Origin of the sequence: Bradyrhizobium sp. B025, from assembly GCF_042257955.1 — a bacterium.
GTDB lineage: Bacteria > Pseudomonadota > Alphaproteobacteria > Rhizobiales > Xanthobacteraceae > Bradyrhizobium > Bradyrhizobium diazoefficiens.
On sequence record NZ_CP170150.1, the window covers coordinates 2,350,786 to 2,465,182 of the forward strand.

Annotated in this window: 102 protein-coding genes (2 of these 102 running past the window's edge); 62 read left to right on the forward strand and 40 right to left on the reverse strand. The window is 64.4% G+C overall.

What is annotated here, in order from left to right; translation table 11 throughout:
- The 4 genes from ACE10W_RS10890 to ACE10W_RS10905 form a co-directional block, all read left to right on the forward strand.
- A protein-coding gene (locus tag ACE10W_RS10890; protein WP_304551489.1) for a nitrate reductase crosses the window boundary here: on the forward strand, positions 1-1,696 show its 3' portion. 1,010 nt of this gene lie to the left of the window's left edge; the window shows 1,696 of its 2,706 coding nt (coding positions 1,011-2,706); the start codon falls outside the window, past its left edge; its stop codon occupies positions 1,694-1,696.
- A gap of 275 nt (positions 1,697-1,971) precedes the next feature.
- Positions 1,972-2,811, forward strand: coding sequence for an aldo/keto reductase (locus ACE10W_RS10895; protein WP_060911022.1), 840 nt, complete (start codon positions 1,972-1,974; stop codon positions 2,809-2,811).
- 187 nt (positions 2,812-2,998) lie between these two features.
- Positions 2,999-3,940, forward strand: coding sequence for a DMT family transporter (locus tag ACE10W_RS10900; RefSeq protein WP_028174794.1), 942 nt, complete (start codon positions 2,999-3,001; stop codon positions 3,938-3,940).
- A gap of 59 nt (positions 3,941-3,999) precedes the next feature.
- Positions 4,000-5,079, forward strand: a complete 1,080-nt coding sequence (locus tag ACE10W_RS10905; protein WP_304551490.1) for a zinc-binding dehydrogenase — start codon at positions 4,000-4,002, stop codon at positions 5,077-5,079.
- 111 nt (positions 5,080-5,190) lie between these two features.
- On the opposite strand, the gene ppk2 is transcribed toward ACE10W_RS10905, so the two are convergent.
- Both ppk2 and ACE10W_RS10915 read right to left on the reverse strand, forming a co-directional pair.
- Positions 5,191-6,111: a polyphosphate kinase 2 gene (ppk2, locus tag ACE10W_RS10910; RefSeq protein WP_038965809.1), complete on the reverse strand. Its 921-nt coding sequence runs from the start codon at positions 6,109-6,111 to the stop codon at positions 5,191-5,193.
- A gap of 96 nt (positions 6,112-6,207) precedes the next feature.
- Complete coding sequence (locus ACE10W_RS10915) at positions 6,208-6,669, reverse strand: Lrp/AsnC family transcriptional regulator (RefSeq protein WP_027546512.1); 462 nt, start codon at positions 6,667-6,669, stop codon at positions 6,208-6,210.
- Between the two features lie 133 nt (positions 6,670-6,802).
- On the opposite strand from ACE10W_RS10915, the gene ACE10W_RS10920 reads away from it, so the two are divergent.
- Together ACE10W_RS10920 and ACE10W_RS10925 are read left to right on the forward strand one after the other, a co-directional pair.
- Complete coding sequence (locus ACE10W_RS10920; RefSeq protein WP_304551492.1) at positions 6,803-9,166, forward strand: transketolase; 2,364 nt, start codon at positions 6,803-6,805, stop codon at positions 9,164-9,166.
- Between the two features lie 249 nt (positions 9,167-9,415).
- Complete coding sequence (locus tag ACE10W_RS10925) at positions 9,416-10,846, forward strand: aldehyde dehydrogenase family protein (RefSeq protein ID WP_028174796.1); 1,431 nt, start codon at positions 9,416-9,418, stop codon at positions 10,844-10,846.
- 218 nt (positions 10,847-11,064) lie between these two features.
- Here ACE10W_RS10925 and ACE10W_RS10930 read toward each other — a convergent pair whose 3' ends face one another.
- Positions 11,065-12,033, reverse strand: a complete 969-nt coding sequence (locus ACE10W_RS10930) for an SMP-30/gluconolactonase/LRE family protein (RefSeq protein ID WP_304551493.1) — start codon at positions 12,031-12,033, stop codon at positions 11,065-11,067.
- 91 nt (positions 12,034-12,124) lie between these two features.
- On the opposite strand from ACE10W_RS10930, the gene ACE10W_RS10935 reads away from it, so the two are divergent.
- The 3 genes from ACE10W_RS10935 (at position 12,125) to ACE10W_RS10945 (ending at position 14,466) form a co-directional block, all read left to right on the forward strand.
- Complete coding sequence (locus tag ACE10W_RS10935; protein WP_060911026.1) at positions 12,125-12,949, forward strand: NAD(P)-dependent oxidoreductase; 825 nt, start codon at positions 12,125-12,127, stop codon at positions 12,947-12,949.
- 328 nt (positions 12,950-13,277) lie between these two features.
- Positions 13,278-13,574 (forward strand): hypothetical protein, encoded by a 297-nt coding sequence (locus ACE10W_RS10940; RefSeq protein WP_304551494.1) that lies wholly within the window; start codon positions 13,278-13,280, stop codon positions 13,572-13,574.
- 112 nt (positions 13,575-13,686) lie between these two features.
- Entirely contained in the window at positions 13,687-14,466 is a 780-nt protein-coding gene (locus ACE10W_RS10945; protein ID WP_304551495.1) for a hypothetical protein, read from the forward strand.
- A 53-nt stretch (positions 14,467-14,519) separates the two neighbouring features.
- On the opposite strand, the gene ACE10W_RS10950 is transcribed toward ACE10W_RS10945, so the two are convergent.
- Positions 14,520-15,425, reverse strand: a complete 906-nt coding sequence (locus ACE10W_RS10950; protein ID WP_011085605.1) for a transglutaminase family protein — start codon at positions 15,423-15,425, stop codon at positions 14,520-14,522.
- A gap of 193 nt (positions 15,426-15,618) precedes the next feature.
- Between ACE10W_RS10950 and ACE10W_RS10955 the strand changes: the two genes are divergently transcribed.
- Complete coding sequence (locus ACE10W_RS10955) at positions 15,619-15,882, forward strand: GlsB/YeaQ/YmgE family stress response membrane protein (protein ID WP_028174801.1); 264 nt, start codon at positions 15,619-15,621, stop codon at positions 15,880-15,882.
- 23 nt (positions 15,883-15,905) lie between these two features.
- A complete protein-coding gene (locus ACE10W_RS10960; RefSeq protein ID WP_304551496.1) occupies positions 15,906-16,319 on the forward strand; it encodes a hypothetical protein in 414 nt (137 codons plus the stop codon).
- A gap of 44 nt (positions 16,320-16,363) precedes the next feature.
- Here ACE10W_RS10960 and ACE10W_RS10965 read toward each other — a convergent pair whose 3' ends face one another.
- Both ACE10W_RS10965 and ACE10W_RS10970 read right to left on the reverse strand, forming a co-directional pair.
- Positions 16,364-17,293, reverse strand: coding sequence for a hypothetical protein (locus ACE10W_RS10965; RefSeq protein ID WP_304551497.1), 930 nt, complete (start codon positions 17,291-17,293; stop codon positions 16,364-16,366).
- Between the two features lie 225 nt (positions 17,294-17,518).
- On the reverse strand, positions 17,519-18,202 hold the full coding sequence (locus ACE10W_RS10970) for a GntR family transcriptional regulator (protein ID WP_028174804.1): 684 nt from the start codon (positions 18,200-18,202) through the stop codon (positions 17,519-17,521).
- A gap of 175 nt (positions 18,203-18,377) precedes the next feature.
- Here ACE10W_RS10970 and ACE10W_RS10975 point away from each other — a divergent pair, with 175 nt between their 5' ends.
- The 4 genes from ACE10W_RS10975 (at position 18,378) to ACE10W_RS10990 (ending at position 23,278) form a co-directional block, all read left to right on the forward strand.
- Complete coding sequence (locus tag ACE10W_RS10975; RefSeq protein ID WP_304551499.1) at positions 18,378-20,096, forward strand: IlvD/Edd family dehydratase; 1,719 nt, start codon at positions 18,378-18,380, stop codon at positions 20,094-20,096.
- A gap of 61 nt (positions 20,097-20,157) precedes the next feature.
- Positions 20,158-21,153 (forward strand): TRAP transporter substrate-binding protein, encoded by a 996-nt coding sequence (locus ACE10W_RS10980; RefSeq protein WP_304551500.1) that lies wholly within the window; start codon positions 20,158-20,160, stop codon positions 21,151-21,153.
- 209 nt (positions 21,154-21,362) lie between these two features.
- Entirely contained in the window at positions 21,363-21,941 is a 579-nt protein-coding gene (locus ACE10W_RS10985; RefSeq protein WP_028174806.1) for a TRAP transporter small permease, read from the forward strand.
- Positions 21,938-23,278: a TRAP transporter large permease gene (locus ACE10W_RS10990; protein ID WP_304551503.1), complete on the forward strand. Its 1,341-nt coding sequence runs from the start codon at positions 21,938-21,940 to the stop codon at positions 23,276-23,278. Before ACE10W_RS10985 ends, ACE10W_RS10990 begins: the two co-directional genes overlap by 4 nt.
- A gap of 2 nt (positions 23,279-23,280) precedes the next feature.
- Here the strand turns inward: ACE10W_RS10990 and ACE10W_RS10995 are convergent, their stop codons facing one another.
- Positions 23,281-24,075 carry an enoyl-CoA hydratase/isomerase family protein gene (locus ACE10W_RS10995; RefSeq protein ID WP_304551505.1) on the reverse strand — a complete coding sequence of 265 codons (795 nt, stop codon included), beginning with the start codon at positions 24,073-24,075 and terminating at the stop codon, positions 23,281-23,283.
- Between the two features lie 228 nt (positions 24,076-24,303).
- Here ACE10W_RS10995 and ACE10W_RS11000 point away from each other — a divergent pair, with 228 nt between their 5' ends.
- Positions 24,304-25,524 carry an NAD(P)/FAD-dependent oxidoreductase gene (locus ACE10W_RS11000; protein WP_028174809.1) on the forward strand — a complete coding sequence of 407 codons (1,221 nt, stop codon included), beginning with the start codon at positions 24,304-24,306 and terminating at the stop codon, positions 25,522-25,524.
- 51 nt (positions 25,525-25,575) lie between these two features.
- On the opposite strand, the gene rbsK is transcribed toward ACE10W_RS11000, so the two are convergent.
- Together rbsK and ACE10W_RS11010 are read right to left on the reverse strand one after the other, a co-directional pair.
- The gene (gene rbsK / locus ACE10W_RS11005) at positions 25,576-26,484 is read right to left on the reverse strand and encodes a ribokinase (RefSeq protein WP_304551506.1); all 909 of its coding nucleotides are present in this window, start codon (positions 26,482-26,484) and stop codon (positions 25,576-25,578) included.
- A gap of 17 nt (positions 26,485-26,501) precedes the next feature.
- Positions 26,502-27,395, reverse strand: coding sequence for a sugar kinase (locus tag ACE10W_RS11010; RefSeq protein WP_011085617.1), 894 nt, complete (start codon positions 27,393-27,395; stop codon positions 26,502-26,504).
- A gap of 224 nt (positions 27,396-27,619) precedes the next feature.
- Between ACE10W_RS11010 and ACE10W_RS11015 the strand changes: the two genes are divergently transcribed.
- From ACE10W_RS11015 to ACE10W_RS11055, 9 genes are all read left to right on the forward strand, one after another.
- Positions 27,620-28,468 carry a VOC family protein gene (locus ACE10W_RS11015; RefSeq protein ID WP_028174812.1) on the forward strand — a complete coding sequence of 283 codons (849 nt, stop codon included), beginning with the start codon at positions 27,620-27,622 and terminating at the stop codon, positions 28,466-28,468.
- 110 nt (positions 28,469-28,578) lie between these two features.
- A complete protein-coding gene (locus ACE10W_RS11020) occupies positions 28,579-29,286 on the forward strand; it encodes a TetR/AcrR family transcriptional regulator (RefSeq protein WP_369525318.1) in 708 nt (235 codons plus the stop codon).
- Between the two features lie 305 nt (positions 29,287-29,591).
- Positions 29,592-30,401: an ABC transporter permease gene (locus ACE10W_RS11025; RefSeq protein ID WP_304551510.1), complete on the forward strand. Its 810-nt coding sequence runs from the start codon at positions 29,592-29,594 to the stop codon at positions 30,399-30,401.
- Between the two features lie 51 nt (positions 30,402-30,452).
- Complete coding sequence (locus ACE10W_RS11030) at positions 30,453-31,445, forward strand: ABC transporter substrate-binding protein (protein WP_304551512.1); 993 nt, start codon at positions 30,453-30,455, stop codon at positions 31,443-31,445.
- Positions 31,446-31,563: 118 nt separating this feature from the next.
- On the forward strand, positions 31,564-32,412 hold the full coding sequence (locus ACE10W_RS11035) for an ABC transporter ATP-binding protein (RefSeq protein WP_304551513.1): 849 nt from the start codon (positions 31,564-31,566) through the stop codon (positions 32,410-32,412).
- Between the two features lie 4 nt (positions 32,413-32,416).
- Positions 32,417-33,805 (forward strand): hypothetical protein, encoded by a 1,389-nt coding sequence (locus ACE10W_RS11040; protein ID WP_304551514.1) that lies wholly within the window; start codon positions 32,417-32,419, stop codon positions 33,803-33,805.
- A 5-nt stretch (positions 33,806-33,810) separates the two neighbouring features.
- The gene (locus ACE10W_RS11045; protein WP_304551515.1) at positions 33,811-34,962 is read left to right on the forward strand and encodes a Gfo/Idh/MocA family protein; all 1,152 of its coding nucleotides are present in this window, start codon (positions 33,811-33,813) and stop codon (positions 34,960-34,962) included.
- 10 nt (positions 34,963-34,972) lie between these two features.
- Complete coding sequence (locus ACE10W_RS11050) at positions 34,973-36,178, forward strand: dihydrodipicolinate synthase family protein (RefSeq protein WP_304551516.1); 1,206 nt, start codon at positions 34,973-34,975, stop codon at positions 36,176-36,178.
- Positions 36,178-37,041, forward strand: coding sequence for a sugar phosphate isomerase/epimerase (locus tag ACE10W_RS11055; RefSeq protein ID WP_304551517.1), 864 nt, complete (start codon positions 36,178-36,180; stop codon positions 37,039-37,041). The genes ACE10W_RS11050 and ACE10W_RS11055 overlap by 1 nt, the downstream gene beginning before the upstream one ends.
- Positions 37,042-37,069: 28 nt before the next feature.
- On the opposite strand, the gene ACE10W_RS11060 is transcribed toward ACE10W_RS11055, so the two are convergent.
- The 3 genes from ACE10W_RS11060 to ACE10W_RS11070 are packed head-to-tail and all read right to left on the reverse strand — an operon-like array spanning position 37,070 to position 40,557.
- The gene (locus tag ACE10W_RS11060; protein ID WP_304551518.1) at positions 37,070-38,575 is read right to left on the reverse strand and encodes an adenylate/guanylate cyclase domain-containing protein; all 1,506 of its coding nucleotides are present in this window, start codon (positions 38,573-38,575) and stop codon (positions 37,070-37,072) included.
- A gap of 26 nt (positions 38,576-38,601) precedes the next feature.
- Positions 38,602-39,741: a substrate-binding protein gene (locus ACE10W_RS11065; protein ID WP_063921428.1), complete on the reverse strand. Its 1,140-nt coding sequence runs from the start codon at positions 39,739-39,741 to the stop codon at positions 38,602-38,604.
- Positions 39,742-39,801: 60 nt separating this feature from the next.
- Entirely contained in the window at positions 39,802-40,557 is a 756-nt protein-coding gene (locus ACE10W_RS11070) for a hypothetical protein (protein ID WP_304551519.1), read from the reverse strand.
- 948 nt (positions 40,558-41,505) lie between these two features.
- Between ACE10W_RS11070 and ACE10W_RS11075 the strand changes: the two genes are divergently transcribed.
- Positions 41,506-41,742 carry a hypothetical protein gene (locus ACE10W_RS11075; protein WP_011085631.1) on the forward strand — a complete coding sequence of 79 codons (237 nt, stop codon included), beginning with the start codon at positions 41,506-41,508 and terminating at the stop codon, positions 41,740-41,742.
- A gap of 513 nt (positions 41,743-42,255) precedes the next feature.
- Entirely contained in the window at positions 42,256-43,977 is a 1,722-nt protein-coding gene (locus ACE10W_RS11080; protein ID WP_028174824.1) for a SulP family inorganic anion transporter, read from the forward strand.
- A gap of 147 nt (positions 43,978-44,124) precedes the next feature.
- On the opposite strand, the gene ACE10W_RS11085 is transcribed toward ACE10W_RS11080, so the two are convergent.
- The 3 genes from ACE10W_RS11085 to ACE10W_RS11095 all read right to left on the reverse strand — a co-directional run bounded on the left by ACE10W_RS11085 (position 44,125) and on the right by ACE10W_RS11095 (position 48,526).
- On the reverse strand, positions 44,125-45,798 hold the full coding sequence (locus tag ACE10W_RS11085) for a Spy/CpxP family protein refolding chaperone (RefSeq protein WP_304551520.1): 1,674 nt from the start codon (positions 45,796-45,798) through the stop codon (positions 44,125-44,127).
- A gap of 304 nt (positions 45,799-46,102) precedes the next feature.
- The gene (locus tag ACE10W_RS11090; RefSeq protein ID WP_028174826.1) at positions 46,103-47,290 is read right to left on the reverse strand and encodes a 6-phosphofructokinase; all 1,188 of its coding nucleotides are present in this window, start codon (positions 47,288-47,290) and stop codon (positions 46,103-46,105) included.
- 90 nt (positions 47,291-47,380) lie between these two features.
- On the reverse strand, positions 47,381-48,526 hold the full coding sequence (locus ACE10W_RS11095) for a fructose-1,6-bisphosphatase (RefSeq protein ID WP_304551521.1): 1,146 nt from the start codon (positions 48,524-48,526) through the stop codon (positions 47,381-47,383).
- A 628-nt stretch (positions 48,527-49,154) separates the two neighbouring features.
- Between ACE10W_RS11095 and ACE10W_RS11100 the strand changes: the two genes are divergently transcribed.
- Positions 49,155-49,517 (forward strand): hypothetical protein, encoded by a 363-nt coding sequence (locus tag ACE10W_RS11100; protein WP_038965801.1) that lies wholly within the window; start codon positions 49,155-49,157, stop codon positions 49,515-49,517.
- A gap of 535 nt (positions 49,518-50,052) precedes the next feature.
- Here the strand turns inward: ACE10W_RS11100 and ACE10W_RS11105 are convergent.
- Positions 50,053-51,759: an adenylate/guanylate cyclase domain-containing protein gene (locus ACE10W_RS11105; RefSeq protein ID WP_162603502.1), complete on the reverse strand. Its 1,707-nt coding sequence runs from the start codon at positions 51,757-51,759 to the stop codon at positions 50,053-50,055.
- Between the two features lie 174 nt (positions 51,760-51,933).
- On the opposite strand from ACE10W_RS11105, the gene ACE10W_RS11110 reads away from it, so the two are divergent.
- Positions 51,934-52,887, forward strand: a complete 954-nt coding sequence (locus ACE10W_RS11110; protein WP_161537131.1) for a hypothetical protein — start codon at positions 51,934-51,936, stop codon at positions 52,885-52,887.
- 293 nt (positions 52,888-53,180) lie between these two features.
- Here the strand turns inward: ACE10W_RS11110 and rocD are convergent, their stop codons facing one another.
- Together rocD and ACE10W_RS11120 are read right to left on the reverse strand one after the other, a co-directional pair.
- A complete protein-coding gene (gene rocD, locus ACE10W_RS11115; RefSeq protein ID WP_304551522.1) occupies positions 53,181-54,395 on the reverse strand; it encodes an ornithine--oxo-acid transaminase in 1,215 nt (404 codons plus the stop codon).
- 194 nt (positions 54,396-54,589) lie between these two features.
- Positions 54,590-55,822, reverse strand: a complete 1,233-nt coding sequence (locus ACE10W_RS11120) for a cytochrome P450 (protein WP_304551523.1) — start codon at positions 55,820-55,822, stop codon at positions 54,590-54,592.
- 105 nt (positions 55,823-55,927) lie between these two features.
- On the opposite strand from ACE10W_RS11120, the gene ACE10W_RS11125 reads away from it, so the two are divergent.
- From ACE10W_RS11125 to ACE10W_RS11165, 9 genes are all read left to right on the forward strand, one after another.
- A complete protein-coding gene (locus ACE10W_RS11125) occupies positions 55,928-56,470 on the forward strand; it encodes a phosphonopyruvate decarboxylase (protein ID WP_304551524.1) in 543 nt (180 codons plus the stop codon).
- Complete coding sequence (locus ACE10W_RS11130) at positions 56,467-57,057, forward strand: thiamine pyrophosphate-dependent enzyme (protein WP_304551525.1); 591 nt, start codon at positions 56,467-56,469, stop codon at positions 57,055-57,057. The genes ACE10W_RS11125 and ACE10W_RS11130 overlap by 4 nt, the downstream gene beginning before the upstream one ends.
- A 152-nt stretch (positions 57,058-57,209) precedes the next feature.
- A complete protein-coding gene (locus tag ACE10W_RS11135; RefSeq protein ID WP_060911054.1) occupies positions 57,210-57,896 on the forward strand; it encodes a TetR/AcrR family transcriptional regulator in 687 nt (228 codons plus the stop codon).
- Between the two features lies 1 nt (position 57,897).
- A complete protein-coding gene (locus tag ACE10W_RS11140) occupies positions 57,898-59,088 on the forward strand; it encodes an efflux RND transporter periplasmic adaptor subunit (protein ID WP_028172437.1) in 1,191 nt (396 codons plus the stop codon).
- 73 nt (positions 59,089-59,161) lie between these two features.
- Positions 59,162-62,257 (forward strand): MexW/MexI family multidrug efflux RND transporter permease subunit, encoded by a 3,096-nt coding sequence (locus ACE10W_RS11145; protein ID WP_304551526.1) that lies wholly within the window; start codon positions 59,162-59,164, stop codon positions 62,255-62,257.
- 160 nt (positions 62,258-62,417) lie between these two features.
- Positions 62,418-65,000: an ATP-binding protein gene (locus ACE10W_RS11150; RefSeq protein ID WP_304551527.1), complete on the forward strand. Its 2,583-nt coding sequence runs from the start codon at positions 62,418-62,420 to the stop codon at positions 64,998-65,000.
- Positions 64,997-65,386 carry a response regulator gene (locus ACE10W_RS11155; RefSeq protein WP_011085647.1) on the forward strand — a complete coding sequence of 130 codons (390 nt, stop codon included), beginning with the start codon at positions 64,997-64,999 and terminating at the stop codon, positions 65,384-65,386. The genes ACE10W_RS11150 and ACE10W_RS11155 overlap by 4 nt, the downstream gene beginning before the upstream one ends.
- Positions 65,383-66,630, forward strand: coding sequence for an adenylate/guanylate cyclase domain-containing protein (locus ACE10W_RS11160; RefSeq protein ID WP_304551528.1), 1,248 nt, complete (start codon positions 65,383-65,385; stop codon positions 66,628-66,630). Before ACE10W_RS11155 ends, ACE10W_RS11160 begins: the two co-directional genes overlap by 4 nt.
- 9 nt (positions 66,631-66,639) lie before the next feature.
- The gene (locus ACE10W_RS11165; protein ID WP_304551529.1) at positions 66,640-67,386 is read left to right on the forward strand and encodes a hypothetical protein; all 747 of its coding nucleotides are present in this window, start codon (positions 66,640-66,642) and stop codon (positions 67,384-67,386) included.
- Positions 67,387-67,434: 48 nt separating this feature from the next.
- Here the strand turns inward: ACE10W_RS11165 and ACE10W_RS11170 are convergent, their stop codons facing one another.
- From ACE10W_RS11170 to ACE10W_RS11225, 12 genes are all read right to left on the reverse strand, one after another.
- Positions 67,435-68,325, reverse strand: a complete 891-nt coding sequence (locus ACE10W_RS11170) for an ABC transporter permease (RefSeq protein ID WP_161535885.1) — start codon at positions 68,323-68,325, stop codon at positions 67,435-67,437.
- A gap of 4 nt (positions 68,326-68,329) precedes the next feature.
- Positions 68,330-69,271: an ABC transporter permease gene (locus tag ACE10W_RS11175; protein ID WP_060911057.1), complete on the reverse strand. Its 942-nt coding sequence runs from the start codon at positions 69,269-69,271 to the stop codon at positions 68,330-68,332.
- A gap of 31 nt (positions 69,272-69,302) precedes the next feature.
- On the reverse strand, positions 69,303-70,814 hold the full coding sequence (locus ACE10W_RS11180; RefSeq protein ID WP_060911058.1) for an ABC transporter substrate-binding protein: 1,512 nt from the start codon (positions 70,812-70,814) through the stop codon (positions 69,303-69,305).
- A 23-nt stretch (positions 70,815-70,837) separates the two neighbouring features.
- Entirely contained in the window at positions 70,838-71,938 is a 1,101-nt protein-coding gene (locus ACE10W_RS11185) for an ABC transporter ATP-binding protein (protein WP_304551530.1), read from the reverse strand.
- Positions 71,938-72,927, reverse strand: coding sequence for an ABC transporter ATP-binding protein (locus ACE10W_RS11190; RefSeq protein ID WP_011085654.1), 990 nt, complete (start codon positions 72,925-72,927; stop codon positions 71,938-71,940). Before ACE10W_RS11190 ends, ACE10W_RS11185 begins: the two co-directional genes overlap by 1 nt.
- Positions 72,924-73,634, reverse strand: a complete 711-nt coding sequence (locus ACE10W_RS11195) for a DUF1028 domain-containing protein (protein ID WP_011085655.1) — start codon at positions 73,632-73,634, stop codon at positions 72,924-72,926. Before ACE10W_RS11195 ends, ACE10W_RS11190 begins: the two co-directional genes overlap by 4 nt.
- 10 nt (positions 73,635-73,644) lie before the next feature.
- The gene (locus ACE10W_RS11200) at positions 73,645-75,450 is read right to left on the reverse strand and encodes a gamma-glutamyltransferase family protein (protein WP_011085656.1); all 1,806 of its coding nucleotides are present in this window, start codon (positions 75,448-75,450) and stop codon (positions 73,645-73,647) included.
- Positions 75,451-75,537: 87 nt separating this feature from the next.
- Entirely contained in the window at positions 75,538-76,527 is a 990-nt protein-coding gene (locus tag ACE10W_RS11205; protein ID WP_028172431.1) for an ABC transporter ATP-binding protein, read from the reverse strand.
- The gene (locus ACE10W_RS11210; protein ID WP_011085658.1) at positions 76,524-77,510 is read right to left on the reverse strand and encodes an ABC transporter ATP-binding protein; all 987 of its coding nucleotides are present in this window, start codon (positions 77,508-77,510) and stop codon (positions 76,524-76,526) included. The genes ACE10W_RS11205 and ACE10W_RS11210 overlap by 4 nt, the downstream gene beginning before the upstream one ends.
- Positions 77,511-77,523: 13 nt before the next feature.
- Positions 77,524-78,495, reverse strand: a complete 972-nt coding sequence (locus tag ACE10W_RS11215) for an ABC transporter permease (protein WP_028172430.1) — start codon at positions 78,493-78,495, stop codon at positions 77,524-77,526.
- A 10-nt stretch (positions 78,496-78,505) separates the two neighbouring features.
- Positions 78,506-79,486: an ABC transporter permease gene (locus ACE10W_RS11220; protein ID WP_038965796.1), complete on the reverse strand. Its 981-nt coding sequence runs from the start codon at positions 79,484-79,486 to the stop codon at positions 78,506-78,508.
- Positions 79,487-79,590: 104 nt separating this feature from the next.
- Positions 79,591-81,186 (reverse strand): ABC transporter substrate-binding protein, encoded by a 1,596-nt coding sequence (locus ACE10W_RS11225; RefSeq protein ID WP_011085661.1) that lies wholly within the window; start codon positions 81,184-81,186, stop codon positions 79,591-79,593.
- A 399-nt stretch (positions 81,187-81,585) separates the two neighbouring features.
- Here ACE10W_RS11225 and ACE10W_RS11230 point away from each other — a divergent pair, with 399 nt between their 5' ends.
- The 6 genes from ACE10W_RS11230 (at position 81,586) to ACE10W_RS11255 (ending at position 89,324) form a co-directional block, all read left to right on the forward strand.
- On the forward strand, positions 81,586-81,843 hold the full coding sequence (locus ACE10W_RS11230; RefSeq protein WP_011085662.1) for a DUF6489 family protein: 258 nt from the start codon (positions 81,586-81,588) through the stop codon (positions 81,841-81,843).
- Entirely contained in the window at positions 81,843-82,643 is an 801-nt protein-coding gene (locus tag ACE10W_RS11235) for a triacylglycerol lipase (protein ID WP_304551533.1), read from the forward strand. Before ACE10W_RS11230 ends, ACE10W_RS11235 begins: the two co-directional genes overlap by 1 nt.
- 47 nt (positions 82,644-82,690) lie before the next feature.
- Entirely contained in the window at positions 82,691-84,241 is a 1,551-nt protein-coding gene (locus tag ACE10W_RS11240; RefSeq protein WP_028172428.1) for a wax ester/triacylglycerol synthase family O-acyltransferase, read from the forward strand.
- A gap of 10 nt (positions 84,242-84,251) precedes the next feature.
- Positions 84,252-85,247 carry an alpha/beta fold hydrolase gene (locus tag ACE10W_RS11245; RefSeq protein WP_304551536.1) on the forward strand — a complete coding sequence of 332 codons (996 nt, stop codon included), beginning with the start codon at positions 84,252-84,254 and terminating at the stop codon, positions 85,245-85,247.
- Between the two features lie 129 nt (positions 85,248-85,376).
- Positions 85,377-88,613: a bifunctional cytochrome P450/NADPH--P450 reductase gene (locus ACE10W_RS11250; RefSeq protein WP_304551538.1), complete on the forward strand. Its 3,237-nt coding sequence runs from the start codon at positions 85,377-85,379 to the stop codon at positions 88,611-88,613.
- 36 nt (positions 88,614-88,649) lie between these two features.
- Positions 88,650-89,324 carry a spermidine synthase gene (locus ACE10W_RS11255; protein ID WP_304551540.1) on the forward strand — a complete coding sequence of 225 codons (675 nt, stop codon included), beginning with the start codon at positions 88,650-88,652 and terminating at the stop codon, positions 89,322-89,324.
- Here the strand turns inward: ACE10W_RS11255 and ACE10W_RS11260 are convergent.
- Positions 89,321-90,235, reverse strand: a complete 915-nt coding sequence (locus ACE10W_RS11260) for an alpha/beta fold hydrolase (protein ID WP_304551542.1) — start codon at positions 90,233-90,235, stop codon at positions 89,321-89,323. The two genes, ACE10W_RS11255 and ACE10W_RS11260, sit on opposite strands and share 4 nt — an antisense overlap.
- Before the next feature lie 168 nt (positions 90,236-90,403).
- On the opposite strand from ACE10W_RS11260, the gene ACE10W_RS11265 reads away from it, so the two are divergent.
- From ACE10W_RS11265 to ACE10W_RS11340, 16 genes are all read left to right on the forward strand, one after another.
- Positions 90,404-90,787, forward strand: a complete 384-nt coding sequence (locus tag ACE10W_RS11265; RefSeq protein WP_038965792.1) for a hypothetical protein — start codon at positions 90,404-90,406, stop codon at positions 90,785-90,787.
- Positions 90,784-91,866 (forward strand): alpha/beta hydrolase, encoded by a 1,083-nt coding sequence (locus tag ACE10W_RS11270; RefSeq protein WP_011085669.1) that lies wholly within the window; start codon positions 90,784-90,786, stop codon positions 91,864-91,866. Before ACE10W_RS11265 ends, ACE10W_RS11270 begins: the two co-directional genes overlap by 4 nt.
- The gene (locus tag ACE10W_RS11275; RefSeq protein WP_028172421.1) at positions 91,863-92,456 is read left to right on the forward strand and encodes a GNAT family N-acetyltransferase; all 594 of its coding nucleotides are present in this window, start codon (positions 91,863-91,865) and stop codon (positions 92,454-92,456) included. The genes ACE10W_RS11270 and ACE10W_RS11275 overlap by 4 nt, the downstream gene beginning before the upstream one ends.
- Positions 92,457-92,659: 203 nt before the next feature.
- Positions 92,660-93,115, forward strand: coding sequence for a phasin (locus ACE10W_RS11280; RefSeq protein ID WP_011085671.1), 456 nt, complete (start codon positions 92,660-92,662; stop codon positions 93,113-93,115).
- Between the two features lie 135 nt (positions 93,116-93,250).
- Positions 93,251-94,537 (forward strand): DUF445 domain-containing protein, encoded by a 1,287-nt coding sequence (locus tag ACE10W_RS11285; RefSeq protein WP_304551546.1) that lies wholly within the window; start codon positions 93,251-93,253, stop codon positions 94,535-94,537.
- A 188-nt stretch (positions 94,538-94,725) separates the two neighbouring features.
- The gene (locus ACE10W_RS11290) at positions 94,726-95,496 is read left to right on the forward strand and encodes an alpha/beta fold hydrolase (protein WP_038965790.1); all 771 of its coding nucleotides are present in this window, start codon (positions 94,726-94,728) and stop codon (positions 95,494-95,496) included.
- Positions 95,497-95,731: 235 nt separating this feature from the next.
- The gene (gene paaX / locus ACE10W_RS11295) at positions 95,732-96,595 is read left to right on the forward strand and encodes a phenylacetic acid degradation operon negative regulatory protein PaaX (RefSeq protein WP_304551547.1); all 864 of its coding nucleotides are present in this window, start codon (positions 95,732-95,734) and stop codon (positions 96,593-96,595) included.
- Between the two features lie 76 nt (positions 96,596-96,671).
- A complete protein-coding gene (gene paaA, locus ACE10W_RS11300; protein ID WP_028172418.1) occupies positions 96,672-97,664 on the forward strand; it encodes a 1,2-phenylacetyl-CoA epoxidase subunit PaaA in 993 nt (330 codons plus the stop codon).
- Between the two features lie 10 nt (positions 97,665-97,674).
- The gene (gene paaB, locus ACE10W_RS11305) at positions 97,675-97,962 is read left to right on the forward strand and encodes a 1,2-phenylacetyl-CoA epoxidase subunit PaaB (RefSeq protein WP_008136594.1); all 288 of its coding nucleotides are present in this window, start codon (positions 97,675-97,677) and stop codon (positions 97,960-97,962) included.
- A complete protein-coding gene (gene paaC, locus ACE10W_RS11310) occupies positions 97,962-98,738 on the forward strand; it encodes a 1,2-phenylacetyl-CoA epoxidase subunit PaaC (protein ID WP_304551586.1) in 777 nt (258 codons plus the stop codon). The genes paaB and paaC overlap by 1 nt, the downstream gene beginning before the upstream one ends.
- Complete coding sequence (gene paaD, locus ACE10W_RS11315; protein ID WP_011085678.1) at positions 98,732-99,235, forward strand: 1,2-phenylacetyl-CoA epoxidase subunit PaaD; 504 nt, start codon at positions 98,732-98,734, stop codon at positions 99,233-99,235. The genes paaC and paaD overlap by 7 nt, the downstream gene beginning before the upstream one ends.
- Before the next feature lie 2 nt (positions 99,236-99,237).
- The gene (paaE, locus tag ACE10W_RS11320) at positions 99,238-100,320 is read left to right on the forward strand and encodes a 1,2-phenylacetyl-CoA epoxidase subunit PaaE (RefSeq protein WP_304551589.1); all 1,083 of its coding nucleotides are present in this window, start codon (positions 99,238-99,240) and stop codon (positions 100,318-100,320) included.
- Between the two features lie 101 nt (positions 100,321-100,421).
- A complete protein-coding gene (paaI, locus tag ACE10W_RS11325) occupies positions 100,422-100,871 on the forward strand; it encodes a hydroxyphenylacetyl-CoA thioesterase PaaI (RefSeq protein WP_161535868.1) in 450 nt (149 codons plus the stop codon).
- Positions 100,872-100,903: 32 nt separating this feature from the next.
- The gene (paaK, locus tag ACE10W_RS11330; RefSeq protein WP_304551591.1) at positions 100,904-102,235 is read left to right on the forward strand and encodes a phenylacetate--CoA ligase PaaK; all 1,332 of its coding nucleotides are present in this window, start codon (positions 100,904-100,906) and stop codon (positions 102,233-102,235) included.
- A gap of 51 nt (positions 102,236-102,286) precedes the next feature.
- Positions 102,287-103,291, forward strand: coding sequence for a zinc-binding alcohol dehydrogenase family protein (locus ACE10W_RS11335; RefSeq protein ID WP_304551593.1), 1,005 nt, complete (start codon positions 102,287-102,289; stop codon positions 103,289-103,291).
- Between the two features lie 2 nt (positions 103,292-103,293).
- Positions 103,294-104,349 (forward strand): YeeE/YedE family protein, encoded by a 1,056-nt coding sequence (locus ACE10W_RS11340; protein ID WP_304551595.1) that lies wholly within the window; start codon positions 103,294-103,296, stop codon positions 104,347-104,349.
- On the opposite strand, the gene ACE10W_RS11345 is transcribed toward ACE10W_RS11340, so the two are convergent.
- Entirely contained in the window at positions 104,328-105,242 is a 915-nt protein-coding gene (locus ACE10W_RS11345) for a DMT family transporter (RefSeq protein ID WP_304551598.1), read from the reverse strand. The two genes, ACE10W_RS11340 and ACE10W_RS11345, sit on opposite strands and share 22 nt — an antisense overlap.
- A 101-nt stretch (positions 105,243-105,343) precedes the next feature.
- Here ACE10W_RS11345 and ACE10W_RS11350 point away from each other — a divergent pair, with 101 nt between their 5' ends.
- On the forward strand, positions 105,344-106,774 hold the full coding sequence (locus tag ACE10W_RS11350; protein WP_304553728.1) for a PLP-dependent aminotransferase family protein: 1,431 nt from the start codon (positions 105,344-105,346) through the stop codon (positions 106,772-106,774).
- A gap of 61 nt (positions 106,775-106,835) precedes the next feature.
- Here ACE10W_RS11350 and ACE10W_RS11355 read toward each other — a convergent pair whose 3' ends face one another.
- From ACE10W_RS11355 to ACE10W_RS11375, 5 genes are all read right to left on the reverse strand, one after another.
- Positions 106,836-108,059, reverse strand: coding sequence for a bifunctional alpha/beta hydrolase/OsmC family protein (locus ACE10W_RS11355; protein ID WP_304551600.1), 1,224 nt, complete (start codon positions 108,057-108,059; stop codon positions 106,836-106,838).
- 26 nt (positions 108,060-108,085) lie between these two features.
- Positions 108,086-108,748 (reverse strand): sulfite oxidase-like oxidoreductase, encoded by a 663-nt coding sequence (locus ACE10W_RS11360; protein ID WP_161535861.1) that lies wholly within the window; start codon positions 108,746-108,748, stop codon positions 108,086-108,088.
- Between the two features lie 4 nt (positions 108,749-108,752).
- On the reverse strand, positions 108,753-110,075 hold the full coding sequence (locus ACE10W_RS11365; RefSeq protein WP_304551602.1) for an MFS transporter: 1,323 nt from the start codon (positions 110,073-110,075) through the stop codon (positions 108,753-108,755).
- A 33-nt stretch (positions 110,076-110,108) separates the two neighbouring features.
- Positions 110,109-111,329 (reverse strand): cytochrome P450, encoded by a 1,221-nt coding sequence (locus ACE10W_RS11370; RefSeq protein WP_161535860.1) that lies wholly within the window; start codon positions 111,327-111,329, stop codon positions 110,109-110,111.
- A 66-nt stretch (positions 111,330-111,395) separates the two neighbouring features.
- Positions 111,396-111,605 (reverse strand): ferredoxin, encoded by a 210-nt coding sequence (locus ACE10W_RS11375; RefSeq protein WP_060911080.1) that lies wholly within the window; start codon positions 111,603-111,605, stop codon positions 111,396-111,398.
- A gap of 156 nt (positions 111,606-111,761) precedes the next feature.
- Between ACE10W_RS11375 and ACE10W_RS11380 the strand changes: the two genes are divergently transcribed.
- Positions 111,762-112,409, forward strand: coding sequence for a TetR/AcrR family transcriptional regulator (locus ACE10W_RS11380; protein WP_028172406.1), 648 nt, complete (start codon positions 111,762-111,764; stop codon positions 112,407-112,409).
- Here the strand turns inward: ACE10W_RS11380 and ACE10W_RS11385 are convergent.
- The 3 genes in view from ACE10W_RS11385 to ACE10W_RS11395 are tightly spaced (at most 49 nt apart) and all read right to left on the reverse strand, a layout consistent with a single transcriptional unit that may run on beyond the window.
- A complete protein-coding gene (locus tag ACE10W_RS11385) occupies positions 112,406-113,044 on the reverse strand; it encodes an aspartate/glutamate racemase family protein (protein WP_304551610.1) in 639 nt (212 codons plus the stop codon). The two genes, ACE10W_RS11380 and ACE10W_RS11385, sit on opposite strands and share 4 nt — an antisense overlap.
- A 49-nt stretch (positions 113,045-113,093) precedes the next feature.
- Entirely contained in the window at positions 113,094-114,107 is a 1,014-nt protein-coding gene (locus ACE10W_RS11390; RefSeq protein WP_011085693.1) for an amino acid ABC transporter substrate-binding protein, read from the reverse strand.
- A 12-nt stretch (positions 114,108-114,119) separates the two neighbouring features.
- Positions 114,120-114,397 carry the 3' portion of an aspartate aminotransferase family protein gene (locus ACE10W_RS11395; RefSeq protein WP_304551613.1) on the reverse strand. 1,072 nt of this gene lie beyond the right edge of the window, so 278 of the gene's 1,350 nt are visible here — the last part of the coding sequence; its start codon lies beyond the right edge, outside the window; the stop codon is at positions 114,120-114,122.

Here is a 114,397-nt window from a genome sequence, read left to right on the forward strand (position 1 = left end):
CGGCCAGCCCAACGCGATGGGCGGCCGCGAGGTCGGCGGCCTCGCCAATCAGCTCGCCGCGCACATGAATTTCACGCCGCCGGACATCGACCGTGTCAGGCGGTTCTGGAAGGCACCGCGCATCGCTACCCATGAGGGGCTGAAGGCGGTGCAGCTGTTCGAGGCGATCAACCGCGGCGAGGTCAAGGCGCTGTGGGTGATGGGGACCAACCCGGCGGTGTCGCTGCCCGACGCGGACTTCGTGCGCGAGGCGCTGAAGAAGCTCGAGCTGTTCGTGGTCTCCGAGAACGTGCTCTCCAACGACACGGTCGAAGCCGGCCCGCACGTGCTGCTGCCCGCGCTCGCCTGGGGCGAGAAGTCGGGCACGGTGACCAACTCCGAACGGCGCATCTCGCGCCAGCGCTCGTTCCTGCCGGCGCCGGGCGAGGCGCGGCCGGACTGGTGGATTCTCAGCGAGACCGCCAAACGTCTCGGCTTCGGCGACAGTTTTGACTACAAATCCGCCGCCGATATTTTCCGCGAGCACGCGGCGCTTTCGGCGTTCGAGAACGATGGCAGCCGCGATTTCGACATCGGCGCGTTGACCTCGCTATCGAACGAGGCCTTCGACGCCTTGAAGCCCGTGCAGTGGCCGGTGCGCGAAGGCGGGGCGCCCGGCGAGCGCTTCTTCGCGAGCGGTGGTTTCTTCACCAATGACGGCAAAGGCCGTTTCGTCGCGCCGGAGGTGCCGGCGCTGCGTAGCGAGACCGGCGCGTCGCGCCCCTTACGACTCAACACCGGGCGCATCCGCGACCAGTGGCACACCATGACGCGCACGGGCCTCAGCCAGCGGCTGGGCGCGCATCTGCCCGAGCCGTTCGTCGAGGTCCATCCCGACGACGCCGGCAAATTCGGCATCGCCCATGACGGCTATGCCCGCATCACGACCGATTACGGGCAGTGCATCCTGAAGGTGGTCGTCAGCGATCGGCAGCAGCGCGGCACGCTGTTCGTGCCGATCCACTGGAGCGCGATGAATGCCTCGCACGGCCGCGTCGGCGCGCTGGTGCAGTCCTTCACCGACCCGTTCTCGGGCCAGCCGGAATCGAAGGCGACGCCGGCCGCGATCGCGCCCTATGAATACGTCTTCCGCGGCTTCGCGCTGTCGCGCAAACAGCTCGACCTGCCGCCCAATCTGTTGTGGACGCGCGTCACGGTCAGCGGCGGCTTCGGCTATCTGTTCGCCGACAATGCCGACCTGTCGCGCTGGCCCGCCTGGCTCGAGGGTCGCGCGGGCGAGGATGTCGCCGAGTACCGCGATTTCGGCGGCGGCGTCTATCGTGCGGCCTCGTTCGCGGGCGATCGCATCGAGACCTGCCTGTTCGTCGGACCCGCCCATGATGCCGGCGACTGGGAGGTGGTGAAGAGCCTGTTCGTGGCCGATCAGGTCACCGACGACCAGCGCCGCATGCTGTTGTCCGGCAAGTCCGGCGAAGGCGCCGCCGCGACCGGCCCGATCGTCTGCGCCTGCTTCGGCGTCGGCCGCGGTACCATCTGCGATACCATCGCGAGCGGCGCGCGCACGACGGCCGAGATCGGCGCCACGCTCAAGGCTGGTACCAATTGCGGCTCCTGCATCCCCGAGCTGAAGCGCCTGATCGCGACGACGGAGGTCGCGCCAGTGAAGCAGGTGAAGATCGCCGGTGCGGCGGGTTAGCGGTCGGCTCTTTCCATCGTCATAGCGAGCGCAGCGAAACAATCCAGCGTCTCTCCGTGGAGACAGCCTGGATTGTTTCGCTGCGCTCGCAATGACGATGTTGATGCATTGCGCAAACTAGCTCCCCATCGTCGTCCTGGCGAAGCCAGGACCCAATATCCCGGTCAGCGTGGCGAAGGCACGCTGTTGCCACCATCTACTGCAACAACACCTACCTGTGGTAATGGGTCCTGGCTTTCGCCAGGACGACATGAATATCGAAGATCGGACCGCACATGAACACAAACCCCTTCGGCAAGACCGGTGCCAACGTCTCCGTCATCGGGCAGGGCACCTGGTATCTAGATCATGGCGATCGCAAGCGCGCGATCGCGGCGCTTCAGCGCGGGCTCGATCTCGGCATGACCCATATCGATACCGCCGAGATGTATGGCGATGCCGAGCTGGTCATTGCGGACGCGATCGCGGGTCGTCGCGACGAAGTGTTCCTCGTGTCCAAAGTGCTGCCGAGCAACGCCTCGCGCCGCGGCACCATCACGGCCTGCGAGCGTTCGCTAAAGCGGCTCAAGACCGATCGCCTCGACTGCTATCTTCTGCATTGGCGCGGCTCCTATCCGCTCGAAGACACCGTCGCTGCGTTCGAGGAACTTGTGAAGGCCGGCAAGATCAAATCCTGGGGCGTCTCCAATTTCGATGCCGACGATCTCGACGAGATGCTCGACGTCGCGGGCGAGGGCCGCATCGCCTGCAATCAGGTGCTCTATCATCTCAAGGAACGCGCGATCGAGCATGCCGTGATTCCGTGGTGCGAGCGGCACGGCGTCGCGGTCGTCGCCTATTCGCCGTTCGGCCATGACGATTTTCCGGCAAGCAACAGCAAGGGCGGCGCCGTGCTGGCGCGCATCGCGGAGGCGCGGCGCGTGACACCGCGTCAGGTCGCGCTGAGCTTCCTCACCCGTGCGATTACGGTGTTCGCGATCCCGAAGGCGTCGTCGGCGGAACATGCCGGCGAAAATGCCGCTGCCGGCGATCTCGTGCTGACGAAAGAGGAGATTGCGGCACTGGATGCGGCGTTTCCGCGCGGTCCGAAGCCGCGAGGTCTGCCCATGCTGTAGTGCAGCAAGCGCGCATTCTTAATGGAGTATTGACGCGCGCAGCCCTCAGCGCATATCGGCATCCTGTTTTCGGAAGTTGTGAACGCGGCGCATTTGTCGTTTTTTACGAGCGCTCGATTCGCATTTTTCCCGAGTTCCAGCCGTGACCCCGCCGCCAGCCGCAGCCGCAAGGCTCGACAGTATTTCCGTGTCCATGCCCGAGAAGAAGCATGTCGGCCGCCGCGCACCTGCGCGCGTCGATCATCCCTTCAAGGGCATCGCGCTGATCCTGTTGTCGACGGTGTTTCTCGGCTGCTCCGACATCACCGCGAAATATCTTTCGACCAGCCTGCCGTCGATCCAGATCACCTGGATCCGCTTCCTCACCTTCGCGCTGATGTTCACGCCGGTGATGCTGCCGGCTTCGCCGCTCTACGCGATGCGCACCCAGCGCCTCGGCCTGCACGTGATGCGCGGTGCGGCGCTGCTCGGCTCCTCGCTGTTCTTCATCACCGGCCTGCGCTTCCTGCCGATCGCGGAAGCTTCCGCTACCGGCTTCGTCGCGCCGCTGTTCGTCACCGCGCTCTCGATCGTCTTCCTCGGCGAGAAGGTCGGCATGCGCCGCTGGTTTGCGACCGCGCTCGGTCTCATCGGCGTGCTCATCATCCTGCGCCCGGGCACCAGCGCGTTTCATCTGGCGGCGTTCTTCCCCGTGGTCTCGGCGGCCTGCTGGGCCGGCACGCTGATCCTGACGCGCATGATGAGCGGCCGCGAAGCGGTCATCACCACCATGGCCTATTCCTCGTTGACCGGTCTTGCGATCCTGACCGCGATGGTGCCGTTCGTCTGGGTCACGCCGTCCTGGACCGCGATCGCGCTCGGCATCTTCATCGGCGTCGCCTCCACCGCGGGCCAGTGGATCGTCGTGCTCGCCTATCGCTACGGCGATGCGTCGGTGCTGGCGCCGTTCTCCTATACGCAGCTGCTCTGGGTCAGCATTCTCGGCTTCTTCATCTTCGGCGAAGTGCCTGATGTCTGGACCGTCGTCGGTGCGGCCTTCATCGTCGCCAGCGGTCTCTACATCGCCCATCGCGAGCGCGTCCGCCGCGCCCAGCTCCTGGTGCTGGAAGAGCGTTCCCCGAACGCCTGACGCAAGTGCGCGCATCGCGCGTCGTGCTATCAATGCCTCCAACAACACGGGAGGAGCGGATGCGCGCTGCGATCTTCAGGAACGGTGAGATTGTCGTTGGCCAGATGGTCGAGCCGAAGCCGGGCCCTGGCCAGGTGCTGGTCAAGACGCTCGCCTGCGGCATCTGCGGCTCCGACCTGCATGCGCGCCAGCACGCCCACCGCATGGTGGAGATGGCGCGGAAGGTTGGCCGCAAGCCGATGGACCTTGCCCGCGACGTCGTGTTCGGTCATGAATTCTGCTGCGAGATCGTCGACTACGGCCCTGGCACCGCGCGCATGCTCAAGCCCGGCACCCATGTCTGCTCGCTGCCGGCGCTGGTGACGCCGCAAGGCATCGAGGGCATCGGCTATTCCAACGACAATATCGGCGGTTATGCGGAAGCGATGCTGCTCAGCGAAGCGCTGCTGCTCGAGGTGCCCAACGGTCTGGCTCCCGAACATGCCGCACTGACCGAGCCGCTCGCCGTCGGCGTCCACGCCGTCGCCAAAGCCAATATCAGCGGCGGCGAGGTGCCGCTGGTGGTCGGCTGCGGACCGGTCGGGCTCGCGGTGATTGCCGCGCTGAAGATCAGGGGGCTGCATCCGATCGTCGCCGCCGACTATTCGCCGGCGCGGCGTGCGCTCGCAGCTCAGCTCGGCGCCGACATCGTGGTCGATCCCAAGGTGTCGCAGCCCTACACGGCCTGGGCCGAGCACGCGCAGATGTCAGACGCCGAGAAGGCGGCGCGACCGCCGTTCCAGGCGATGCTGCCGGCGCTCAAGCCCGCTATCATCTTCGAATGCGTCGGCGTGCCCGGTCTGTTGCAGCAGGTGTTCGAGGGCGCCCCGCGCGATGCCAGGATCGTCGTGGTCGGCGTCTGCATGGAGAGCGACAGAAACGAGCCCATGCTCGGCATCATGAAGGAGCTCAACGTCCAGTACGTGCTCGGCTACACGCCGGAGGAGTTCGCAAGCTCGCTGCGCCTGATCGCGGAAGGGCAGGTGGACGCCGCAGCCATGGTGACGGCCGAGGTCGGCCTCGACGGCGTCGCAAAAGCCTTCGCCGACCTCGCCAATCCCGAGGCGCACACCAAGATCATCGTGCAGCCGTGGCGGTGACAGTGCCGTAGGGTGGGCAAAGCGAAGCGTGCCCACCATTCTCACCGCCAACGCGGGCACATGGTGGGCACGGCGCTACGCGCCTTTGCCCACCCTACGAAACTGCGGCCCTCAGTATTTCGCAGGCACGTACATCTCCGGCGGGATCGGCCCGCGGTGGTAGTCGGGGTTACGGACGCGCGGCGGCAGCACCACCGGCGCGCGGCCGACCTCCCGGTAGGGGATCTGGCTCAGAAGGTGCGCGATGCAGTTGAGCCGGGCGCGCTTCTTGTCCACGGCATCGACGATCCACCATGGCGAGTCGGGCAGGTGGGTGTGCTCCAGCATCGTCTCCTTGGCCTTGGTGTACTGCTCCCAGCGGCTGCGCGCCTCGACGTCCATCGGGCTCAGCTTCCACTGCTTGAGCGGATCCCTGATGCGCATGCTGAAGCGGAACTGCTGCTCGTCGTCGGTGATCGAGAACCAGTACTTGACCAGGATGATGCCGGAGCGGATCAGCATCCGCTCGAACTCCGGCACCGTCTTGAAGAACTCCTGGTACTGATCTTCGGAGCAGAAGCCCATCACGCGCTCGACGCCAGCGCGGTTGTACCAGCTGCGGTCGAACAGCACCATCTCGCCGCCGGCGGGAAGATGCGCCACGTAGCGCTGGAAATACCATTGCGAGCGCTCGCGCTCGCTCGGCGCGGGAAGCGCGGCGACGCGACAGATGCGGGGATTGAGCCGCTGGGTGATGCGCTTGATGACGCCGCCCTTGCCGGCGGAGTCGCGGCCCTCGAACAGCACCACGACCTTCTTCTTTTCGCTCTGCACCCAGTCCTGGAGCTTGACCAGCTCGCCCTGCAGCCGCAGCAGCTCACGGAAATAGAGCCTGCGATCCACCGTCGGGCGGAGCGTGCCGGTCTCGTCCAGCAGCTCGTCGAGCCTGCTGTCATCGAGCTCCATCTCCAGCTCTTCGTCGAGATCGTCGGTCATTTCCCGGATGATGCGCTCGCGTTTGGCCATTTCAGGGGTGCGGTCCGATGCGGTCATGGGTCCTTCTTTCGGCAGGGTGCCTGTCGCCCGTGACCATCGGCGGGGTTTATTGCGCCCTTGTGACACCGGTTCCGAAATGACCCGGCGGGGCCATCAGACCGGCAACGCGATCGAATATTTCACCTGACTGAGCGCAAAGCTCGACTCGATCGAGGCGATGCCGTCGAGCCGGGTCAGCTTGGTCTTCAGGAAGGTTTCGTAGGAGGCGAGGTCGGCTGCGACCACGCGCAACAGATAGTCGCGGTTGCCGGTCATCAGATAGCACTCCAGCACCTCGTCCCATTTCGAGATCGCGCGCGCGAAGCGGTTGAGGTCCTCCTCCTTCTGTCGCGCCAGCTTGATCGAGATGAAGACGCTGACATGCAGGCCGAGCGCCTTCTGGTCGACGGTCGCGATATAGCGCGAGATGACGCCGCGCTCCTCCAGGAGCTTGACACGGCGATGGCAGGGCGACACCGAGAGCCCGACCTTGTCGGCGAGCTCCTGCATGGTCAGCCGGCTGTCGTTCTGGAGGTAGCTGAGGATCTTGCGGTCGATGGCGTCGAGCTCGGGCATTGGGATGAAACCTGGGTCAGGGGGCATTCGATTGGTAAAATATCCCAATATCGGCAGGTATGGCGCGAAAAATTGAGAAGTTTGGCGGGGCCGGCAGGCGTATCATCGGGGCGTCATTTTCCGGAGCATCGCCATGCCCGTCGATTCCGCGCGCCTCGAAACCCTGACCGCCCTCAGCCGCAAGGCGCTGTGGCTGTCGTCATGGACCATCCACCACGCCAACCATATCCGTGCGAACGCGGACGGGTTGAAGGTCGGCGGCCACCAGGCCTCGTCGGCCTCGCTCGCCACCATCATGTCGGCGCTGTATTTCCATGTGCTGCGCCCTGAGGACCGCGTCGCGGTGAAGCCGCATGCGAGTCCGGTGTTCCACGCCATCCAGTATCTGTTCGGCCGGCAGAGCCGCGAGAAGCTGGAGAATTTTCGCGGCTTCAAGGGCGCGCAGTCCTATCCCTCGCGCACCAAGGACGTCGACGACGTCGACTTCTCGACCGGTTCGGTCGGCCTCGGCGTCGCGCAGACGCTGTTCGCCTCGCTGGTGCAGGACTACGTCAAGGCGCATGGCTGGATGAAGGACCGCCGCGAAGGGCGGATGATCGCGCTGGTCGGCGATGCCGAGATGGATGAGGGCAATATTTTCGAAGCCTTGGCAGAAGGCTGGAAGCACGGCCTGCGCAACACCTGGTGGGTGGTCGACTACAACCGCCAGTCGCTCGACGCCGTCGTGCGCGAAGGGCTGTGGGAAAAGTTCGAGACCATGTTCCGCAATTTCGGCTGGGACGTCGTCATCGTGAAATACGGCCGCCTGATGCGCGAGGCCTTTGCCGAGCCCGGCGGCGAGGCGCTGAAGAGGTGGATCGACAATTGCCCGAACGCGCTTTATGCGGCGCTGTGCTTCCAGGGCGGCGCGGCCTTCCGCAAGCATCTCCACGACGAGATCGGCGACCAGGGGCCGATCACCAAACTGATCGACAAGCGCAGCGATGAGGAACTGCTGGCGCTGATGTCGAACCTCGGCGGCCATGACATGGCGAGCATGCTGGAGGCGTTCGAGTCCATCGACCACGACCGTCCGGTCTGCTTCATCGCCTACACCATCAAGGGCGTGGGCCTGCCGTTCCAGGGCCACAAGGACAACCATGCGGGCCTGATGACGGTCGCGCAGATGGAGAAATATCGCGAGAGCCAGAACATCCGCCCCGGGCACGAGTGGGACAAGTACGAGGGCCTCGCGCAAAGCTCGGCCGAGCTCGACGCGTTCCTCGCGCGCGTGCCGTTCAACCAGGACGGCCGCCGGCTGACCGCCCCGGTGGTCGAGGTGCCCGCGCAGCTCGCCTTCAAGCCGGCGCCGCAGATGTCCACCCAGCAGGGCTTTGGCCTCGTGCTGAACGAGATCGCGCGCGGCGACAGCGAGCTCGCCAGGCGCATCGTCACGACCTCGCCCGACGTGACCGTTTCGACCAATCTCGGCCCGTGGGTGAACCGGCGCGGCCTGTTCGCAAACGCCGAGAAGGCGGACTTATTCCGCAGCGAGAAAATTCCGTCCACCTACAACTGGGACGCCTCGCCCAAGGGCCAGCATCTCGAGCTCGGCATCGCCGAGATGAACCTTTTCATCATGCTCTCGGCGCTTGGCCTGTCGCACCAGATCAACGGCGCGCGGCTCTTGCCGGTCGGCACGCTCTACGATCCCTTCATCGAGCGCGGCCTCGATGCGCTGAACTATGCCTGCTACCAGGATGCGCGCTTCATGGTGGCGGCGACGCCGTCAGGGATCACGCTTGCGCCCGAGGGCGGCGCGCATCAGTCGATCGCGACGCCGCTGATCGGCATGGCGCAGGATGGCCTCGCCTCGTTCGAGCCAGCCTTCGTCGACGAGCTCGCCGTGATCATGGGCTGGGGCTTCAATCACATGCAGCGCGATCCGGGCGAGGGCGGTTCCGTCTATCTGCGGCTCTCGACGCGCAGCATCGAGCAGGCGCAGCGGATCATGACGCCGGAGCTTCAGCAGGGCATCACCGACGGCGCCTATTGGCTGCGTAAGCCGGGCCCCAATGCCGAGCTCGTGATCGCCTATACCGGCGCGATGGCGCCCGAAGCGATCGAGGCGACCGGCTTCATCGGCGAGAGCCGGCGTGACATCGGGCTGCTCGCGATCACATCGGCCGACCGCCTGCATGCGGGGTGGACCGCAGCACGGAAATTGCGGCGTGACAGGCGCGGCGTGCAGCACCTCAGCCACATCGAGAAGCTGCTGGCGCCGCTGCCGCGCGACTGCGGCATCGTGACCGTGATCGACGGCCACCCGTCCGCGCTCGGCTGGCTCGGCAGCGTCCGCGGCCACCGCGTCGAGTCGCTCGGCGTCGAGCAGTTCGGCCAGACCGGCAGCATCGCCGACCTCTACCGCCACTACGGCATCGATGCCAACGCCATCATCGATGCGGCCGAAAGCCTCACCACCGGCGCGCCGGTGCTGCATCGGAAGATGGCGGTGTAGTTGAGGTAACTACGTCGTCATTCCGGGGCGCGCGTTAGCGCGAACCCGGAATCTCGAGATTCCGGGCTCGGCTCTTCGAGCCGTCCCGGAATGACGCCTGAGGGAGCCTTGCCTCGTTCCCGCCATCGGCTCATATATCCTCCGTCCGCCGCAACGCTGGCCCCGCATATGGCGGGTTCAATTGCCGGCGCTTTCGTGCAAGGATGCCTGCCGAAACGCCCCCACCATGCCCCCAACAAGAGGTTAACGATGGTCAATCGCATGCAATTCTACATCGACGGCGCCTGGGTCGATCCCGCCGTCAAGAAGTCCACCGCCGTGGTCAATCCGGCGACGGAAGAGGCGATGTACGAGGTTGCGCTCGGCTCCAAGGCCGATGTCGACAAGGCCGTTGCCGCCGCCAAGCGCGCCTTTGCAACGTTCTCCCAGACCAGCCGCGAGGAGCGCGTCGCGCTGCTCACGAAAATCATCGAGATCTACAAGGGCCGCCTCAAGGAGATCGGCGCTGCCGTCTCCGACGAGATGGGCGCACCGCTGCCGATGGCGGAGAAGCTGCAGGCCGGCGCCGGCCTCGGCCATCTCATGACCACGCTCGACGTGCTCAAGAACTATCATTTCGAGGAGCCGGTCGGCACCGCCATGGTGCTGCGCGAGCCGATCGGCGTGGTCGGCATGATCACGCCCTGGAACTGGCCGCTCAACCAGATCGCCTGCAAGGTCGCGCCCGCACTCGCCGCCGGCTGCACCATGATCCTGAAGCCGTCGGAGTTTACGCCGACCTCGGCGCTGATCTTCGCGGAAATCCTCCATGAAGCCGGCGTGCCGAAGGGCGTGTTCAACCTCGTCAACGGCCTCGGCCCCGAGGTCGGCGCCGCCATGAGCGAGCATCCCGATATCGACATGATCTCGTTCACCGGCTCGACCCGCGCCGGCATCGACGTGGCCAAGCGCGCCGCGCCGACCGTGAAGCGCGTCAGCCAGGAGCTCGGTGGCAAGTCGCCGAACGTCATCCTCGAAGGCGCCGACCTCACGAAGGCGGTGACCGGCGGCGTGATGCACATGTTCAACAACTCCGGCCAGTCCTGCAACGCGCCCTCGCGCATGATCGTGCCGCTGTCGAAGATGAAGGAAGTCGCCGCGATCGCGAAGGCCGTCGCCGACAAGACCAAGGCGGGCGATCCGCGCGCCGAAGGCACCACCATCGGCCCCGTGGTCAACCGCGGCCAGTGGGACAAGATCCAGGGCCTGATCAAGAAGGGCATCGACGAGGGCGCAACGCTCGTCGCCGGCGGCCCGGGCCTGCCCGAAGGCGTCAACAAGGGCTTCTACGTCCGTCCGACCATCTTCGCCGACGTCACTCCCGACATGACGATCGCCCGCGAAGAGATCTTCGGACCGGTGCTGACCATCATCGGCGCCAAGAACGAAGCCGACGCCGTGCAGATCGCCAACGACACGCCCTATGGCCTTGCCGGCTATGTCTCGGCCGACACGGTCGAGAGCGCCAAGCGTGTCGCCCGCCAGATCCGCGCCGGCAACGTCAACCTCCAGGGCGTGCCCAACGACCGCACCGCACCGTTCGGCGGCTACAAGCAGTCCGGCAACGGCCGCGAGTGGGGCAAGTACGGCCTCGAGGACTTCCTCGAAGTGAAGGCCGTCGCCGGCTTCAACGCGGCGTAAGGCTTAGCGCCTGAACCAACATGACGCCGGAGCGGGAAACCGCTCCGGCGTTTTTCGTTTGGTCTCTCTCCCGTCATTCCGGGGCGTCGCGAAGCGACGAGCCCGGAATCCATTTTGCCTCGGACGCTGCCGCACGATGGATTCTCAGATGCGCAATTGCGCATCATAGCTCGCGCCGAAGACGGCGCGCCCCGGAATGACGGAGGAGAGAGCTGCGCCTATCCCCCCAGCGCGCCTTGCGTGTTCACATACAGCGCGTAGATCGACTGGCTCGCCGCCATGAACAGGCGGTTGCGCTTGACGCCGCCGAAGCAGAGATTGGCGCAGCGTTCGGGCAGGGCGATGCGGCCGATCATGACGCCGTCGGGCGCGAACACCACGACGCCGTCGAGCTCGGGATCGCCCATGCCCCAGCCGCACCAGAGATTGCCGTCGATGTCGCAGCGCATGCCATCAGGCGTGCCGGGACCTGCGTCGATGTGCACGCGCTTGTTGGAGATCGTGGTGCCGTCGGCTGAGACGTCATAGGCGAGGATCTTGCGGTTCGGCACGCCGCGCGATTCCACGACATACAGAATCTTCTCGTCCGGCGAGAAGCACAGCCCGTTCGGCCCGAGCACGCCCTCGGCGACGATGTTCGCCTTGCCGGTTGCGGGATCGAGCCGGTAGACGTTCGGCTCGATCTCGGGCTCGGCCTTGTAGCCTTCGTAATTGCCGAGTAGGCCGAAGGTCGGATCGGTGAACCAGACGGAGCCGTCGGATTTCACCACGACGTCGTTCGGCGAGTTCAGCCGCTTGCCGCCGAAGGAATCCATCAGCACCGTGATGCTGCCGTCATACTCGGTGCGGGTTACGCGGCGCCCGCCATGCTCGCAGGTGACGAGCCGGCCCTGGCGGTCGCGCGTGTTGCCGTTGGCGAAATTGGAGGGCTTGCGGAACACCGAGACGGCGCCGGTCTCCTCCTCCCATTTGATGATGCGCTGGTTCGGGATGTCGCTGCACAGGAGATAGCGGCCGTCGCCGAACCACACCGGACCCTCGGCCCAGCGCAGGCCGGTCGTCAGCCGTTCCACCGCCGACAGTTTCAGCCAGTATTTTTCGAAGCGGGGATCGAGTGCCTTTATCGCCGGATCGGGGTAATAGGTCGCCGGCCGCCAGCCTTGAGTGCGGGACGATGCATCGTTCATGTGCAGGTCTCGTTGTTGCGTTCCCTCTGTCCAAGTCTGCTAGCATCAGTTATCTACGGCCGCAAATCGGTCACCACAGGCGAGGGAAGACATGCCGCGTATTCTGATGACGGGAGCTTCGGGTGGAATCGGCACGAGCCTGCGAAAGCTGCTGCCGCCGATCTATCCGGATCTCCTGCTCTCCGACATCAAGCCGCCCGCCGATCTCGGCGCGAACGAAAAATTCAAGGCGGCGGATCTCGCCGATCTCGCGCAGTGCGAGGCGATCTGCGAGGGCGTCGACGGCATCATCCATTTCGGCGGCTATTCGGTCGAGGGCCCGTGGGACGACATCCTCCAGGCCAACATCATAGGCGGCTACAATCTGTTCGAGGCGGCCTACCGCAAGGGCGTCAAGCGCGTGGTGTTCGCCTCGTCCAACCACGCCGTCGGCTTCTATCCCCGCCACCACAAGATCGGGACCGATGTCACCCCGCGCCCCGATGGCCGTTACGGCGTCAGCAAGGTGTTCGGCGAGGCCGTCGGTGCGCTCTACGCCGACAAGCACGGCCTGAAGGTGACGTGCCTGCGCATCGGCAATTTCGGCGACATGCCGCTCGACCAGCGCCGGCTCTCGATCTGGCTGAAGCCCGACGACCTCGTGCAGCTCTGCCGCATCGGGCTCGAACATCCCGACATCCATTTCGAGGTCTTCTACGGCGCCTCCCTCAACGAGCGCGCCTGGTGGGACAACCACCGCGCCTACGAATTCGGCTATCGCCCCACGGGACGCGCCGAGGATTTCCGCGAGCACGCGATGGCCGAGCAGGCCAAGCTGAAGCCGGATCCGGTCGGCGACCACTACCAGGGTGGCGCATTCTGCAGCAACGAGTTCGACGGCGATGCGAGCCGCATCATCGACTGGACCAAGCGCTAGCGTCGTTGCCTGGAGGAATGCAGGTGCGCTCTCCCGGCCCCGCTTGCGGAGCCGGGAGAAATTCACTCGTGCGGTGAGCGTTGGGATTCCCGGTGGGGCGGGCCAGACTGGTGGAGGGGCCCCATCCCGAGTTGACGTGCATACGATCGTGATGGCGGCAGATATCCGAACGGCTCCTTGCGACTAACGTCTGTGTGCACACCGTAGAGTTCCGGATTTCCGTTTTTGGAAATAGGCGTTCTATTGTCGGAACACGTCAACGTTTCTTCTATGCATTGCGTTGCGCGGAAGTGACCGCCCTTTTCATTCTAGCGATTGTGGAAGCAAGATGCGCAAGATGGTTCTGTCAGGGGCCGCGGTGTTGACTGTCGTTCTCGTCGCGGCAGCATCCTGGCCAACGCCACGTCCGGATGTGGATCGATTCGGGGACAGGGTCTACGAAACCATCTGGTTCTGGCGCATCCCGGCCTACGCCTACAATCCGGCCTGGCGCGTGCGCTGGATGTGGAGCGATCCGCTCCGCGCGCAGGCAAGATGCTGCCGGATCACGCCGCAGCCAGTGTCCGGACAGGACTTGCGGGTTCCTCCGGCCGGTCAGACGATCGCGCGCTTGGCGGGCAAGTAGAGCGGCTCGCTGATCAAGAGCTTCATGGGACCGCGCGCTGAAATTCGCGCTTTCCACCTTGCGTGTGAATCGCAAGGGCGCCGAGCGTCTGATACGATCTTGAGGCGTCCGGGTGCGTCGCACGCTGCTGCCAGGCAGGCGCGTGGTTCCAGATATCTTGCATTTCTCTTCAAATGAGTTCCTTGCTTTAAGCTTAACCAGAAACCTGATCTTCGATTTACAGAAGCAATTCACAGTTTACCTTGTTCTTGAATCGGCAATTCAAGGACGCCAAACAATGCGCCGCTTAGCGCCCAACCTATGTCTTGTTATTGTTCTGGCGGCATCCAGTTTCAGCGCGCGTGCCGACGAGAACAAATCTGGCGGCAGCTCCGCGTCGCTTGTTCCCCGCGCCAGGATCGAATGTTCGCTCAAGCGCAAGCCCGGCGAACCTCTCGATCCCCCGTCAACGGCCGCCATTCCCCACGCGGAATCCTTCATTGCGAGCGAGCATTTCAAGGAGGACATCACGCCGACCGCGCCTGTCAAGATTTCGTGGCTCGGCGCGACCTTTGCGCGCCGGTTCGCCGTCAAGGTCGAAGCCGCGGACGATACGTCTCTGCAGACGCATGTTTTGAACAATCCCTCGAATTCCGGGCAGATCCTCGGCGAGCTGGGCGCTCGCGCCGAGAGCAAACTTGCCGACATCTGGTGTCTCTTGAGGCTGCAGGCCAACGGCGAAAGCGGGGCGCTGCAGACCAGCTCCGCTCCCAACCTCTTCTTTGTCCGTGACGGCGCGGGCGATCTTGGCGTGGTTGACGCCCTGTGGGGTGGCGCGGGCTGGGAAATCGGGGCCAGTCCGGTCGGAAACCAACGGGCATGGACGTCAGGCACGCGCGTCTTCTCTCACTGACATCATCCGGCCCTCGCCCGGCCTCGGGACGTTTGACCGCCGCGCCTGTGGCCCTATCCCTCCGAAGGATCGAGCATTTCGCTGAGCTTGCGAACGGCGACATTGATCGACATGCCGAGGTAGTCGCCGGAATCGCCGAACCACGAGCCGGCCAGCGGCACGGCCTGCCCCGGATGCCGCGCTATGGCCACCGGGATGAGGTCGAAGCCGGCGCTCAGGCTGTTCGTTGGATCGTAATCGAGCCAGCCGGCGCCGGGCAGGAATACCTGCACCCATGCATGGGTGGCGCCGGAGCCGGTCATCCCCACGGCGCCGCCGTCGAGCGCGGCGTCATAGAGATAGCCGCTGACGAAGCGCGCGGCAAAGCCGAGGCGGCGCAACGTCTCGATCATGAGCCAGGCGAAGTCCCGGCAGGTCCCGGATTTCGTACGCAGCGTCTCGCCGGGGGACTGGGTGCCTTCCGCATCTCTTCCGCGATAGCTGAACTCGCTGCGAAACAGGCCCAGCATCCGGCGCAGCACGTCGGCGGTCCGGTCCTGATCGCCGGCAACGAAGCTCTTGGTCCACGCCGCATGGCTGCCGTCTGGATCGTCGGCATGCGGACGCAGGTATCCTGCAAGATCGGTCCACTCATCCGGCGTGTACTGCACGGGGACTTCCTCGGCCCGCGGCTCCAGCGGAAACGTCTCCAGCCCCTTGACGCCGAAATAGATGCCGCGAACCTTGAAGGTGAAGGTCAGCTCGCTGCCGGGCTCGCTGAAGTCCATCACGGTGACGGCATTCGAGCGGGCGTCGGTGATCCAATGCACCTTTGATGGCAGACTGGTCGAAGCGGACCAGCGAAGCAGCCGGGTGGAGGCGCCGCGCCGCGGCAGGAACATGGCCCGGTGCGTGCCGAACGTCACCGGCTTTGCATAGCGATAGGTCGTCGTGTGCGTGATCTCGCCGATGATCGCCATGCATCATCCCGCTTCGCGTTGCGGAGCTCGTTGAGCGCCGTCTCACCAGGAAGAGCAGCCTGCAGCTTTCCGCTCGGCTGCTTTGGCCCATTGATCTAGATCAACGTCGTTCCCGGCGTCGTCTGGCCCATCAAGCGATCACGCATTCCTTCAGACGTTTGATGTCTCGAATTGACCGAATGGAGCGATGGACATGAGCATCCTTTGGACGATCATCATCGGATTTCTCGTCGGACTGGTCGCGAAGTTCATCATGCCCGGCGATAAGTCCGAGCCCAGAGGGTTCATTTTGACCACGGTCCTGGGAATTGTCGGCGCGTTCGTTGCGACCTGGCTCGGCCAGGCCGTGGGATGGTACCGGTTCGGGGAGGGCGCCGGCTTCATCGGAAGCGTGGTCGGTGCCATCATCCTCCTGTTTCTGTACGGCCTTTTCATGAGTCGTCAGGGGCGCGCCTGATCGATCCACATGATCGGCCGAGCATGAAAATCAAACTGCCAGCCGTCGCGTTGCTCGCACTAATCGTGTCAGGGCCGGCGCAGGCCGCGACGCTCAGCGAGGCCGAAGCAACGTTCCTCGACCAGCTCGTCACCGCATCCGCGGTGCTGGAGCAGCGATGCACCGGCTATGAGGTCGATGGTGCCGGCAGCGTTCAACTCGGCGCCCGACTGCTCGGCGGCCCCGATGCCGCGATGGCGATGATCGACGCCTATGCTGCGGCCATCAAGGCCCATGACGGCGAGAGCTACGATCCCGGAAAATTCCGCCCAGAGGTGGCCGAGTCCGCCGGAAGGACGTTCAGGCGGGTCCGGACGGACTTGATCAGGAATCCGAAACGGGCCTGCGCCGGTCATGGCGAGACCAGCGTGGCGCGCGGCCTGTTGAGACGGTACTGAATGGTCATTGCGCGCCCGGCGACGAGCGAAGCGCGTCACCGAAATCAGCCGCTGGCGATGTCGCGGCTTATCTTTTGCAACCGCGCGAAAGCTGCCCACGCTTTTGGATATTCGGCGTGTCTTGAATCGATCGAGAGCAGCGCGCGGCATGCCTCGTTGATGTCCTCCGGTGATGGGCGCATCGAAATGTCGGCCGACGACTCCGCCTGCTTCCAGCGGTCCTCGACGTCTTTCGCCAGGGCCAGTGCTTCGGACGGGGTTCGTTTCCGGGTTGATCTCGCCAATGCGTGATCCGGAGGAAATGTGGGCCACGCGGCAGGAGGTCGATCGGCTTGCCACTCACTCTCCTTGGCGACCCCACGGTTCGCGGTCGGGCTTGGTGGCTGTCCATTTGCAGCATCAGGCGGAACGGTCCGGGCGGCCAGCTCGCGGACCTGCTGCTCCATTGTGCCGCCAGATGACGATCCGCCCGCCGACGGTGCAGGCGTCGTGAGGCCGGGTGCAACCGACATGCGCACGTCGGGGGCGACTTTCTGAACGGTTCTGACGACCGACGACACGCCGGGTGACAGAGCCGGCCGCTGCTGCACGACCTTGTCCTCTTCGGTGGGGCAAGGTCGGTATCCCGAATGCTGATGCGTGATCCGTCCGTCGTCATCGATGCGGGCAAAATCAATGGCCACGGTATAGACGAAAGCGGTTCCGATGGACTGGCCGGACTTGTCCCTTGCCTCGACACCGCCGCAAACATACCTCGCCGCGCCGGCGTCAATTGAACGCAATGCGCTGAATTTGGCCGAGTCCGGATCGATCAGCGCTTTTCGGACTGCTGCGCGCGCTTTCATATGTTCCGAGGAGAACGTGCTGATCAAGACGTCCGGGTTGATGAAAGCGGGTTGGTAGTACCACACATACTCCCCGGCAAAAAATGCTGCGCCAAAGGCCGTTGCGATCAGGAGACCAGGTACATTCATGCGATTGCTCCGGGCAATGGAACCCGGCGTGGTTGTTATTTGTTCAAGAAACCATTTGGGATAGAGTCCTCTAACAACCCGTTAATTGGTTGAGCGATTGAGCAGCTTCTACCAGAAGATTATCAACTGGTTGGATGAGTTCCGCCGGGTTCCATTGCCCCGGCGAGTGGTTCATCCTTCTCCGCATCGGCTGTTGCTGCGCCGGCGGGCCGACAGGCGCACGCGCTAGCGCTCGGTTTCGCCAGAAATCCGCGCCAGATAATCCGACTTGCTGAACTGCATGTGATCGACGCAGAGCTGCGCCAATGCCCAGCTGTCGCGGCCCTTCAAGAGCTCGATCATCAGCTCGTGCTGGCGCCGCGATTGCGCGAGCCCGTCGCGGTCGGCGAGGTTCTTGGCGCGCATCGGCAGCGTCAGGTTCATGTAGTCCTGGAGCGAGCGCACCAGATAGGGATTGCCGCAGGCGGAGAACAGCGCGAGGTGGAAGGCGTCGTTGGCTTCATGGATGCCGCGCAGGTCCTGCACGTCGGCCTTGGCGCAATATTGCCGTTGCAGCGTGGTCAATTCGTCGATCAGGCCTTGCGGCGCGGGCAGGGGGATCATCAGCGCGGCCTGCCGGGTCAGCATCTCCCGGACCTCATAGATCTGCCGAACCTCTTCTGCCGAATAGAACCGCACGGTGGCGCCGACATTCTTCTCGCGGCGGACGATGCCGCGCCGCTCGGCATCCACCAGCGCCTGACGCACGAAGTGGCGCGAGGTGCCGTAAGCCGACATCAGCGCGTCCTCGGTCAGGCGCGCGCCGGGCGCAAGGCGGCCGAAGATGATGTCCTCCTCCAGCCGCGCGACCACGTCGTCCGGATCGTCGCGCCGGACCGTCATGGCGTCTGCGGTGTGAATGTCGGACATCCTCTCAGCCTTCAGCACCGGGCCGGTCCGTCCTGTGGAGCAGGGAAGGGGAGGATTGTCAATAATTTGTGTCGCGGGCGGTGCCGGGAGCCGGAAATTGCCACCATAGGCGCCGGCGTTATTGACAATCAGGGGGTAGCCTGTACGACAATGGCAAGGTGAATGGAGTGGCATGATGACGAGTGGCTTGCGCAAGGGTCTGACGAGCTATGGCGATGCCGGCTTCTCGCTGTTCCTGCGCAAGGCGTTCATCAAGGCCATGGGCTATTCCGACGACGCGCTGGAGCGCCCGATCGTCGGCATCACCAACACCTACAGCGACTACAATCCCTGCCACGGCAACGTCCCCCAGATCATCGAGGCCGCCAAGCGCGGCGTGATGCTGTCGGGCGCGATGCCGTTCGTGTTCCCGACCATCTCGATCGCCGAGAGCTTTGCGCATCCGACCTCGATGTATCTGCGCAATTTGATGGCGATGGATACCGAGGAGATGATCCGGGCACAGCCGATGGATTCGGTGATCGTGATCGGCGGCTGCGACAAGACGCTGCCTGCCCAAGTCATGGCCGCGATCAGCGCCGATCTGCCGACCGTTGTCATCCCGGTGGGGCCGATGGTGGTCGGCCACCACAAGGGCGAGGTGCTCGGTGCCTGCACCGATTGCCGCCGTCTCTGGGGCAAATATCGCGCCGGTGAAATGGACGATGCCGAGATAGAGGCGGTCAACGGCCGCCTCGCGCCGTCGGTCGGCACCTGCATGGTGATGGGCACGGCCTCGACCATGGCCTGCATGATCGAAGCGATGGGCCTGTCGCTGCCGATGAGCGCGACGATCCCCGCGCCGCATGCCGAACGCTTCCGCCTCGCTGAGGCGAGCGGCAGGGTTGCGGCCGAGATGGCCAAGACCAAGGGCCCGAAGCCGAGCGAGCTCTTGACGCCGGCATCCTTCAAGAACGCGCAGGTCGTGCTCCAGGCGATCGGCGGCTCGACCAACGGCCTGATCCATCTGACGGCGATGGCGCATCGCTCGCCGCACCGGCTCGATCTCGAAGTGTTCGACCGGATCGGCCGCGAGGTGCCGGTGCTGGTCGATCTCAAGCCGTCGGGCGAGCACTACATGGAGCATTTTCATCACGCCGGCGGCGTGCCGAAGCTGCTGGCGCAGCTCGGCGATCTCGTCGATCTCGATGCGAAGACCATCACCGGCCAGACGCTGGGTGATATCGCGGCGAATGCGGAAGACGTGCCCGGCCAGGACGCGATCCGTCCGCGCAATAATCCGATCAAGAAGGAAGGCGGCCTTGCCGTCCTGCACGGCAATCTCGCCCCGCGCGGTGCCGTGATCAAGCAATCGGCTGCGAGCCCCAAGCTTTTGCAGCACACGGGGCGCGCGGTGGTGTTCGAATCCGTCGAGGAAATGACCTTGCGGGTCGACGATCCCGATCTCGACGTGACTGCCGACGACGTGCTGGTGCTGCGCAATGCCGGCCCGAAGGGTGCGCCGGGCATGCCGGAGGCGGGCTATCTGCCGATCCCGAAGAAGCTCGCGCGCGGCGGCACCAAGGACATGGTGCGCATTTCCGACGCGCGGATGAGCGGCACGGCGTTCGGCACCATCGTGCTGCACATCACGCCCGAGTCCGCCGTCGGCGGGCCGCTGGCGCTGGTGAAGAACGGCGACATGATCCGGCTCGATGTTGCCAGGCGCAGCATCGAGCTGCTGGTCGACGCCGCCGAGCTGGAGCGCCGGCGCGCCACGCTCAAGCCGGCGGCGGCGCCCGAGGAGGCGCGGCGCGGCTACGCCTGGCTGTTCAATGAGACCATCATGCAGGCCGACGAGGGTTGCGATTTCGATTTCATGCAGAGGACTGGGAAGCAGACCGAGAAGGGGTGACCAACCACCCGAACGAACGCCCAGACCGCTGAAGCGGCGGGCGATAAAACAGGGGGAAACGATGATTGCACGATCCATGCGTGGGTTGGCGGTTCTGTCCGCCATGCTGTTCGTCACGGCGGCCGGGGCGCAGGAGGTGAAGCATTATCGCTTCGCCTACGACCAGCCGCGCAACACCGGCTATTCGATCGCGGGCGACCTCTTTGCCGACAAGCTCAAGGAATTGAGCAAGGGCACCATGATCATCGACCAGTATCCCGGCGCGCAGCTCGGGCAGGAGCCGCAGGTGCTCCAGCTCGTCAAAGCCGGCGACGTCGAGTTCGCCATCATCTCCTCGGCCAACACCGCGACGATCTCGCCGCAGGCCGGCGTGATGTCGCTGCACTTCCTGTTCCGCGACGAGAACCACGTCGTCAAGGGCCTGGCCGATCCCCGCGTGTTCGAAGCGCTCAAGACCATGATCGACGAGACCACGCAGGGCCTGCACGTGATCGCGACCGGCTCGCAGGGCGTGCGCCATATGTACAGCAGGCGGGAAATCCACAATGTCGGCGACGTCAAGGGCCTGAAGGTCCGCGTCCAGGCGACCGCGACCGAAGACCTGATGTTCCCGGCCTATGGCGCCCAGACCGTGCACATGCCGTTCGGCAGCGTCTACACGAGCTTGCAAACCGGCGTGGTCGACGTCGCCGAGAACAGCATCAACGTCTACCTCGTCAACAAGCACTACGAGGTCGCGCCGGTCCTCAACATCACCGAGCACGAAGCCAACAACGCGCTGGTGTTCATCTCCGACAAGCTCTGGCAGAGTCTGTCGGCGGAGCAGAAGGGGTGGGTGCAGGCGGCGGCCAACGAGATCAGCACCAAGGAGCCGCAGAAGGCGTTCGATCTCGAGCGCACGGCGGCCGACAAGCTGAAGAAGATGGGCGTCAAGATCGTCGACAATGTCGACAAGAAGAGTTTTACGACGATCGCCGATCCCTATCTCGACAAGCTCGCCAAGGAGCTCGGCCCGCATGCCGAGAAGATCAAGAATTTGATCCGGTCGGTTAACTAACGTGATGCCGGAAGACGGTGCGCTCCCTCTCCCGCTCGCGGGAGAGGGTAGGGGAGAGGGTGTCTCCGCGGAGAGACTCCCAATGAGGAGGCAGCCCTCACCCGGCGCTCCGCGCCGACCTCTCCCGCAGGCGGGAGAGGTTCACCCAACCAGCAGTCGCCGATTCAACTGAAGCATTCTGCACTAGGCCCGGGACGACGGGGACGTAAATGGCCATCGCCGACAAACTGCTCGTTCAGCGTCAACGCCACCTGAAATGGCGCGGGCTCGACTGGCTCGAGCTTGCGCTGATGATCCTGTGCGGCGTGCTCTGCTTCGGCTTCTCGCTGTCGGTGACCGCCGACATCGTCACCCGCACCATCGGCCATCCCTGGCTGTGGCTTCAGGAGGTCACCTCGACGCTGTTCATCTACGCGATCTTCGTCGGCACGGCGGCCGCGACGCGGCGCAACGATCACCTCTATCTCACTGCGATATCCGAGGCGATGCACGGGACGCCACGGCTGATCGTCGAAGTCATCATCCGCCTGGTCGTGCTCGGCGTCGCCTTCTGCCTGATCTGGTACGGCTACCAGAACTATCTCCGCGGCTTCGGTAGTTTTCGCCTGCCGTCGGGCACGCCGATCGCTTCGCTCTACGCGATCATCCCGCTCTCGGGCGTGCTGATCGGCCTGTTCACCATCGAGCAGCTCGTCAACGGCCTGCGCAACGGCTTTGACCATCCCGAGCCGCCGGGCGAGGATGCCGCGCCCGGCCTTACAGAGGCGCAGATGAGGGCGCAGCCATGAGCGCGCCTGTCGTCCTGGCGTTGATGTCGATCTGCTTCCTGTCCTTCGGTTATCTCGGCGTGCCCGTGCCGTTCTCGCTGATGGCCGGCGTCTTCATCGGCGCGATCCTGTCCGACGTCTCGCTCGCCGCCATCATCCAGAAGATCTTCGACGGCGTCGATTCCGAGGCGCTGCTGGCGATCCCGTTCTTCCTGCTGGTCGGCGAGCTCATGAGCTCGGCCAATGTGGTCGTGCGGATCGCCAACCTGTCGGTGTCGTTGGTCGGGCACATCAGGGGCGGGCTGTCCCAGGTGGTCGTCGTCTTCAGCATGTTCTTCTCGGAGATGTCGGGCTCGACCACCGCCGACGTTGCGGTGATGAGCCGCGCGCTGGGCGGCCCGATGAAGCGCGAGGGTTATGAGCCCGCTTTCATCGCCGCGATCATCGCATCCGCCTCGACGATCGCCGCGCTGGTGCCGCCGAGTATCACGGCGGTGGTCTATGGCGCGGTCGGCAACGTCTCGATCGCCGGCCTGTTCATGGCTGGCGTGGTGCCGGGCCTGATGATCGGCATCGGCCTGATGATCTACTGCTACTTCTTCGGCCCCTCCGGCCTGCGCAAGCCGCGCGCGCCGCTGCGGCAGGTGGTGTTCGCGGCCGGCGATGCGGCCCTGCCGCTGATGATCCCGGTGATCCTGCTAGGGGGCATCCTGACCGGCTGGTTCACGCCCACCGAAGCCGGCGTCGTCGCGGTGGCCTGGATCGTCCTCGTGGTCATCCCCGCGCTCAACCGCGGCCACTTCAGGAAGATCCCCTATGATTTCTGCCTCGCCGGGCTGATCTTCTCACTGCCGCTGATCACCATCGGCGCCGCCAACGCCTTTGGCTGGATGCTCGCTTACCTGCGCGGCGCCAGTTACATCGCCGAATTGATCACTTCGATCGCGGGGCACGATCCGCACCTGATCATGCTGCTGATGGTGCTGCTGTTTACCGTGGTCGGCGACTTCATCGAGCCGGTGCCGACCATCATCATCTTCATGCCGCTGGTCAACACGCTGACCGAGGCGGGCGACATCAATGCCGTGCATATGGGGGTGGTGCTGATCGCCACGCTCGCCTTCGGCCTGATCACGCCGCCTTATGGTCTGGTGCTGCTGATGGCGTCGAAATTCGTCGGCATCAGCTTTGCCAAGGCCCTGCGCGCCGCATTGCCGATCTATGTGGTATTCCTGGCGACGATCGCATTCGCGATCTATTTCCCGAGCGTCGTGCTGTGGCTGCCGCGACAGGTGCTGCCGGAGTCGGTCGGCTGCTTCAAGTCGCCGGCGGGGACGGGCTATATCTGTCCGCAGTAGCGCTACTTGCCCTTGCTCGTGAATTTCTTCACGGCGAGCCGAAACTCCTCCGTGTTCATCGCCATGATGATCTTGTGCTCCTCGGCGTCGAGCTGCTGTTTCACCGGCGTGGTGACCGCCTGGTAGACCAGCGACTTGGTGCCGGCGATCGCGGCAGGCGGGTTCTGCGCCAGACGCTCGGCGAGCTGCCGCGTCGCCGCCTTCAGCTCGGTCGCGGGAACGATCTTCGCGACCAGGCCCCATTCATGGGCCTGCTGCGCGGTAAAATTGTCCTCCGACAGGAAGATCTGGAGCGCGCGGCGGGAGCCGACCGTGCCGACAATGCCCACTGTAGAGCCGCCGTCCGGCGACACCCCGATCTTGGCATAGGCCGGCGTGAATTTGGCGTCCTCCGCGGCGATGCAGAGATCGGTGACGAAGGCGAGGCCCATGCCGGCGCCGGCGGCCGAGCCGTGGACGCTGGACAGCGACAGCTTCGGCATGCGCCGGATCGTCTCGATGAAGGCGTGATAGTGCTTGAGCAGCTCGCCGACGACAGGCGTCACCGTGCCCGCTTCGGCCGCAGCTCCAATCGTCTGCAGATCGCCGCCGGCCGAGAAGGCGCGGCCTTCGCCCTCGATCACCAGAACCCGGATGGCGTCGTCGCCCTCGATATAGGAGGCGAGCTGCTCGAGCTTTTGCGCAATGGCCAGGTTGATCGAGTTGAACGCGGCGGGGCGGTTGAGCGTGATGGTCGCGATCGGGCCGTCGATCCGCAGCAAGGCGGGATCGTCGGGTTGGGAGATGGGAGCTGGCATCTTGGAAATCCCCGGCATGAGGTCGTTCGTGCAACTAAATCGCAGAAGGCGAGGGGAGACAATCCCCGCGCACCGCTCTTGCGCAAGCCGGAACGATAGGCTCAAATGGGGCCGCCTTCGTTGAGGGACGGACACGAGCGCCGGCTCCTCCTAGGCTAGCCAAGCCAATATCAGCATGAGAGGAGACGACATGGGTCACGCTCGTGTCTCCGGAAGTGGGCTGTTCCAATGACTGGCGGTCCGGTGATCATTGTCGGTGCCGGCCATGGCGGCTACCAGGTCGCGGCATCCCTGCGGCAGGCGGGTTTTTCCGATCGCGTCTGCCTGATCAACGACGAGGCGCATCTGCCCTATCAGCGGCCGCCTCTGTCCAAGGCGTACATCAAGGGTTCGGCCGGGCCGGAGAGCCTGATGTTCCGGCCGGAGAAATTCTATGCGGATCAGAAGATCGAGCTGATCGCGGGCCGCGCGGTCTCGATCGACCGCGCCGGGCGCAAGCTGCATCTCGCATCGGGCAAGATGCTTGATTACGGCCACCTCGTGCTGGCGACGGGTGCGCGCAACCGGCTGCTCGATCTGCCCAATGCCAATCTGCCCGACGTGAAATATCTGCGCATCCTCGACGACAGCGAGGCGCTGCGAAAGATCATGCCGTCGAGGACGCGGGTGGTGGTGATCGGCGCCGGCTTCATCGGCCTCGAATTCGCAGCGACGGCCCGGATCAAGGGGCTGGAGGTCGACGTGCTCGAGCTCGCCCCGCGCGTGATGGCGCGCGCGGTGACCCCGGAGGTCTCGGAGTATTTTCAGGCGCGGCATCGTGAGGCCGGCATCCGCATTCATCTCGGTGTGCAGGCAACCAGTATCGAGGCCGAGGACGGCAAGGTCACCGGCGTCTCCTTGAGCGACGGAAGGCATCTGCCCGCCGACCTCGTCGTGGTCGGCGTCGGCGTGCTGCCGAACATCGAGCTCGCGGCCGAGGCGGGGCTGCCGGTTGCTGCCGGCATCATCGTCGACGAATATCTCTCGACGGCCGATCCCAACATCTCGGCGATCGGCGACTGCGCGCTGTTCGCAAGCCCGCGCTTCGGCGGCTCGCTGCGGCTGGAATCGGTGCAGAACGCCACCGATCACGCCCGCTGCCTCGCGGCCCGGCTGACCGGCGACCGCAAGCCTTACGACAGCCATCCCTGGTTCTGGAGCGACCAGGGTGACGACAAGCTCCAGATCGCGGGCCTCACCACCGGCTACGATCGCGTCGTTCTGCGCGGCGATCCCGCCAAAAAGGCGTTTTCGGCGTTCTGCTACAGGGGCGACAAGTTGGTCGGCATCGAGTCCATCAACCGCGCCGGCGATCACATGTTCGGCCGCAGATTGCAGGGCATGGACCGCTCGATCACGCCGGAGCAGGCCGCGGACGAGAGCTTTGACCTGAAGAGCGCGCTGGCGTGAACTCTACTCCCTCTCCCCGCAGGCGGGGAGAGGCGGAGGAAGCGCCACGCTCTACAGAGCGGCCGCCACTTCCGCGGCCGTCGGCATCGACGGCCCCGCGCCCATGCGCTGCACGCTGATCGAGGCGGCGGCGTTGGCGAAGGCGAGCGCCGTGCGCAGGGGGACTTCGTCGGCGAGTTGCGCCGCGAGCGCGCCGACGAAGCAATCGCCGGCGCCGGTGGTGTCAACCGCCTTCACCACGCGGCCGGGCACCGCAAACTCCTGGTCGCCGGCGAGGGCGAGCACGCCGCGCTTGCCGAGCGTGACGCAGATGGTCTGGTCCTCGCGCGCCTGAAGCTGCCGCGCGACCTGGATGATCCGCGCGGCCTCGTCGTTGTCGGACAGCTCGGTGCCGGCGAGGAAGCCGAGCTCGGTCTCGTTCAGCACGAGGATGTCGACCAGCTCAAGCAGCTCGCGGCCAAATTTTTGTGCCGGCGCCGGGTTCAGCAGCGTGGTGGCCTCCGCCGCCCGCGCCCGCCGGAAGAAGGCGGCAATCGTGGGGAGCGGAATCTCGAACTGGCTGATGGCGACATCGCCTTTGACGAGCGGCACGACACTGACGTCGTCGGCGCCGACCAACGCATTGCTGCCAGGAATGACCACGATGGTGTTGTCGGCCGCCGCAACCGTGATGATGGCGGTGCCGGTGTGCGCCTCCGCCGTCTCCTGAACGTAGCCGAGATCGATGCCCTGACCGGCGAGGAACGCCCTCAGCTCGGCGCCGAATGAATCCTTGCCCAGGCGGCCGATCAGCGTGGTCCGGGCGCCGAGCCGCGAGGCCGCGACGGCCTGGTTGGCGCCCTTGCCGCCGGGGAAATACAGCACCTGCTTGCCGGCGACGGTCTCGCCGACTTTTGGATGGCGGTCGGCCGTCGCCACCACATCCATGTTGATGCTGCCGGCGACGTAGACGCGCCCCATTTGAACCTCTGCGAAGACTAGGCCTTGACCTCGAACTCGTGCCTGACCTTGGCGATGTCGACAAGGGTCGGCAAGCCGGCCTCGTTGCCGAGGCGCTGGATCTTGAAGGTGGAGGCGGCGCGGGCGAAGTCGAAATGCTCGCGCCAGCTTTTGCCGGGATGGGCGAGGTAGGAATAGACATAGGCGCCGTGGAAGACATCGCCGGCGCCGTTGGTGTCGATCACGCGCTCACGCGGGATCGGCATCGCCGGCATGATCTCGACCGCGCCTGTCTCGTTGTACCAGAGCAGACCCTTCTCACCCATGGTGACGCCGCCGATCTTGCAGCCGCGGCTCTTCAGGTAATCGAGCATCTTCTCCGGCGTCAGGTCCATCTGCTCGCAAAGGCGCTCGGCGACGATCGCGACGTCGATGAATTCCAGGAGCTCGTGCGTGTTGGTGCGCAGGCCGCCGCCGTCGAGCGAGGTCAGGATGCCGGCCTCGCGGCAGACTTTTGCATAGTGGATCGCCGCATCGGGCTGGTGGCCGTCGATGTGCAGCGCGCGGCAGCCGCCGAGATTGAGGATCGGGAACGGATGGATGTGCTCGTCGTCGCGGCAGCGGACGATGGCGCGCTTGCCGTCCTTGGGCATGATGAAGGACAGCGAGGACTGGTTCACCTTTCGCGCATGCAGCGAGATCGCGTATTTCGCGCACATGTCCTGGAACATGCGCCCCAGCCAGTCATTGGCCGCCGTGGCGATCAGGTCGGGCACGATGCCGAGCTTGGCGCAGCAGAACGCCGCCGTCACCGCATTGCCGCCGAAAGAGACCGCGTAGTCGGTCGCCACGTGCTTCTCGTCGCCGGTCGGCATGTGGTCCGTGAGGAAGACGACGTCGATATAGGTCTGTCCGATAAAAAGAGCCTGCATTGGTTGTCCGTGATGCGCTGGGTGGTCCCGGCCGGCTGCTTACCTTAGCACCGCTTCGGCGGGAGCCAAAAATATTCGCAGAGCCAAAATATTTGCAGAGTCATGGCGATAGGCGCTTGAGGTCGGTATGGGGCCGGAATACGACCGTGGCAGGGCCAGCGTTGCCCGGGCAGAGCCGACGCCCCCAGGACGTTCGGTTCCGGCCCCGTCGGGAGGGAGGGAACATGATCACCGGCCTCGATCACGTCGTCGCTTTGGTCAGGGATATCGGTGCAGCCAAGGCGGCCTATCAGACGCTGCTCGGCCGCGCGCCGGCGTGGCAGAACTCGGGTGAGGGGGCCGACCGGGTGCTGTTCACTCTCGAGAACATGACGATCGAATTGATGGCGCCGAGCGGTTTCAGCGTGACCGCCGACCGGATGCGCGCGCTGCTCGACGACCAAGAGGGCGTGCTCGCCAGCCTGTGCTTTCGTGTCGCAGACATGAGCAGGATGCACCGGCGGCTGGAGCGGGTGGCCCTGAAGCCGGATCCGGTTGCCGAGGTCGAAAGCAGCGATTCTGAATCCGATGCCGTCCTGCATTGGAAACGCACGCGCGCCGCCACCGAACTCACGCGCGGCGTGCGGATGTTCTTCCTCGAGCTTGCCGAGGAGCGCCCCAGATCGGTCGCGACCGACATCGCGCCGATCGACGCGCTCGACCACGTCGTGATCACCACCGAGGATTCCGAGCGCGCCGCCGCGCTCTATGGCGCGCGGCTCGGGCTTGATCTCGCGCTCGACCGTTCGCACCAGGATTGGGGCCAGCTGATGTTCTTCCGTTGCGGCGACCTCATCGTCGAGGTGGTGCGCCGTCCTGTGGCGGGCGGTGACCTCGCGCATGACCGTCTCTGGGGCCTGAGCTGGCGGGTCGCCGACATCGACGCCACGCGCGCCCGCCTGATCGCGAGCGGCCTCGACGTCACCGAGGTGCGCAACGGCCGCAAGCCGGGCACGCGGATCATGACGGTGAGGAACGGCACCTGCGGCATCCAGACGGTGCTCCTGGAGCGCTCGCCGAAGCCGGCGGATTGAGGGTGTCATTCCGGGGCGTCGCGCAGCGACGCCCCGGAATGACGAAACATTCTCAAACGCCCGCCCGCGTGTTACACGCGTACTTTGAGAGCCCCCAGCGAGCACCCGGTTTGGCAAAGGCAAAGAGAACTCTGAGATGGCAGCGCGATCCCGAGGGGATGCGGCTGCGCATCCTCGAGGCCGCCAAGCAGGAGTTTTCCGCCCATGGGCTTGCCGGGGCGCGCGTCGACCGCATCGCGGCCAAGGCCGGCGCCAACAAGCGCATGCTGTACTATCACGTCGGCAACAAGGACGAGCTCTATCTCGCGGTGCTCGAAGGCGCCTATGACAAGATCCGCAGCGAGGAGCGCGGGCTCGATCTCGAACATCTCGATCCGCCCGAGGCCATCCGCCGCCTGATCGAATTCACCTGGGGCTATTTCCTGCGCAACCCCGAGTTCCTCTCGCTGCTCCAGACCGAGAACCTCGCACGCGCCAAGCACCTGAAGCGCTCGACCAAGGTCAAGTCGATGCACTCGCCCTTCGTCGAGATGATCGGCACCGTGGTGCGGCGCGGCGTCGAGAGCGGCGACTTCCAGGTCGCGGTCGATCCGGTGCAGCTCTACATCTCGATCGCGGCCCTCAGCTTCTTCTATCTCTCGAACTCGGCGACGCTGAGCGTGATCTTCGGCCGCGATCTGCTGGCCAAGGACGCCAAGGATGAGCGCCTCGCGCACATGGCCGGCCTCGTGCTGGCCGCGCTGACGGGGCGGTCCACGGAGTTGCTGGAGATCGTCAAGGCGCCGAAGAAGCGTGCCGCGGTGGTGCAGACGGTTTAAGGCAAACTCTTTCCCCATCGTCGTCCTGGCGAAAGCCAGGACCCATGCCGCGTGATCTGTCGATTGTATGCGGCGCTAATCCGGAACGACCAGTCTTCGCCAAACTTCTCCCTGGGGTAATGGGTCCTGGCTTCCGCCAGGACGACATCGGGGATTTGGCGCGGCCTTCAATCCCCAAACGCCGTCAAACTTGCCCGGAACCCCCGGCGCAAAACGCCACAGGGAAAGGTCTGGACAGTATTTATCCAACGAGTTAATTTCTCCCAAGAACGAACGAGAACGAAGAAGAATGCCGGGAGTGAGACGTGGCTGAATTGAAGCCGCAGAGTGCGGTGTCCAAGATGCTGAATGCGGCCTGGGTTCGGCCGTTCTTGTTCCTGGTCTTCATCGTGATCGCCTGGGATCTGGCGATCCGGCTGTTCAGGATTCCCGCCTACCAGATCCCGTCGCCGGGCGATGTCATCGCGGTGCTGCGCACCGAATGGCCGGAACTGCTGCGCCAATCCTGGCCGACCACCTATGCGACGGTCTGCGGCTTCCTGCTGTCGGCGCTGTTCGGCATTCCCGTCGCCATGCTGATCGCGGGCTCGAAGACGGTAGAGAGCTACGTCTATCCGCTGCTGGTGTTCTCGCAGTCCGTGCCGAAGATCGCGATCGCGCCGCTGTTCGTGGTCTGGTTCGGCTTCGGCATCATTCCGAAGGTGATTTCGGCCTTTCTCCTCGGCTTCTTCCCGGTGGTGGTCTCGGCGGTGCAGGGCTTCAAATCGGTCGATCCTGACATGGTCGATCTCGCCCGCGCGATGCAGGGCAGCCGCTTCCAGGTGTTCCGTGCGGTGAACCTGCCGCATGCGCTGCCGGCGATCTTCTCAGGCCTCAAGGTCTCGGTGACGCTCGCCGTGGTCGGCGCCGTCGTCGGCGAGTTCGTCGGCTCCAATTCCGGCATCGGCTACGTCATGCAGCGCTCGATCGGCACGTTCGACCTGCCGACGATGTTCGCAGCGCTGGTGATCCTCGCGCTGCTCGGCGTGATCCTGTTCTGGATCGTGGACCGGATCGAGAAGCTGGTCATTCCCTGGCATGTCAGCCAGCGCGAGGACGTGATTTTCGCCTCTTGACTTAAGCAACGGCCACCAACGGCCGAAACATAACGACAAGGGAGAGTGACGATGAAGCGGTGGATTGGGGCTGCATCGGTGGCGCTGATGGCGTTCGCGGCGATGCCGGCGCAGGCGGCCGACAAGGTCGTGCTGATGCTGAACTGGTACGTCTATGGCGAGCACGCGCCGTTCTATTACGGCAAGGCCAAGGGCATTTATGCAGCCGAGGGCATCGATCTCGAGATCCAGGAAGGCCGCGGCTCGGCTGCGACCACGCAGGCCGTCGCCGCCAAGACCGCCGATTTCGGCTATGTCGACGTGCCCACCATGATGCGCGCCGCCATCAAGGGCGCGCCCGTGGTCGCGACCGGCGTCCTGCTCCAGACCTCACCGATGTCCGCCATGGGCTTCGTCGACAAGAACATCAGGAAGCCCGAGGACATCAAGGGCAAGACGGTGGCGATCACGCCGGCCGACTCCATGACCCAGATCTGGCCGCTGTTCCTGAAGAAGACCGGCCTGAAGGAGAGCGACTTCCAGACGGTTGCGGGTGACGGCCAGACCAAGCTCAACGCGGTCATCAACGGCCAGGCCGATCTGCTGCTCGGCTACGTCATGGACCAGTCGATGAAGATCAAGGATGCCACCGGCAAGGACGTCTATCCGATCAAGTTCGCCGACTACGGCATCAACATGGTTTCGTCAGGCATCATCGCCAACTCCGACTATGTGAAGGCCAACGCCGATCTCGTCCGCCGCTTCATGTCGGCGACGACCAAGGCGGTCGAGGCCGCCGAGAAGGAGCCGAAGGCCGCGGCGCAGTCGATCCTCGATGCCAACCCGAAGGGCGGCAAGATCGACACGCTGACGCAGGGTTTTGAGCTGACCATTCCGCTGTACCGGACCGCGGAGACCAAGAGCAAGCGGCCGTTCCAGGTCACCGACCAGAACATGACCGAGACCGTCAACCTGCTGGTCGAATATGGCGGGCTCGACGCCAAGGCCAAGGACAAACCGAAGGCCTTCTACACCAACGATTATCTGCCGAAGAGCGGCTCGTGAGCGACACACACCGTCATTCCGGGATGGTCCGAAGGACCAGACCCGGAATCTCGAGCTTCCGGGTTCGCCCTTTGGGCGCCCCGGAATGACGGGCATATCGTCGAGTGGACCTGGTTAGATGAACCCAGCAACAAGACCGAATGACACCGTGCAGCCGGCCGCGCATCTGAGACTGGTGAGCGACCGGGCCGCCGGCGAGGCGTCGGGCATCAAGCTATCCGGCGTGTCGAAGACCTACCGGACGCGCGACGGCGACGTGCCGTCGCTGCGGCCGCTCGATTTCCACATCAACGAGGGCGAGTTCTTCGTCGTGGTCGGCCCAAGCGGCTGCGGCAAGTCCACGCTGCTCAAGCTGATCTCGGGACTGTTGCCGCCGTCGGCCGGCGAGATCCTGGTCGAGGGCGAGAAGGTGACGAAGCCGCACGGCAATGTCGGCATCGTGTTCCAGAACGCGCTGCTGCTGCCCTGGCGCAACATCCTGTCCAACGTGATGCTGCCGATCGACATGAAGCGGTTGCCGCGGCAAAAATATCTCGACCGCGCCAAGGCGCTGTTGAAGCTGGTGGGGCTCGAAGGCTTCGAGAAGAAGCTGCCGTGGCAGCTCTCCGGCGGCATGCAGCAACGCGCCTCGATCTGCCGCGCGCTGGTGCACGATCCCAAGATCATGCTGATGGACGAGCCGTTCGGCGCACTCGATGCGCTGACGCGCGAGCGCATGAATGTCGAGCTGATGCGGATCCAGCGCGAGACCAGGAAGACGGTGCTGCTGATAACGCATTCGATTCCCGAGGCGGTGTTCCTCGCCGACCGCGTGCTGGTGATGACCGAACGTCCCGGTGCGGTCGCCGCGATCTACGACGTGCCGCTGCCGCGTCCACGCTCGCTCGACGTGATGGCCGACCCGGTCTTCACCGAACTCGTGCAGCGCATCCGCAAGCATTTCTTCTCGCAAGGGGCATTGGATTAAAGCCATGGCGCCGCGCCTGATGCTTCGAGATATCACCTTCTTCGAACGTCCCGTGCAGTTCGCGCGGCCGTTCCGCTTTGGCGCGATCACCATCAACGCGACGCCGCAGCTGTTCGTGCGGGTCGAGATCGAGGTCGAGGGCAGGGGAAGCGCCGTCGGCACCAGCGCCGAGCTGCTGGTGCCGAAATGGTTCGACAAGCGGCCGGAGTTTTCTCCGGCGCAGACGGTCGACGGTCTGCGACGCTCGCTTCAGATCGCGCGCGGGCTTTATCTGGCGCGGACCGGATTCCTGACCGCGTTCGATCTCCATGCCGCGTGCATTGGTGCCCAGATCGCGACCTGCGCGAAGAAGAACATTCCGGCGCTTGCGGCGGCTTATGGCCCCGCGGAAATCGACAAGGCGATCCTCGATGCGCTGCTGCGCGGCGTTGAGACCGGCTTTTTCGACGGAATGGCCGGCAACATTGCTGGCATCGATGCGCGACTATCGCCCGACCTGAAGGACGCGGAGATCGCGGCGTTTCTGTCCAGTCGGAAGCCGTTGCCGCGCGTTGCTATCAGACATACCGTCGGCCTCGACGATACCGTGGAGGGCAAGGGCGGCGTCGCCGACGCTCATGAGAACGCCCGCGCGAGTTACTTCAAGCTGAAGCTGTCGGGCGATCCCGCAGCCGATGCAGCGCGATTGGCGCGGATCGGCAAGGAGCTCGATACACTTGAGCGCAGCTACAAGGTGACGCTCGATGCGAACGAGCAGTACGCCGATCTCGCGGCGTTGCAGGCCCTGATGGATCGGCTCCATCATGATTCCGACTTGCGGCCGATTGCTTCTCGCTTGCTCTATGTCGAACAGCCGATGCCGCGTGACATTACACGGCAGTCGCCGCTCGGTTCGCTCGCCGCGCGCGGCTTCATCATCGATGAAGCCGATGATTCCTACGATGCCTTCCCTGCCGCTCGGGCTCTCGGCTATCACGGTATCTCCTCGAAATCCTGCAAGGGGCTCTACAAGTCCATCGTCAACGCCACGCGCGCGGCAAAATGGAGCGGGGGCGGCGAAAAGTTCTTCGTCACCGGCGAGGACCTCACCTGCCAGGCCGGCCTTGCCGTGCAGCAGGACCTCGCACTCGGTGCCTTCCTCGGCGTCACCCACGCCGAGCGTAACGGCCACCACTACGTCGACGGCTTCGGCGACACGCCGGCCGCTGAAGCTGCGGCCTTCGCGGCTGCGCATCCCGATCTCTATGCCGATGCCGGGCAGGGCATCCGTCTCTCCATTCACAACGGCGATCTCCTGACGGGATCGCTTCATGCTGCGGGCTTTGCGACGTCGGTCCATCCGGACTGGTCGGCGCTCCGCCCGCTCGAACAGCCAACATCACCTTGGGAGTAATTGGCATGACCACCCAGCGCCTCGGCCTCATCATGAACGGTGTCACCGGCCGCATGGGGCTCAACCAGCATCTGATCCGCTCGATCGTCGCGATCCGCGACCAGGGCGGCCTCCGCTTGAAGAACGGCGACCGCATCATGCCCGATCCGATCCTGGTCGGCCGCAGCGCCGAGAAGGTCGAGGCGCTTGCAAAGCGCTTCAACATCGCGCGCTGGACCACCGACCTCGATGCGGCGCTCGCCGACAAGAACGACACCATGTTCTTCGATGCCGCGACCACGCAGGCGCGGCCGGGCCTGCTGACCCAGGCCATCAATGCCGGCAAGCACGTCTATTGCGAGAAGCCGATCGCGACCAACTTCGAGGAGGCCCTCGAGGTCGTCAAGCTCGCTAATTCCAAGGGCGTCAAGCACGGCACCGTGCAGGACAAGCTGTTCCTGCCCGGCCTGAAGAAGATCGCCTTCCTGCGCGACTCCGGCTTCTTCGGCCGCATCCTCTCGGTGCGCGGCGAGTTCGGCTATTGGGTGTTCGAGGGCGGCTGGCAGGAGGCGCAGCGGCCGTCCTGGAACTACCGCGACGAGGACGGCGGCGGCATCATCCTCGACATGGTCTGCCACTGGCGCTACGTGCTCGACAACCTCTTTGGCAACGTCCAGAGCGTGGTCTGCATCGGCAACACCGACATCCCCGAGCGTTTTGACGAGCAGGGCAAGAAGTACAAGGCGACCGCGGACGATTCCGCCTACGCGACCTTCCAGCTCGAGGGCGGCGTCATCGCCCACATCAACATGTCCTGGGTGACGCGCGTCTACCGCGACGACCTCGTCACCTTCCAGGTCGACGGCACGCACGGCTCGGCGGTCGCGGGGCTCACCGACTGCATGATCCAGGCGCGGCAGGCTACCCCGAGGCCGGTGTGGAATCCGGACGAAAAGCGGCTGCATGATTTCTACGGCGACTGGCAGAAGCTGCCGGACAATGTCACCTACGACAACGGCTTCAAGGAGCAGTGGGAGATGTTCATCCGTCACGTCTACGAGGATGCTCCTTACAAGTTCACCCTGCTCGAAGGCGCCAAGGGCGTGCAGCTCGCCGAATGCGCGCTGAAGAGCTGGAAGGAGCGGCGCTGGATCGACGTCGCCCCGATCAAGGCCTGAGGAGGGAAGCATGAACAAGCCCGTCCTGCCCAAGCCTGCTCCTTCAATGTCGTCCTTGTCGCTCAAGCTGCCGAAAGCCGATCGTTCAATCGAGACCTACCGGCTCGCGGCCTCGCGAACGTTCCCGGCGAGGCTCGAAGGCCCGCTGAACCGCATCGCATTCTCCGCCGTGCACACGGTCGCCGATCCCTTCGCCGACAACGATCCCTGGCTTTCGGTTGCCGTCGATTGGGACAAGACCATCGCCTTCCGCGAGCATGTCTGGGACCTCGGTCTCGGCGTCGCCGAAGCCATGGACACCGCGCAGCGCGGCATGGGGCTGGACTGGCCGACCTCGCTGGAGCTGATCACGCGCTCGGTCGCCGCCGCCAAGCGTCGCAACGCGCTGGTGTTCTCCGGCGCCGGCACGGACCATCTCGCGGTGGAGGATGCCAGGACCATCGACGATGTGATCCGGGCCTATGAGGAGCAGATCTCGGCGGTCGAGAAGGTCGGCGGCCGCATCATCCTGATGGCGTCGCGCGCGCTGGCAAAGCTCGGCCGCAATGCCGACGATTATGCGAAGGTCTATGACCGCGTGCTGTCGCAGGTCCGCGAGCCCGTGATCATCCACTGGCTCGGCGACATGTTCGATCCGGCGCTGACGGGATATTGGGGTACCAAGGATCTGGACAAGGCGATGGACATTGCCGTGGCCATCATCAACGCCAACGCCGCCAAGGTCGACGGCGTCAAGGTCTCGCTGCTCGACAAGCAGCGCGAGATCGACATGCGTCGTCGCCTCGACAAGCGCATCAGGATGTACACCGGCGACGACTTCAACTACGCGGAGCTGATTGCCGGCGATAGCCAAGGCTTCTCGCACGCGCTGCTCGGCATCTTCGATGCGATCGCACCAGCGGCGTCCTATGCGCTGTCGCGGCTGGCTGCCGGCGACGAGGCCGGCTTCCACGACGTGCTGGGACCGACCGTGCCGCTGTCGCGCCACATCTTCAAGGCGCCGACGCGCTTCTACAAGACCGGCGTGGTGTTCATGGCGTATCTGAACGGCCATCAGGATCATTTCACCATGGTGGGCGGGCAGGAGAGCGCGCGCTCGATGCTGCATCTGGCCGAGCTGTTCCGGCTGGCCGATCAGGCCGGCCTGCTCGCCAATCCTGAGCTGGCGACGCGGCGGATGACGACGGTGCTGGCCTCGCACGGGATCGAATCCTGATGCGCGATTTCTCGTCCGACCACCGCTGGCTGTCGCTGAATACGGCGACGGTCCGCAAGCAGGGTGACCTCGTTGAGATCATCGATGCCTGTGCAAAGCACGGCATCCGCGCCATCGATCCCTGGCGCGACCAGGTCGCGTCTGTCGGTCTCGACCGTGCCGCGCGCGCGGTGCGCGAGGCCGGGCTCGATCTGTCAGGCTATTGCCGCGGCGGCATGTTCACCTCGGATGCCTCGCGCCGGGGCGAGGTGCGCGACGACAACCGGCGCTGCGTCGATGAAGCCAAGGCTCTGGGCGCGCCGTGCGTCGTTCTCGTCGTCGGCGGCCTGCCGCAATATTCGCGGCCGGGGAGCGAGGCGTCGAAGGACATCGCGGCCGCGCGCGGGCAGGTCGAGGAGGCGCTTGCCGACATGCTCGACTATGCCAGGCAGGCAGGCCTGCCGCTGGCCATCGAGCCGCTGCACCCCGCCTACGCCGCCGACCGCGCCTGCGTGAACACCACAAAACAGGCGCTCGATATCTGCGACCGGCTCGACCCCCGCCGCACCGGCATGCTCGGCGTCGCACTTGATGTCTATCACATCTGGTGGGACCCGGAGCTGATGAGCCAGATCGCGCGCGCGGGCAGGGATCGGCTGCTTGCCTTCCATGTGTGTGACTGGCTGGTGCCGACCAGGGACATCCTCAACGACCGCGGCATGATGGGCGACGGCGTCATCGACATCAAATCGGTGCGCAAAGCGGTCGAGGCGCAGGGTTTTGCCGGCTATTCCGAGATCGAGATCTTCTCCAACGACTGGTGGGCCAAGCCGATGGACGAGGTGCTGCGCACCTGCATTACGCGGCACAGGACGGTGGTGTAGGCGCCCCGCGCGCCGCCCTTGCGCTCGTTCAAGTCTGCGTCGGCGGGATTGTCATGCGATGGACCTCCATCTTTTGACCGATGCCCTTCAGGTTCTCGTAGTTGCGCGACACCGAGCGTGAATTGACGATGTCACCGACGCCCGGCGCCTCCATCGCGGTCGCACTGATGCAAACTTCGTCGACATCGGCGAGACCTTGCACGCGTGCGGCGATATTCACGTCCTGTCCGAAATAGTCGATCCGGTCGTTGAGATTCACCGCAATCGCCCGCCCCCTGTGGACACCGACCTTGAGGCCCAGCGGCCGCGAAGCGGTTTGGTTGAATCGCGACAGCTCTTCGATCATCTCGATGGCGGCGCAAACGGCATCCTGCGGACGCTCGAACCCGGCCATGACCGCGTCGCCGATCGTCTTGATAATGGTGCCGGATCGTTCCCGGATGATCCTGTTCAAGATCTCGAAGTGTTGGCGAACCAGAAAATACGCGTTCACGTCACCGACGCTTTCGTACAGCGGGGTCGACTGCTTCAGATCGGTGAACAGGAAGGTCATGTCTGAGACCTTGATGCTCTCGCCCTCATCCACCAGCTGCGCCTTGTAGAGTTCGCGGAAGCTCGGGGTGAGCAGCAACCGCTTGCCGGAAAGAAACGGTTCATACTCGACCAGATGGGGCGCGAAACCTGGGGGATACTGGACGAACCAGAAGCGACCGCGATCGTCGGTGCGGTTCTCGATCCGGATGGTGTGCTTGCCTGGGCTGAGATCGGCCGTCTGCCGGAACGAAAACTGCCCGTCGCCGAGGACCATGTCTTTCGGTGCCGTCGGCCGGTCCGGTACATGGAAGCGGCCCGACTCAAGTTGGACCAGCGTCTCTTGCGGCTCTGCCGGCTCCCCGTCCGCGAAGAAGACCAGAAGGAGTTTGTGGCTCAAATCCAGCACCTCGAAGCGGCCAGCCGTGACCTCGAAGTCGAAGCTGCGGTGCTCATGCGCCTCGATATCGGCGAATCCCCGTGAGAGCGCGGCAACGAGCTGCTGATGCGTCATTCCGTGCGGAGCGATGAAGCCCTTGGAGAAGTTGTAGCGCAGGTAAAAATCCTCGACAGACAGCCTTTCGGGATGGCGGAATATGATGTCGCGGACGCCGCTCGAGACCGTAAATGCGACCTGAATGTAGTCGTCCAGCGCCACATCATTGATCGCGTTGCAGAACGCGCACTGAAAGCGTGGATGGACCTGGTCGAGCTCGCGGAAGCTGCCAGCGACCTGCGGGCAATAGGCGCAGATCAGCAGCCAGTCCATATCGAACAGGCCCACCTTGGCAGCGTGCACGAACAGCTCGATCGCGTCGGCCTCGGACATGCGGACGGCGCCGCCGCATTGGATGGGGTTGACGCGAAGAAGATCATAGTCGTCGGCGGTCCGGATGAAGTGCTCGAGCTCCGGCAGAACATTCGGTGCCCAGCTTCTTGCCGCTCCGAGCGCGGCGAGACGCTGGCTCAGGAGACTCTCGTTGACTGGAGACGGGACACTCATCTCACGCTCCCTGCCTGATGGGCTGACTACGCTATTGGTCTCCGGCCGAACTCCGCGACGGACGGCACCATCGCCTCGTCCGGCGCGATAGGCCCCAGGCTCTCGACGATCTCGAAACGGCCGCTCTTTGCCCGCGCGATATACATGTTCATGCGGACGTGGTGCTGGCCGGGAACCATTTCCGCTGGACCACCCGGCCCCTCGGCGATCCCCGCGTGATCAAGCGCAGCGATGACGTCCTTCTGGCGCAGCGAGCCGGCCTCGTTCACGGCCGCCGCCCAGAGCTTGATCCCGCGATAGAGGCCGGAGCAGGCGCTGCCGCCCGTGAACTGCTCCTTGCCGGGATAGCGCTTGTCGTACGCGCCGAGCAGCGTCTTGCTGAAGGGATCGCTGACGTTCTGGTAGAAGTCGAGGCAGCCGTAGAGGCCTTCCACATGCGGCGCGGGCAGCAGGCCGAGCAGGTTCTCGTCGAAATAGGTGCAGATCAACTGCCCGCCGCGGTCCTGAAAACCGGCGTTGTGGAGTTGAGCGAAGAAGGGCACCACCCCGGGTGGAACGATGGTGTTGAACACCACTTCCGCGCCGCTGGACATGATCCTCGCAACTGTTTCGTCGTACTCCATGTGATCGAGGGGATGGTATTTCTCGCCGACGATGCTGCCGCCATTGGCGGTGACGAGCCGGCGGACCCTCTCGTTCATCACGTGCGGCCAGATGTAGTCTGCGGACGGCAGGTAGAATGTCCTGGCACCGGTCTTGTGCATCAGCCAGGGAATGAGCGGGTCGAGCTGCTGCGCCGGCACCGGGCCGGTGCAGAAGATCAGCGGGTCGCATTCCTGCCCTTCGTATTGCTCGGGGTAGATGTAGAGCGTCCTGCCCTTCACGACGGCGGGGCCCTTGATGGCCTGCCGCGTGGAGCTGTAGATGCCGCCGAAGATCACATCCACCTTGTCCTGCAACACAAGCTTGGCCGCCTTGGCCTCCGCGACCGCGTCGGTCGTTGCACCGTCCTCGAGGTAGAGTTCGATCTTCCGCCCCAGCAGGCCGCCATTGGCGTTGATCTCGTCAACCACCATCCTTGCCACGTTGGCGTTTGCGCGGCCCATGAACGAAAGTGCTCCGGTCTCCTCCGCGATCATGCCGACTTTGATCGACGCTTGTGTCATGGCAGACACTCCCCTGAGCTCTGTGCCCGCAAGTCGAGGCCGCTGCGCACACCAGGAAATTCAGCGACCGACTAGTGCTACGGCCTCCTGCTCCTCGGCAGGTGCGCCTTCATTGGTCCGCACAAATACAAAGCGGGATACCACGGAGATCTGTGCGTCGGCGCTGCCATCCTGGCCGATGAGAATGAGTCCCGCTCCGCCATTGGCTACATTCAAGATGACGGGGGCGCCCTTCCACGTCCTGATCGGCTCCATTCCGATGATGAGAAATTCGCCGATCGGCTGGTCAAAATATTGCAGCCTCAGCTGTGGCCCGACTTCTGCGGCCGCGAGTCCGAAACCCAGCTGCTTGGCGCGCGCATAAATGTCCGCCAGCGGCGCGGTATCGGTCTTAAAGCCGAGTTCGGCTGCCGAGACCGCAAAAAGCTTTACGCTTGTTTTCGTGTCGCGAAGGGTAAAGGTCGGTCGTGCGAGAATTTCGCCGGCCGAGTTTCCGATGCCGCAACCTACCGCATCCATTGCGTTACTGAGGGCAAAGAAATTTGCAAACGTCCCGATTGTGATCGTCTTCCACACGGGAACATCGACGGCGGATTTAATCGGGATTTGCGGCCTGTCAGCTGACGGAGCTTTCTTGAGCCTTAGTTGGTTCTGCAGGACATCTCGCGCCGTGCATTGAGCTCTGGCTTCGCTCGCAAACAGGAGAGTGCATGCGGTACAGAGCATCGCAACAATGAGAATGCCGCAGCGGCGCCATCCTGGCGAATGACACTGTATGGCACGGCAACTGACGTTCTTGCCAGCTGTTCGGTCCATAACGGACCTCTCTTGCGCTAATGCAGCGCCAAAAAATCAAACTGTCACTTCACAATGGTCGGGCCGGTTCACAGCAGAAAAGCCGTCGTTCTTGCAGCCTATAGAGTTTGGTCCCGGAAATCCCGCAAAGGTTCAGCGACGATGACGCGGGATGACGAACTCAATATGGGTCAGCGTGGGTGCACTTCTTGCGGAGGGGCTTGAGCGCACCAGGGTAGCGATAACGGAGCGGAAGGTGCGTGCCGCGACGGCAGCGGAGATCGAGCTGCAGCTCGTGTTGGTCAGCGAGCTGGGAGTACCACCAATGATGAGGTGGACAGCCATCAGCTTTCAGGCAGAATGTCATCACCCCGATGCCGCAGCCTCGCCACAGTATGTGCCAGATCGGATGTGGTAATCGGTGGCATCAACGATCAGCAGGCTCGGCGGATGTACCCACGCCTGATGATCTTGAATGGCCCCGACGTGTCATCCGTCGGGGCCATTGTTGTCGGGGCCATTGTTGTGATCGGCGTGCAAGACTGGCGACCTTTGCCGAGCCGGCGTGGTCCAGCCTGGGACGCGTTTCGTTGCGGCGAAAGGAAAGACCGCCGGAAGGCGGTCTTGCAGTCCAATGTGCCGGGCCAAAATAGTTTCGGGATCAAACTTTGTCCGGCCCGGTCTAATTGCAAGTTAACCATCATCCAGGGAAGGCCGCTCACAATTAAGATTTCAGTCCTGAAATGGAATGCACCGGTGACTTAGGCCTCTGGGGGGCCGCCGGACGCGCTGCCATTCTGCCCCGCCAATGTCCGCGTCGTTCGGCTCGACTATTTCGCGAAAAGTCAGACGATTGCGCTGTCATCGATTGACCGTCAAACACCGGACTATCACTCGTCAATTCAATCTGCAAAGCTGTGACAACACAAATGCGCCTGTAAACAAACAAGCGCGCGAAGGAGGTTCGCAGTGGAGAAGGTGCAACGCTTGCGTGCGATGGGTTCGCTGTGCCGTCAACAGGCCGCATACAACAGCATGAACAAATGGAAGCTGCTCGCAGAAGCAGAATACTGGGATCACCTGGCCGATCTCGAGTTGTCTTCCTACTTCCAGCAATGCAACGCCGCTGGCTCGGACGAGATGGAGCGGTCTCAAGCGATCACAAAAACGGATGAGGCTGGGCAGAAGACGATTCCCGCCGCGTGAGGTCGGAACGCGGCTGTCGGCTGCATCCCGTGCCGCCGCGCGTCTCACTGGGAGCCGCGGCCCGGACTTGCGTGTTCTCGTCGAGCGTCGAAGCTGGGTGATTACGTTACCCCACCTCGTTCGGCCGCTTGCGGCGAGCGAATGCGACGTCCCCCTCACGGGCCTGCGACCTGTTGCAGCGTGTTGAAGTGCGCCTTCTGCTCGCTGCTCAGCGTGGCATAGAACTCGCCCAGGGTGGGCTCGACCACTTTGCGGCCCTCAGCATGGCCCCTCTGAATTGACTTCCGCTTTCAGCGGCAGAACGGACATTGGTCGGACTTGCCGCTGGATCGACCCGGTCGCGAATGCCCGCAAAACGGACATGCCGCTGGCAACATTGGAGCGAATGAGCGGGGATGTGACATTTTTCCACTTGCCGAGAGACGCAACAGCCTAGACTGGCTTCCAGCTGGGCCAATCGCGGCCAATGTGTGCGTTGCCAACGAGCCTGGCCGGATCTGGAAGTGACCCCCAATGAAGCATTGGATCGATTGGCTGCCGGCAATCGAAACCCTCCGCCGATATGAGGCGGCGTGGCTTCCGCGCGATATCTTCGCCGGACTCGTCCTGGCGACGATGCTGGTCCCGGTTGGAATTGCCTACGCGACAGCATCGGGCTTGCCTGGCATCGCCGGTCTGTACGCAACGATCGTGCCGCTGTTGGTCTACGCGTTGTTTGGCCCCAGCCGCATCCTCGTGCTGGGACCTGACTCGGCGCTGGCAGCCGTCATCCTCGGCGTTGTCGTCCCACTGTCTGGCGGCGATCCTCTTCGCGCCGCGACGCTCGCTGCGATGATGGCGATCGTTTCGGGGACGGTATGCATTCTGGCCGGCATCGCGCGCTTGGGTTTTGTCACCGAGCTGCTCTCCAAGCCGATACGATACGGCTATATGAACGGAATTGCATTGACCGTTTTGATCAGCCAACTGCCAAAGCTCTTCGGCTTCTCGATCGAGAGCGAAGGACCTTTACGAAGCCTATGGGCGATCGCCGATGCAATCCTTGAAGGCAAGACAAACTGGGTCGCATTCGGGATCGGGCTCGGCACGCTGACGGTCATCCTGCTGCTCCGGAACAGCAAGCGGCTGCCAGGCATTCTGATTGCGGTAGTCGGGGCAACCGCTATCGTCGGCGTGCTTGATCTTGGGACCCGTTACGGCGTGGCGGTTTTGGGTCCTCTTCCGCAGGGCCTGCCGGGTTTCGCGATCCCCTGGATCACCTACGGCGATATCGTGCCGGTACTGATCGGCGGCTGCGCAATCGCGCTGGTATCATTCGCTGACACCAGCGTGCTTTCGCGCGCCTATGCCGCACGATTGGGCACCCATGTCGATCCCAACCAGGAGATGGTGGGGCTTGGCGCGGCCAATCTGGCAACCGGCTTTTTTCAGGGCTTCCCGATCAGCAGCAGCGCTTCGCGCACTCCCGTTGCAGAGGCCGCCGGCGCCCGTACCCAGCTAACCTCAGTCGTCGGCGCGCTTGCCATCGCCATCCTTCTGCTGGTGGCGCCAAACCTCCTTCAGCATTTGCCCACCGCTGCATTGGCGGCCGTCGTAATCGCCGCTGCGATCGGCTTGTTTGAGGTCACCGACCTCAAGCGAATCTATCGGATTCAGCAGTGGGAGTTTTGGCTATCGATGGTCTGCTTTGTCGGCGTGGCGGTGCTCGGAGTGATCCCAGGAATTGGTCTGGCAATAGCAATCGCCATCGCCGAGTTCCTGTGGGACGGTTGGCGCCCACACTCCGCCGTGTTGGGTCGCGCCCATGGCGTCAAAGGCTATCACGACATCACAAGATATCCGGATGCACGCCAAATCCCCGGGCTGGTCCTGTTTCGGTGGGATGCGCCGCTGTTCTTCGCCAACGCCGAATTCTTTAAAGAGCGCGTACTGGACGCCGTGGCGAAATCGCCGACGCCCGTACGCTGGCTGGTCGTTGCGGCGGAGCCTGTCACCAGCGTGGACGTCTCCGCCGGCGATACAATCGCCGAATTGGACGAGGCATTGCACGCGCAGGGTATCGAGTTCTGCTTTGCCGAGCTGAAAGATCCAGTCAAGGACAAGCTGAAGAGATTTGGACTGTTCTCGCAGCTTGGCGAGCAATATTTCTTCCCAACCATTGGCGCAGCCGTTTCCAGTTACCTGGAAATCAATGGTGTAGAGTGGGAGGACTGGGAGGACCAAGCCAAACGTTAGGAAGTGGCATGCCGGGCTTGAATACACACGCCGATTGACCCCCGATTCCGGCCCTAATGCGAATATGCTTTTTGCAAAGCGCGCAATCAGTAACGGTGCGCACCTGCATCGTGCGGCACCGGACGTGTAGCTCCCGCAACGTCGCCGTCACGGGCCTGCGACCTGTTGCAGCGTGTTGAAGCGCGCCTTCTGCTCGCTGCTCAGCGTGGCGTAGAACTCGTCGAGGGCAGGTTCGACCAGCTTGGCGGCCGTCAGCATGGCCTCGAGCCGGCGCTGCATCGCCTCCAGCCGTCCGACCGGCGTCAGCGGCACATCGTTCGGGCAGGCCGCCTGCAGGCCCTCAACGCCTTTCGCCGTGGCCTCGCTGAGGCGGTCGAGCGCCTCCTTCTGCTTGCCCGCGGGGTGGAGCACAGCCTCGATCCTCTGGATCGGCAACTGGGTCAGGCCGGACTTCGGATCGCCGCATCCCTCTCCACTGGCTTGCTGCTGCGGCGGCGAGCGGTCGCCGATATTGGGGCCGAGCGCGTTGAAGCGGGCCTGCTGCTCGTCACTGAGCGAGTTGTAAAAATTCTCCAGTGCCGGGCGCACGATCTTGACCGCTTCCAGCGTCGCGCTGACGCGGTTCATCATTGCGCGCAAGCGGCCGGGCGGAGTTAGTGCGTAAGTGTCCGCGCAGGAGTCCTTGAACACACCGGCAGCGTTGGCAGCCGCGGTCTTCAATTGGTCGAGCAGCGCGCGTTGCTCCGGCGTCGGCCGCACCGCCCGCGCGATATCGGCAAGCGGCCAGGCGGTGACGCCCTTGTCCGGTGTGCCGCACAATTGCTGCAGCGTTTGCGGGCTCACGCTGGCGCGCTGGCGCGCGCGGGAGCCGCCGCCGGCTTGCGGATAGTCGTACGGGTTGATGCTGGCATAGGCGGCGTAGGGGCTGTCACCACCCCAGAACACGGTGTCGACGAAGTCGTCATAGGCGTACGCCCAATAGCCCGGCTCGTAGGCATAGGACCAGAACGTGTAGTCAAAAATGTCGGAATAGGCGTAAGGCCAGAACACGGGCCCAAGCCACGCCACGAACACCGCGGGATGGCGGTGTCGCCAGGCCTGCCGGGGCGCCCAGCCGCTCTGGCGGGCGACGAGGGCCGCCTGGGTTTGCGCAGAGGCCTGCTCGCGGAAGCGCTCGGCGAACCGCCCGCGCTCGGCGGCTCGCGCGGCGGCCGCCGCTGCGGTTGCCGTAGCGGCTGCAGTGGGAGCCTGCAGTCCCAGCCGCTGCTGGCGCGCCAGATCCGTCTGCTGCGTGCGCTGCTCGCGCTGCAGCAGGCGGTTCTGCGTCTGGAGCATCCGTTGCTGCTCGCGTTGCGCCCGCGCGCCCTCCGGCTTTTGCGACTGCAATTGCTGCACGCGCTGCTGCAGGCGATCGATGCGGGTCTGGCGCTCGGCGGTCTGGCGCGACAGCACCTCGCGCTGCCGCTGCTGCACCATCTGCTGGCGCTGCTGGATCTGTTGCTGATGCTGTTGCGCGCGCTGGTCGATCTGCTCCCGTCGCGACAGCCGCTCGCTCACGGCCGGCGCTGCGCCTGGGCCGGACGGGGCGGCAATATGCGGCGTCGGCCGCGGTGCCATGGCCGGACGTTGCGGCGCTGCCGGCGCGCGATGGAATTCAGGCCGCGGCGCTGCCACGTGCGGGGCGACCCGCTGCGGCGGTGCAGCGAAGTGGGGCGTCGGGCGCGGCGGTGGTGAGGCGATGTGCGGCGCGGGATGTGGCGCCATGGCCGGGCGCTGCGGCATGGCCGGGGGATGGAATGCCGGCGCGGCGGGACGCGCCATGGCTGGGGGCGCCGCCGGACGTGCCATGGCAGGTGGTGGTGCCGGCCGGGCCGCCGGCGCTGCGGCCGGACCCGGTGGTCCACCTCTTCCGTGTCCCTGGCCGAGTCCCTGGGCGGACGCGCCGACGCTCGTCGCCAGCACCGAGACACCAACCAGAAAGGCCCTCAGGCAAACGCCACGCGGACGCATGATCGTCGCTCCCAGCTCGTAATCGCCCACGACTTTCAACGCACGGGTAGCGGAATCGTTCGTTGTCGGTCGCGGCCGGCATTGCGATCTTCCGACGCAGGCAGCTTCCGGCACGCTAAGACGCGCGGTTGAGAAAGATCGGCAGCCCCTGCTTGTTGGCGTAGATGGGGCGGTAGCGCTCCGTGTTGTAGCTGCTCGCAACGTCCAATTTGCGCGGACCGAGCTTGGCGTCAGGGATGGGCACGAGGTCGTAGCGGCCCTCGACCAGCGCCGACATGAGGCCGGTCTTGCTTTCCAGCATGGCATCGTAGGCCATGTTACCGAAAGTCAAGGCCACAAGCTTGTCGATGAAGTCCGGATCGCCCGATCGCAGATCGTAGGTGAGATCGGAGGTGATTGTCTCCTCGCCGGTGCGCTGCTTGATCTCGTCGGCAAGCGATTCCGCCACGTTGGCCTTCTTGCGGTGACCGTAGGCGTCAGGCTCGCCGTATTCCCGCAGCTTGTAGCCTTCCCACTGAGCTCCCTCGCTGAGCACGATCAGCGCGTAGTTGCTTGGATTGGCGCGCTTGTCCTCGATGAGCAACTGGATCAGCTTGTCGAGGTCGACCTTATGCTCCGGTATGAGGCATCGTATCGAGGTCGCATACGCGGTGTAGAGTGCCGTAAATCCAGCATCGCGGCCAAAGACGCGGAAAATGCCAATTCGCTCATGCGAGCCGACGGTGGTGCGCTGCCGCTGGATGGCATCGCTGGCGCGGGTGATCGCGGTCGAGAAGCCGATGCAGTACTCGGTGTTGCGGACGTCATTATCCATCGTCTTCGGGATGGCGATGATCTTGACGCCGAGTTCGTTGAGCTTGGCCGCATAACTGAGCGTGTCGTCGCCACCGATGGCGATCAGGTGTTCGATGCCAAGTCCCGAAAGGTTAGCGAGCACCCGGCTGGTGAGGTCCCATGTCTTTGTCGCGATGCCGCCGTTGGTGCTCAGCGAGACCGGAACCTCATTGCCGACGAGATGACCGGGCAGCTTTTGTATTTTGGAGGGATTGACGCGGCTCGAGTGCAGCACGGTGCCGCCGCGCCGGTCGATGGTTCGCGTGTTTTCACGGTTCAGCGGGATGACGTAGTGGGACCTGCTGTTTGGGTCGTCGAGGTTCAGGTGCGTGAGGGCCTCCCAACCACGGCGCAGACCGACAACCTCGATGTCGTCCTCACTGCCGCGATAAGTCACGCTCTTGATGACTGCATTGAGGCCGGCGACGTCGCCACCGCCCGTGAGAATGCCGATGCGTTTTCTTGCCATATCCACCTCCCGGATCGGCATGTCGTCATAGCGCCTGCATCTGTCGATTGAACGGTGAACGTCGCTCCAGCTTGTGATTGGAGGCGGTCGCTACTCGGCCGCTTCCGGCTTGCGGTCGTCGCGCAGTCGAAAACGCTTCAGCAGCCCGGACACGGTGTCGCGGAAGCCGCCATATTCCAGTTCGGAATAGGGTAGCATGGCGGCGCCAGACCAGCCCTGGCTGCGCATCTCGATGGCCTTGCGCTGGGCGCGCCGGCGGACCTCATCCCATGCCGGGTTGTCGAAGAAATCGGTGTAGGACTCGGCAAAGCGGCCTTCGCTGTCGATCGAAAAGCCGACGCAAGAAACGATCGGCAGGCAGTACATGCCGGTAACCGGCGTGTTGAGTGGCACCGGCATGAGCGGCATCACATGCGAGCCGCGTGCATCGCCGCCCACGAAGTGCGCTTTGGCGAACGGCGAGATTATTTCCTCCGGAGCTGGGAAAATCCCCTGGTTCCTGACGATCGCGACTGGATCATCCTTGCCGGTGTACTTGCCTGCGATCGCGTGGAGGCGCTGTGCCGAAACGGCCACGACGACCTCGCCATGGGTTCGAGAAATGATGCGATCGATGCCGAAGCGCTCGTTGTCGCGAAGCAGGGCGGCAATGTGGTAGCTGTCGTCTGGTGCGTCGAGCTCGAGGAGGCTGTCGCCGGTTGTGTTGTCCATGTCGATGACATGGAAACGGAATCCCTTGATCATCGGAGGCAGCATCAGCCCCGCGCAGTACATGGGGTCGGCAAAGGCGAGATAGAGCGGCAGGTTGTAGGCGCCGGGGCCGCATTTGTCGGCCGCGAACACCATGAAGGACTCCGCGGGTCGCGCGCCGGAGAGGCTGTGGTCGAAGCTGAGCTCGGCGACGCCTGGGCCGGCGCCGCGAATGTTCCCGGAAGGCGCGTCGGCGAGAAGATCCTGGCCAGCGCCATAGAGCCCGGAGGTTTTCGCGACCGAGGTGGCCGCGAGGAACGTCTTCCAGGCGAGTTGATGGACCTCGGGGCTTCCTTCGCCCCGTGTGTGCGTCATGATGATCGCAATGTCGTCGCCGGTGTGGCAGATGAAACCGTCGATCAGCAGACCATTGCAGATCGCCTTGGCAACCTCGCCCTCGACAGTCGCCATCATGCGTGAAGACGGTTTCGTATGCCCGCCAACGGAGCCAACGTCAGCTTTGATGACTGAAAGAGTGAGTCTCATGAGCGTTTCTCCGATCAGCGCAGCTCAGCGCCTCCGGCCACGGCGCTTGCTGCGCCGGGCACGGCGCTGCTCATTCGGTCAAAAACGTCCGTCGCTCCGATAGGTTCCACGCACCCGTTCATCCGGTTGCCGGGATCATGCCGAGTTTTGCTTAGGACCATGCGTCACTACTTGCTGCGCTGCACGAGTCCGGTTCTGGACCCGAAGCCAACGTTTCGGGCGTTTGCCACCTCGCCCAGCGCGTCAATGTAACCAAGCGCAGACCCATCATCAAAAAGTGGAAGACCCGAGAACCTGAGGGTGAAGCCCAGCTTTTTCGACTATCGCCTTGCAGCGAGCTAGCACCCCCAAAAGCGCTCTTGACCCTTGATCTAGATCAAACAGCGTTTGCGGCATTCTGCCCAATAGGCAGCATCCAGCGTGGTTTTCGATGTCTCCCGCAGAAGTCCGCCAGTCGGGGAAGATCGGAAGTGAGCGGCGCGCGGTCAAAGTGACGCGATTGACCCAAAGCCGTCCCAATCCTGGCGGTGCAATTTCCGCCGAAGTGGCACAGTCAGGCTCGCAAGCGTCGATAGGCGACTGCCAGACGTGGCATCTTGCGCCACGGTCCAACTGCAAGGAGCAAGCCATGATGAATCTAAAGGTTCTTGCCGCAGTCGTGATTGCGGCATCCGCCCTGTCCAGCTCTGCTGCACTGGCGCAGGCGGCCCTTTCCAATCCTGACGAATGCCAAGCTGAATTCGCGAGTTGCACGGGTCTTGGAACTGGGGGTACCCCCACCGGCGTCCATCGGCAATCAACTCGGCGCTCGGCGTATCGCCAGCCGGCGGCGGCGGCCGCTACCGTCGGCAGCTGGGGCAATTCCTACGCCATGTCCGGCGAGATGGGCTGGCACGGCAACTGGAATACGTATGCTGCCCGCAACGGCATCGTCTGCAAGCCCGGCACCTATTTCAAGGGTGCTGACGGTCTCCGGCATCTCTGCCAATAGGTCATCCGCTCTGATCAGGCGGCCCCAACGGGCCGCCTGTTTCATGCCGGAGAGTAGCTCTCGTTCTGAGTGGGCCAGCATGGAGGCAAGCAGGCGCTTGTCTGCCAGCTGATGACCGCTTCTGGCCCAGGCTGTGTGATAACCCTTTTGTCGACTGGCAGGTCGAGGGGCCCGGGATCGGTTTCGCGGCTAGAGTTGGCTCCGATACAAACTCCCCTACGCCTGCATCGCCTCCAGCAGCGTTCGGCAACCCAAGATCGCTATTACGCGTTTCATATTGTAGGCGAGCACATTGAGCGCCATCTCGGTCGCAACCTTGTGCCGTCTTCGCATCAGGAAGTGCGTCGCACCCATCCCGTCGTGCCGCGCGCCACGCATTGGCGCAGTCCTGAGCATCGAGAGTTCTACTTGACGGGCCTGCGCTTAGCCGCCGACGATGCGAAGTGACCGGCCCGCGCGACAGATTTTTGAGCAGATCCCGGACTCGTCAGGGAAGGACTCGGAGCGGACAAATGGCTGGTTACGGTCCGCTCACTTATTTCTCAACGTGACGCCAGACACCGTCCCAGTCCGCGGCCGGAGGCGCGTGACCCAAATGTGCGATTCGTTCCAGAAAGACGCGCGTCGGACCGTCGTCGGGGATCTTGCACAGGCAGCTTTCGAACGCCGTCTGCGCAGTAGACCAGTTCCGGCTGCGATATGCGGCAAGTCCTTGCGCGAACAACACCCGCAATTCGTCCCGCGTGGATTCGAGCTCGCCGGCGCGACCCATCAACTCATAAATTCGCACCGGCTCGGTTTTTCCGGCGACCGTGATGGTGTCGATTTCGCGCGCTTCAATCGCGCCTTGTGCGAGCCGGAAAGTCTCCTCGCTGATGATGATGAGGGTTCCGTAGATCTTGTTCATGCCCTCGAGGCGCGAGGCAAGGTTTACGCTGTCGCCGATAACGGTGTAAGAACGAGCGGAATCCGAGCCGATGGTGCCAATCACGGCTTCGCCGGTGGCAATACCCATCCGGATCACCAGCTCCGGTGCGTTGCGCCGCATTCCAGTGATCTCCGGTACTTGCTCTCGCAGAGCGGCAATCGCGTCCTGCTGCTCCAGCGCCGCTCGGCAAGCATCGCTTGCATGTTCGTCTCCGTTTGAAAACGGCGGCACCCAGAACGCCATGACGGCGTCCCCGATGTATTTGTCGATGATCCCACGATGGCCGTGAATGACATTGGCCACCGCGCCGAAATAGTTGTTCAAGAGGTGAACGACGGCGCTGGCGGTTAGCTGCTCGCTGATGCCCGTAAACTGCTTGATGTCGGAAAAGAAGATGGTGAGGCTGCGCCGTTCGGCCTGATCCGCGCCACTGGCGATCAGCCGGCTGACGAGCCTGGGATCGACGAATTTTCCGAAGGTGTCCTTGACGCGGTCTCGCGCGCGCAACTCGTCGACCATCCGGTTGAACGAGAGTGCCAGCTCGCCGACCTCGTCGCGGGTGGCTATCAAAACCGGCTCGGCGTTCGTGCCCAGTTCAAGCGCCTTCGTGGTTGCGACAAGCTGACGCAGACCGGAGACCACGCGTGTCGATCCGATGGCGCTAACGCCCAGACCGATGCCGCATGCCGCAACGAAAAGGGCAAGGCTCAAATAGGTGTTCAACCGCTGCCTCGCGAGAACCCTGCGGGTCGACCGGTCGGTCAGATCGGCAAGCTCACGTCGAATCTGCGAGAGATCGGGGCCGAACGCCAGGGCGAATTTGGCAAAGCCGCGCGAAATGGTCCGGGCCTCGTCGCGACGTCCCTCCGAGATAGCCGCAAGCGTGGCGTCCCCCACGGCGAGGAAGTCTTCCAGACTACGGCCCATGTACTTGAGGACGCCGGCCATGCGAGCCAGGTCGACGCGATCCTCAGTGTCGTAGCCGGGGTCGCCGGTTGCTTTGTGGAGCAAGGCTTCACCTGTCTTGACGGTATCGCGCAGCTCGTCGGCCGTTGCCCGCACTGCGGCCATCGCCGTCCGCTCCGTTCCAGCATCGGCTCGATCGGATATCAGGACACGCAAGACTTCGAGCTCGTATCTATCGGTAAGGACATCGAATTCAGAAACCATGCGCGATAACGGCAGCTCATATTCGGTGATGTTCCCGAGCTGATCGCTGTCGAGCTTTTGCGCGAAGCCGAGAACGCCGACGACTGCGCCGAAAATTGCCAGCAGAATGCCTGCAAGCAGAAAGATTTTCTTACGAATCGTCATGGTTAGCCATCGCCGCCACGGGTGAGCAAAAAGCGAAGACCGGGCGGACATGCAGTCCGCAACTCATCTAATCCTAAAGCAACGCCCTCTGACTACTCAAGGCCCCCCCTTGAGCTTGCAATATGCTAATTTGAGCCGGCATGATCCCCGGTTTTTCAGCCCGGACGTTGCACCGTGACCGATGGTCGTCACCCGGCATGGACCGAGGAAAGCCGCTTCCGCGGTGCCCCCGACGATGTGGTTATCATCCCACTTGTTGTTATCACGCTCGCCACAAACAAGATCCTGCGTTTCGTTCTTTCGATCTTGATGCGGATGCTCGACTACGCCTTCCCTTTAGCAATGCAGATTGTCTGGCTTCCGCTCTTCGCGGCCAAGGTTCTTGGCGATGTCATCGTTACCGTCATAAACGGCGCGTTGCGCTTCCTTCCCCTATCCGAGGCGAAACGTCGACAGTGGAGTAGATCGATTCGCCGGAACTGGTTGTGGTTCCGGCGGAAGATTAGCTATCGGGCGTTCGAACAAGCTGTACATGATGCGTTTGAAGGCGGCATGGCATGGGTGTTCAGAGAATGCCGGCATCTCACGCCGAACACCGCATTGCTCGTGATCCTGTGCGCGGTACTTTGGCTGCCGATCTCTTTCGGGGCTGCAACGGCGATGCACGCGGTATTGTTTGCCAAGGTCACCTCCTGGCCAGCTTGGATGCAACTTTTGCATCCGCTCGCAACCGTCATAGCTAAGAGCAAGCTTTTGGTGCTACCGGTCTACCCGGCAGCCTGGCCGCAGGCCAAGAAACATCCATTCGTTCAACTCGTATTCAAGGGCTACGAAACCATCAAGTGCGTGTATGTGATCAGAAAGGTCGGCTTTCGCTATCGGCAGGCAGAGATCGCCGGAATCGCGGCGGTTGAGAGGCTCGAGCGCACCGCCGGCCTCACATCGGCGGTGAGGTGGCTGCGCGAGGCGCATGTCGCCGAACATTTCGGCGTCGAAAAGCCCACTCAGGAATTGCGTTCGTTCTTCGCGCGATGGTCAATTAAGTTTTCAGCTGAATACTACGAAGCGAAGGAACGGCAAGCGGGTGTCCCATCATCAAACAGCAGCAAGCCGCGAACGCTGAGGTGATCATCAGTCTTAAAACCGCCAACGGCCTCACCGTGCCGCCGTCGCTGCCTGGCTGCGCAACGAGGCGCAATTTGCTGCGATGCATGAGACCGGAAGTGGCCCATCGCGTCGTCTGGCCGCGGTGCGGAATTTGATCGCTACCAGGGTACAACGGACATTGGGCAAGCCTGCACCAATCAAGCTTGATTTCTGAGGACGCGCCCTGGCAATCGCCCACAACTTTCAGCGCACAATTGGCGGAATGGTTCGTTGTCGGCCGGGGCCGGCATTGCGATCTTCCGACGCAGGCAGCCTCAAGAGAAATCCTGCGTCAGGGTCGTGGCGAACTGCTCCAGCGCCCAGTCGACCTCGTCGCTGGTGATCACCAGCGGCGGGGCGATGCGGATCGTGTGCCCGTGGGTGTCCTTGGCGAGGATGCCCTTGCCCTGGAGCGCCTCGCAGTAGCGGCGCGCGCGGCCGGCCTCGGGATGCAGCTCGACCGCCAGCATCAGGCCGCGCCCGCGTACCTCGCGGACCGTGTTGGCGCGGATGTCCTTCAAGCCTTCCAGAAGGCGCGCGCCCTGCCTGGCCGCGTTCTCGATCATGCCTTCCTCGACCAGCACGCGCATTGCCGCGCGCGCCACCGCGCAGGCCAGCGGGTTGCCGCCGAAGGTTGAGCCATGCTGCCCGGGTCGCAATGTCCCGAGCACTTCGTTGTTCGAGAGCACGGCCGACACGGGATAGAAGCCGCCGGACAAGGCCTTGCCGAGCAGGGTCACGTCCGCCTCGATTCCCTCGTGCTGTTCGGCGAGCAGCTTGCCGGTGCGGCCGAGTCCGGTCTGGATCTCGTCGAGCACCAGCATGACGTTGTTGGCCGTGCAGAGCTCCCGCACCTTGGTGAAATAGCCCGCCAGTGGAATGATGACACCGGCTTCGCCCTGGATCGGCTCGACCAGAAAGGCGACCGTGTTGGGCGTGATCGCTTGTTCGAGTGCCGCGGCGTCGCCGAACGGGATGATCCTGAAGCCCGGCGCGAACGGTCCAAAGTGTCCGCGGGTTTCAGGGTCCGTTGAGAAGCCGACGATGCCCAGCGTGCGTCCGTGGAAGTTGTCGGCGCAGACGATGATCTCGGCCTGGTCGTCCGGCACGCCTTTCACCTCGTAGCCCCATTTGCGCACCGACTTGATCGCGCTTTCGACCGCCTCGGCGCCGCTGTTCATCGGCAGCACCTTGTGGGAGCCGGTCAACGCAGCGATCTCCTCGTAGAACGGGGCGAGCTGGTCGTTGTGGAAGGCGCGCGAGGTCAGCGTCAGCCTGTGTGCCTGTTCCACCATCGCCGCCAGGATCTTAGGGTGGCAGTGGCCCTGGCTGACCGCGGAATAGGCCGAGAGGCAATCGAGATAGCGGTTGCCGTCGGTATCCCAGACCCAGACACCTTCGCCGCGCGACAGGACGACCCCGATCGGTTCGTAATTATGGGCGCCAAGGCGCGTTTCCGTTGCGAGGTAATCAATGACGGACGAGCTCATCTTTCGTCACTCCATTGCTGCGTGCCGGCGTCAACCGACTGCACCGCGCTCAAATCGGTCCGAGCCCGGCGCGATGCGCGAAGCCGCTGGTTTGCCTCCCTTTGTCAAATGGTTATGCGGATCCACCGAGGCAATCTTCCGTTAGCCTCCGCTACTGTGCATGGGGTTGTTTTCAACATTTTTGTTTCGAGGCCTCAGCCGATCGCGCAGGGCACGCTCAAAAAGCCGCGGAACCGCACCCGTCCGCCGCGCACCGGCCGGCCGTTCACGGCGTAGTTCGGGAAGCGCGCCAGGAAGCGCGAGATCGCGATGGCGCCTTCGAGCCGCGCCAGCGCCATGCCGGCGCATTGATGCGCGCCGGTGGCGAAGGCGAGGTGCCGGTTCGGCGTCCGCGCGATGTCGAAGCTTTCAGGGTCGGGAAACTGCGCGGGGTCGCGGTTGGCCGCCCCGATGCACAGCGTCACCGACGTGCCGGCATCGAGCATGACGCCGCCGAGCTCGACCCGTTCGGTGGTCATGCGGTTGCCGAGCTGGTTGGAACTCTCGTAGCGCAGCATCTCCTCCACCGCCGTCTTGATCATGTCGGGGTGGTCGATCAGCCGCTGCTTCTGATCGGGATGACGGTCGAGCGCGACGAGGCCGTTGCCGATCAGGTTGGTGGTGGTCTCGTGCCCGGCATTGAGCAGGAAGATGCAGTTGTGCAGCAGTTCCTTCTCGGTCAGCCGCTCGCCTTTCTCCCCGCCGTTACCTTCTCCCTGGATCAGGCGCGTCAGCACGTCGCGCTCGGGATTGCCGGGCTTGCCGCGCCGGCGCGCGACCAGCGTTTCGAGATAGGCGAGAAAGTCCCGCACCGCCTTGTTGCCGCGCGCGGCCGCTTCAGGCGACACCACGGGTTCGAGGGCACCGAGGATCGCCAGCGACCAGTCGCGCAGCGGCGCGCGCTCGTCATGGGGAACGTCGAGCAGATTGCCGATCACCTCGATCGGGATCGAGGCGGCGAAGTCCTCGATCAGCTCGCAGCTGCCTTTGGCAGCGATGGCGTCGAGCAGGCCGTCGACCAGCTTGATGAGATCGGCCTCCATCCCTGCAATCGCCCGCGGCGACAGTGCCCCCATGATCAGGCGGCGTACGCGGGTGTGTGCCGGCGGATCGTTGAAGACGAGGCTCGTGGTGTGATGCTCGTAGAGCGGGGTGTTGCCGTATTTCGGCGCGAACTCGCGCTTCTTGTCGGAGCTGAACGACTTGGTGTTCTTGTAGGTGGTGACGAGGTCGTCATAGCGGGTCAGGAACACGGTGCCGTTCGGCAGGCGCTTGACCGGCTCGTTCTCCCGCAGTGCACGATAGGTCGGGTAGGGGTTGTCGTAGAACTCCGGGGTCAGCTTCTCGAGGTCGAAGCTTGCCGCCAGCTCCTTCGCATCTGCGTTCATCCCGTTATACTCGCCGGTTAGGGCCGATATGCCGTTTTTGTTGTTCTGGTCGACGCGAGCATGCGTCTACAGTCTTCGCACCTTGCTAGCCGACCGGACAGGAAAATGCACGCACGCACGGATGCTGCCGACACGGCTCCTTCATGGCCGGACGATATTTTCGCGACCTTGCAACGCTTCGACGTCCGGCAGGTGCCTTACGTGCCCGATGCCGGCCATTCGAAGCTGATCCAGCGCGTGCAGGGGTCCTCCACGATGCGCGGCATTCCCTTGACGACCGAGGAGGAGGGCGTGGCGCTTCTCGCGGGCGCCTGGACGGGCGGCCAGCGCGGCGTCCTGCTGATGCAGTCGAGCGGGGTCGGCAATTGCATCAACATGCTGTCGCTGATCCCGATCCTGCGCTTTCCGTTCCTCACGCTGGTGACCATGCGTGGCGAGTGGGGCGAGTTCAATCCGTGGCAGGTGCCGATGGGATCGACCACGCAGGGCGTGTTCGAGCTCTCCGGCGTCAAGGTGCTGCGCGCCTCCAGTGCGGCCGAGGTGCCGGCGGTGATGGAGGCAGCCGCAGCGCAGGCCTATAACGCGCTCACGCCCACCGCCGTCCTGTTGTCGCAGCGCCTGATCGGCGCCAAGGTCTTCACCAAATGAGCAAGGCCAATCTCCTCGACCGCCGCCAGGTGGTCTCGACGCTGCTTGCGGACCGCAAGGACGTGGTTGCGATCGGCGGCCTCGGGGCCTCCACCAACGACATCTGCGCGGCCGGCGACCACGCCCGCAACTTCTATCTCTGGGGCGGCATGGGCGGCGCCGCGATGATCGGGCTTGGGCTGGCTTTGGCGCAGCCAAAACTGCCGGTGCTGGTCATCACCGGCGACGGCGAGATGCTGATGGGCATGGGCAGCCTTGCCACCATCGGGCTCCAGAAGCCGTCCAACCTCTCGATCGTCGTGCTCGACAACGAGGCTTATGGCGAGACCGGCGGCCAGACCAGCCACACCTCGGCGGCCGCCGACCTCGTCGGCATCGCCCGGGCCTGCGGCATCGGGGACGCGCGCGCGATCTCGACGATGGCTGGCGTCGAGGCCTTTGCCAAAGCCGTCCACGACGTCTCGGCGGGCCCGCGATTTGCCAATGTGAAGATCGACAGCGCCAGCCTTGAGCGGATCTTGCCAAGCCGGGACGGGACCTACATCGTCAACCGGATCCGCGGCGATCTCGGCTTCCAGCCGATCTAGGTCCATTCCCCGCGGCGAACCTCGTCTGCACGTGGGCCGTGCAGGCGGGGCAATTTCCACTGAAACTACAACGCTTCCAGGTTGCGATGCAGCATAATGCTTGACTTTTGCGTGGGTGAGTGCTTACTCACTATCCTATGAGCTCACTGCGAATGACGAGCGACCTGAGGCGTCAATTGATCCTCGGCGCCGCAAAGCGCTGCTTTGCCCGACACGGCTATACCGGCACCACGACCAAGAGCGTGGCGGCTGCCGCTGCCATTTCCGAAGCCCTGCTGTTCAAGCATTTCCCGTCCAAGGCGGCGCTCTACGCTGAAATTCTCAGCGATGAATGCGAGGCGGACCCGGCATTGATGGAGCTGCTCGGGCGGGTACCATCGACCGCCACTCTGGTCGAAGTGATCCGCGGCATGATCGAGCATTTCCTCGAGATCGCCGACGGGCCCGATCAGGAAGAGGCGCAGCGCCTGCGACTGATGGCCACGAGCCATTTGGACGATGGCGAATTCGCGCGTTTGCTATATGCCAAGATCGAGACGCTGATCGGGGCGATTTTCGTCGCCTCGCTCGAGCGCGCGGTTGCTGCAGGGGACGCGCGGCCGTGCACCGGCGATCCGCTCAACCTGTTCTGGTTCGCACATCATTCGGTGATGACTGTTGCGCTGACCAGGCTGCCGGCTGCGCCCTGTCTCGCTTACGGCAAGGCGAACGATCTGGAGCGCCAGCTCTGTGAGTTTCTCCTGAGAGGTATTGGACTTAACGACGCCGCAATTGCTTCGCATTTGGGCCGCGATCAGGCCGCGGATGCGGGCAAGACGGCGATTGCAGAAAGCGCATGACATGAACATCGTAACCGAACACAAGATTTCGGGCGAACCGATCGACAAGGCTCCCAAGCGTCCGGTCCGGCCGGTGCTCTGGTTCGTCATTATCGGCACGCTGCTCGGCGCGCTCGTTGGCGGCCTCGTCTGGTTCAATTACTTCCGCGGCCAGATGATCAAGCAGTTCTTCGCCAACAACAAGCCGCCGCCGACCATGGTCAGTGCGGCCGAGGCGAAGTCCGAGGTGGTGCCTAACCTGCTGACTGCGGTCGGCGGGCTTGCCGCCGTGCATCAGGTCGACGTCAGCGCCGACGTCAACGGCCGCGTCACCGAGATCAAGTTCGAGCCGGGTTCGCATGTCGAAGCCGGCATGCCGCTGGTGCAGCTGTTCGACGCGCCCGATCAGGGCGACCTCGCCAACTATAAGGCGCAGGCGACCGTCGCGCAGCTCTCGCTCGATCGTGCCAAGCAGCTCGCCTCGCGCCAGTTCGGCCCGCAGGCGACCGTCGATACCGCGCAGGCCGCCTACGACCAGGCGATGGCCGGCATCGCCAAGACCGAGGCATTGATCTCGCAGAAGCTGGTGCGCGCGCCGTTCTCGGGCGATCTCGGCATGCGCAAGGTCGAGGTCGGCCAGTATCTGACGGCCGGCACGGCGATCGTGTCGCTGACCGATCTGTCGGAGCTGTGGGCCAACTTCACGGTGACGGAAAAGGACTCGGGCAACCTCAAGGTCGGCCAGCCGGTCCGGCTGAAGGTAGACGCCTATCCGGGCCGCACCTTCGACGCCAAGATCACCACGATCGAGCCGCAGATCGCGACCGACACCCGCAACATCCGCGTGCAGGCGACCGTCGCCAATCCGGACAAGATCCTGAAGCCTGGCATGTTCGTGACCACCACGGTTGTGCTGCCGGACAAGCCGGCGGTGATCACCGTGCCGGAAACGGCGGTCGATTACACGCTGTACGGCGACTCGGTGTTCGTGATCACCGAGAAGAAGGAAGAGGATGGCAAGACCAGCCTCTCCGCGGTGCGCACTTTCGTGCAGACCGGTAGCCGGGTCGAAGGCCGCGTCGAAATCATCAAGGGTGTGAAGCCGGGCGACAAGGTCGTCGCCGTTGGCCAGCTCAAGCTGCAATCGGGCGCGCCGGTGTCGATTTCGACCGATCCGGCCCCCCAGATCCCGGCGCAGCCGCCGCGCTACTGACCCCTTGCCACCCTTAAGTGATCCGGCTCGGCCGGGTCACTTTTCTAAAGAAAAAGAAATCGAGATCGCCGCGATGGCCTTTACCGATATTTTCATCAAGCGTCCGGTTCTGTCGGTCGTCGTCAGCCTGCTGATCCTGCTGATCGGCCTGCGCGCGGCGATGGTGCTGCCGATCCGGCAATATCCGAAGCTGTCGAACACGGTCATCAACATCACGACCGTCTATCCCGGCGCGTCCGCGGACCTGATCCAGGGCTTCATCACCACGCCGATCGAGCAGGCGGTCGCCTCGGCCGAAGGTGTGGACTACATCACCTCGTCATCCGTGCTCGGCACCTCGACGATCCAGGTCTACATCAAGCTGAACTTCGATCCGAACCAGGCGCTCACCGAGGTGCTGGCCAAGACGAACTCTGTCAAATACCTGATCCCGAAGGAGTCGAACGACCCGATCGTCACCAAGACCACGGGCCAGACCACGGCCGTGATGTATCTCGGCTTCTCCTCCGAGGAGCTGTCAGGCTCGGCGATCTCCGACTATCTGACGCGCGTGGTGCAGCCGGTGCTGTCGACCGTCGACGGCGTGGCCTCGGCCGACATTCTCGGCGGCCAGACCTTTGCGATGCGGCTGTGGCTCGATCCCGTGAAGATGGCCGGCCGCAACGTGTCGCCCGCGGATGTTGCCGCCGCGATCGCCGCCAACAACTTCCAGTCCGCGGCGGGTCAGACCAAGGGCTATCTGATCGTCTCGAACATTTCCACGAACACCGGCCTGACCGACGTCAATCAGTTCAGGAAGATGATCGTCAAGGCCAAGGACGGCGGCTTCGTGCGGATGGAGGACATCGCCACCGTCGAGCTTGCAGCCCAGAGCACGGACGCGAGCGTCGCCTTCAACGGCGAGCATGCGATCTTCATCGGTGTGCAGGCGACGCCGCAAGGCAATCCGCTGACGCTGGTCAAGGGCGTGCGCGCGCTGTTCCCCGAACTGGAACGCAATCTCCCGCCGTCGATGAAGATGAAGGTCGCCTACGACTCGACCAAGTTCATCCAGTCCTCGATCGACGAGGTGGAGAAGACGCTGGGCGAAGCCGTGATCATCGTGATCGTGGTGATCTTCCTGTTCCTGGCCTCGCTCCGCTCGGTCATCATTCCCGTCGTCACCATTCCGCTGTCGATGATCGGCGTCTGCACGCTGATGCTGGCGTTCGGCTTCAGCTTCAACCTCTTGACGCTGCTCGCGATGGTGCTTGCGATCGGCCTCGTGGTCGACGACGCCATCGTGGTGGTGGAGAACATCCACCGCCATCTGGAGGAAGGGAAGACGCCGGTCCAGGCATCGCTGCAAGGCGCGCGTGAAATCGTCGGTCCCGTTGTTTCGATGACGATCACGCTCGCGGCCGTGTACGCGCCGATCGGCTTCCTCGGCGGTCTCACCGGTTCGCTGTTCCGCGAATTCGCCTTCACGCTCGCAGGCTCGGTGATCGTGTCAGGCGTGATCGCGCTGACGCTGTCGCCGATGATGTGCTCGGTGTTGCTCAAGAACACCGAAGAGGGCCGCTTCGCCAAGGCCGTCAACAAGGTGTTCGGCGCCCTGACGCGCTGGTATGGCCGCAGGCTCGATCGCTCGCTCGACTACAAGGCCATCACCGGCCTGTTCGCGGTGACGATCCTCGGGCTGGTCGGCTTCCTCTACATGCACACGTCGAAGGAGCTGGCGCCGGAGGAAGACCAGGGCATCGTGTTCGCGGTGACCAAGGCGCCGAAATACGCCAATATCGACTATGTCGATTTCTACGGCGAAAAGCTCGACGAGAAATTCCAGAAGTTCCCGGAGACCGATCTGCGCTTCGTGCTGAACGGCATCAACGGTCCGCAGGGCGGCATCGCCGGCATGCTGCTGAAGCCGTGGGAGGAGCGCAAGCGTTCGTCGATCCAGTTGAAGTCCTTGGTGCAGGCCGAGCTCTCCAAGATCGAGGGCGTGCAGGCTTTCGCCTTCAACCTGCCGCCGCTGCCCGGCGGACCCGGCGGCCTGCCGGTGCAGATGGTGATCAACTCCACCGCCGGATTCCAGACGGTCTATGAGCAGATGGAGAAGCTGAAGGACGCCGCGCGCAAGAGCGGCATGTTCATCGTCTCCGACAGCGACCTCGCCTATAACCAGCCGAACGTGCAGGTCACGATCGACCGTACCAAGGCCCAGGACCTTGGCATCAACATGCAGAACCTCGGCAGCACGCTCGCGGTGCTGCTTGGCGGCAATTACGTCAACCGCTTCAATCTCGAGGGGCGCTCCTACCAGGTGATTCCGCAGGTGCCCCGGGGCAATCGGCTGTCGCCGGAATCGCTCGGCGGCTACTATGTTACGACCAATACCGGCCAGCAGCTTCCGCTGTCGACCGTGGTCTCGATCAGGACCAAGACCGACCCGAACTCGCTGACCCACTACAACCAGCTCAATTCGGCGACGTTCTCGGCCGTGCCGATGCCTGGCGTGACTGTTGGTGCTGCGGTCGACTTCCTCGAAAGCGAGGCCAAGAAGCTGCCGCAGGGTTTCAGCCACGACTATCTCGCGGACTCCAGGCAGTATGTGCAGGAAGGCAACCAGCTCGCGATCACCTTCGGCTTCGCGCTGATCATCATCTTCCTGGTGCTGGCGGCCCAGTTCGAGAGCTTGCGTGACCCGCTGGTGATCATGATCTCGGTGCCGATGGCGATCGTCGGCGCGCTGATCCCGCTGTTCTTTGGCGTGGCGACCATGAACATCTACACGCAGGTCGGTCTGCTCACCCTGGTAGGCCTGATCACCAAGCACGGCATCCTGATGGTGGAGTTCGCCAACGAGCTCCAGGTCAACGAGCGGCTCGATCGCCGCTCTGCCATCGAAATGTCGGCCCGCATCCGCCTGCGGCCGATCCTGATGACCACGGCCGCGATGGTGACGGGTCTGATCCCGCTCCTGACCGCGACCGGCGCGGGCGCCGCCAGCCGCTTCTCGATCGGTCTGGTCGTCGTCGCCGGCATGTCGATCGGCACGCTGTTCACGCTGTTCGTGCTGCCGGCGGTCTACGTGGTGCTGGCGACCGACCATCGCGCGGCGGCCGATTCCGAGCGGAACAAGCAGGTCAACGAGCTTGACCTCGGCGCCAAGGCGCTGCGGCCGACCTGAGGCCGGAAGCAATGAAGCAAAGGGCGGTAGCGGTCAATCCGCTGCCGCCCTTTTTTGTTGTACCCGGCGACGCTGATGCGGCGGCCACCGCGGCCGCCTGGCGGGCCCTTTGCCGCGCTCGCGAGAGACAACGTCTCGTCTTCTTGCTAGATTCCGCCGGATGAGCCTCTCCCTGCATCCCGACACTCCTCAAGCCAGGACGTTGCCGAGCGCGGCCCCGGATGGGGCCGTGGCCGGCGAGGCGGTGGGGCGGGGGATCAGGACCCGGCTGTTCACCAAATACGTCGCGCTGTTCGTGGCCGTCGTCGCCGTTGCGCTGCTCGCCAACGGGCTGTTCGAAGTCTTCTTCTATTATCGTGAGCACAAGGCCTCGCTGATCCGGGTCCAGCATGAGCAGGCTGAGGCGGCGGCCGCCAAGATCGGCCAGTTCGTCAAGGAGATCGAGAGCCAGCTCGGCTGGACCACGCAGCTGCCGTGGTCGGCGGGCTCGATCGAGCAGCGCCGGTTCGACGCGCTGCGGCTGCTGCGTCAGGTGCCAGGGATCACCGAGCTCGCCCAGGTGGATTCGAGCGGCAAGGAGCGGTTGCGGGTCTCGCGGTTGGCGATGGACGCGATCGACAGTGGGATCGACCTGTCGGGGGATCCAAAGTTCACCGAGGCGGTCGCGCACAAGGTCTATTACGGGCCGGTCTATTTCCGCAGGGACTCCGAGCCCTACATGACGCTGGCGCTGGCCGGCGCGCGCAAGGATGCCGGCGTCAGCATCGCCGAGGTCAATCTGAAGCTGATCTGGGACGTCGTCTCCCAGATCAAGGTCGGCGAGCACGGAAACGCCTACGTGGTCGGGCCGGAGGGGCGCCTGATCGCGCATCCCGATATCAGCCTGGTCCTGCGCAACACCGATATGTCCGGGCTCGCGCAGGTGCGCGCCGCGCAGGCCGGAGGCGGCACCATGTCCGATCCGCTTCCTGAAGCGCGCAACATCCAGGGGCGGAAGGTGCTGACCGCATCGGCCCCGATCGAGCCGCTGCACTGGACCATGTTCGTGGAGCTGCCGGTCGAGGAGGCCTATGCCGCGCTCTATGCCTCGTTGCAGCGGCTTGCGATCGTGCTGCTCGCGGCGTCGATCTTCGCGGTGCTTGCGGGGATATTCCTCGCGCGCCGCATGGTGGGACCGATCCAGGCGCTGCGTAGCGGCGCCGAGCGGATCGGGGGTGGCGACTTCTCCCAGCGCATCGCGATCCGGACCGGCGACGAGCTCGAAGGGCTCGCCGACCAGTTCAACGAGATGGGCGCGCGCTTGCAGGAATCCTATGCCGACCTTGAAAACAAGGTCGAGCAGCGGACCGCGGAATTGAGCGAGTCGTTGCAGCAGCAGACGGCGACCGCCGATGTGCTGAAAGTCATCAGCCGTTCGGCGTTCGACCTGCAAACCGTGTTGAACACCCTTGTCGGCTCGGCGGCGCGCTTGTGTGACGCGGACGAAGGCACGATCTTTCGGCCTAGCGACGGCGTCTTCTATTTGGCGGCAAGCTGCGGGCTTGACGCGGAGCAGGAAAACAAGCTTCGGACATTCGCTTCCGTACCCGAGCGGGGAAGTGTGGTCGGGCGTACGCTGCTCGACGCCAAAACGGTTCATGTCCCGAATGTGCAGGCCGACCCGGAATATGCGCCTTCGTCCGCTCGAAGGCGTTCAAACGTGCGTACGATGCTCGGTGTGCCTCTGCTGCGAGAGGGGACGCCAATCGGCGTGTTTGTCTTGACGCGGCATATGGTGCGGCCGTTTAGCGACAAGCAAATCGAACTCGCCACCACATTTGCAGATCAGGCCCTCATCGCGATCGAGAATGTCCGATTGTTCGAGGAGGTCCAGGAACGCACCAGAGAGCTGTCGCGATCGCTCGATGATCTGCGCGCCGCGCAGGACCGGCTGATCCAGACCGAGAAGCTTGCCTCCCTCGGCCAGCTCACCGCCGGCATCGCCCACGAGATCAAGAACCCGCTCAATTTCGTCAACAATTTCTCGTCGGTTTCGACGGAGTTGATCGACGAGCTCAACGAGGTGCTCGAAGCGGCAAAGCTCGACGGCAAGACCAAGGCGGAAGTTGACGAGCTGACCGCCATGCTCAGGGGCAATCTCGAGAAGGTGGTGCAGCACGGCAAGCGCGCCGATTCCATCGTCAGGAACATGCTGGTGCACTCGCGCCAGGGTTCCGGCGAACATCGCCCCGTCGATATCAATGCGGTCGTGGAGGAGAGCCTCAATCTGGCCTATCACGGCGCGCGCGCCGAAAGGCCCGCCTTCAACGTCACGCTCCAGCGCGCATTTGACCCCGCCGCCGGCCTGGTCGACATCTATCCGCAGGAGATCACGCGCGTCTTCCTCAACCTGATCTCGAACGGTTTCTATGCTGCGGCCAAGCGCAAGGAGAGCGCGGCGGACAGTTTTGAGCCGATCCTGAGTGCCGCAACCAGGAGCCTCGGCGACACGGTCGAGATCCGGATCCGTGACAACGGCACCGGGATTCCGCCCGAGGTGAAGGAAAAATTGTTCAATCCGTTCTTCACGACCAAGCCGGCCGGTGAGGGCACCGGGCTCGGCCTGTCCATGAGCCATGACATCGTCGTGAAGCAGCACGGCGGCACGATCGACGTGAAGACCGAGCCCGGTATATTCACCGAATTCATCATAACGCTGCCGCGCACGATGGCAGCGGGCGACACTGCCGGAGGCAAGACTTGAACGTTTATATCCTGGTCGTCGATGACGAGCCCGACGTCGAGCCGCTGTTCAGGCAGCACTTCCGGCGCGACCTGCGCGCCGGCCGCTTCCAGATGGAGTTTGCTCCCTCTGCGGCCGATGCGCTGAGGCGTGCCGCCGAGGTTCGCGATCCTTCGCTGATCCTGATTCTGTCAGACGTCAACATGCCCGGCATGAGCGGGCTCGACATGCTGCCGAAGGTGCGCGCCGATTATCCGCACGTTCCCGTCATCATGATCACCGCCTATGGCGACGCCGAGACGCGCAGAAAGGCGATCGAGCGAGGCGCCCACGCGCTCCTGACCAAGCCGATCGACTTTGCGCTGCTGCGCCAGGAGATCGACACGAGGCTCGAGCAAGCCGCATGACTGCGACCATCCTTTTCGTCGACGACGAGCCGGACCTCGAGGCGCTGATCCTGCAAAAGTTTCGCAGGCAGATTCGCGATGGGCTGCTCACCCTCATGTTCGCCCGCGACGGCCTCGAGGCGCTGCAGGCACTTGAGCAGAATCCGCATGTCGACATGGTGGTCTCCGACATCAACATGCCGCGGATGGACGGGCTGTCGCTGCTGGCGAAGCTTCAGGAGGCAGAGGACAAGAAGTCGACCATCATCGTCTCCGCCTATGGCGACATGAGCAACATCCGCATCGCCATGAACCGCGGCGCGTTCGACTTCCTGACCAAGCCGATCGACTTCGCCGATCTGGAGGCCACGATCCAGAAGACCATCGGCCACGTGGAGATGCTGCGTGAGGTGCGGCGGCGTCAGATGGAAGCCGAGCGCGCCCATGCCTCACTGTCGCGCTTCTTCTCGCCGGAGATCGCAAGGCGTCTGGCGGCGGATGTCGAAGGCAGCATGGAGGTGCAGTGGCGCGATGTCGCCACCCTCTTCACCGACATCACCGGCTTCACGTCGCTGGTCGAGAGCGCGGCCCCGCAGACGCTCGGCGAGCTCCTCAACGAGTATGTCGGCGGCATGACCGAGATCGTCTTCGCGCATGAGGGGACGGTCGCCAAAATCATCGGCGATGCGATTCAGGTGCTGTTCAACGCGCCTGGCGACCAGCCGGACTATGCGACGCGCGCGGTCGCCTGTGCGCATGATCTCGATGCCTGGGCGGAGGATTTCTCCGCGCGCTGGAAGGCGAGAGGCGTCAATTTCGGGGCGACCCGCATCGGCGCCCATGCGGGCCCGGCGCTGGTCGGCAATTTCGGCGGCAATCGTTTCTTCGATTACACCGCCTATGGCGACTCCATCAATATCGCGGCGCGTCTGGAGGCTGCGAACAAGCATCTGGGAACACGCATCTGCGTCAGTGCCAGCATCGCCGAGGGGGCCGCAAATTTCCATGGCCGTCCCGTCGGTGACCTGATGCTGCGCGGACGCAGCGAACCCCTGCGTGCGTTCGAACCGCTGGCAACGGCGAAATTCGAGTCGGCGGCGACAACGCGGTACTCCGAAGCCTTCGCCAAGATGGAGGCCGGCGACGCAGCCGCCATGCCGGCTTTTGCCGCGCTGGTCGGGATGCACGCCGACGATGCGCTGGCCGGTTTTCACCTGAGGCGCCTGCTCAACGGCGCCAAGGGCATTCGCATGCAACTGGAATAGGAGTTCGTCATGACGCGTGAGTTCTCTGCGGGCAATTATCGTTTCATTCCATCCGTGTTCCAGTATTCGGCCGGCGCGGCCGCGGATGACGGCTATGAGATCGAGCGCGTCCGGCTCGATCGCCTGGTGCCGCTTGCCGAGGGCTTTGCGCTCACGGCGAAATTCATCCAGGAAGCCGGACGTCCGCTGACGGCGTTCTGCGCCTGCGAGTTGCGCTCACCGGCCGCCTTCAGCGAGGAGGGCTTTCGTGCGTTCAACCTGCACTATGTGAAGACGCTATCCGAATGGGGCATCTTCGACGGCACCACAAATCCGGTGGCGCGCAGCAATGTCTGTCCCGAGATCGATCCGCCGACCGAGCCATCGTTTTACGCGTTCTCCTTCACGCGCCCGACGCGGTCGAAGGCGCCGAGCTTCGTGATCGCCGGCGGTGCCGAAGCACGCGAGGGCAGCGGAACTTATGTCGAGCGCACGGTGCGCTACCGCGACCTTAGCCCGGAGGGGCTGCGCGAGAAGGTACGGTTCACCACCACCTCGCAGATGGAAAACCGGATGGCGGCCTTCGGCTTCGGCTGGAAGGACACCACCGGCGTGCAGGCCTATTCCGTGCATGACTTCCACCACGCGCTGGTCGACGAACTGGTCCGCCGCGGCGCGCTGCGCTCCGGCCTGACCTGGCATTATGCCCGCCCGCCGGTGGTCGATCTCGAATACGAGATGGATTGCCGCCGCGTGATGCGCGAGGCAGTGATCTAGCGCTGGCGGTTGATCTTTACCTCTCCCCGTCGGGGAGAGGAGCTAGCTTTATCGCTGCCTTGGATCGAGCGCGTCGCGCAGGCCGTCGCCCAGCAGGTTCAGCGACAGCACCACGAGGAAGATCGCAAGCCCCGGCCAGATCGCCATCCAGGGCGCCTGGGTCAGGAAGCGCTGCGCCGCGTTGAGCATGCTGCCCCAGGACGGTGCCGGCGGCTGCTGACCAAGGCCAAGGAACGAGAGCGCCGCCTCGGCGATGATGGCGGCGGCGATCGACAGCGTCGCCTGCACCAGCAGCGCCGGCAGGATGTTGGGCAGGATGTGCGAGAACGCGATCCGCCAGCCGGGGTTGCCGAGCGCGCGCGCGGCCTCGACATAATCCTCGGCCTTGACGCTCAGCACCTGGCCGCGGGTCAGGCGGATGAAGATCGGGGTCGCCGAGATGCCGATCGCGATCATCGCATTGCCAAGGCTCGGACCGAGAAACGCGGCCAGCGCGATCGCCAGGATCAGGAACGGGCAGGCCAGCATCGCGTCCGTGATCCGGCTGATCAGCGCATCGACAAATCCGCCGCGATAGCCGGCAAGCAGGCCGAGCGGCACGCCGACGCCGAGCGCGATCGCGACCGAGATCAGGCCCGCGAGCAGGGAGGCGCGCGCGCCGTAGACGACGCGGCTGAGGATGTCGCGGCCGAGCTCGTCGGTGCCGAACCAGTGCGCCGCGGTCGGCGGCTTGCGTACCAGGCTCCAGCTCGTCGCGATGGGATCGTAGGGGACGATGAGAGGAGCAAGCGCCGCAAGCAGGATGAACGCCGTGATCACGACGAGTCCGAATACGGCGGCCTTGCGCTTGAACAACCGCCGCCGTGCGCGGCGCGCCGGGCTGTCTAGTTCGGACGCGTGCGCGGTGGAGGGAGCGGCGGGCAATGCGGCATCGGTCATGGCGCTAGCCCCGCAGCCGCGGATTGACGAGAATATAGGCGACGTCGGCAACGAGGTTGAGCGTGATGTAGACCGTGGCCGTCACCAGCACCACGCCCTGCACGACCGCGTAGTCGCGGTTGAAGACGGCGTCCACGATCAGCTTGCCGAAGCCGGGAATGGAGAAGATCTGCTCCGTCAGCACGGCGCCCGACAACAGCGTGCCAAGCTCGAGCGCGCCGAGCGTGATGATCGGCGTCAGCGCATTGCGCATCGCATGCTTGAGGATGACGGAGCGCTCCGACAATCCCTTCGCACGCGCCGTGCGGACATAGTCGCTTTCCAGCACCTGGAGCATGGCACTGCGGGTGTGCCGCATCAGGATCGCGGAAATCGCGTTGCCGAGCACGAAGGCGGGCATGATGGTGGCGGCCAGGCTCGCGCGCCAGTCCTCGGTCAGCGGCACGTAGCCCGAGGCCGGCAGCCAGCCGAGCTTGATCGAGAACAGGAAGATCAGCAGGATCCCGAGCCAGAAATTCGGCGTCGAGATGCCCCACAGCGCAAACAAATTCGCGCCATAGTCCCAGGCCGTGCCCTTCTTCACTGCGGAGACGATGCCGGCGGGAATGCCGATCAAGAACGCGATCAGGATCGCCATCGAGCCGAGCTGGAGCGTCACCGGCAGTTTCTGCGCGATCAGCTCGCGCACCGGCATCTTGTTGCGCAAGGACTCGCCGAAATTGCCGGTGAGGACTCCCTTGAGCCAGTAGACATACTGCACGGGGATCGGCTGATCGAGCTTGTACTGCTGCCGGATCTGCTCGATCGCGGCGGGATCGCGTTCCTCGCCGGCCATCACCAGCGCCGGATCGCCGGGCAGCAATTGCTGGAGCGAAAAGATCAGCACCGACACGAAGAACAGTGTCGGCACGATCTGCGCGATGCGGTGGGCGAGGAAGTTCAGCATGGCCCCACGCGTTTCCCGGGTGATGTCGCGATCACTTGAACTTCAACCCGACCACGCGCACGAGGCCATCAGGCATCTGCCGGTAGCCCTCGAGCTTCTTCGTATGCGCGATCAGGAGCGTGCGATGATAGATGTAGATGATCGGCAGGTCGTCGAGCAGGATCTTGGTCAGCCTGGCGTAGATCGCCTTGCGCTCCTCGACATTCGATGTGGCCCGTCCCTCTTCCATCAGCTTGTCGGCCTCGGGGTTCGAGTACACGCCGTCGTTCTGCGGCGCCTTGCTGCGCATGAAGATGTAGGAATTGCCGTCCGGGTCGATGCGTCCGCTCCAGTTGATCTGGAACACCTGGAACTCGCCGGCCTGCGCCTGCTTGAAGGTGGTCGCGAATTCGACGACGCGGACCTTGATGTCGAAGCCTGCCTCGGCGGCCATGGACTGCACGACCTGGGCGACGGCCTCGTACTCGGTGCCCTTTGGTACCATGTAGTCGACGGTGACGGGCAGGCTGACACCGGCTTCCTTCAACAGCGCCTTGGCCTTGGCAATGTCGCGACCCGGAATGGGGAAAGCCTTCTGATAGTATGGATGCGTCGGGCTGACCCATTGATTGCCCGGCGTGAACTCGCCGTTGAATACGACCTGGTTGATGGCCTCGCGATCGATCGACAGGCTGAGTGCCTGGCGCACCTTCGCGGATTGGCTGAGTGGCCCCTTGGTCTTGTCGTTGCCGATGTTGATGGTCAGGCCCTGATAGCCGAGCTCGGGCGCCGTCGACAGCACCAGCTTGGGATCGGCGCGGACGTCCTTGATGTCGGTGGCGAGCACGCGCTCGATCAGGTCGAGCCCGCCGGACTTGAGGTTGGCAAGGCGCACCGTGGCATCGACGATCGGCAGGAACACGACGCGGTCGATATGGATGTTGTCCTTGTTCCAATAGTCGGCGAACTTCTCGAACACCATGCGATCCTGCTGCACGCGCTCGACGAACTTGTAGGGACCTGCGCAGACCGGATGCAGGCCGAACTTGTCACCGGCCTCCTTCGCCGCCTTGGGCGAGACCATCATGCCGGAGCGGTCGGTGAGCTGGGCGATCAGGGGCGAGTACGGCGTCTTGAGCACCAGCTTGATGGTCAGGGGATCGACGACCTCGACATGGTCGACGCTGGCGAGCTCGGACTTCCGGAACGAGGCCGGCAGCGTCATGTGACGTTCGATCGAGAACTTTGCGGCTTCGGCGTCCAGCGGCTCGCCATCGTGGAATTTGACGCCTGGCCGGAGCTTGATCGTCATCTCCTTGCCGTCGGCCGACGTCTCGTGAGACAGCGCGAGCTGCGGCACGATGTTGAGCTTCTCGTCGATGTCGAACAGCTTGTCGCAGAACGCGGAGAATACGATGCGGCCGACATAGGTGCGGCCGATGCTGGGATCGAGGATGTCGGGGTCTTCGGCGATCCCGATGCGAAGCGTGGTTTGAGCCTGGGCCGTGCCCACGAGCGACGTCAGCAAGGCCGACGCCAGGATTGTCAAACGCATAAAGCTCATCGCTCTCGACCTCTGTTTCACGGCTATGCGGGGTCCGTCCCCAATGAACTAACCCCGCCGCCGCGTGCTGCTTCCGGACCGCCGCTGAAGGCGGCAACCAATTTTTCGAGAACCGGCGAGAAGCCGCCATCCATGGGGACGATGGCCGCGGAGGACGGCAGTTCCGACGTTCGGTGGCAAGCTGTTGCATGTCCGATGCCATCCGAGACAAGCTGAGGCATTTCGTTGCGGCAGCGGTCCACGACATAGGGACAGCGGGTGTGGAAGCGGCATCCCGGCGGCGGATTCAGCGCGCTGGGGATCTCCCCCTGGAGCACAATCCGGCTGCTTTTTGCCCGCGGTTTAGGCACGGGGATCGCAGACAGCAGCGCGCGGCTATAGGGGTGCCGTGGCGCGGCAAACAGCGCATCCGCCTCCGCGGTCTCGACGATCTGGCCGAGATTCATCACCGCAACGTGGTCGGCGATGTGCTTGACCACGGCGAGGTCATGCGAGACGAAAATGTAGGCAAGGCCGAGCCGGTCCTGGAGCTCGCGCAGGAGATTGAGGATCTGCGAGCGGATCGAGACGTCGAGCGCCGAGACCGGCTCGTCGCAGATGATCAATTTTGGCTCGACCGCGAGCGCACGGGCAATGGCGATGCGCTGGCGCTGGCCGCCGGAGAATTCGTGCGGATAGCGTCGCTCGAGCCGCGGCTCCAGCCCGACCAGCCGCAGGATTTCCGCGACCCGTTCGCGCCGCCGTGCGGGTGGGACGAGATCGTGCAGCGCCAGCGGCTCCGTCAGGATCTGGCCGACCGTCATGCGCGGATTGAGCGAGGCGTAGGGATCCTGGAAGATGATCTGCGCTTCGCGGCGGAAGGCGCGGAGCGCTCCGGCGTCGAGCGAGAGCAGGTCGCGGCCGTCGAAGCGCACAGTGCCCGCATCAGGCTCGATCAGCCGCAGCACCAGACGGCTGACGGTGGATTTGCCGCAACCGGATTCGCCGACCAGGGCCAGCGTCTTGCCGGCCTCGAGCGAGAAGCTGACGCCATCGACCGCCTTGACATGCGCGAGCGCCCGGCCGAACAGCGAGCGCTCGGCGACGAAATGCTTGACCAGACCTTCGACCTCGAGGAGCGCCATCACGACACCAGAAGTTCGAGCGGTGCGCGGATGCAGCGCGAGAGGTGACCCGGGCCGATTTCCACGAGCGGCGGCGGCGCCCTGGTGCAGGCGTCGAGAACGAAGGGGCACCGTGCGGCGAAGCGGCATCCGGCGGGCGGTTGCGCCATGTTCGGGACCATGCCTTCGATCGTCGCGAGCTGCTCGGCACGGTGGTCGAGCCGCGGGATCGAGCCGAGCAGGCCGACGGTGTAGGGATGCTGCGGGGCGGCGAACAATTCATCCACCGGCGCACGCTCGACGATCTCGCCGGCATACATCACCGCGACCTCGTCGCAGACCTCGGCGACCACGCCGAGGTCGTGCGTGATCAGGATGATCGCCGCACCGCTCGCCGCCTTCAACTCGCGCATCAGTTCAAGTATCTGCGCCTGCAGGGTGACGTCGAGCGCGGTGGTCGGCTCGTCCGCGATCAGGAGGCGGGGGTCGCAGGCCAGGGCCATCGCGATCATCACGCGCTGGCGCATGCCGCCGGAAAGCTTGTGCGGATATTCGTCGACGCGCCGTTCGGGCGAGGGGATGTGGACGCGGCGCAACAGCTCGATCGCGCGCTCCCGAGCGCTGCGCCGCGAGCCGCCGCGATGGCGCAGGATGGTCTCGATGATCTGGTCGCCGATGGTGAAGCTCGGGTTGAGCGAGGTCATCGGCTCCTGGAAGATCATCGCGAGCCGGTTGCCGCGGAGGTCGCGCAAGGTCTGGTCCGGGGTCTTCAGCAAATCGAAGCCGTCGAAGCGGATCGCGCCCGATATCTCCGTGCTTTGCTTCGGCAGCAATCCCATGATCGCGAGCGACGTCACGCTCTTGCCGCAGCCGGATTCGCCGACGAGGCCGAGCGTCGCGCCATTGGCGACGCTGAGATCTACACTGTCCACCGCATGGGTGACGCGGCCATCGTCGCCGTGGAAGCGGATGCGCAGATCCTTGATCTCGATGAGAGGGCTTGTGCTCATGATTGTCTTGCACGGGCCGCGGCGATGCTCGCGTCGATGACGCTGCGATCGGTGTTGCCGGCCGGGTTCTGCCGCGTCGGCATGGAGTTGCGGAAATGCACCCAGAGCTCGTGGCTGACCCGTTCGAGCCGCTCGAGCTCGCCGAGCGGATCGGAATGGTCGTCGGCGCGAATGTCCAGCGCCGGCCATTCCTCCTCGCCGTGGATCAGGAGCGCAGCAGACTGCTTGCCGCGTTTGTCGCCGCCGGCGGCTTCGCCCGCGCGCATCGCCGCGAGCAGGCGGCGCGGGAAGGGCAGGCTGTCATTGGCGATGTAGGTCTTGGCGGTCTCGTCGAGCACGTCGGCACCCGCGAGCATGTTGCCGGCGATGGAGAAGCCGCTGCCCGCGATGTGGCCGCACCAGTCGACGCAGTCGCGCCCGGTGTGCGCAGCAATCTCGCCGCTCGCGTCCATGATGTGGATCTGGCGGCTTTCGCGCCCGTCGTCGGTCGCGAGCAGGCTGGCGAGTACGTCATGCGCGTTCAAGCCTTCACGCAAGAGCTTGACGCCGTCGATGCCGTAATAGGGATTCACGAAGGCCTGGGTTGCGATCGCGCCGAGGCCGGCGGCGATATAGGGCACGCGCGCGCCGACGGCGAAGAAGCGGGTCGCAACCGCGATGCCGAACTGGCCGGTGGCAGGATCGCGTGCGATGATCGACCAGGTCATATTCTGTCCATCAGCGTCCTGCTGCGTAGCCTTGCATGCCGCGCGGATTGGCGGCGGCGCGGCGGCGCACCCCGACGCGCGAGGCCGCGGTGAGGCGGCCTTCCGACCAGTCGGGCCCGATCTCGACGATATGTCCGCGCTCGCGCAGATTCTCGATCGCTGCCTTCGGTACGCGGTTCTCGACCACGAGCACGCCGGGGCGCGCGGTGCGCGGCCAGAACGAGATCGGGAAATGCTCGGAATGCCAGGCCGGTGCGTCGATCGATTCCTGAAGGTTGAGATTGCAATGGACGTGGCGCAGGAAGAATTGCGTGATCCATTGGTCCTGCTGGTCGCCGCCCGGCGAGCCCCAGGCGAGATACGGCTCGCCGTCGCGCAGCGCCATGGTCGGCGACAGCGTGGTGCGCGGCCGCTTGCCCGGCGCAAGCGCGGCGGGATGGTCTTCCTCCAGCCAGAACATCTGCGCGCGGCTGCCGAGGCAGAAGCCGAGCTCCGGAATGATCGGCGAAGATTGCAGCCAGCCGCCCGATGGCGTCGAGGAGACCATATTGCCGGCCTTGTCGATGATGTCGAAATGCACGGTGTCGCCGCGTACCTCGCCGAAGCGTCCGACCGTCGGCTCGCCGGCGCCGAGCGCGCCGACCGCTTCGCGCTGGCCTTCGGCGCGCCGCAGCTTGACGACACCGCCAAAGCCCTCGACCGAGCCGGGGCGGAAGTCGAGCGAGGCCTTGTCGGTGACGAGCTTGCGGCGTTCGTCGTTATAGGCATCCGACAGCAGCGTCGCGATCGGGATCTCGCTGAACTTCGGATCGCCGTAGAACTTTTCGCGGTCGGCGAAGGCGAGCTTGGCGCATTCGATCTGGAGATGGATGAATTCCGGCCCGGTCGGGTCGAGTCCGTCGAGCGCAAAGCCCTTGAGCAGTGCGAGCTGTTGCAGCGTGACCGGGCCCTGGCTCCAGACGCCGGCCTTGCAGACAGTGTAGCGGCCATAGTCGTAGGTAAGCGGCGCCTCGATGGTCGGCTGCCAGCGCGCCATGTCGTCGGCCGAGAGAACGCCGCGATGCGGCGAACCGCTGACGTCCATCACCTCTTGCGTGCGGCAGAATTTGTCGATGGCTTCCGCGACGAAGCCGTGCGACCAGGCCCTTCGCGCACGCTCGATCTCGGCGTCGCGGCCACCGTCGCCGCTCTCGGCCTCGCTGAGAATGCGGGCGTAGGTCGCGGCCAGCGTCTTGTTGGTGAAGAGCGTGCCGGGTTTCGGCACCTCGCCATTGGGAAGATACACCGCGGCCGAGGTCGGCCAGTGCTTGCGGAATAGCTGCTCGACGGTCTGGATCGTGGCGCAGGCGCGCTCGACCAGCGGATAGCCGTCGCGCGCGTAGGAGATCGCGGGCTCCAGCACGTCGCGTACGCGCATGGTGCCGTAGTCTCGCAAGAGCATCATCCAGGATTCGAAGGTCCCGGGCACGCAGGCGGCGAGCAGGCCGGTGCCCGGCACCATGTCGAGGCCTTCGCTCCTGTAATGCGCGATGGTGGCGCGCGCCGGCGCCGGGCCCTGGCCACAGATCACCTCGGTGCGGCCGCGCTTCACGTCGTGCACGATGACAGGCACGTCGCCGCCGGGGCCGTTCAGATGCGGCTCGACCACCTGGAGCGTGAAAGCGGTGGCGACGCCGGCATCGAAGGCGTTGCCGCCCTTTTCCAGAATGGCCATGCCGACGGCGGTCGCGATCCAGTGCGTGGTGGCGACGACCCCGAACGTGCCCTCGATCTCGGGGCGCGTCGTGAAGGGATCCGGATTGACGTTGCTGGCCATGGGATTTCGTTACCTTACTTGTGGCGCGCGCAATTGATCACAGGCGATGCCGTGCCGCCAATGCGCAGGCCGCATGGCACGCGCGCGTCACGCCGGGACCGGCGCGGTGTTAACCGCATGGCAGGCGACGCCGCCGATCAGTTCCGGGGCTTCCTTGCGGCAGAGATCGAACGCCAGCGGACAGCGCGGATTGAAGGCGCAGCCGGGCGGCGGATTGATCGGGTTCGGAATCTCGCCCTTGACCGGAATGCGCTGGCGGCCGCTCATGGCAAGATCGGGCACGGCGCCCAGCAGCATCTTGGTGTAGGGCATGCGCGGCCGGGCAAACAGCTCGCGGCCTTCCGCGATCTCGACGATGCGGCCGAGATACATCACGCCGACGCGGCTCGCCATGTGACGGACCACGGCGAGGTTGTGGCTGATGAACATGTAGGTCAGGCCGAACTTGTCCTGGAGGTCGCGCATCAGGTTCAGGATCTGCGCCTGCACCGAGACGTCGAGCGCCGAGGTCGGCTCGTCGCAGACGATGAACTCGGCATCGGACGCGAGCGCCCGCGCGATCGCGATACGCTGGCGCTGGCCGCCGGAGAACTCGTGCGGAAACTTCAGCCGGTCGTCGGGATGCAGGCCGACGAGGCTGAGCAGCTCGCCGACGCGCGCCTGGATGTCGCGCTCGCCCTGGATCAGGTCGAAGGCGCGGATCGGCTCGGAGATGATGGCATCGACCCGGAAGCGCGGATTCAGGCTCGCATAGGGATCCTGGAAGATCATCTGGATGCGGCGGCGCAGCTTTCGCCGCGCCGGCGCCTGCCGCGGATCCCCCATCGAGACGCCGTCGATCTGGACGTCGCCGGAGCTCGGCGGCAACAGGCCGACCACCATCCGCGCCACCGTGGTCTTGCCGGAGCCGGACTCGCCGACCAGCGCAAAGGTCTCGCCCTTCCTGATGTCGAAGGTGACGTTATCGACAGCCTTGAGATATTCGAGATGCCCGCCTTCCAGCACGCGGTTGAGCCAGGGCTTCGAGACATCGAAGACGCGGCGCAGATTTGTGGCCTGGACGAAAGGGGCGCTCATGCCGCGCTCTCCGCCGGCACATTGTCATAGAGATGGCAGGCGACCGATTGGGCGCCTTGCGGCAGTGGCTCGGGCCGATCGACACGACAGCGGTCGAATGCGAACGCGCAGCGCGGATTGAACGAGCATCCGCGCGGAATCGCCGACAGGCGCGGCATGGAGCCGGGGATCTGCACCAGGCGCTTGTCCTCGCCCGCGAGCGTCGGGATCGCGCCCATCAATCCTTTTGCGTAAGGATGCAGCGGGTTCCTCACGACGTCCTGCACTGGACCGATCTCGGCGACGCGGCCGGCGTACATCACCGCGACGCGGTCCGAGGTCTCCGCGATCACGCCCATGTCGTGGGTCACCAGCATCACCGCGGTGCCGTGGTCGCGCCCGAGCCGCTTGATCAGTGAGATGATCTGCGCCTGGACGGAGACGTCGAGCGCTGTGGTCGGCTCGTCCGCGATGATCAGCTCAGGCTCGGCGCAGATCGCGAGCGCAATCACGACGCGCTGGCGCATGCCGCCGGAGAACTCGTGCGGATAGCCGTCGATGCGCTTTTCCGGCGCGGGGATGCCGACTTCGGCGAGCAGGTCGATGGCGCGGCGGCGGGCCGCCTGTTCGGACAGATTGAGGTGGGTCCGGATGGTTTCCACGATCTGGTCGCCGACCCGGTACAGCGGATTGAGCGAGGTGAGGGGATCCTGGAAGATCATGCCGATGCGTTTGCCGCGGATGCGGCGCATCTCTTCCGGCGGCAGATTGTCGATGCGCAGGCCGGCGAGATGAATCTCGCCGCCGGCGATGCGGCCGGGAGGATCGATCAGGCCGATTACCGCGAGGCCGGTGACGGATTTTCCGGCGCCGGATTCGCCGACTACCCCCAGCACCTCGCCCTTGGCGATGTCGAAGGAGACGTCGTCGATGGCGCGCAGCGTGCCGCGGCGGGAGGCGAACTCCACCTGGAGATTGCGCACGGAGAGAACAGGTTCGGTCATGGGCGACGCACACTCATCGAAGTTTCGGGTTGAGCGCGTCGCGCAGCCAATCGCCGAGCAGGTTGATGGAGAGGATCAGTGCGGCGAGCGCGAGCCCGGGGAAGGCGACGATCCACCATTCGCCCGCGAACAGATAGTTGTTGCCGATGCGGATCAGCGTGCCGAGCGAGGGCATGGTGTCGGGCAGGCCGACGCCGAGGAAGGACAGCGTCGCCTCGGTGATGATGGCGAGCGCGAGGTTGATGGTGGCGATGACCAGGATCGGGCCCATCGTGTTCGGCAGCACATGCCGCAGCATGATCACGGGCGCGGGCAGGCCGATCAGCTGCGCGGCGGCCACGTAGTCCTTGTTCTTCTCGACCATCACGGAACCGCGCACGGTCCGGGCATACCCGACCCAGAAACTCAGACCGATCGAGATCACCAGCACCACCAGCATGCTGGTGGCATCCAGCCGGTTGCCGAGGATCGATTTCGCGATGCCATTGACCAGCAGCGCGATCAGGATGGCGGGGAAGGTGAGCTGGACGTCGGCGATCCGCATGATCACGCCGTCGACCGCGCCGCCGAAATAGCCGGCCATCAGGCCGAGCGCGATGCCGAGCGCACCGGCGAAGATCACGCCGGCCACGCCGACGGCGAGCGAGATGCGCATGCCGTAGAGGATGGCGGAGAACACGTCGCGACCCTGCTCGTCGGTGCCGAGCAGGAACGGGCTCTGGCCGTCGGCGGTCCACAGCGGTGAGATCCGCGAGTTCATCAGCTGAAGTTGCGCCGGATCGAACGGGTTCTGGACCGCAAGCCAGGAGGCAAAGATCGCGAGCAGGAAGAACAAGACCGTGATGGCGGCCGCAACCATGGTGAGCTTGGAGCGGCGGAAGGAATAGAAGACGTCGCTATCGAGCGCGCGGCTGAGCCAGCCGCGGGCAGCGTGGGTCGGCTGCGTGCTCTGCTTGTCGGAATTGGAGACGACTGCGTCTGACATGCAGATTGCCCTATGTCGCGCGGCCGACGGTCGAGCGCAGGCGCGGATCGACCACGGTGTAGAGGATATCGACCACCAGATTGATGGTGACGAAAATCAGCGAGACCATCAGCAGGTAGGCGGCCATAATCGGGATATCGACGTTTTGCACGGCCTGAACGAACAGAAGTCCCATGCCCGGCCACTGGAACACGGTTTCGGTGATGATCGAAAATGCAATAACCGAGCCAAACTGGAGCCCGGCTACCGTGATCACGGGAATGAGCGTGTTCTTCAGCGCGTGGCCGAAATGGATGGCACGGGTGGTGAGCCCCCGGGCGCGGGCGAAGCGGATATAGTCGGTTCGCAGCACTTCCAGCATCTCCGCCCGCACCAGCCGCATGATCAGGGTCATCTGGAATAGGCCGAGCGTGATCGAGGGCATGATCAGCGCCTTCAGGCCCGACAGCGTGAGCAGGCCCGTCGTCCACCAGCCGAGCTTGACCACCTCGCCGCGGCCGAACGAGGGCAGCCAGCCCAGCGTCACCGCGAACAGATAGATCAGGAGGATGCCGATCAGGAACGTCGGCAGCGAGATGCCGATCAATGAGACCGCCTGGAATAATTTGGCGAGCGCGGTGTCGCGCTTGAGCGCCGAATAGACTCCCATCAGGATCCCGAACACCATTGCGAACACGGTCGCGCAGATCGCAAGTTCCAGCGTCGCGGGCATGCGCTCCATCAATAGCGCCGAGACCGGCTGGCGGAACTGGTAGGACACGCCGAACTTGAACTGCGCGGCATCGCCGAAATAGCGCACGAACTGCACCGGCACGGGATCATCGAGGCCGAGCGACTTGCGCACGGCTTCGCGTTCGGCCGCCGACGTGTCGATCGAGACGATCTGGTTGACGGGATCGCCGGCGAATCGGAACATCGAGAACGCGATGATGCCGACGGCAAACATGACGCCGATAGCCTGAACGGCGCGGCGTAGAGTGAAAGCGAGCATTTCTTCCACTGTCCTTGGGTGCGCTTACAGCCGACGACTTTGTCGGCCGGAAAAGGAAAGGTCCCGGAAGCCTGACGCTCCCGGGACCTCGTGTTCAACTGACGCTATTCCTTCTTGGTCGCCCAATGGAACATGACCAGATTGTCGGCGCGCTGCGGCAGGTTGACCTTCTTCGATACGCCCCAGGCCAGCGCCTGCTGGTGCAGCGGGATGTAGGACCAGTCCTTGTTGCCGATTTCGTAGGCCTGCTTGATCAGCTGGTTGCGCTTGGCGGTGTCGGTTTCGACCAGCACCTTGTCGGTGATGGCGTCGAACTCCTTGTTGCAGTAGCCGCCGAGATTGGCCTCGCCCCGTGAGGATTTCGCATCGTCGCGGCAGCCCATGATGTCAAAGAGCACGTTGTGAGAATCCATCGTGCTCGGCGTCCAGCCCAGCATGTAGAACGAGGTCTGGTAGCCGCCTTGCTTCAGCACCTTGGCGAAGTACTGTGCCTTCGGCTGCGCCAGCAGATTGATCTTGACGCCGATGCGGGCAAGCATGCCGACCACGGCCTGGCAGATCGCGGCGTCGTTGACATAACGATCGTTCGGGCAGTCCATGGTGACCTCGAAGCCGTCGGGATAGCCGGCCTCGGTCAGGAGCTTCTTGGCGCCGTCGGGATCGAATTTCGGCCGCGTGAACTCCTTGGACAGTATGAACAGCTCCGGCGCGATCATCAGCGCCGATGGCGTCGCCAGCCCGCGCATCACGCGCGTCTTGATCAGCTCGATGTCGATCGCCTTGTAGAACGCCTCGCGGACCTTGATGTCCTTGAACGGGTTCTTGCCCTTGATGTTGGAGTAGAGCAGCTCATCCCGCATCTGGTCGAAGCCGATGAAGATGGTGCGCAGCTCCGGCCCCTTCAGCACCTGGGCATTCGGGCTGGAATCGACGCGGGAGATGTCCTGGATCGGCACCGGCTCGATGACGTCGACTTCGCCGGAGAGCAGAGCGGCGACGCGGGTAGCGTCGGAGGAGATCGGGGTGAAGATGATCTCCTTCAAATTGCCTTCGACCTTGCCCCAGTAATTGGGATTGGCCTTGAACACCGTCTTCACGCCGGGCTGATGGCTCTCGATGATGAAGGGGCCGGTGCCGTTCTCGTGGAGCGAGGCGTAGCTCGGCGTGGTCGCTGCCACCGGCGTCGGGTCGACGACGTTGTTCTCCTCGGCCCATTTCTTGTCCATGATGTACCAGACATCCCACGCGTTATGCAGGATGGGGTTGGGCGAGGGCAGGACGAAATCGACGGTGTAGTCGTCGACCTTGACCACCTTGACGTCGGGCGCAAGGCGGGTCTGCATGTTGGACCCCTTCTTGCGCACGCGATCGGCCGAGAACACCACGTCGTCGGCGGTGAAGGGGTCGCCGTTGTGGAATTTCACGCCCTTGCGCAGATGGAAGCGCCAGCGGGTCGGTTCCGGGGTTTCCCAGCTTTCCGCCAGCGCCGGAATGATCTTGAGGTCCTTGTCGCGCGCGGTGAGGCCTTGATAGACGTGACCGAGATGAGCGTGGGTGGTGCTCTCGTTGAGCGTATAGGGATCGAGCGACTTCAGGTCACCCTGGTTGGCATAACGTAGCGTCTGGCTCGACGCCGGCGAGACCGCCAACGCAAGCGTACCGGCGAGCGTCGCCGCAAACAGAGTTCGTCCGACTGACATTCTTGACCCTCTCCACTCTGCCGCGCCGTGATTTTTGATTGTTCGGCGGGGCTGATCGATCCATGTTGCCCAGAGTTCACGACCCGTGCAAGCGCCATTCCAGCAAGGAACGCGCCAAGTTGCACCGCTGTGCAGCAATGCTGACCGGCAATCTAGGGGAGGCTGGCGCGCGAACGACATTCGACTTTCGACCTGTGAAGTCCCGGGGTAAAGGGAAATTGGCCCTGTCGGCCGTTGGCGTCTCAGCCGTCCGAGCTGCGGTCGCGGCCGAGCAATTTGATTGACCATACCCGCCGATTGCGGGAGCCGGCGCCCCGCGGCGCGTCTGAGGTCGCTTGCGTTGCACACCGTGTCGCGGCGATACTCCAACAGAGTGCTCGAATCTCATCCGGAGGGGACATGAAAGTTAACATCGAAATCGACTGCACCCCCCTCGAGGCCCGTCAGTTCTTCGGATTGCCGGACGTCTCGCCGATGCAGATTGCCGTCATGGACAAGCTGCAGCAGCAGGTCCTGAGCAATATCGACAAGGTCTCGCCGGAATCGCTGATCCAGAGCTGGTTCACTTTCGATCCGAAGCTTGCCGAGCGGTTTCAGGACATGTTCGTCACCATGGCCGGCCTCGGCGGAACGCGCAGCAGCGATAAGAAGAAATAATGTCGGCCGGGCGGGACGGGCCGCAAACGTCTGACCGGCTTCGTCCGCCGGGCCTTGGTTTGCTGCTCGCCGAAGCCCGCGGCCTGTTCGAGTTGAACGCCAGCCTGCTGTTGTCGCCGTTGCTGATGCGCGCGCCCAGGGGCGACGGCCATCCGGTGCTGACGCTGCCGGGCTTTCTCGCCAGCGATCTTTCGATGGCGCCGATGCGGCGCTATCTGAGCGAGCTCGGCTATGAGGCACATGCCTGGCGGATGGGCCGCAATCTCGGCGGGCTGGGGCGGATGCGGGAGGCCTTGCGCACCCGTCTCGCCGAGATCCACGCCGCGAGGGGGCGCAAGGTCAGCCTGGTCGGATGGAGCCTCGGCGGCGTCTATGCCCGCGATCTCGCGCTCCAGGCGCCCGACATGGTCCGTTACGTCATTACGCTCGGCAGTCCTTTTGCAAACGACGTGCGGGCGACCAACGCCACGCGGCTCTATGAGGCGCTGTCCGGCGAGCGGGTCGAGGATTTTGCCGAACTGCGCGAGGCGATCGCCGGCGATCTGCCGGTGCCGGCGACGTCGATCTATTCCCGCGCCGACGGCGTCGTGAACTGGCGGACCTGTCTGTTGCGCCCCTCGGACCATGCGGAGAACATCGAGGTGCACCTGGCGAGCCATATCGGGCTCGGCGTTAACCCCGCCGCGCTGTGGGCCGTGGCGGACCGGCTGGCGCAACCGGAAGGGGAGTTCTGGCCATTTGACCGGGCAGGGCCGTTTGCCATTGCATATGCCCCGCCGGAGCGGGCAATATCGGCCTGACGAGAAGCGCCGTCCAAGGCGCCCGTCAAATCTTGCGGGAGGGAACCATGGCTGACGGTAAGAAGCTGTCGTCGCTGGATGCGTCGTTTCTCTATCTGGAAACGCCGGAAATGCCGATGCATGTCGGCAGCATGGCGATCTTTCGCCTGCCCGACGATTACAAGGGCGACTTCTTCGAAGACTTCAAGGCGATGATCGTCTCGCGCCTGCACATCGCGCCGATCCTGAAGGCGCGGCTGGAGAAGGCGCCGCTCGACATCGACCATCCCTCCTGGGTCGAGGACGATCAGTTCGACATTGACCGTCACATCTTCCGCGCCAGCCTGCCGCAGCCGCGCGACCGCGCCACGCTGGAACGCATCGTCGGCTGGATGCACGCCAAGCTCTTGAACCGCGCCCGCCCGCTCTGGGAATTCTACGTGTTCGAGGGCATGAAGGACAATGAGGTCGGGCTCTATTCCAAGATGCACCATGCCGCCATCGACGGCGGTGCCGGCGCGGCGCTGACCAACATGATCTACGACATCTCGCCGATCCCGCGGAAGGTCGATCCGCCGGCGGCGGGAGCCAAGCCGGGGCAGGAGCCGCGTGACATCGCCGCCAACCTGCTCGATTCCTATCAGCAGCTCTTCAGCCAGCCGCTCGATGCTTCGGCCGCTGCGAAGAACCTGCAGCTGCCGCGCACCGGCAAGAGCGACATCGGCTCGATCCTGTTCGACAATGCGATGTACCAGATCGAGAGCGCGGTGCGCTTCGCCGGCAACATCCCGACCGTGCTCAAGAGCGTGTCCGACGTGCTCGGCAAGGTCGCCGATCCGAAGTCGCGCGAGAGCCTGGCCAGCATGGTGTCGCCGCCGACCATGCTCAACAAGACCATCTCCTCGGAGCGCAGCTTCGCCGGCGTGTCGATCCCGCTGTCGCGGGCGAAGGCGCTGGCCAAGCAGGCCGGCGGCAAGCTCAACGACGTCGTGCTGGCGCTCGCCTCCGGCGTGGTCCGCCGCTATCTCCAGCAATATGGCACGCTGCCGGCGAAATCCTTGACCGCCGCCGTGCCGATCTCGCTGCGCGAGGAAGGCAACACCGAGGCCAACAACCAGGTTTTCGGCATGATCTGCGCGATCGCGACCGACATCGACGATCCCAAGGCCCGACTGGAGGCGATCATCGCGCAATCGACCAAGTCCAAGGAGATGTCGCATCCGCTGCGCGCCCTGATGCCGCAAGTGTCCAACATCTCGATGCTGGGCGCGCCGATCATGGTGCAGATCCTGGCCTTGCTCTACAGCCGCTCGAACCTGTCGGACGTGCTGCCGCCGGCCGCCAACATCACGGTGTCCAACGTACCCGGGCCGCGGCAGACGCTCTACGCCGCCGGCGCGGAGCTGCTGCATATCTTCCCGGTGTCGATCTCGACGCACGGGCAGGCGCTCAACATCACGGTGCAGAGCTATCGCGACCAGCTCGATTTCGGTTTCATTGTCGGTGCCAACATCATTCCGCATGTGCAGGTGATGTGTGACATGCTGCCCGAGGAGTTTGCTGCGCTGGAGGCGGCCTATGCGCCGCCAGCGGCCGACATCAAGGGCGCTGCTGAGTAGGAATGTCCCGATGATCGAAATGCCGCCGCTCAAGTTCGTGCAGACGAACGGAATCCGCATGGGTTATTACGAGGCGGGTCCGGTCTCCGACACCCCGCCGATGGTGCTGTGCCATGGCTGGCCGGAGCTCGCCTTTTCCTGGCGCCATCAGATCAAGGCGCTGAGCGAGGCCGGAATCCGGGTGATCGCGCCGGACCAGCGCGGTTATGGCGCGACCGACCGGCCCGAGCCGGTCGAGGACTACGATATCGAGCACCTGACCGGCGACCTCGTCGGTCTGCTCGATCATCTCGGGATCGACAAGGCGATCTTCGTCGGCCACGACTGGGGCGGCTTCATCGTCTGGCAGATGCCGCTGCGGCATATCGGCCGCGTCGCCGGCGTGGTCGGCATCAATACCCCCCATACCAACCGGGCCTGGGCCGATCCGATCGAACTCCTGCGCGCACGGTTTGGCGACAAGATGTACATCGTGCAGTTCCAGGACCCGTCGCGTGAGGCCGACAGGATTTTCGGCAGCCGCGTCGAGCAAACCTTCGATGCGTTCATGCGCAAGCCGGCGCCGCGCCCGCCCGATGCACCGGCAGAGGAAGTGATTGCCGGGGTGGGCGCTTCGCCGCGGGTCAATCTGGCGTTTCCGCAGATGATTGCGGCCTATGACGCCAAGCACGATCCGCGCACGCCGATCCTGTTGCCGGAAGAGAAGAAGGTGTTCGTCGACAATTTCACCAGGACCGGCTTTACCGGCGGCATCAACTGGTACCGCAACATGTCGCGCAACTGGGTGCGCGCCGAAGGGCTCGATCATACGGTACGCGTGCCGTCGCTGATGATCATGGCCGAGAACGACGCGGTGCTGCCGCCGTCTTCCGCCGATGGCATGGACAAGCTGATTCCCGATCTCGAAAAATATCTGGTCCGCGACAGCGGCCATTGGACGCAGCAGGAGAAGCCGGACGAGGTCAGCGCCAAGCTGATCGAATGGCGTAGAAGGCGGTTTGGGTGACGATGCCGTCGTCAGTGTAAATGGAACGTCATTCCGGGGCGCCCGAAGGGCGAACCCGGAATCTCGAGATTCCGGGTTCGATGCTGCGCATCGCCCCGGAATGACGCGATCAGGGGGAAGCGCACGTCAATGTCATCCAAGAACCGTCTGGACCCGATCCCGCAGCCGCCGACCAAGCCGGTGGTCGGCAATATGCTGTCGCTGGACTCGGCGGCTCCCGTGCAGCACCTGACGCGGCTCGCCAAGGAGCTCGGCCCGATCTTCTGGCTCGACATGATGGGCTCGCCGATCGTCGTCGTCTCGGGCCACGATCTCGTCGACGAGCTCTCCGACGAGAAGCGCTTCGACAAGACGGTGCGCGGCGCGCTGCGGCGCGTGCGTGCGGTCGGCGGCGACGGCCTGTTCACGGCCGACACCAGGGAGCCGAACTGGAGCAAGGCGCACAACATCCTGCTCCAGCCGTTCGGCAACCGAGCGATGCAGTCCTACCACCCGAGCATGGTCGACATCGCCGAGCAGCTCGTCCAAAAATGGGAGCGGCTCAACGCCGACGACGAGATCGACGTCGTCCACGACATGACCGCCCTGACGCTGGACACGATCGGCCTGTGCGGCTTCGACTACCGATTCAATTCGTTCTACCGGCGCGACTACCATCCCTTCGTCGAGTCGCTGGTGCGCTCGCTCGAAACCATCATGATGACGCGGGGTCTGCCGTTCGAGCAGATCTGGATGCAGAAGCGGCGCAAGACCCTCGCCGAAGACGTCGCCTTCATGAACAAGATGGTCGACGAGATCATCGCAGAGCGCCGCAAGAGTGCAGAGGGGATCGACGACAAGAAGGACATGCTCGCGGCGATGATGACCGGCGTCGACCGCTCGACCGGCGAGCAGCTCGACGACGTGAACATCCGCTACCAGATCAACACGTTCTTGATCGCGGGCCACGAGACCACGAGCGGCCTCTTGTCCTACACGCTCTATGCGCTCCTGAAGCATCCCGACATCCTCAAGAAGGCCTATGACGAGGTCGATCGCGTCTTCGGTCCAGATGTCAACGCGAAGCCGACCTATCAGCAGGTGACGCAGCTCACCTACATCACGCAGATCCTGAAAGAGGCGCTGCGGCTGTGGCCGCCGGCGCCGGCCTACGGCATCTCGCCGCTCGCGGACGAAACCATCGGCGGCGGCAAGTACAAGCTCAGGAAGGGCACGTTCATCACCATTCTGGTGACGGCGCTGCATCGCGATCCCTCCGTCTGGGGGCCGAATCCCGATGCCTTCGATCCCGAAAATTTCAGCCGCGAGGCGGAGGCCAAGCGGCCGATCAATGCCTGGAAGCCGTTCGGCAACGGTCAGCGCGCCTGCATCGGCCGCGGCTTTGCCATGCACGAGGCGGCGCTCGCGCTCGGCATGATCCTCCAGCGTTTCAAGCTGATCGACCACCAGCGCTACCAGATGCACCTGAAGGAAACGCTGACGATGAAGCCGGAGGGCTTCAAGATCAAGGTTCGTCCGCGCGCCGATCGCGAGCGCGGTGCCTATGGCGGGCCTGTCGCGGCTGTGTCCTCGGCGCCGCGAGCACCGCGTCAGCCGACGGCGCGGCCCGGCCACAACACGCCGATGCTGGTGCTGTACGGCTCCAATCTCGGCACCGCCGAAGAACTCGCGACACGCATGGCCGACCTCGCCGAGATCAACGGCTTTGCCGTGCATCTCGGGGCGCTCGACGAATACGTCGGCAAGCTGCCGCAGGAGGGCGGCGTGCTGATCATCTGCGCCTCCTATAACGGAGCGCCGCCGGACAATGCGACGCAATTCGTCAAATGGCTCGGCAGCGACCTGCCCAAGGATGCCTTTGCCAATGTGCGCTACGCTGTGTTCGGCTGCGGCAACAGCGACTGGGCCGCGACCTATCAATCGGTGCCGCGCTTCATCGACGAGCAATTGTCGGCGCATGGCGCGCGCGCGGTCTATCCGCGCGGCGAAGGTGACGCGCGCAGCGATCTCGACGGCCAGTTCCAGAAATGGTTCCCGGCAGCTGCCCAGGTCGCGACCAAGGAGTTCGGCATCGACTGGAACTTCACCCGCACCGCGGAGGACGATCCGCTCTACGCGATCGAGCCTGTCGCGGTGACTGCCGTCAACACCATCGTGGCCCAGGGCGGCGCGGTGGCGATGAAGGTGCTGGTCAATGACGAGCTTCAGAACAAGAGCGGGTCCAATCCGTCGGAGCGCTCGACGCGCCATATCGAGGTGCAGCTGCCACCCAACATCACCTACCGCGTCGGCGATCATCTGAGCGTCGTTCCGCGCAACGATCCGACGCTGGTGGATTCGGTCGCCCGCCGCTTCGGCTTCCTGCCGGCCGACCAGATCAGGCTTCAGGTGGCCGAAGGCCGCCGTGCCCAATTGCCGGTCGGCGAGGCCGTGTCGGTCGGCCGCCTGCTCAGCGAGTTCGTCGAGCTGCAGCAGGTGGCGACGCGGAAGCAGATCCAGATCATGGCCGAGCACACGCGCTGCCCGGTCACCAAGCCGAAGCTGCTGGCCTTCGTCGGCGAGGAGGCCGAGCCGGCCGAGCGCTATCGCACCGAGATTCTGGCGAGGCGCAAATCGGTGTACGATCTACTGCTCGAATATCCGGCCTGCGAATTGCCGTTCCACGTCTATCTGGAAATGCTCTCGCTGTTGGCGCCGCGCTATTACTCGATCTCTTCCTCGCCTTCGGTCGATCCGGCGCGGTGCAGTATCACGGTCGGCGTCGTCGAGGGGCCGGCCGCTTCCGGGCGCGGCGTCTACAAAGGCATCTGCTCGAACTATCTCGCCAACCGGCGCGCGAGCGATGCGATCTACGCCACGGTGCGCGAGACCAAGGCCGGCTTCCGGCTCCCGGACGACTCATCCGTGCCGATCATCATGATCGGGCCGGGCACGGGACTGGCGCCGTTCCGCGGCTTCCTCCAGGAGCGCGCCGCGCGCAAGGCGAAAGGCGCTGCGCTTGGCCCGGCGATGCTGTTCTTCGGCTGCCGCCACCCCGATCAGGATTTTCTCTACGCCGACGAGCTGAAGGCGCTGGCGGCAAGCGGCGTCACCGAGCTCTTCACCGCGTTCTCGCGCGCGGCCGGACCGAAGACCTATGTGCAGCATGTGCTCGCGGCGCAGAAGGACAAGGTCTGGCCGCTGATCGAGCAGGGCGCCATCATCTACGTCTGCGGCGACGGCGGCAAAATGGAGCCCGACGTGAAGGCGGCGCTCGTTGCGATCCGCAGCGAGAAGAGCGGTAGCGATGCCGCCACGGCCGCGCGCTGGATCGAGGAGATGGGCGCGACGAATCGCTATGTGCTCGACGTCTGGGCGGGCGGTTAGGCCGGGCTACGAAGCAAATCGTGCTAAAGCTCTCCCATGATTCCCTGGGAAAAGATCGACACCGCCAAAATCCCCGGCTCCGACGAAGAGCTCCGCCTGATGCGGCGGGGCAAGGAGTTCTCGATCAAGCTCGGCACCAACGAGCTGATGAACAATCGTCTGTCGGGCTCGGAGGCCGCACTTGCGACGCTGGCGGCGAAGCAGATCGAGACGGTCGCAAAGCCCGTTGTCCTGATCGGCGGCCTCGGCATGGGCTTTACGCTGCGTGCGGCGCTGGCCGTGCTCGGAGCTAAGGCGAAGATCGTGGTGTCCGAGCTCGTGCCGGCGGTGGTTGCCTGGGCGCGAGGTCCGATGGCGGAGGTTTTTGGCGACAGCCTCGACGATCCCCGTGTCAAGATCCGGGAGACCGACGTTGGAGAAATCATCCGCGCGCAGCGATCGGCCTTCGATGCCATCCTCCTCGACGTCGACAACGGGCCGGAGGGGCTGACCCGGAAGGGCAATGATGCGCTCTACAACGCGGGCGGGTTGAAGGCGGCCAAGACGGCGCTGCGGCCGGGTGGTGTGCTCGCCGTGTGGTCGTCGGGGCCCAACCCGGGATTCACCAGGCGCCTAAAGAGCGCGGGTTTCGACGTCAACGAAGTCAACATCCGCGCCACCGGCAGGGGCGGCGGCGCGCGCCATGTGATCTGGATGGCGAGAAAGCGCTAGGCAGCCTGTGCTGCTGCTCGACGCGCGTGCTTGTCGATGGCGCCGATGATCTCGGGCCAGAAACGCATCGGCAGCGCGTGGCCCATGCCTTCGACCATCAACAGCTTTGCGCCGGGAATTGATGCCGCCGTGTCCTTGCCGCCTTCGGGATGGACCAGGGGATCAACCGTGCCGTGGATCACCAGCGTCGGCGTCTTCACGCCATGCAGCCGTTCCTTGCGGCTTCCGGAGGCGAGCACGGCGCGGAGCTGCCGGCCGACACCGGCCGGATTGAGCCCGCGCGCGAACACGCGCTCGGCACGATCAGGGTCGAGTGCTTCCTCTTCCGGAAAGGCCCCGGCGCGCAACACCCTCCAGGTCTGGCCGTAGCGGACTATGAACTCCTCCTTGCTGCGCGGAGGCGGCGCCATCAGCATCGCCGCGGCCTCGCGTGTTGGCGGCGGCACGCGCGGATTGCCCGTCGTCGACATGATCGAGGTCAACGAGCGCACGCGCCCGGGAAACGACAGCGTCACCTCCTGCGCGATCATGCCGCCCATGGAGGCGCCGACCAGATGCGCCGACTTGATGCCGAGCGCGTCCATCAGGCCCACGGTGTCCCTGGCCATGTCGATCAGCTTGTAGGTTGCGGCTACGGGAATCCTGAGGAAGCGGAGCTTCAACAGCTCGAGCGGCGTCAGCCGCTTGCCGCCCGCGAGATGGCTCGACTTGCCGATGTCGCGGTTGTCGAAGCGGATCACGCGAAAGCCGTGCACGGCGAGCTGCTCGCAGAACGCATCGTCCCAATGGATCATCTGCGCCCCGAGCCCCATGATCAGCAGCAGCGGCTCGGCGTTGTCGTTGCCAAAAATCTCGTAGCAAATGTCGATGCCGTTGGCGCGGACGGTCTGGGGCGGCTGATGGGCGTTCACGGGCGCGGTCCCTCCTGCTGATCGATGCTGTATCGCACGGTTTCCCGCCGCAAAGAAGCGGCGCGCGCATCAGCGCACCCGCTGCTTGCCGGTTGACCGGCACCGCGCAACGGTGTGGTATGGCGAAAAAAGAAGGGCATCGCAGCTCTCGATTTCAGGAGGACGCCGATGACCGACAAGACCAACGACCCCGTTGCCGTGTGGCAGAAGATGGTTGGCGAGATGGAGAAGGGGTTCAACTCTTTCGCCAATCAAGCCATGTCGTCGCCTGAGTTCTCGCAAGCGATGAATCGGGCCGGCGGCGTTGCTGCAGGTGCTCAGAAGCAGCTCGGCGAGCTCATGGAGAAATACCTCGTCAGCATGAATCTGCCGAGCCGGGAGCAGGTCACGGGTCTTGCGGAACGGCTGCAGTCCATCGAGGTCCAGATCGGCGAGATGAAGTCGATGCTGAGCCAGATGGCGGCAGGTTCCGGACTCTCGCAAGGCTTCGACGGTGCGCCGCGGCCGCCGCGGACGAAACGCCCGCCCTCGGAAGGCGGAGAGCCCAAATGAACGCGCCGACGGGACTTGATTTCGCCTCCATCCCGGAGCGCATCCAGTCCGAGGTGCAGCGCGCAATCCAGCGCAGCATCAAGGGCGTCGAATATTTCTCGACCTCCGGCCCGACGCTAGGCTCGACGCCGAAAGACGTGCTGCATTCACGCGGCACGATGAGCCTCTACCACTATCGGCCGATGTCGGACGAGATCTACCGGGTGCCGGTGCTGATCGTGATGGCGACCACCAATCGAGGCTACATCCTCGACCTCGTGCCCGGCCAGAGCTTCATCGAGTTCCTCCTGAGGCGCGGCTACGACGTCTACATGCTCGACTGGAGCGCGCCGCGTCCGGAAGAGAAGAGCCTGCGCATGGAGGACTACGTCCTCGACTTTATCCCGGATTGCGTCCGCCGCGTGCAGCAGGATTCCGGCGAGCAGGACGTCTCCGTCATCGGCTACTGCTTCGGTGGCGTGCTGTCGCTGCTCTACGGCTCGATCCACAAGGACGGGCCAATGAAGAACTTGATCTGCTTCACTACGCCGATCGACTTCCGCGAGATGAAGCTGTTCTCCAATTTCTCCGACCGCCGCTATTTCGACGTCGATCGCCTTGTCGACAGCATCGGCAACGTGCCGCCGGAGATGATCCTGTCCTCGTTCGAGATGCTGCGCCCGGCCTCGCGCACGGTGAGCCAGATCCAGCTCTGGGAAAACATCTGGAACGACGAGTTCGTCAAGTCCTACCGGATGTTCGATCGCTGGGCGACCGATACGCTGCCGCTGGCGGGCGAGTATTTCCGCACCATCACCAAGGACCTGATGTGGGACAACAAGCTGTTCAACGACACCATGTCGGTCGGTGGCCGTGCGGCGAAGCTCGAGGATATCAAGGTGCCGATCCTGCATGCGGTCGCCGAGCACGACCACATCGTGCCCTATGATGCCGCAAAACATTTGATCGCGAAGATTGGATCGGCGGACAAGGAAGAGGTGATGCTGAAGGGCGGGCACGTCTCGCTGGTCGCCGGCGCCAACGCGGTGAAACGGCTGTGGCCGAAACTGGACTCCTGGCTGGGGAAGAGATCGACATGAGTGAGCAGCGTTCCTATCCGCGTCAGGTCAAGACCGACGCCGGCGAGATCGAGATCCGCTTGATGTCGCCTGCGGACGAAGCCGCGGTGCTCGCCTTTGGCAAGGGCCTGCCGACGCACGATCTGCTCTTCCTGCCCCGCAACATCAGCGAGCCAAAAGTGCTCTCGGCCTGGGTCAAGGAGATCGAGCGCGGTGCGATCACGAGCCTGCTCGCCGTGAAGGACGGCAAGGTCGTCGGCTGCGGCACGCTGGTGCGCGATCCGCATTCCTGGTCGCCCCATGTCGGCGAGATTCGCATGGTGGTCTCGCTCGACGTGCGCGGGAAGGGGGTGGGGCGGGCGCTGTCGCAGGAGACCTTTGCGCTCGCGCTCGGCGCCGGCCTGGAAAAGCTCTCGGTCCAGATGACGGTCGACCAGCAGGCGGCGATCGCGGTGTTCGAAAGCCTTGGCTTCAAGGCCGAGGCGCTGCTGCGCGACCACGTCCGCGATGTCGATGGCAAGACCCACGACATTGTCGTGCTCGGCCACAACATCGCGCAGGTCCAGGCCCAGATGGAGGCCTATGGGCTGCCAGGTGCCGTCCAGCTCTAAAGACCGCGATCAGGCACGCGTTCGCCGGGATTGGTGAGGGAGGCATCATATTGCCTCCTGTTAAGGCTGTTCACGATTTCGTGATACTGCAGTGCAATATGAATGTTGCATCGCACAATTAACTATGCCATATAAGCCGTGCCCCGGGCCAATGCGGACGGGGTGAGCCCATAGCTCAGACCATTGAGGATGGAGAGAACCCCATGACCACTGAAACCAACACCGCTTTCGAGGGCTTCAAGGACGCTTTCAAGAACATCCAGAACCTGGAAGTTCCCGAGGCCGCCCGCGAATTCGTCAAGAAGACCGCCAACACCGCCAAGGACCGTGCTGCCGAGGTGTTCGCTGGCTCCGAGCGCGTGACCGCCGCCGTCGAGAACGCGGTGACCGAGTCCGTCACCGAGGCCGGCAAGATCAGCCGCAACATCCAGCAGGCGATCTACGAGGACGCTGAAGCGTTCTTCTCGGGCATCGACAAGCTCGCGTCCGCCAAGTCGTTCAGCGAAGCCGTCGAGATCCAGTCGAGCCTGCTCCGCTCCCGCGGCGAAGCGTTCGTCTCGCGCGCCAAGGCGACCACCGACTATCTCGGCAAGCTCGCCGCCAATGGTGCGAAGTCCGCTCAGGACAACTTTGCCAAGGTCTACAACAAGACCGCCTGATTGCGCGTCGCGTTGATAAACTGAATTTTGAGGCCCGCTTCGGCGGGCCTTGTTTTTTGCGCCGCCGTCATCATCGGTCGTCATTCCGGGTCCGGTCCTGCGGATCGTCCCGGAATGACGTAAGCTCGGTGAATCATGACTTCTCCCGCCACCTTCTCCTTCGACACTCCCGGCGACGCCGAGCGGGCGGCCGAGTTGCGCCGCGTGAAAGCAATGGCGACGCTGGTGCTGGCCTCGACGCTGGCCTTGTTCGTCGTCGCGAAATGGCTTCTGCCCGTGCATCCCGCGTTCGGCTTCATCGCGGCCTTCGCAGAAGCCGCGACCATCGGCGGCCTCGCCGACTGGTATGCCGTGGTCGCGCTGTTCAAGCGGCCGCTCGGCCTGCCGATCCCGCATACCGCGATCATCCAGAGCAACCAGGCCCGCATCGCCGACAAGCTCGGCGAGTTCATCCAGGTGCATTTTCTCGAGGCCGGACCCGTCGAGGCCAAGCTGAACGAGATCGATTTCGGCTCCTTCGTTGCCGACTGGCTGCGCGATCGCAAGCGCAGCGAGGATCTCGCGCGCTTCGCGCTGCGTTTGTTGCCGGAGGCCTTCTCCGCGACCGAGACCTCCGGCCTGATGACCTTCATCATCCGCCGCATGTCCTCGCAGCTCCAGGCGATCGACCTCGCGCCGCTCGCCGCCGGCACGCTGCGCGGCTTCGTTGCGGAAGGGCGGCACCAGATCCTGTTCGACGATCTCCTGCGCGTGATGCATGACACGCTGAACCAGAAAGAGACGATGGCGATGATCCGCGAGAAGGTGCGCGCGGAGTTGCCGACCCTGCTCAGGCTCTACCGCGCCGACAAGTTTCTGGTGAACAAGATCGTGGCGTCGGCCACGGCCTTCTTCAACGAGGTGCGCAGCGATCCCAAGCATCCGTTCCGCGGCGAGTTCGATCGCATGGTGCTGACCTTCGTCGACCGGCTCGGCACCGACCAGGCCTACATCGATCGCATCGACGGCCTGAAACGCGATCTGCTGGCGCGGCCCGAGCTTGCAGATCTCGCCCGCACCGTCTGGGCCAACACGCGCTCCTTCATCGAGCGCAGCGCCTCCGGCGAGACACAGGTGCTTCAGCATCATCTCGTCGGCATGTTCGTCGCCGCGGGCGAGGCGCTCGCCGGCGATGCCGAACTGCGCGGCGAGATCAACAAGGGTCTGGTGACGGTGCTGCGCAGCTTCGTCGCCGACCAGAAGAGCGGCGTCTCCACCTTCATCTCCGACCAGGTCAAGGCCTGGGATATGGCGCAGCTGATTTCGCTGATCGAAATCAACATCGGCCGTGACCTGCAATACATCCGCTTCAACGGCTCGCTGATCGGCGGGCTGGCCGGACTTGCGCTCTACTCCGTGGAATTCCTGCTTCGATTGCTGTGACTTTTGCGTCACGGACGTTAGCATTAACGCGCGGGCCTATTGTGGCCCCGCGTCTCTCCCGCTTGAATGTCAGGCACCGGCCGCCTAGCTGATTCATGTTGCGCTGCGGAACGTTCAAGAAGCCGGCGTATTGGAATTCATGCCCATTTGCCGGCATCGCGGCCGGCGCCGTCCCAAGGGAAACATTGATGACCGCTACTGCCCAGACGCTGCGTCCGCCGTCCCGTACCCTGATGTTTCTGGAAGGGCGCGCGATCCACGAGTTCGGCGCATTCCTCGGCGCGCTGCCGCTGCTGAGCCTCGCGCCCCGCGGCGATGGGCATCCGGTGCTGGTGCTGCCGGGCCTTGTGGCCTCGGACGCGTCCACGCGTGCGCTGCGCACCTTTCTGTCAGGCAAGGGCTACGCGGTGAGTGGCTGGCGCCAGGGCCGCAACTACGGCCTGCGTCCGGGCGTGCAGCACGCGATGGTCGATCTGGTCCAGGAGCTCAGCGACACGCATGGCCGCAAGATCAGCCTGGTCGGCTGGAGCCTCGGCGGCCTCTATGCGCGCCAGCTCGCCAAGATGATGCCCGAGCGTGTGCGTCAGGTGATCACCCTCGGAAGCCCCTTTGCCGGCGATCCGCGCTCCACCAATGCCTGGCGCGTCTATGAATGGGCGAGCGGGCAGAAGGCCGATCAGGTCGATCCGCGCTTCGGCGGCGAGCTCGCCGTTCCGCCGCCGGTGCCGACCACCGCCATCTTCAGCCGCACCGACGGCGTCTGCGCCTGGCAGGGCTGCATGGAGAAGTCCGGCGCGCAGACCGAGAGCATCGAGATCGAGAGCAGCCATTGCGGCATGGGGCATCACCCGGCTGCGGTTTACGCTGTCGCCGACCGGCTTGCGCAGAAGGAAGGCCAGTGGAAGCCCTTCGACCGCAGCGGCTGGCGCAGCCTGGCGTATCCCGATCCGCATAGGTAGCTTCTTTGCCTCTCCCCGCGTGCGGGGAGAGGCCGGATTGCATCGAAGATGCAATCCGGGTGAGGGGGAGTCTCCGCGAGTCCGTCTGTTACCTTTATTGCTGAGGCAGCCCCTCACCCCAACCCTCTCAGCGCGAACGAAGGTCGTCGCGGCCCCGTAAGAACGGGGAGAGGGAGAGTAACGGCGTCGCTCCCGTCCATTGTCGCGCCTGCACCAAACGCGCTATGCCTCGCACATGGCGCATCCGCTCTCCCGCATCATCGATCAGCTCAAGCGCGAACCGTCGCGCACCGGCTCCATCGTCGTCACCGTGTTCGGCGACGCCATCGTGCCGCGCGGGGGCTCGGTGTGGCTCGGCACGCTGCTGGAGTTCTTCGAAGGCCTGGACATCGACAGCGGTGTGGTGCGCACCGCGATGTCGCGCCTGGCGGCTGACGGCTGGCTGACGCGTGAAAAGGTCGGCCGGAACAGTTTCTATCGTCTCGCCGACAAGGGCCACCAGACCTTCGAGGCCGCGACGCGCCACATCTACGATCCGCCGCCGTCGGACTGGACCGGGCGTTTCGAGCTGCTGCTGATCAATGGCGAGGACCGCGACGCCTCGCGCGAGGCGCTGCGCAATGCCGGCTTCGGCAGTCCGCTGCCCGGCGTGTGGGTTGCGCCGTCGGGCGTGCCGGTGCCGGATGAGGCTGCGGGCGCTATCCGTCTCGAGGTCTCCGCGGAGGACGACAGCGGGCGCCGGCTGCTCAGCGCAAGCTGGCCGCTCGATCGCACCGCGGATGCCTATCTGAAGTTCATGAAGACGTTCGAGCCGCTGCGCACCGCGATCGGCCGCGGAACGACTCTCTCCGACGCCGACGCCTTCACCGCGCGGATCCTGCTGATCCACCACTATCGCCGCGTCGTGCTGCGCGATCCGCTGCTGCCCGAGAGCCTGTTGCCTGCGGATTGGCCGGGCAGGGCCGCCCGCGAACTCTGCGGCGAGATCTATCGCGCGCTGCTTGCTCCGTCCGAACAATGGCTTGATGGCCATGGAACCAATGAAAAAGGGCCATTGCCGGCGGCGCGAAAGCTCCTGGAACGGAGGTTCGGCGCCTGATCTTTATGTTACAGAAATATCTTGCATGACGTAATTTCTGTTATATATTATCTCCCAATAAAACGGGAGGATGCGCATGTACACCCAGGCGCTGAACACGGCCGAGACCGACGATCGCGGTCTTGAGGACGCAGGCAGGGCTGCGCAGTTCCAGGCCCGCATCGATGCGGAGGAACGCATCGAGCCGAACGACTGGATGCCGGCGGCCTATCGCAAGACGCTCACCCGCCAGATCTCCCAGCACGCCCATTCCGAAATCGTCGGCATGCTGCCCGAAGGCAACTGGATCACGCGTGCGCCGACCTTGCGCCGCAAGGCCGCACTGCTCGCCAAGGTGCAGGACGAGTGCGGCCACGGGCTCTATCTCTATGCCGCCGCAGAAACGCTTGGCGCCTCGCGCGAGGAGCTGGTCGATGCCATGCTCGCCGGCAAGGCCAAGTACTCGTCCATCTTCAACTATCCGACGCTGACCTGGGCCGACATCGGCACCATCGGCTGGCTGGTGGACGGCGCCGCGATCATGAACCAGATCCCGCTGTGCCGCTGCTCCTACGGTCCCTATGCGCGCGCGATGATCCGCGTCTGCAAGGAGGAATCGTTCCACCAGCGCCAGGGCTACGAGATCATGCTGACGCTGTGCCGCGGCTCGGACGAGCAGAAGGCGATGGCGCAGGATGCGCTGAACCGCTGGTGGTGGCCGGTGCTGATGATGTTCGGTCCGCCCGACGCCACGAGCCAGCACAGCGACACCTCGACGAAGTGGAAGATCAAGCGCTTCTCCAATGACGAGCTGCGCCAGAAATTCGTCGATGCCACCGTGCCGCAGGCGCAATATCTCGGCCTCACCATTCCCGATCCCGGCATGACGCAGGATGCCGAGGGGCACTGGCGCTACAGCGAGATCGACTGGACCGAATTCAAGCAGGTGCTCGCCGGCAACGGCCCCTGCAATCGGGATCGCATGGCGGCACGCCGCAAGGCGCACGAGGAGGGGGCCTGGGTGCGCGAAGCCGCCGCCGCCTATGCCGCCAAGCGCGCGCGTCGCCAGACCGCGCAAGCAGCCGAGTAAGGAGATCACGATGGCCACGCCGAACACGCCGCTGTGGGAAGTCTTCATCCGCAGCCGCAACGGGCTCGCGCACAAGCATGTGGGATCGCTGCATGCCAGCGATGCCACCATGGCCCTCCAGGCAGCCCGCGACATCTACACCCGCCGCGGCGAGGGCCTGTCGATCTGGGTCGTGCCGTCCACCGCGATCACCGCGAGCGATCCGGCCGAGAAGGGCATGATGTTCGAGCCGGCGGAGTCAAAGATCTACCGGCATCCGACGTTTTATGAGGTGCCCGAAGAAGTGGGGCATATGTGATGCCGGTCGCCAACACCCAGGTCTCCGAAACGCCGCTGGTGCTCTACGCCCTGCGCCGCGCCGACGATGCGCTGATCCTCGGTCACCGGTTGTCGGAATGGTGCGGGCATGCGCCGATGCTGGAAGAGGACATGGCGCTCTCCAACATCGCGCTCGACCTCATCGGCCAGGCACGCGAGCTCTACACCTATGCCGCCAAGGCCGAAGGCAAGGAGAATGATGAGGACAAGCTCGCCTACCTGCGCGACGTCCGGCAGTACCGCAACCTGCTGCTGGTCGAGCAGCCCAACGGCGATTTTGCCCAGACCTTGGTGCGGCAGTTCTTCTATTCCGCCTTCGCCGACCTATACTGGCGCGCCATGACGACCTCGCGCGACACGACGCTCGCCGCCATTGCCGCCAAGTCCGAGAAGGAGAGCGCCTATCATCTGCGTCATGCCTCGGAATGGATCATCCGGCTCGGCGACGGCACAGACGAGAGCCATCGACGAGCGCAAGCCGCGATTGATCACCTCTGGGCCTTCACCGGTGAGATGTTTGCCGTCGATGACGGCGAACGCGCCCTGATCCATGCGGGTATCGCCCTCGATCCGGGTATCTTGCGCGGTCGTTGGCTGAAGATGCTTTCCGATGTCGTCAGCGAGGCCACGCTCGAGCTGCCGCAGAATGACTGGATGCAGCAGGGCGGCCGCGTGGGCCGGCACAGCGAGCATCTCGGCCATCTCCTGTCGGAGCTGCAATCGATGCAGCGCACCTTCCCGGGGCAGACATGGTGACCGTGTCCGAGAGCGGTGCCGATCTGCGCCGGCGCGCCTGGGATGCTGCGGCGAGCGTGGTCGATCCGGAAATCCCGGTGCTGACGATCGCCGATCTCGGCGTGCTCCGCGATGTCGTTCTCGACGGCGACCATGTCGAGGTCGCGATCACCCCGACCTATTCGGGCTGCCCGGCCATGAACATGATCGCGCTCGAAATCGAGGTCGCGCTGGAGCGCGCCGGCTTCCATCGTCCGAAGGTCCGCACGGTGTTGTCGCCGGCCTGGACCACCGACTGGATGAGCGAGGAGGGGCGGCGGAAGCTGCGCGCCTACGGCATCGCGCCGCCACAGGCTTCAAACTCGCGCCGCGCGCTGTTCGGCGAGCAGTCTGTCGCGTGCCCGCAATGCGGTTCTGACAGGACCGAGCTGCTGTCCGAATTCGGCTCGACCTCCTGCAAGGCGCTGTGGCGCTGCAAGGCCTGCCGCGAACCCTTCGATTACTTCAAGTGTCATTGATCATGTCAGCAGCCGCACCGCGCTTCCATCGCCTGGCCGTCAACGATCTCCGCCGCGAGGCCTCGGACGCCATTTCGGTGACCTTCGCCATCCCCAGCGAACTCGCCAGCGATTACGCTTTCACGCCCGGGCAGTACCTGACGCTCCGCACGATGCTGGACGGTGAAGAGGTGCGCCGCTCCTACTCCATCTGCTCCGGCCCCGACGACGGCGAGATCCGCATCGCGGTGAAGAAGATCGATGGCGGTGCGTTTTCGAGCTGGGCCGCCGATGAACTCAAATGTGGCGACGAACTCGACGTGATGACGCCGACGGGCCGCTTCGGCGTGGTCGCGCCGGCCGATACGGGACGGATCCATGTCGGCTTTGCCGCCGGCTCCGGCATCACGCCGATCCTGTCGATCGTCAAGGGCGTGCTCGCCCGCGAACCGGATAGCCGCTTCTTCCTGTTCTACGGCAACCGCACGACCGACAACATCATGTTCCTCGAGGCGCTCGAGGAGCTCAAGGACCGCTTCATCGACCGCCTCTCGATCTTCCACGTCATCTCTGGCGAGGAGCAGGACATTCCGATCCTGCATGGCCGGCTCGACGGCGACAAGGTGAGGGTGCTGCTGCGCTCGCTGGTGCCGGCGGGAAGCGTCGATCACGTCTTCATCTGCGGTCCGTCTGGCATGAGCGAGGACATCGAGGCGACCTGCCGCGATCTCGGTATCGCCGAGGAGCGCATCCACGTCGAGCGCTTCGTCTCGGAATTCGGCGGCAAGCCGCGGCCGAAGAAGGCTGTTGCACCCGACGCGCCACCGAAGGCGATCGCCTCGCTGATCATCGACGGCAAGCGCCGCGACGTGCCGGTCGCCGAGGACGAAGCGATCCTCGATGCCGCGCTACGCGCCGGCGTCGATCTGCCCTTCGCCTGCAAGGGCGGCATGTGCTCCACTTGCCGCGCCAAGCTGGTCGAGGGCGAGGCGCCGATGGACATCAACTATTCGCTGGAGCCGTGGGAGCTGAAGGCCGGCTTCGTCCTGACCTGCCAGGCGAAGCCGTCGTCCGAGCGGGTCGTGGTCGACTATGACCATGTCTGATCGGGCGGATCAGCACCCAACAATGCAAATGCGTCGCATTATTTGACAGCTCGAACCAACCAGCAGAACATCATGTGCAGGAAATTGACCGGGAGAAGCGCGTGAACGTCAAAGCCGCCCTGTCGCCTGAGGATATTGCCCGCGCCTGCGCCGATGCGATGTGGGCGGAGGACGATGCCTCCAAAGGTCTCGGCATGGAGATCGTCGAAATCGGCCCGGGCTTCGCGACGCTGGCCATGGCGGTGCGGCCGGACATGGTCAATGGCCAGCGCATCGCCCATGGCGGCTTCATCTTCACGCTCGCAGATTCCGCCTTTGCGTTTGCATGCAACTCGCACAATGAGCGCGTGGTCGCGGCACAGGGCCAGATCACCTTCATCACGCCCGGCAGGCTCGGCGATCGTCTCGTCGCGAAGGCAAGAGAGGTCACCCGCAGCGGCCGCTCCGGCATCTACGACGTGCGCGTCACCGCCGGCGACATCGTCATTGCGGAATTCCGCGGGCATTCGCGCGTCATTCCCGGCACTTGGTTGCCGGCACACGACCAATAAAGAAAAGAACAGATCAATGTGGGGAAACGAGGATGGCTCTGACCAGGCTCAAGGAAGGTGGCACCACCTATCGCGCCGAAATGGATGCGTATGAGCGCGCCTCACGTGACGAGATCATGGCGCTGCAGAAGCAGCGGCTGGGCTGGTCGCTGAAGCACGCCTACGACAACGTCGCGCATTATCGCAAGGCCTTCGACAAGGCCGGCGTGCATCCGTCCGACTTTCGCGAGCTCTCCGATCTCGCGAAGTTTCCGTTCACGGTGAAAACGGATTTGCGCGACAATTATCCTTTCAACATGTTCGCTGTGCCGCGCGAAAAGCTGGTGCGCGTGCATGCCTCCTCCGGCACGACAGGTAAGCCGATCGTCGTGGGCTACACCCAGCGCGATATCGACATCTGGTCGGAAGTCATGGCGCGTTCGATCCGCGCCGCCGGCGGCCGCACCGGCATGATCATCCACAACGCCTATGGCTACGGCCTCTTCACCGGCGGGCTTGGCGTGCACTACGGCGCCGAAAAGCTCGGCTGCACGGTGGTGCCGATCTCCGGCGGCATGACCGAGCGGCAGGTGCAGCTCATCAACGATTTCCGCCCCGACATCATCACGGTGACGCCGAGCTACATGCTGGCGATTCTCGACGAGTTCAAGCGCCAGAAGCTGGATCCACGCCAGTGTTCGCTCAAGGTCGGCATCTTCGGCGCCGAGCCCTGGACCAATGCGATGCGCGGCGAGATCGAGGACGCCTTCGACATGGATGCGACCGACATCTATGGCCTCTCCGAGGTGATCGGTCCCGGCGTCGCGCAGGAATGCATCGAGACCAAGGACGGCCTGCACATCTGGGAGGACCATTTCTATCCCGAAGTGATCGACCCCGAGACGGGCGCGGTGCTGCCGGATGGCGAGAAGGGCGAGCTGGTGTTCACCTCGCTCACCAAGGAAGGTTTTCCGGTGATCCGCTATCGCACCCGCGACCTGACGCGGCTGTTGCCGGGCACGGCGCGGCCGGGCATGCGGCGGATGGAGAAGGTAACGGGCCGCTCGGACGACATGATCATCCTGCGCGGCGTCAATCTGTTCCCGACCCAGATCGAGGAGGTGCTGCTGGCCACCGACTGGTGCGGCGGCCACTTCATCCTCGAATTGACCCGCGAAGGCCGCATGGACGAACTGACCATCATTGCCGAGGCGCGGCCCGAGAGCTGGGACGGCCGCGGCCTCGTCGACCATGCCGACCGGATCTCGACCCACATCAAGAACACGATCGGCATCAGCTCCAACGTGCGAGTGGTCGCGCCCGCAACGCTGGAGCGCTCGCTCGGCAAGGCCAGGCGGCTCTACGACAAGCGCCCGAAGGATTGACTTGACCACCCGTAAGGGCGACAAGGCCCGCGAGAAATCGCGGGTCTTTCCATGTCACCAGCCGATACCAAAGCAGTCGAAGCGCGCTGTGTGCGCCTCAATGCCAAGGCCGAGAACGCGGCCGCGCTTGCGCCGGTTGTCGAGCGTCAGACGCTCACGCGGGGTCCAAACGATCTCCTGATCGAGGTGAAGGCGGCTGCCGTCAATCCGTCCGACGTCAAGGCCGCGACCGGGCTGATGCCCTATGCCGTGTTTCCGCGCACGCCGGGCCGCGACTACGCCGGTGTGGTGATCGATGGACCGGCCGGCACGGTCGGCCGCGAGGTGTTCGGTTCCTCCGGCGATCTCGGTATCCGCCGCGACGGCACCCACGCAACCCATCTCGTCGTCGAGGCCGATGCTGTCGTGGAGAAACCCAGGACGGTGTCCTGGGAGGAGGCTGCCGGCATCGGCGTTCCCTTTGTCACCGCGATGGAGGGCTTTCGCCGCGCCGGCGTGCCGAAGGCCGGTGAGACCGTTCTGGTGTTGGGCGTCAATGGCAAGGTCGGCCAGGCCGCGGTGCAGATCGCGACATGGCAGGGCGCGCGCGTCATCGGCGTGGTGCGCAAGGCCGAGACCTATGAAGGCCATAGCAACGCGTCCATCGAGGTGATCGATGCCTCCGCGACCGATGTCGCCACGCGGGTGCGCGAAGTGACCGCCGGGAAGGGCGCCGACATCGTCTTCAACACGGTCGGCGATCCCTATTTCCAGGCCGCGCACAAGTCGCTCGCCTTGCGCGGCCGCCAGGTCCTGATCGCCGCGATCGACCGCATCGTGCAGTTCAACATTCTCGAATTCTACAGAGGCCAGCACACTTACGTCGGAATCGACACGCTCGGCTTGTCCTCGACGGCGACTGGTGCGGTGCTGCGTGACCTCGGCCCCGGCTTTGCGAGCGGGCACCTCAAGCCGTTCCCGATCAAGGCGAATGCCATCTATCCGCTGGAGCGCGCCAAGGAAGCCTATGTCGCGGTCGCCGGCTCCTCGCGTGACCGCGTGATCCTGAAGCCGTGACGATGGAATCCACGCAACTCGTCATCCTCGCCGGCCTCGTCATCGGCCTGATCTACGGCGCCGTGGGTCTGCTGAGCGGCTTCTGCCTGATGAGCAGCATGCGCGGCCTTCTGGCGGAAGGAGACGGCCGGCTGGTGCGGTCCTATGCGCTGGCGATCGCTGTCGCGATCGCCGCAAGCCAGCTCCTGGCCGGCAGCGGTACCGTCGATCTCGGCAAGTCGATCTACCTGCAACAATCCTTCTCGGCGCCGGTGCTGTTCCTCGGCGGCCTGCTGTTCGGCTACGGCATGGTGCTGTCGAACGGCTGTGGCTCGCGCGCTCTGGTGCTGCTCGGCCGCGGCAATCTCCGTTCCTTCGTGGTCGTGATCGTGCTCGCCATCGCCGCGCAGATGACGCTCAAGGGCCTGGTTGCGCCGGCGCGCATTGCACTGGTTCAGGCCTCGCAAACCTCCGTCGGCGCCAATTCGCTGCCGTCCGTGCTGGCGACGCTCGGCCTTGCTGAAGCTCTCTCGCGCGCGATTGCCGCTGCCGTGATCGTCGTGGCATTGATCCTGTTTGCGTTCGCCCACCCGACATTCCGCCGTTCGCCTGGCCAGATCGCGGCGGGCGTCATCGTCGGCGTCCTCGTTGCCGGCGGCTGGTTCGTCACCGGCTATCTCGGCGCCGACGACTTCAATCCCGTCCCCGTGACCTCGCTCACCTTCGTCGCGCCGATCGCAGATGCCCTGCAATATGCCATGCTATCGACCGGCCTGACGCTCAATTTCGGCGTCGCGACGGTTGCCGGCGTCTTCGCCGGCAGTCTGGTGACGGCACTCGCTACTGGCCGCTTCAAGCTCGAAGGCTATTCATCGCCGCGCCATATGCTGCGCTCGGCGGGCGGCGCCGCGCTGATGGGGATCGGCGGTGTGATGGCGTTCGGCTGCTCGATCGGACAGGGGCTTACCGGCGTGTCGACGCTGGCGCTGGGCTCGTTCGTTGCGCTCGCCGGCATCCTGCTCGGCACGACAGCGGGCCTGCGCGGCGCGCTTCGCGTTCAACCTCTCGCGATGGCCTGACTGCGCAGCAGGCGATCCCCGAGCGTTGCCAGGCCGATGCCGGCGACGATCAGTCCGGCCGCGACAGCAAGGCTCAAGTCGATCGGCTCGCCCAGCAGGACCGCCGCACTGGCGATGCCGACGAGTGGCGTCGCCGTGGTGCCGAGCGACGTCGTCAGCGCCGAGATGCTCTTGTTGACCATCGACATCGCCCAATAGGCAAGCGCCGTCCCGATCAGGCCGGAATAGAGGAACAGCAGCACGAGCCTCCGCGACCAATTGACGTGCGGTATGCCATCCACGATTGCCGCGGTGATCGACAGCACCACCGTTGCCACCAACACCTGCCAGATCAGGAGCTGAAGCGGGGAGGCGAGCCAGCGATGCGCGCGAATATAGATGATGTTTGCGGCCCACGCGATCGCTGCGAGGATGACCATGCCGGCGCCGAGCATGACGTTGCCATTGGTCCAGTCGATCGATGTCGGGTTCAGGATCACGGCAAGGCCGATCAGTCCGAGCAGGGCGCCGGCGACCTTTGGCGCGGTCAGCGTGTCGTTCCCGATCAGGGGCGCGGCGATCGCGACCCAGAGCGGTGTGGTGTAGCCGAGCACGACGGCCTTGCCCGCGGGCAGGAAGCGCACACCGGCCGCAACCAGGACCGAGAACACCGTCATGTGCAGAAGTGCCACGCTGAGAACCACCGGAATGTCGCGCCGCTCCGGGATCACGAGATTGTTGCTCAGTCCAAGGATCACGAACAAGGCAGCCAGGGCGATCCAGCTGCGGATCGCCGAAGTCCACAGTGGCGAAAGGAACTGGACGAGCTGCTTCGTCACCGACCAGTTCACACCCCAGGCCAGCACGACGATCAGGAACAGGCCGACGGCCGCGCGGGGTGACAGGGAGTTCATCTCGGAGGTCCTTGAAGCGGTCTGGCCTCGCGGATAGCATCCGGGCTGGCACCTGGAAAAGTGCCAGATCGAGAAGGAACAAGGTGCCAGTTTCAGAAGAGATGATCGCCGGCTTGATCGAGTTGAAGCGGACCGGTGAGGAAGGGCTGATGGCTCAACTGACGAGCCAGCTCAGGGAGTTGATCGGAAGCGGCCGCATCGGCAAGGGCCGCGGGCTGCCGTCGAGCCGACAGCTTGCGAGCGATCTCGGGGTCTCCCGCAATACCGTGACCTATGCGTTCGAGCAGCTTGCCGCCGAAGGGTATTTGGCTGCGTCGCACGGGCGGCGCCCGGTCGTGACGGTCGACGGCGGTGAGCGTATCGAAACAGCTGGCGCCGCGACATCAGGTGTCCGCTCGGGCACGCCGCGCCTCTCTCCCTGGGCCTCGAAGCTCAAGCAGGCGGACTGGCCGATGTCCTATCTGGCGCAGCTAAAACCGTTGCGCCCTGGGCAAGGTGATTTCAGGGAGTTTCCGAACGAGGTCTGGGCTCGCTGTCTGCGCCGCAGCGCCGTGCGTGCGGCCAGGCGCGATCTCGGCCCCGTCAACCGGCCGCGCTTGCGCGAGGCGCTGGCGCATTATCTGGCGACCAGCAGAGGCGTTCGCGCCACCGCGGACCAGATCATGATCCTGCCGAGCGCACAGGCCGCGCTCACTTTGATCGCGGCTGTCGTCATCACGCAAGGTGACGAGGTCTGGGTCGAGGATCCCGGCTATCCCGGCGCCGCGGCTGCCTTTCGTGCCTCCGGCGCGCGCGTGACCGGCATCAGGCTGGACGAGCAGGGCATGCAGCGGATGCCTGGTGTCGCGGCTCCAACGCTGATCTTCATGACGCCATCGCACCAGCATCCGACCGGGCGGCTGATGTCGCTGGCCCGCCGCACTGAGTTTCTTGGCTTGAGCAGGCCCGGCAAGACCTGGATCGTGGAGGACGATTACGACGGCGAATTCCACTATGACAGCCGGCCGGTGCCGGCCTTGCAGGGGCTCGATACCCATGGCCGCGTGTTCTATGTCGGCACGTTCTCGAAGGCGATGACGTCGGATATCCGGCTCGGCTATCTCGTGGTGCCGCCGGCGCTGGTCAGCGCCCTGGAGATCGCGCAGCGGCATATCGGGCTGATCGCCGCCAGCCATGTCCAGGAAGCGCTGGCCGAGTTCATTGCCGACGGGCATTTTCTCGCGCATCTGCGCCGGATGCGCCGGCTCTATCACGCGCGCCGCGATCATCTCGTCGAGGGACTGGAGCGCCATCTTGGCGAGGTGCTTACGGCCGAGGTGCCCTCGGGCGGCATCCAGCTGGTCGCGCGCCTCAAGCGCGGTCGCGCTGATCAGGCCGCGGTCAAGCGGCTGGTCGCAGCGGGGGTTGAAACGCGCGCCTTGTCCAGCCTTGCGCTCGGCCGGCCGCGCGATCACGGCCTGCTGCTCGGCTTTGCAGCATGGCGCGAGAACGAGATCCGCGCCGCCGTGCGGACGATGGCATCGTGCTTCTAGCGCATGATCCGGAAAGGTGTGAAGCGGTTTTCCGAAAAGATCATGCTCAACCAATAAGGCGTTAGTCCACGGCCTTGGTCACGATGCGGATCTCGGAGGTCAGAGTGCGGTGCACCGGGCACTTGTCGGCGATCTCCATCAGCTTCTTGCGCTGCTCGGCGTCGAGCGCACCGTCCATCGCGATGTCGCGCTCGATCTGGTCGAGCATGCCCTCGCGCGTCTCGCATTCCGCACAATCCCTGGCGTAGATCTTGGAATGTTTCAGCGTGACCGTGACGCGGTCGAGTGGCAGCGATTTACGGTCGGCATAAAGGCGCATGGTCATGGAGGTGCAGGCACCGAGGCCTGCGAGCAGGAAGTCATAAGGGCCTGGCCCGGCATCCTCGCCGCCGGCAGCAACCGGTTCATCCGCCACCAGATGATGCGGCCCGACCGTGATGATCTGGTTGAACTTGCTCTCGCGCGTCTCCTGCACCACCACCTTGCGCGGTTCTTCAGCGAGATCCATCGGCTGTGCGGGCTTTGCGGCGTCGATATAGCGGCTTGCCCAGGCCGCGATCACGTCGGCCGCGTAGAGCGCGTCGGCCGGCCTGGTGAGGAGATGGTCGGCGTGGTCGAGCGAGACGAAGCTCTTGGGATGCTTGGCCGCGACGAAGAGCTTGGTCGCATTGTCGATGCCCACGGTGTCGTCGAGCGGCGAGTGCATCACCAGCAGCGCCTTGTGCAGGCCGGTGACGTCCTTCATCAGCTCATGCTCGGCGATGTCTTCGAGGAATTCGCGCTTGATACGGAATGGACGCCCGGCAAGCGACACTTCGACCTCGCCCTGTGCGCGGATCGCATCAACATGTTCCCTGAACAGGCCGGTGACGTGGGTGGGGTCAGATGGCGCTGCAATGGTCACCACCGCTTTCGCCTCTGGAACCTTGCTGGCCGCGGCCAAAATCGCAGCGCCGCCGAGGCTATGGCCGATCAGGATCGAGGGCGCCTTGCGCGTCGAACGCAGATGATCGGCCGCGCGCACGAGGTCGGCGACGTTCGAGGAGAACGTCGAATTGGCGAAATCACCCTCGCTGGAGCCGAGCCCGGTGAAGTCGAAACGCAGCACCGCGATGCCCTTGGCGGCGAGCGCGACCGAGATGCGCTTGGCCGCCAGCGTGTCCTTGCCGCAGGTGAAGCAGTGTGCGAACAACGCGAAAGCCGCGGGCTCGCCGTCCGGCAGCTCCAGCGCGGCCGCGAGCTGATGGCCGCCTTCGCCGGTGAATTGAAAGCGTTCCGTCGGCATGGCCTTCCCCCGTCTCTTGGTTGGACTTAATCGCCTGAATAGCGCTGCTCGGCCCAGGGATCGCCGCGGTTATGATAGCCGCGGACTTCCCAGAAACCCGGTGCGTCCTCGGTCTGGAATTCGATCGCCTGGAGCCATTTGGCGCTCTTCCAGAAATAGAGATGCGGCACGACCAGCCGCACCGGGCCGCCGTGCTCCTCCGTCAGCGGCTGGCCGGACCAGCTATGGGCGAGCAGGGCGTCCTCGGCGGCGAAGTCTTCCAGCGCGAGGTTGGTGGTGTAGCCGTCATAGGAATGCAGGACGACGAAGCGTGCATCCTCGCGCGGCTGGCAGGCCGCGAGCAGCTCGTGCGTGGCGAGGCCTTCCCAAAGGTTGTCGTAGCGCGACCAGGTCGTCACGCAGTGAATGTCGGAGGTGAACTGGGCCTGCTTCTGTGCGGTGAACTCGGCGAAGGTCCAGAACACGGGATGTTCGATCGCGCCGTAGACGTCGAGCCGCCAGCGATCACGCGAGACCGGTGGCACGACTCCGAGGTCGAGCACCGGCCAGTCTTTCGTGAGGTGCTGGCCCGGCGGTAGCCTTTGATCTTCCGGACGCGTGATCCTGCCCGTGAGGAAGCGGCCCTCGCGCGCCCATTTCTCCTTGGTGCGCGTCAGCTTGCTGTCGGGCGGCTCGTTGTCGTCGGCCATCAGCTTACTCGTGGCGATGCATTGCGGAGGCGTGCTTGGTGTCGCGCATGGTGGAATAGATGATCAGCGACAGGCAGATGACGCCGCTGAGGTAGAAGTAGAACCATTCCTCGTGCCCGATGCTCTTGAAGTAGAGCGCGATCGCGGGTGCCGTGCCGCCGAAAATCGAGACCGTGATCGCATAGGGCAGGCCGACGCCGAGCGCGCGGACATTGGTCGGGAACAGCTCGGCCTTCACCACGGCGTTGATCGAGGTGTAGCCGGCGACGAACAGCCAGGCACAGCAGATCAGGATGAAGGCCATGAAGGGCGACTTCGTCTCCTTCAGTGTCATCAGCAGCGGCACGGTCGCCAGCGTACCGGCGACACCGAAGAAGATCAGCAGCGGCTTGCGGCCGATCTTGTCGGAGATCGCACCGTAGATCGGCTGCAGGATGGTCGCGAAGACCAGCGTGCCGAAGATCACGAAGGTGGTCTGGTCTTCGGTGAGCCCGACCGAGAGCTTGACGAAGGTCTGCATGTAGGTGGTGAAGGTGTAGAACGCGGCGGTACCGCCGGCGGTGAGACCCACCACCAGGAGCAGCTCGCGTGGGTAGCGCAGCAAGTTGGTGATCGAACCGGTCGGCTTCACCACCTTCTTGGCTTCCTCGAAGGCCTCGGTCTCGTGCAGATTGCGTCGCATCACCGCGGCAAAGATCGCGAGCGCCGCGCCGATCGCAAACGGGATGCGCCAGCCCCAGGCCTTCAGCTCGTCGGGCGTCAGGAAGACCTTTTGCAGGAGCAGCAGCACGATGATTGCGGTGAGCTGACCGCCGATCAGGGTGACGTATTGGAAGCTGGAATAGAAGCCGCGGTGCTTGGGATCGGCGACCTCGCTGAGATAGGTGGCGCTGGCGCCATATTCGCCGCCGAGGCTGAGGCCCTCGATCACGCGGGCGAGCGCCAGGATCGCCGGCGCGGCGAACCCGATCGTGGCATAGGTCGGCGTCACCGCGATGATCAGCGAGCCGAAGCACATGAAGACGACGGACAGCGTCAGCGAGATACGGCGGCCGAAATGGTCGGCAAGGTAGCCGAAGAACCAGCCGCCGAGGGGACGCATCAGGAAGGTCGCCGCGAATACGACGGCGACGTTCAATTGCTGCACGACCGGGTCGTTGCCGGGGAAGAAGGCCGGGGCGAAATAGAGCGCGAACGCCGTATAGGCGTAGAAATCGTACCATTCGACGAGATTGCCGATCGAGCCGATGAAGATCGCCTTGATCCGCCGCTCGGCGTCGGCGACGTCAAAATGCTCGGAGGCCGGTTTGATTACTTGGTCTGTCACGTCCGGCCTCTCTCTATCCCTGTTTGGAGAGGCCTACATCGCCTTTCCGAGCAGAAATGGCAACTGCCGGGGGCCTCTCACCGTGCCCTGCGACCAGGTCACGGTGCCTGCCGGATCGAGGCGAAAATCCGGGATCCGCTTCAGCCATTCCTCCAGCGCAACCTGCATCTCCATCCGCGCAAGGTTGGAACCGACGCAGCGATGGATACCGAGACCGAACGCGGCGTGGCGGTTCTCCCGACGATCGATCACGACTTTGTCAGCGTCCGGAAACATTTTTGGATCGCGATTAGCGGCCGGGAAGGACAGCAGCACCATGTTGCCCGCCTTGACCGGGCAGCCCGAGATCGTGGTCTCCTTGACCACCTCGCGCGCCATGGTCACCGGCGAATAGGCCCGCAGCAGCTCCTCCACGGCGATCGGGATCAGACCAGGCTCGGCGATCAGCCGCTCGCGGTCGGCCGGCGTTCTGGCGAGATGCCAGAGCGAGGAGCCGATCGCGCTCCAGGTGGTGTCGATGCCGGCGATCAGGAGCAGGCGGAGTGAGCCCAGCACGTGGGACTCTTCCAGCGGCTGACCTTCCTTGTCCTTGGCGTTCATCAGATAGGAGATGAGATCGTCGGTCGGCCTCGATCTGCGCTCCTCGATATGCGTCCTGAAATAGGCGCTCATCTCCTGCACGGCCTGGAGCAGCATGGTCTCGTCCTTGATGCCGAGCTCCAGGATCATGTGGATCCAGTTCACGAAGAGGTCGCTGTCGCTCTCGGGAATGCCGAGCATATGGGCGATGGCCCGAACCGGGATGTATTTGCTGTAGCGCGCTGCGGCATCGATCTTGCCGTCGGAGATGAAGCCGTCGATCAGCTCGTTGCAGATGGCGCGGACCCGCGGCTCGAGCTTCTTCATCGCGTCCGGGGTGAAGGGCGGCAGCAGCAACTGCTTGGCCGGCTTGTGCACGGGAGGATCGGAGGTGATCGGCGGGGCGGCATTCCTGGCAATCTCCGGCCGCACGTCGCGGACGATGATGCGGCGCGAGGAGAAATGCTCGGTGTCGTTGGCGATCTCGCGCACCGCCTCGTAGGTCGTCGGCATGTAGCAGCCGAGGAATCGCTCGGTGTGCACGACCGGGCTTGCGGCGCGCAGCTCATTCCAGATCGGAAACGGATCGTCCGTCCATTGCGGATCGGTGTGGTCGAAATCGTTGACCCAGTCGGTGACGGGCGGATGGGCGACGGGCTCGCTGACGTCGGACATGTCGGGGGGAATCCTCGGCTGGTGGTCGCTGGAATCACGCGCACGCGGGCAGACAGGAAGCTCGCGCTACTCCTCGATCACATCGATTGCGATTTCCGGGCAGTTGGATTTGGCAAGCCACGCCTTGTCTTCGAGTCCCGGCGGGACCGTGCCATCGCCGGCTTCATGCGCGTTGCCGTATTCGTCGAGCTCGAACAGCTCCGGCGCCAGCGCCTTGCAGCGCGCGTGGCCCTGGCATTTGTCGGGATCGACGTGAACCTTCAGTCGCTCTGTCATGGCGGCTTCCCTGGTCGTATGCGCGCGCGCGGAAGGCGGCCCGCGTTCCTCATGTCAATTTTATCGGCGGCATTTGCCGCTCGGTCTAAGTTATATGCTATTACATTCGCGGCGGGCTTCCCCTGTCAAGCGCAAACTTATAGGCTTTGCCGTAACATGCGTTCACAACTCGCTCGCAAGCCCGAGAATACCTACCACCATGGCGATCTCCGTGACGCCCTGATCAAGGCCGCGTTGCGCGAGGCAGAGCAGGGCGGCGCCGAGGCGATCAGCATCAAGGCGCTGGCAAAGCAACTCGGCGTCTCGCAGCCGGCGCCCTATCGGCACTTCGCCGACCGCGAGGCGCTGCTGGCGGCAGTGACGGCGGAGGCGTTCCGGCAGCTCAGCGCGATCCTGCGCGAGGCGATGGCAAAGCCGTCCAGGCAATCGAAATTGTCGAGGCTGGCGCAGGCGACGCTCGATTTCGGCCTGCGCCGCAACGGCATCTACCGCCTGATGTTCGCTTCGCGCACCGTCTCATGCGCGGCCAAGGGCAGCGAGCTGCACGAGGCGACGCGCGAGACGCTTGGGCTCGTGATCGAAGCCCTGGAATCGCCGGCGGTCGGTTATTTGCGCGAACGGCAAGCGCTGAAGATCTGGGCGGCGGTGCATGGCGTGGTGATGCTGGCCGAGCAGGGCCTGTTCACCGGCGAGCCGGCGCATGCCACGCGCGAGGAGCTGGTCGAGGATTTTGTGAGCGAAACCAAGGCCGCGCTCGCACTGGCAATCAAGAATGCACGGCGCCGGACGAAGGCGGGCGCCTAAGCGCTGGCTTTCAGCAGCCTCATCAGCTTCTCGATCGCGCTGTCCGGCGTCGTCACGACCGGGCGACCGGTGGCCTTTGCGACCAGCGGCGCCGTCGCCGCGATGCTGAACTGTGCCAGCGCGATGACGTCGCAATCGCGTAAGTCGCGCGAGGCGTCCGCGATCAGCCGGTCGTGCGTGGCGCGGTCGCCGCGATCGAGCGCCGCCAGTGCGCCCTCGGCGAGTTTCGGCACGATCTGGACCGAAGCGGGGAATTCCGGCGGCATCGAGACCAGCGTCGGCGGGAAGGTCGAGAGCAGGCCGATCCGCTTGCCCATCGTCACCGCGCGCTCGATCATCGCTTCGTTCGGCTTCAGCACTGGCATCGGCGCATGGGCGCGCGCCACCGCCTCGATACAGGGGCCGAAGGCCGAACAAGTGAAGAGGATCGCGTTTGCCCCCGTTGCCACCGCGTAGTCGCCGAGCGCGAGGAAACGCTCGGTCATGGCGTCGGTGAGCTGGCCGTCGCGCGCGAGATCCGCAGACAGGCTGTCGTCGAGCAGGTTCATCAGCCGCGCCTCGGGCCACGCTGTCGCGAATGCCGCCTCGATCGGGGCAATGGAATGCTTCAGGGCGTGGATCAGGGCGATGCGCATGGGATCTCTCTTCTCCCTCTCCCCCTAAGCGGGGGAGAGGGAGAATTCCTTACTTGAACGGCACGGCGTACATCAGGCCGCCCTTGCTCCAGAGGCCGTTGAGGCCGCGATCGAGCTTGAGCGGGCTCGCCTTGCCGACATTGCGCTCATAGATCTCGCCGTAATTGCCGGTGGCCTTGATCGCCGTGACCAGCCATTTGTTGTCGAGCCCGAGCCGCGAGCCGAGATCGCCGGAGGCCCCCAGCAGCCGCTGGATCGCCGGCGTCTGCGACTTCGCCATCTCATCGACATTGGCCTGGGTGACGCCGAGCTCTTCGGCCTCGATCAGCCCGTAATGCAGCCAGGTGATGATGTCGCTCCAGACCTCGTCACCGTTGCGGGTGAAGGGCCCGAGCGGCTCCTTGCTGATGGTCTGCGGCAGCACGACGTAGTCGGCCGGGTTGGGCGCTGCGGTCGTCACGGCGCCGGCAAGCGCGGACGCATCCTGGGTCATGGCATCGCAGCGGCCGCCGAAGAAGGTCTGGTACATGGTGTCGACGCGGTCGAACACCAGCGGCTTCCAGTCGATGCCGTTGGCGCGGCCGTAATCGCCGAGCGTAACCTCGTGCGTGGTACCCTGCGCGACGCAGACCGTGGCGCCCTTGAGGTCCTTGATGTCCTTCACGCCAAGGTCCTTCTTCACGACAAAGCCCTGGCCGTCGTAGAAGTTGATCGGGCCCTGGCGCAGGCCCAGCGTCACGCCGCGCAAATAGGTCTGCGTCGAGTTGCGGTAGAGCACGTCGATCTCGCCCGATTGCAGCGCGGTGAAGCGATTCTGCGCTGTCAGAGAGACGTAACGCACCTTGCTGGCATCGCCCAGCACGCCGGCCGCAAGCGCGCGGCAATAGTCGACGTCGAGGCCCTTGTAATTGCCCTGCGAGTCCGGCGCCGAGAAACCGGCAAAACCTGCGCTGACGCCGCACACCAGCGTGCCGCGGCTCTTTACCGTGTCGAGCGTCGCCGCCTGCGCGGCCACCGCCGATGCTGCGAGCACGCCGGCTGCGATAACCACTTTCCTCATCATGCTACTCTCCCCTCAATGATTGACACTACGCAACACGTTGTCGACGGCGGTGCCGAGCTTATCGACGATCAGGTCGATCTCGGCGACTGATGCGATATAGGGCGGTGCCAGCAGCACGTGGTCGCCGCGGACGCCGTCCACGGTGCCGCCGCCGGGATAGCAGCCGAGGCCGTTGGCGAAGGCCTCCGCCTTGATCTTCTGGTTGAGCTTGAGCGCCGGATCGAACGAGGTGCGGCTGGCGCGATCGGCGACGAGCTCGATCGCCCAGAATAGGCCGCGCCCCCTGATAT

Excerpts from the sequence above, each read along its gene's own strand:
- ACE10W_RS11255 (WP_304551540.1), top strand. The coding sequence starts at position 88,650 with ATGATTCCCTGGGAAAAGATCGACACCGCCAAAATCCCCGGCTCCGAC.
- ACE10W_RS11350 (WP_304553728.1), top strand. The coding sequence starts at position 105,344 with ATGATCGCCGGCTTGATCGAGTTGAAGCGGACCGGTGAGGAAGGGCTG.
- paaK (WP_304551591.1), top strand. The coding sequence starts at position 100,904 with ATGGCTCTGACCAGGCTCAAGGAAGGTGGCACCACCTATCGCGCCGAA.
- ACE10W_RS11105 (WP_162603502.1), bottom strand. The coding sequence starts at position 51,759 with ATGACGATTCGTAAGAAAATCTTTCTGCTTGCAGGCATTCTGCTGGCA.
- ACE10W_RS11355 (WP_304551600.1), bottom strand. The coding sequence starts at position 108,059 with ATGCCGACGGAACGCTTTCAATTCACCGGCGAAGGCGGCCATCAGCTC.
- ACE10W_RS11030 (WP_304551512.1), top strand. The coding sequence starts at position 30,453 with ATGAAGCGGTGGATTGGGGCTGCATCGGTGGCGCTGATGGCGTTCGCG.
- ACE10W_RS10895 (WP_060911022.1), top strand. The coding sequence starts at position 1,972 with ATGAACACAAACCCCTTCGGCAAGACCGGTGCCAACGTCTCCGTCATC.
- ACE10W_RS10925 (WP_028174796.1), top strand. The coding sequence starts at position 9,416 with ATGGTCAATCGCATGCAATTCTACATCGACGGCGCCTGGGTCGATCCC.
- ACE10W_RS11345 (WP_304551598.1), bottom strand. The coding sequence starts at position 105,242 with ATGAACTCCCTGTCACCCCGCGCGGCCGTCGGCCTGTTCCTGATCGTC.
- ACE10W_RS11235 (WP_304551533.1), top strand. The coding sequence starts at position 81,843 with ATGTCGGCCGGGCGGGACGGGCCGCAAACGTCTGACCGGCTTCGTCCG.
- ACE10W_RS11285 (WP_304551546.1), top strand. The coding sequence starts at position 93,251 with ATGACTTCTCCCGCCACCTTCTCCTTCGACACTCCCGGCGACGCCGAG.
- ACE10W_RS11055 (WP_304551517.1), top strand. The coding sequence starts at position 36,178 with ATGCGCGATTTCTCGTCCGACCACCGCTGGCTGTCGCTGAATACGGCG.
- ACE10W_RS11175 (WP_060911057.1), bottom strand. The coding sequence starts at position 69,271 with ATGCTGAACTTCCTCGCCCACCGCATCGCGCAGATCGTGCCGACACTG.
- ACE10W_RS10985 (WP_028174806.1), top strand. The coding sequence starts at position 21,363 with ATGGCCATCGCCGACAAACTGCTCGTTCAGCGTCAACGCCACCTGAAA.
- paaC (WP_304551586.1), top strand. The coding sequence starts at position 97,962 with ATGCCGGTCGCCAACACCCAGGTCTCCGAAACGCCGCTGGTGCTCTAC.
- ACE10W_RS10990 (WP_304551503.1), top strand. The coding sequence starts at position 21,938 with ATGAGCGCGCCTGTCGTCCTGGCGTTGATGTCGATCTGCTTCCTGTCC.
- ACE10W_RS11335 (WP_304551593.1), top strand. The coding sequence starts at position 102,287 with ATGTCACCAGCCGATACCAAAGCAGTCGAAGCGCGCTGTGTGCGCCTC.
- ACE10W_RS10970 (WP_028174804.1), bottom strand. The coding sequence starts at position 18,202 with ATGTCCGACATTCACACCGCAGACGCCATGACGGTCCGGCGCGACGAT.
- ACE10W_RS10905 (WP_304551490.1), top strand. The coding sequence starts at position 4,000 with ATGCGCGCTGCGATCTTCAGGAACGGTGAGATTGTCGTTGGCCAGATG.
- ACE10W_RS10965 (WP_304551497.1), bottom strand. The coding sequence starts at position 17,293 with ATGAATGTACCTGGTCTCCTGATCGCAACGGCCTTTGGCGCAGCATTT.
- paaA (WP_028172418.1), top strand. The coding sequence starts at position 96,672 with ATGTACACCCAGGCGCTGAACACGGCCGAGACCGACGATCGCGGTCTT.
- ACE10W_RS11230 (WP_011085662.1), top strand. The coding sequence starts at position 81,586 with ATGAAAGTTAACATCGAAATCGACTGCACCCCCCTCGAGGCCCGTCAG.
- ACE10W_RS11035 (WP_304551513.1), top strand. The coding sequence starts at position 31,564 with ATGAACCCAGCAACAAGACCGAATGACACCGTGCAGCCGGCCGCGCAT.
- ACE10W_RS11000 (WP_028174809.1), top strand. The coding sequence starts at position 24,304 with ATGACTGGCGGTCCGGTGATCATTGTCGGTGCCGGCCATGGCGGCTAC.
- ACE10W_RS11250 (WP_304551538.1), top strand. The coding sequence starts at position 85,377 with ATGTCATCCAAGAACCGTCTGGACCCGATCCCGCAGCCGCCGACCAAG.
- ACE10W_RS10975 (WP_304551499.1), top strand. The coding sequence starts at position 18,378 with ATGACGAGTGGCTTGCGCAAGGGTCTGACGAGCTATGGCGATGCCGGC.
- ACE10W_RS11370 (WP_161535860.1), bottom strand. The coding sequence starts at position 111,329 with ATGTCCGACGTCAGCGAGCCCGTCGCCCATCCGCCCGTCACCGACTGG.
- ACE10W_RS11275 (WP_028172421.1), top strand. The coding sequence starts at position 91,863 with ATGAGTGAGCAGCGTTCCTATCCGCGTCAGGTCAAGACCGACGCCGGC.
- ACE10W_RS11165 (WP_304551529.1), top strand. The coding sequence starts at position 66,640 with ATGACGCGTGAGTTCTCTGCGGGCAATTATCGTTTCATTCCATCCGTG.
- ACE10W_RS11185 (WP_304551530.1), bottom strand. The coding sequence starts at position 71,938 with ATGGCGCTCCTCGAGGTCGAAGGTCTGGTCAAGCATTTCGTCGCCGAG.
- ACE10W_RS11040 (WP_304551514.1), top strand. The coding sequence starts at position 32,417 with ATGGCGCCGCGCCTGATGCTTCGAGATATCACCTTCTTCGAACGTCCC.
- ACE10W_RS11360 (WP_161535861.1), bottom strand. The coding sequence starts at position 108,748 with ATGGCCGACGACAACGAGCCGCCCGACAGCAAGCTGACGCGCACCAAG.
- ACE10W_RS10930 (WP_304551493.1), bottom strand. The coding sequence starts at position 12,033 with ATGAACGATGCATCGTCCCGCACTCAAGGCTGGCGGCCGGCGACCTAT.
- ACE10W_RS10920 (WP_304551492.1), top strand. The coding sequence starts at position 6,803 with ATGCCCGTCGATTCCGCGCGCCTCGAAACCCTGACCGCCCTCAGCCGC.
- ACE10W_RS11225 (WP_011085661.1), bottom strand. The coding sequence starts at position 81,186 with ATGTCAGTCGGACGAACTCTGTTTGCGGCGACGCTCGCCGGTACGCTT.
- ACE10W_RS11010 (WP_011085617.1), bottom strand. The coding sequence starts at position 27,395 with ATGCAGGCTCTTTTTATCGGACAGACCTATATCGACGTCGTCTTCCTC.
- ACE10W_RS11050 (WP_304551516.1), top strand. The coding sequence starts at position 34,973 with ATGAACAAGCCCGTCCTGCCCAAGCCTGCTCCTTCAATGTCGTCCTTG.
- ACE10W_RS11135 (WP_060911054.1), top strand. The coding sequence starts at position 57,210 with ATGACGAGCGACCTGAGGCGTCAATTGATCCTCGGCGCCGCAAAGCGC.
- ACE10W_RS11130 (WP_304551525.1), top strand. The coding sequence starts at position 56,467 with ATGAGCAAGGCCAATCTCCTCGACCGCCGCCAGGTGGTCTCGACGCTG.
- ACE10W_RS11145 (WP_304551526.1), top strand. The coding sequence starts at position 59,162 with ATGGCCTTTACCGATATTTTCATCAAGCGTCCGGTTCTGTCGGTCGTC.
- ACE10W_RS10915 (WP_027546512.1), bottom strand. The coding sequence starts at position 6,669 with ATGCCCGAGCTCGACGCCATCGACCGCAAGATCCTCAGCTACCTCCAG.
- ACE10W_RS11140 (WP_028172437.1), top strand. The coding sequence starts at position 57,898 with ATGAACATCGTAACCGAACACAAGATTTCGGGCGAACCGATCGACAAG.
- ACE10W_RS11215 (WP_028172430.1), bottom strand. The coding sequence starts at position 78,495 with ATGTCAGACGCAGTCGTCTCCAATTCCGACAAGCAGAGCACGCAGCCG.
- ACE10W_RS11205 (WP_028172431.1), bottom strand. The coding sequence starts at position 76,527 with ATGAGCGCCCCTTTCGTCCAGGCCACAAATCTGCGCCGCGTCTTCGAT.
- ACE10W_RS10960 (WP_304551496.1), top strand. The coding sequence starts at position 15,906 with ATGAAAATCAAACTGCCAGCCGTCGCGTTGCTCGCACTAATCGTGTCA.
- ACE10W_RS11170 (WP_161535885.1), bottom strand. The coding sequence starts at position 68,325 with ATGACCGATGCCGCATTGCCCGCCGCTCCCTCCACCGCGCACGCGTCC.
- ACE10W_RS11195 (WP_011085655.1), bottom strand. The coding sequence starts at position 73,634 with ATGACCTGGTCGATCATCGCACGCGATCCTGCCACCGGCCAGTTCGGC.
- ACE10W_RS10935 (WP_060911026.1), top strand. The coding sequence starts at position 12,125 with ATGCCGCGTATTCTGATGACGGGAGCTTCGGGTGGAATCGGCACGAGC.
- ACE10W_RS11290 (WP_038965790.1), top strand. The coding sequence starts at position 94,726 with ATGACCGCTACTGCCCAGACGCTGCGTCCGCCGTCCCGTACCCTGATG.
- rbsK (WP_304551506.1), bottom strand. The coding sequence starts at position 26,484 with ATGGGGCGCGTCTACGTCGCCGGCAGCATCAACATGGATGTGGTGGCG.
- ACE10W_RS11200 (WP_011085656.1), bottom strand. The coding sequence starts at position 75,450 with ATGGCCAGCAACGTCAATCCGGATCCCTTCACGACGCGCCCCGAGATC.
- ACE10W_RS11065 (WP_063921428.1), bottom strand. The coding sequence starts at position 39,741 with ATGACACAAGCGTCGATCAAAGTCGGCATGATCGCGGAGGAGACCGGA.
- ACE10W_RS11190 (WP_011085654.1), bottom strand. The coding sequence starts at position 72,927 with ATGAGCACAAGCCCTCTCATCGAGATCAAGGATCTGCGCATCCGCTTC.
- ACE10W_RS10980 (WP_304551500.1), top strand. The coding sequence starts at position 20,158 with ATGATTGCACGATCCATGCGTGGGTTGGCGGTTCTGTCCGCCATGCTG.
- ACE10W_RS11085 (WP_304551520.1), bottom strand. The coding sequence starts at position 45,798 with ATGGCGCGTCCCGCCGCGCCGGCATTCCATCCCCCGGCCATGCCGCAG.
- ACE10W_RS11390 (WP_011085693.1), bottom strand. The coding sequence starts at position 114,107 with ATGATGAGGAAAGTGGTTATCGCAGCCGGCGTGCTCGCAGCATCGGCG.
- ACE10W_RS11375 (WP_060911080.1), bottom strand. The coding sequence starts at position 111,605 with ATGACAGAGCGACTGAAGGTTCACGTCGATCCCGACAAATGCCAGGGC.
- ACE10W_RS11210 (WP_011085658.1), bottom strand. The coding sequence starts at position 77,510 with ATGACCGAACCTGTTCTCTCCGTGCGCAATCTCCAGGTGGAGTTCGCC.
- ACE10W_RS10995 (WP_304551505.1), bottom strand. The coding sequence starts at position 24,075 with ATGCCAGCTCCCATCTCCCAACCCGACGATCCCGCCTTGCTGCGGATC.
- ACE10W_RS11070 (WP_304551519.1), bottom strand. The coding sequence starts at position 40,557 with ATGGACCGAACAGCTGGCAAGAACGTCAGTTGCCGTGCCATACAGTGT.
- ACE10W_RS11220 (WP_038965796.1), bottom strand. The coding sequence starts at position 79,486 with ATGCTCGCTTTCACTCTACGCCGCGCCGTTCAGGCTATCGGCGTCATG.
- ACE10W_RS11385 (WP_304551610.1), bottom strand. The coding sequence starts at position 113,044 with ATGCGCATCGCCCTGATCCACGCCCTGAAGCATTCCATTGCCCCGATC.
- ACE10W_RS11060 (WP_304551518.1), bottom strand. The coding sequence starts at position 38,575 with ATGAGTGTCCCGTCTCCAGTCAACGAGAGTCTCCTGAGCCAGCGTCTC.
- paaE (WP_304551589.1), top strand. The coding sequence starts at position 99,238 with ATGTCAGCAGCCGCACCGCGCTTCCATCGCCTGGCCGTCAACGATCTC.
- ACE10W_RS11120 (WP_304551523.1), bottom strand. The coding sequence starts at position 55,822 with ATGAACGCAGATGCGAAGGAGCTGGCGGCAAGCTTCGACCTCGAGAAG.
- ACE10W_RS11340 (WP_304551595.1), top strand. The coding sequence starts at position 103,294 with ATGGAATCCACGCAACTCGTCATCCTCGCCGGCCTCGTCATCGGCCTG.
- ACE10W_RS11090 (WP_028174826.1), bottom strand. The coding sequence starts at position 47,290 with ATGGCAAGAAAACGCATCGGCATTCTCACGGGCGGTGGCGACGTCGCC.
- ACE10W_RS11095 (WP_304551521.1), bottom strand. The coding sequence starts at position 48,526 with ATGAGACTCACTCTTTCAGTCATCAAAGCTGACGTTGGCTCCGTTGGC.
- ACE10W_RS11180 (WP_060911058.1), bottom strand. The coding sequence starts at position 70,814 with ATGAGCTTTATGCGTTTGACAATCCTGGCGTCGGCCTTGCTGACGTCG.
- paaB (WP_008136594.1), top strand. The coding sequence starts at position 97,675 with ATGGCCACGCCGAACACGCCGCTGTGGGAAGTCTTCATCCGCAGCCGC.
- ACE10W_RS10950 (WP_011085605.1), bottom strand. The coding sequence starts at position 15,425 with ATGGCGATCATCGGCGAGATCACGCACACGACGACCTATCGCTATGCA.
- ACE10W_RS11015 (WP_028174812.1), top strand. The coding sequence starts at position 27,620 with ATGATCACCGGCCTCGATCACGTCGTCGCTTTGGTCAGGGATATCGGT.
- ACE10W_RS11240 (WP_028172428.1), top strand. The coding sequence starts at position 82,691 with ATGGCTGACGGTAAGAAGCTGTCGTCGCTGGATGCGTCGTTTCTCTAT.
- ACE10W_RS11045 (WP_304551515.1), top strand. The coding sequence starts at position 33,811 with ATGACCACCCAGCGCCTCGGCCTCATCATGAACGGTGTCACCGGCCGC.
- ACE10W_RS11080 (WP_028174824.1), top strand. The coding sequence starts at position 42,256 with ATGAAGCATTGGATCGATTGGCTGCCGGCAATCGAAACCCTCCGCCGA.
- ACE10W_RS11270 (WP_011085669.1), top strand. The coding sequence starts at position 90,784 with ATGAACGCGCCGACGGGACTTGATTTCGCCTCCATCCCGGAGCGCATC.
- ppk2 (WP_038965809.1), bottom strand. The coding sequence starts at position 6,111 with ATGACCGCATCGGACCGCACCCCTGAAATGGCCAAACGCGAGCGCATC.
- ACE10W_RS11245 (WP_304551536.1), top strand. The coding sequence starts at position 84,252 with ATGATCGAAATGCCGCCGCTCAAGTTCGTGCAGACGAACGGAATCCGC.
- ACE10W_RS11125 (WP_304551524.1), top strand. The coding sequence starts at position 55,928 with ATGCACGCACGCACGGATGCTGCCGACACGGCTCCTTCATGGCCGGAC.
- ACE10W_RS10955 (WP_028174801.1), top strand. The coding sequence starts at position 15,619 with ATGAGCATCCTTTGGACGATCATCATCGGATTTCTCGTCGGACTGGTC.
- paaX (WP_304551547.1), top strand. The coding sequence starts at position 95,732 with ATGGCGCATCCGCTCTCCCGCATCATCGATCAGCTCAAGCGCGAACCG.
- paaD (WP_011085678.1), top strand. The coding sequence starts at position 98,732 with ATGGTGACCGTGTCCGAGAGCGGTGCCGATCTGCGCCGGCGCGCCTGG.
- ACE10W_RS10940 (WP_304551494.1), top strand. The coding sequence starts at position 13,278 with ATGCGCAAGATGGTTCTGTCAGGGGCCGCGGTGTTGACTGTCGTTCTC.
- ACE10W_RS11160 (WP_304551528.1), top strand. The coding sequence starts at position 65,383 with ATGACTGCGACCATCCTTTTCGTCGACGACGAGCCGGACCTCGAGGCG.
- ACE10W_RS11150 (WP_304551527.1), top strand. The coding sequence starts at position 62,418 with ATGAGCCTCTCCCTGCATCCCGACACTCCTCAAGCCAGGACGTTGCCG.
- ACE10W_RS11265 (WP_038965792.1), top strand. The coding sequence starts at position 90,404 with ATGACCGACAAGACCAACGACCCCGTTGCCGTGTGGCAGAAGATGGTT.
- ACE10W_RS11380 (WP_028172406.1), top strand. The coding sequence starts at position 111,762 with ATGCGTTCACAACTCGCTCGCAAGCCCGAGAATACCTACCACCATGGC.
- ACE10W_RS11100 (WP_038965801.1), top strand. The coding sequence starts at position 49,155 with ATGATGAATCTAAAGGTTCTTGCCGCAGTCGTGATTGCGGCATCCGCC.
- ACE10W_RS11280 (WP_011085671.1), top strand. The coding sequence starts at position 92,660 with ATGACCACTGAAACCAACACCGCTTTCGAGGGCTTCAAGGACGCTTTC.
- rocD (WP_304551522.1), bottom strand. The coding sequence starts at position 54,395 with ATGAGCTCGTCCGTCATTGATTACCTCGCAACGGAAACGCGCCTTGGC.